111 protein-coding genes (2 of these 111 cut by a window edge) are annotated in these 110,243 nt (G+C 67.5%); 60 read left to right on the top strand and 51 right to left on the bottom strand.

The window, feature by feature from the left end; genetic code table 11:
- The 3 genes from ASF31_RS10055 to ASF31_RS10065 all read left to right on the top strand — a co-directional run.
- On the top strand, positions 1–452 hold the 3' portion of the coding sequence (locus ASF31_RS10055) for a creatininase family protein (RefSeq protein ID WP_055754529.1). It extends 322 nt beyond the left edge of the window; the window shows 452 of its 774 coding nt (coding positions 323–774); the start codon falls outside the window, past its left edge; the stop codon is at positions 450–452.
- Positions 453–544: 92 nt separating this feature from the next.
- Positions 545–919, top strand: a complete 375-nt coding sequence (locus ASF31_RS10060; RefSeq protein ID WP_235551309.1) for a phasin family protein — start codon at positions 545–547, stop codon at positions 917–919.
- A 286-nt stretch (positions 920–1,205) separates the two neighbouring features.
- Positions 1,206–2,501: a sodium:proton antiporter gene (locus tag ASF31_RS10065; RefSeq protein WP_055754531.1), complete on the top strand. Its 1,296-nt coding sequence runs from the start codon at positions 1,206–1,208 to the stop codon at positions 2,499–2,501.
- Between the two features lie 16 nt (positions 2,502–2,517).
- Here the strand turns inward: ASF31_RS10065 and ASF31_RS10070 are convergent, their stop codons facing one another.
- The 3 genes from ASF31_RS10070 to ftsY form a co-directional block, all read right to left on the bottom strand.
- Positions 2,518–3,132, bottom strand: a complete 615-nt coding sequence (locus ASF31_RS10070; RefSeq protein WP_055754532.1) for a MarR family winged helix-turn-helix transcriptional regulator — start codon at positions 3,130–3,132, stop codon at positions 2,518–2,520.
- A gap of 98 nt (positions 3,133–3,230) precedes the next feature.
- Positions 3,231–3,851, bottom strand: coding sequence for an inner membrane-spanning protein YciB (locus tag ASF31_RS10075; RefSeq protein ID WP_055754533.1), 621 nt, complete (start codon positions 3,849–3,851; stop codon positions 3,231–3,233).
- A 1-nt stretch (position 3,852) separates the two neighbouring features.
- Positions 3,853–4,788 (bottom strand): signal recognition particle-docking protein FtsY, encoded by a 936-nt coding sequence (gene ftsY, locus ASF31_RS10080; protein WP_055754534.1) that lies wholly within the window; start codon positions 4,786–4,788, stop codon positions 3,853–3,855.
- Positions 4,789–5,286: 498 nt separating this feature from the next.
- Here ftsY and ASF31_RS10085 point away from each other — a divergent pair, with 498 nt between their 5' ends.
- The 5 genes from ASF31_RS10085 to ASF31_RS10105 all read left to right on the top strand — a co-directional run bounded on the left by ASF31_RS10085 (position 5,287) and on the right by ASF31_RS10105 (position 9,951).
- Positions 5,287–5,499, top strand: coding sequence for a ParD-like family protein (locus ASF31_RS10085; protein WP_055754535.1), 213 nt, complete (start codon positions 5,287–5,289; stop codon positions 5,497–5,499).
- Positions 5,496–6,263, top strand: a complete 768-nt coding sequence (gene map / locus ASF31_RS10090) for a type I methionyl aminopeptidase (RefSeq protein WP_055754536.1) — start codon at positions 5,496–5,498, stop codon at positions 6,261–6,263. The genes ASF31_RS10085 and map overlap by 4 nt, the downstream gene beginning before the upstream one ends.
- A gap of 88 nt (positions 6,264–6,351) precedes the next feature.
- Positions 6,352–8,391, top strand: a complete 2,040-nt coding sequence (locus ASF31_RS10095; RefSeq protein ID WP_055754692.1) for an NAD(+) synthase — start codon at positions 6,352–6,354, stop codon at positions 8,389–8,391.
- A gap of 150 nt (positions 8,392–8,541) precedes the next feature.
- Complete coding sequence (locus ASF31_RS10100) at positions 8,542–8,766, top strand: alkylphosphonate utilization protein (RefSeq protein WP_055754537.1); 225 nt, start codon at positions 8,542–8,544, stop codon at positions 8,764–8,766.
- A gap of 57 nt (positions 8,767–8,823) precedes the next feature.
- On the top strand, positions 8,824–9,951 hold the full coding sequence (locus ASF31_RS10105) for a GTP-binding protein (RefSeq protein ID WP_055754538.1): 1,128 nt from the start codon (positions 8,824–8,826) through the stop codon (positions 9,949–9,951).
- 64 nt (positions 9,952–10,015) lie between these two features.
- Here ASF31_RS10105 and ASF31_RS10110 read toward each other — a convergent pair whose 3' ends face one another.
- Together ASF31_RS10110 and ASF31_RS10115 are read right to left on the bottom strand one after the other, a co-directional pair.
- Positions 10,016–11,107 (bottom strand): deoxyhypusine synthase, encoded by a 1,092-nt coding sequence (locus ASF31_RS10110; protein WP_200918614.1) that lies wholly within the window; start codon positions 11,105–11,107, stop codon positions 10,016–10,018.
- 153 nt (positions 11,108–11,260) lie between these two features.
- Complete coding sequence (locus tag ASF31_RS10115) at positions 11,261–12,526, bottom strand: type III PLP-dependent enzyme (RefSeq protein WP_055754540.1); 1,266 nt, start codon at positions 12,524–12,526, stop codon at positions 11,261–11,263.
- Between the two features lie 259 nt (positions 12,527–12,785).
- Between ASF31_RS10115 and ASF31_RS10120 the strand changes: the two genes are divergently transcribed.
- The 8 genes from ASF31_RS10120 to ASF31_RS10155 all read left to right on the top strand — a co-directional run bounded on the left by ASF31_RS10120 (position 12,786) and on the right by ASF31_RS10155 (position 20,801).
- Entirely contained in the window at positions 12,786–13,985 is a 1,200-nt protein-coding gene (locus tag ASF31_RS10120; RefSeq protein ID WP_235551310.1) for a DUF2254 domain-containing protein, read from the top strand.
- A gap of 106 nt (positions 13,986–14,091) precedes the next feature.
- Positions 14,092–14,901: a phosphonate ABC transporter ATP-binding protein gene (phnC, locus tag ASF31_RS10125; protein ID WP_055754542.1), complete on the top strand. Its 810-nt coding sequence runs from the start codon at positions 14,092–14,094 to the stop codon at positions 14,899–14,901.
- A complete protein-coding gene (gene phnD / locus ASF31_RS10130) occupies positions 14,898–15,914 on the top strand; it encodes a phosphate/phosphite/phosphonate ABC transporter substrate-binding protein (RefSeq protein ID WP_055754543.1) in 1,017 nt (338 codons plus the stop codon). The genes phnC and phnD overlap by 4 nt, the downstream gene beginning before the upstream one ends.
- Positions 15,911–16,723 (top strand): phosphonate ABC transporter, permease protein PhnE, encoded by an 813-nt coding sequence (phnE, locus tag ASF31_RS10135; RefSeq protein ID WP_045809538.1) that lies wholly within the window; start codon positions 15,911–15,913, stop codon positions 16,721–16,723. Before phnD ends, phnE begins: the two co-directional genes overlap by 4 nt.
- A gap of 79 nt (positions 16,724–16,802) precedes the next feature.
- A complete protein-coding gene (locus ASF31_RS10140) occupies positions 16,803–17,870 on the top strand; it encodes a substrate-binding domain-containing protein (RefSeq protein ID WP_055754544.1) in 1,068 nt (355 codons plus the stop codon).
- A gap of 83 nt (positions 17,871–17,953) precedes the next feature.
- On the top strand, positions 17,954–18,832 hold the full coding sequence (galU, locus tag ASF31_RS10145; protein WP_055754545.1) for a UTP--glucose-1-phosphate uridylyltransferase GalU: 879 nt from the start codon (positions 17,954–17,956) through the stop codon (positions 18,830–18,832).
- A gap of 101 nt (positions 18,833–18,933) precedes the next feature.
- Positions 18,934–19,731 (top strand): enoyl-ACP reductase, encoded by a 798-nt coding sequence (locus ASF31_RS10150; RefSeq protein ID WP_162233964.1) that lies wholly within the window; start codon positions 18,934–18,936, stop codon positions 19,729–19,731.
- Positions 19,732–19,802: 71 nt separating this feature from the next.
- Positions 19,803–20,801, top strand: coding sequence for a benzoate/H(+) symporter BenE family transporter (locus ASF31_RS10155; RefSeq protein ID WP_235551311.1), 999 nt, complete (start codon positions 19,803–19,805; stop codon positions 20,799–20,801).
- A 14-nt stretch (positions 20,802–20,815) separates the two neighbouring features.
- Here ASF31_RS10155 and ASF31_RS10160 read toward each other — a convergent pair whose 3' ends face one another.
- From ASF31_RS10160 to ffh, 5 genes are all read right to left on the bottom strand, one after another.
- Complete coding sequence (locus tag ASF31_RS10160; protein ID WP_055754548.1) at positions 20,816–21,211, bottom strand: DUF3597 family protein; 396 nt, start codon at positions 21,209–21,211, stop codon at positions 20,816–20,818.
- A 56-nt stretch (positions 21,212–21,267) separates the two neighbouring features.
- A complete protein-coding gene (locus ASF31_RS10165; RefSeq protein ID WP_055754549.1) occupies positions 21,268–21,984 on the bottom strand; it encodes a glutathione S-transferase N-terminal domain-containing protein in 717 nt (238 codons plus the stop codon).
- A gap of 83 nt (positions 21,985–22,067) precedes the next feature.
- Positions 22,068–22,595, bottom strand: coding sequence for a ribosome maturation factor RimM (gene rimM / locus ASF31_RS10170; RefSeq protein ID WP_055754550.1), 528 nt, complete (start codon positions 22,593–22,595; stop codon positions 22,068–22,070).
- A 69-nt stretch (positions 22,596–22,664) separates the two neighbouring features.
- Entirely contained in the window at positions 22,665–23,216 is a 552-nt protein-coding gene (gene rpsP / locus ASF31_RS10175) for a 30S ribosomal protein S16 (RefSeq protein WP_055754551.1), read from the bottom strand.
- A gap of 24 nt (positions 23,217–23,240) precedes the next feature.
- On the bottom strand, positions 23,241–24,779 hold the full coding sequence (gene ffh / locus ASF31_RS10180; protein WP_055754552.1) for a signal recognition particle protein: 1,539 nt from the start codon (positions 24,777–24,779) through the stop codon (positions 23,241–23,243).
- 317 nt (positions 24,780–25,096) lie between these two features.
- On the opposite strand from ffh, the gene ASF31_RS10185 reads away from it, so the two are divergent.
- Both ASF31_RS10185 and ASF31_RS10190 read left to right on the top strand, forming a co-directional pair.
- On the top strand, positions 25,097–26,302 hold the full coding sequence (locus ASF31_RS10185) for a saccharopine dehydrogenase family protein (RefSeq protein WP_055754553.1): 1,206 nt from the start codon (positions 25,097–25,099) through the stop codon (positions 26,300–26,302).
- A gap of 10 nt (positions 26,303–26,312) precedes the next feature.
- Positions 26,313–27,491, top strand: coding sequence for a carboxynorspermidine decarboxylase (locus ASF31_RS10190; protein WP_235551312.1), 1,179 nt, complete (start codon positions 26,313–26,315; stop codon positions 27,489–27,491).
- Positions 27,492–27,530: 39 nt separating this feature from the next.
- Here the strand turns inward: ASF31_RS10190 and ASF31_RS10195 are convergent, their stop codons facing one another.
- From ASF31_RS10195 to ASF31_RS10225, 7 genes are all read right to left on the bottom strand, one after another.
- On the bottom strand, positions 27,531–28,907 hold the full coding sequence (locus ASF31_RS10195; protein WP_055754554.1) for a S41 family peptidase: 1,377 nt from the start codon (positions 28,905–28,907) through the stop codon (positions 27,531–27,533).
- 139 nt (positions 28,908–29,046) lie between these two features.
- Positions 29,047–30,126 carry a murein hydrolase activator EnvC gene (locus ASF31_RS10200; protein WP_045809528.1) on the bottom strand — a complete coding sequence of 360 codons (1,080 nt, stop codon included), beginning with the start codon at positions 30,124–30,126 and terminating at the stop codon, positions 29,047–29,049.
- Position 30,127: 1 nt separating this feature from the next.
- Positions 30,128–30,592 (bottom strand): 23S rRNA (pseudouridine(1915)-N(3))-methyltransferase RlmH, encoded by a 465-nt coding sequence (gene rlmH / locus ASF31_RS10205; protein WP_055754555.1) that lies wholly within the window; start codon positions 30,590–30,592, stop codon positions 30,128–30,130.
- A 4-nt stretch (positions 30,593–30,596) separates the two neighbouring features.
- Positions 30,597–31,031, bottom strand: a complete 435-nt coding sequence (rsfS, locus tag ASF31_RS10210; protein ID WP_082064315.1) for a ribosome silencing factor — start codon at positions 31,029–31,031, stop codon at positions 30,597–30,599.
- Between the two features lie 144 nt (positions 31,032–31,175).
- Positions 31,176–31,841 carry a nicotinate-nucleotide adenylyltransferase gene (locus tag ASF31_RS10215; RefSeq protein WP_055754694.1) on the bottom strand — a complete coding sequence of 222 codons (666 nt, stop codon included), beginning with the start codon at positions 31,839–31,841 and terminating at the stop codon, positions 31,176–31,178.
- A 79-nt stretch (positions 31,842–31,920) separates the two neighbouring features.
- Positions 31,921–32,811: an alpha/beta fold hydrolase gene (locus ASF31_RS10220; protein ID WP_055754695.1), complete on the bottom strand. Its 891-nt coding sequence runs from the start codon at positions 32,809–32,811 to the stop codon at positions 31,921–31,923.
- 2 nt (positions 32,812–32,813) lie between these two features.
- On the bottom strand, positions 32,814–33,302 hold the full coding sequence (locus ASF31_RS10225; RefSeq protein WP_017505514.1) for a Fur family transcriptional regulator: 489 nt from the start codon (positions 33,300–33,302) through the stop codon (positions 32,814–32,816).
- A gap of 117 nt (positions 33,303–33,419) precedes the next feature.
- Here ASF31_RS10225 and ASF31_RS10230 point away from each other — a divergent pair, with 117 nt between their 5' ends.
- Positions 33,420–34,202 carry a SapC family protein gene (locus ASF31_RS10230; protein WP_055754556.1) on the top strand — a complete coding sequence of 261 codons (783 nt, stop codon included), beginning with the start codon at positions 33,420–33,422 and terminating at the stop codon, positions 34,200–34,202.
- Between the two features lie 60 nt (positions 34,203–34,262).
- On the opposite strand, the gene ASF31_RS10235 is transcribed toward ASF31_RS10230, so the two are convergent.
- From ASF31_RS10235 to ASF31_RS10245, 3 genes are all read right to left on the bottom strand, one after another.
- Positions 34,263–34,670, bottom strand: coding sequence for an acyl dehydratase (locus ASF31_RS10235; RefSeq protein WP_017505512.1), 408 nt, complete (start codon positions 34,668–34,670; stop codon positions 34,263–34,265).
- A gap of 15 nt (positions 34,671–34,685) precedes the next feature.
- Positions 34,686–35,717 carry an NADP-dependent oxidoreductase gene (locus ASF31_RS10240; RefSeq protein ID WP_055754557.1) on the bottom strand — a complete coding sequence of 344 codons (1,032 nt, stop codon included), beginning with the start codon at positions 35,715–35,717 and terminating at the stop codon, positions 34,686–34,688.
- Positions 35,718–36,056: 339 nt separating this feature from the next.
- Complete coding sequence (locus tag ASF31_RS10245) at positions 36,057–36,851, bottom strand: response regulator (protein ID WP_026108480.1); 795 nt, start codon at positions 36,849–36,851, stop codon at positions 36,057–36,059.
- A 201-nt stretch (positions 36,852–37,052) separates the two neighbouring features.
- Here ASF31_RS10245 and ASF31_RS10250 point away from each other — a divergent pair, with 201 nt between their 5' ends.
- The 6 genes from ASF31_RS10250 (at position 37,053) to obgE (ending at position 42,493) form a co-directional block, all read left to right on the top strand.
- Positions 37,053–37,253: a NepR family anti-sigma factor gene (locus ASF31_RS10250; protein WP_045809524.1), complete on the top strand. Its 201-nt coding sequence runs from the start codon at positions 37,053–37,055 to the stop codon at positions 37,251–37,253.
- Positions 37,250–37,861, top strand: coding sequence for a sigma-70 family RNA polymerase sigma factor (locus ASF31_RS10255; RefSeq protein ID WP_055754558.1), 612 nt, complete (start codon positions 37,250–37,252; stop codon positions 37,859–37,861). The genes ASF31_RS10250 and ASF31_RS10255 overlap by 4 nt, the downstream gene beginning before the upstream one ends.
- 102 nt (positions 37,862–37,963) lie before the next feature.
- Entirely contained in the window at positions 37,964–39,658 is a 1,695-nt protein-coding gene (locus ASF31_RS10260; protein WP_055754559.1) for a sensor histidine kinase, read from the top strand.
- Between the two features lie 50 nt (positions 39,659–39,708).
- Positions 39,709–39,846 (top strand): entericidin A/B family lipoprotein, encoded by a 138-nt coding sequence (locus tag ASF31_RS10265; protein ID WP_017505506.1) that lies wholly within the window; start codon positions 39,709–39,711, stop codon positions 39,844–39,846.
- Positions 39,847–39,939: 93 nt separating this feature from the next.
- Positions 39,940–41,394 carry an NAD-dependent succinate-semialdehyde dehydrogenase gene (locus ASF31_RS10270; RefSeq protein ID WP_055754560.1) on the top strand — a complete coding sequence of 485 codons (1,455 nt, stop codon included), beginning with the start codon at positions 39,940–39,942 and terminating at the stop codon, positions 41,392–41,394.
- A 52-nt stretch (positions 41,395–41,446) separates the two neighbouring features.
- On the top strand, positions 41,447–42,493 hold the full coding sequence (gene obgE / locus ASF31_RS10275) for a GTPase ObgE (protein WP_055754561.1): 1,047 nt from the start codon (positions 41,447–41,449) through the stop codon (positions 42,491–42,493).
- On the opposite strand, the gene ASF31_RS10280 is transcribed toward obgE, so the two are convergent.
- Entirely contained in the window at positions 42,494–43,627 is a 1,134-nt protein-coding gene (locus ASF31_RS10280; RefSeq protein WP_055754562.1) for an AI-2E family transporter, read from the bottom strand.
- 98 nt (positions 43,628–43,725) lie between these two features.
- On the opposite strand from ASF31_RS10280, the gene ASF31_RS10285 reads away from it, so the two are divergent.
- Genes ASF31_RS10285 through ASF31_RS10330 form a run of 10 tightly spaced genes read left to right on the top strand, consistent with a single transcriptional unit; the run spans position 43,726 to position 52,565 of the window.
- Positions 43,726–45,300 carry a helicase HerA-like domain-containing protein gene (locus ASF31_RS10285; protein WP_055754563.1) on the top strand — a complete coding sequence of 525 codons (1,575 nt, stop codon included), beginning with the start codon at positions 43,726–43,728 and terminating at the stop codon, positions 45,298–45,300.
- Positions 45,301–45,349: 49 nt separating this feature from the next.
- Entirely contained in the window at positions 45,350–45,910 is a 561-nt protein-coding gene (locus tag ASF31_RS10290) for a NifU family protein (RefSeq protein WP_055754564.1), read from the top strand.
- Positions 45,911–45,956: 46 nt separating this feature from the next.
- Positions 45,957–46,637, top strand: a complete 681-nt coding sequence (gene tsaB, locus ASF31_RS10295) for a tRNA (adenosine(37)-N6)-threonylcarbamoyltransferase complex dimerization subunit type 1 TsaB (protein ID WP_055754565.1) — start codon at positions 45,957–45,959, stop codon at positions 46,635–46,637.
- Positions 46,634–47,077, top strand: a complete 444-nt coding sequence (gene rimI / locus ASF31_RS10300; protein WP_055754566.1) for a ribosomal protein S18-alanine N-acetyltransferase — start codon at positions 46,634–46,636, stop codon at positions 47,075–47,077. The genes tsaB and rimI overlap by 4 nt, the downstream gene beginning before the upstream one ends.
- 27 nt (positions 47,078–47,104) lie before the next feature.
- Complete coding sequence (locus ASF31_RS10305; protein ID WP_017505496.1) at positions 47,105–47,590, top strand: Fur family transcriptional regulator; 486 nt, start codon at positions 47,105–47,107, stop codon at positions 47,588–47,590.
- Between the two features lie 43 nt (positions 47,591–47,633).
- Positions 47,634–49,070, top strand: coding sequence for a tRNA (N6-isopentenyl adenosine(37)-C2)-methylthiotransferase MiaB (gene miaB, locus ASF31_RS10310; protein WP_055754696.1), 1,437 nt, complete (start codon positions 47,634–47,636; stop codon positions 49,068–49,070).
- Complete coding sequence (locus ASF31_RS10315) at positions 49,070–50,056, top strand: PhoH family protein (RefSeq protein WP_055754567.1); 987 nt, start codon at positions 49,070–49,072, stop codon at positions 50,054–50,056. The genes miaB and ASF31_RS10315 overlap by 1 nt, the downstream gene beginning before the upstream one ends.
- A complete protein-coding gene (gene ybeY / locus ASF31_RS10320) occupies positions 50,053–50,499 on the top strand; it encodes an rRNA maturation RNase YbeY (RefSeq protein WP_055754568.1) in 447 nt (148 codons plus the stop codon). The genes ASF31_RS10315 and ybeY overlap by 4 nt, the downstream gene beginning before the upstream one ends.
- 4 nt (positions 50,500–50,503) lie before the next feature.
- A complete protein-coding gene (gene lnt, locus ASF31_RS10325) occupies positions 50,504–52,141 on the top strand; it encodes an apolipoprotein N-acyltransferase (protein ID WP_082465111.1) in 1,638 nt (545 codons plus the stop codon).
- 16 nt (positions 52,142–52,157) lie between these two features.
- The gene (locus ASF31_RS10330) at positions 52,158–52,565 is read left to right on the top strand and encodes a helix-turn-helix transcriptional regulator (protein WP_055754569.1); all 408 of its coding nucleotides are present in this window, start codon (positions 52,158–52,160) and stop codon (positions 52,563–52,565) included.
- A 3-nt stretch (positions 52,566–52,568) separates the two neighbouring features.
- On the opposite strand, the gene greA is transcribed toward ASF31_RS10330, so the two are convergent.
- The gene (greA, locus tag ASF31_RS10335; RefSeq protein WP_026108478.1) at positions 52,569–53,048 is read right to left on the bottom strand and encodes a transcription elongation factor GreA; all 480 of its coding nucleotides are present in this window, start codon (positions 53,046–53,048) and stop codon (positions 52,569–52,571) included.
- 64 nt (positions 53,049–53,112) lie between these two features.
- Here greA and ASF31_RS10340 point away from each other — a divergent pair, with 64 nt between their 5' ends.
- Together ASF31_RS10340 and ASF31_RS10345 are read left to right on the top strand one after the other, a co-directional pair.
- On the top strand, positions 53,113–54,342 hold the full coding sequence (locus ASF31_RS10340; protein WP_055754570.1) for a TIGR03862 family flavoprotein: 1,230 nt from the start codon (positions 53,113–53,115) through the stop codon (positions 54,340–54,342).
- Between the two features lie 37 nt (positions 54,343–54,379).
- Entirely contained in the window at positions 54,380–56,026 is a 1,647-nt protein-coding gene (locus tag ASF31_RS10345; protein WP_055754571.1) for a M28 family peptidase, read from the top strand.
- Here ASF31_RS10345 and ASF31_RS10350 read toward each other — a convergent pair.
- Positions 56,023–58,344 (bottom strand): PAS domain-containing sensor histidine kinase, encoded by a 2,322-nt coding sequence (locus ASF31_RS10350; protein WP_039245812.1) that lies wholly within the window; start codon positions 58,342–58,344, stop codon positions 56,023–56,025. The genes ASF31_RS10345 and ASF31_RS10350 overlap by 4 nt on opposite strands.
- Positions 58,345–58,474: 130 nt before the next feature.
- Between ASF31_RS10350 and ASF31_RS10355 the strand changes: the two genes are divergently transcribed.
- Positions 58,475–58,873: a metallopeptidase family protein gene (locus ASF31_RS10355; protein WP_055754698.1), complete on the top strand. Its 399-nt coding sequence runs from the start codon at positions 58,475–58,477 to the stop codon at positions 58,871–58,873.
- 7 nt (positions 58,874–58,880) lie between these two features.
- Here ASF31_RS10355 and ASF31_RS10360 read toward each other — a convergent pair whose 3' ends face one another.
- Entirely contained in the window at positions 58,881–59,576 is a 696-nt protein-coding gene (locus ASF31_RS10360; protein ID WP_055754572.1) for a MarC family protein, read from the bottom strand.
- Positions 59,577–59,659: 83 nt separating this feature from the next.
- Between ASF31_RS10360 and pyrF the strand changes: the two genes are divergently transcribed.
- The gene (gene pyrF / locus ASF31_RS10365; protein WP_055754573.1) at positions 59,660–60,388 is read left to right on the top strand and encodes an orotidine-5'-phosphate decarboxylase; all 729 of its coding nucleotides are present in this window, start codon (positions 59,660–59,662) and stop codon (positions 60,386–60,388) included.
- A 48-nt stretch (positions 60,389–60,436) separates the two neighbouring features.
- On the opposite strand, the gene ASF31_RS10370 is transcribed toward pyrF, so the two are convergent.
- Together ASF31_RS10370 and ASF31_RS10375 are read right to left on the bottom strand one after the other, a co-directional pair.
- A complete protein-coding gene (locus ASF31_RS10370) occupies positions 60,437–61,591 on the bottom strand; it encodes a hypothetical protein (RefSeq protein ID WP_055754574.1) in 1,155 nt (384 codons plus the stop codon).
- A 98-nt stretch (positions 61,592–61,689) separates the two neighbouring features.
- Positions 61,690–61,947, bottom strand: coding sequence for a DUF1674 domain-containing protein (locus ASF31_RS10375; RefSeq protein ID WP_082465113.1), 258 nt, complete (start codon positions 61,945–61,947; stop codon positions 61,690–61,692).
- Positions 61,948–62,033: 86 nt separating this feature from the next.
- Here ASF31_RS10375 and htpX point away from each other — a divergent pair, with 86 nt between their 5' ends.
- Both htpX and ASF31_RS10385 read left to right on the top strand, forming a co-directional pair.
- Positions 62,034–62,999 carry a zinc metalloprotease HtpX gene (gene htpX / locus ASF31_RS10380; RefSeq protein WP_055754575.1) on the top strand — a complete coding sequence of 322 codons (966 nt, stop codon included), beginning with the start codon at positions 62,034–62,036 and terminating at the stop codon, positions 62,997–62,999.
- 120 nt (positions 63,000–63,119) lie between these two features.
- Positions 63,120–64,727, top strand: coding sequence for a M20/M25/M40 family metallo-hydrolase (locus ASF31_RS10385; RefSeq protein ID WP_055754576.1), 1,608 nt, complete (start codon positions 63,120–63,122; stop codon positions 64,725–64,727).
- Positions 64,728–64,773: 46 nt separating this feature from the next.
- On the opposite strand, the gene ASF31_RS10390 is transcribed toward ASF31_RS10385, so the two are convergent.
- The gene (locus ASF31_RS10390) at positions 64,774–65,949 is read right to left on the bottom strand and encodes an acetyl-CoA C-acetyltransferase (RefSeq protein WP_055754577.1); all 1,176 of its coding nucleotides are present in this window, start codon (positions 65,947–65,949) and stop codon (positions 64,774–64,776) included.
- A gap of 160 nt (positions 65,950–66,109) precedes the next feature.
- On the opposite strand from ASF31_RS10390, the gene ASF31_RS10395 reads away from it, so the two are divergent.
- From ASF31_RS10395 to ASF31_RS10405, 3 genes are all read left to right on the top strand, one after another.
- Complete coding sequence (locus ASF31_RS10395) at positions 66,110–66,823, top strand: hemolysin III family protein (RefSeq protein ID WP_017505478.1); 714 nt, start codon at positions 66,110–66,112, stop codon at positions 66,821–66,823.
- Positions 66,824–66,913: 90 nt separating this feature from the next.
- On the top strand, positions 66,914–67,543 hold the full coding sequence (phaR, locus tag ASF31_RS10400) for a polyhydroxyalkanoate synthesis repressor PhaR (RefSeq protein ID WP_055754578.1): 630 nt from the start codon (positions 66,914–66,916) through the stop codon (positions 67,541–67,543).
- Positions 67,540–67,893: a hypothetical protein gene (locus ASF31_RS10405; protein WP_055754579.1), complete on the top strand. Its 354-nt coding sequence runs from the start codon at positions 67,540–67,542 to the stop codon at positions 67,891–67,893. The genes phaR and ASF31_RS10405 overlap by 4 nt, the downstream gene beginning before the upstream one ends.
- A gap of 199 nt (positions 67,894–68,092) precedes the next feature.
- Here the strand turns inward: ASF31_RS10405 and ASF31_RS10410 are convergent, their stop codons facing one another.
- The 3 genes from ASF31_RS10410 to ASF31_RS10420 all read right to left on the bottom strand — a co-directional run bounded on the left by ASF31_RS10410 (position 68,093) and on the right by ASF31_RS10420 (position 71,228).
- On the bottom strand, positions 68,093–68,518 hold the full coding sequence (locus tag ASF31_RS10410) for a hypothetical protein (protein WP_055754580.1): 426 nt from the start codon (positions 68,516–68,518) through the stop codon (positions 68,093–68,095).
- An 83-nt stretch (positions 68,519–68,601) separates the two neighbouring features.
- The gene (locus ASF31_RS10415) at positions 68,602–69,516 is read right to left on the bottom strand and encodes a hydroxymethylglutaryl-CoA lyase (RefSeq protein ID WP_055754581.1); all 915 of its coding nucleotides are present in this window, start codon (positions 69,514–69,516) and stop codon (positions 68,602–68,604) included.
- Positions 69,516–71,228: a glycosyltransferase family 39 protein gene (locus ASF31_RS10420; RefSeq protein WP_055754582.1), complete on the bottom strand. Its 1,713-nt coding sequence runs from the start codon at positions 71,226–71,228 to the stop codon at positions 69,516–69,518. The genes ASF31_RS10415 and ASF31_RS10420 overlap by 1 nt, the downstream gene beginning before the upstream one ends.
- Before the next feature lie 76 nt (positions 71,229–71,304).
- Here ASF31_RS10420 and ASF31_RS10425 point away from each other — a divergent pair, with 76 nt between their 5' ends.
- Positions 71,305–72,033 carry a glycosyltransferase family 2 protein gene (locus tag ASF31_RS10425; RefSeq protein WP_055754583.1) on the top strand — a complete coding sequence of 243 codons (729 nt, stop codon included), beginning with the start codon at positions 71,305–71,307 and terminating at the stop codon, positions 72,031–72,033.
- A gap of 102 nt (positions 72,034–72,135) precedes the next feature.
- On the opposite strand, the gene groL is transcribed toward ASF31_RS10425, so the two are convergent.
- Both groL and groES read right to left on the bottom strand, forming a co-directional pair.
- Positions 72,136–73,782, bottom strand: a complete 1,647-nt coding sequence (groL, locus tag ASF31_RS10430) for a chaperonin GroEL (RefSeq protein WP_055754584.1) — start codon at positions 73,780–73,782, stop codon at positions 72,136–72,138.
- Between the two features lie 53 nt (positions 73,783–73,835).
- A complete protein-coding gene (groES, locus tag ASF31_RS10435) occupies positions 73,836–74,123 on the bottom strand; it encodes a co-chaperone GroES (protein WP_008259448.1) in 288 nt (95 codons plus the stop codon).
- A gap of 298 nt (positions 74,124–74,421) precedes the next feature.
- On the opposite strand from groES, the gene ASF31_RS10440 reads away from it, so the two are divergent.
- Positions 74,422–74,844, top strand: a complete 423-nt coding sequence (locus ASF31_RS10440; RefSeq protein WP_055754585.1) for a hypothetical protein — start codon at positions 74,422–74,424, stop codon at positions 74,842–74,844.
- A gap of 59 nt (positions 74,845–74,903) precedes the next feature.
- Here ASF31_RS10440 and pgi read toward each other — a convergent pair whose 3' ends face one another.
- Positions 74,904–76,511 carry a glucose-6-phosphate isomerase gene (gene pgi / locus ASF31_RS10445; protein ID WP_055754700.1) on the bottom strand — a complete coding sequence of 536 codons (1,608 nt, stop codon included), beginning with the start codon at positions 76,509–76,511 and terminating at the stop codon, positions 74,904–74,906.
- A gap of 135 nt (positions 76,512–76,646) precedes the next feature.
- On the opposite strand from pgi, the gene ASF31_RS10450 reads away from it, so the two are divergent.
- On the top strand, positions 76,647–77,087 hold the full coding sequence (locus tag ASF31_RS10450; RefSeq protein ID WP_235551313.1) for a hypothetical protein: 441 nt from the start codon (positions 76,647–76,649) through the stop codon (positions 77,085–77,087).
- A gap of 6 nt (positions 77,088–77,093) precedes the next feature.
- On the opposite strand, the gene recQ is transcribed toward ASF31_RS10450, so the two are convergent.
- Both recQ and ASF31_RS10460 read right to left on the bottom strand, forming a co-directional pair.
- Positions 77,094–78,935: a DNA helicase RecQ gene (gene recQ, locus ASF31_RS10455; RefSeq protein WP_055754701.1), complete on the bottom strand. Its 1,842-nt coding sequence runs from the start codon at positions 78,933–78,935 to the stop codon at positions 77,094–77,096.
- Positions 78,936–79,055: 120 nt separating this feature from the next.
- A complete protein-coding gene (locus tag ASF31_RS10460; protein ID WP_055754587.1) occupies positions 79,056–80,033 on the bottom strand; it encodes a complex I NDUFA9 subunit family protein in 978 nt (325 codons plus the stop codon).
- Positions 80,034–80,148: 115 nt separating this feature from the next.
- On the opposite strand from ASF31_RS10460, the gene ASF31_RS10465 reads away from it, so the two are divergent.
- On the top strand, positions 80,149–80,580 hold the full coding sequence (locus ASF31_RS10465; RefSeq protein WP_055754588.1) for a DUF488 family protein: 432 nt from the start codon (positions 80,149–80,151) through the stop codon (positions 80,578–80,580).
- A gap of 2 nt (positions 80,581–80,582) precedes the next feature.
- Here the strand turns inward: ASF31_RS10465 and ASF31_RS10470 are convergent, their stop codons facing one another.
- Positions 80,583–82,535, bottom strand: a complete 1,953-nt coding sequence (locus tag ASF31_RS10470) for a M1 family metallopeptidase (protein WP_055754589.1) — start codon at positions 82,533–82,535, stop codon at positions 80,583–80,585.
- 62 nt (positions 82,536–82,597) lie between these two features.
- A complete protein-coding gene (locus tag ASF31_RS10475) occupies positions 82,598–83,848 on the bottom strand; it encodes a multidrug effflux MFS transporter (RefSeq protein ID WP_055754702.1) in 1,251 nt (416 codons plus the stop codon).
- Positions 83,849–83,976: 128 nt separating this feature from the next.
- On the opposite strand from ASF31_RS10475, the gene ASF31_RS10480 reads away from it, so the two are divergent.
- Positions 83,977–85,422, top strand: coding sequence for an AMP nucleosidase (locus ASF31_RS10480; RefSeq protein WP_055754590.1), 1,446 nt, complete (start codon positions 83,977–83,979; stop codon positions 85,420–85,422).
- 161 nt (positions 85,423–85,583) lie between these two features.
- Here ASF31_RS10480 and ASF31_RS10485 read toward each other — a convergent pair whose 3' ends face one another.
- Positions 85,584–86,435: a metallophosphoesterase gene (locus ASF31_RS10485; RefSeq protein ID WP_055754591.1), complete on the bottom strand. Its 852-nt coding sequence runs from the start codon at positions 86,433–86,435 to the stop codon at positions 85,584–85,586.
- Positions 86,435–87,370 carry a diacylglycerol kinase family protein gene (locus tag ASF31_RS10490; protein WP_055754592.1) on the bottom strand — a complete coding sequence of 312 codons (936 nt, stop codon included), beginning with the start codon at positions 87,368–87,370 and terminating at the stop codon, positions 86,435–86,437. The genes ASF31_RS10485 and ASF31_RS10490 overlap by 1 nt, the downstream gene beginning before the upstream one ends.
- 142 nt (positions 87,371–87,512) lie before the next feature.
- Here ASF31_RS10490 and ASF31_RS10495 point away from each other — a divergent pair, with 142 nt between their 5' ends.
- The 3 genes from ASF31_RS10495 (at position 87,513) to ASF31_RS10505 (ending at position 90,672) form a co-directional block, all read left to right on the top strand.
- Positions 87,513–87,863 (top strand): glycine zipper domain-containing protein, encoded by a 351-nt coding sequence (locus tag ASF31_RS10495; RefSeq protein ID WP_055754593.1) that lies wholly within the window; start codon positions 87,513–87,515, stop codon positions 87,861–87,863.
- A gap of 119 nt (positions 87,864–87,982) precedes the next feature.
- Positions 87,983–88,423, top strand: a complete 441-nt coding sequence (locus ASF31_RS10500; RefSeq protein ID WP_200918615.1) for an OmpA family protein — start codon at positions 87,983–87,985, stop codon at positions 88,421–88,423.
- 125 nt (positions 88,424–88,548) lie between these two features.
- Positions 88,549–90,672, top strand: a complete 2,124-nt coding sequence (locus tag ASF31_RS10505; RefSeq protein ID WP_055754704.1) for a protein-disulfide reductase DsbD — start codon at positions 88,549–88,551, stop codon at positions 90,670–90,672.
- A gap of 3 nt (positions 90,673–90,675) precedes the next feature.
- Here the strand turns inward: ASF31_RS10505 and ASF31_RS10510 are convergent, their stop codons facing one another.
- Genes ASF31_RS10510 through mutM form a run of 5 tightly spaced genes read right to left on the bottom strand, consistent with a single transcriptional unit; the run spans position 90,676 to position 94,329 of the window.
- Complete coding sequence (locus tag ASF31_RS10510; protein WP_200918616.1) at positions 90,676–91,575, bottom strand: alpha/beta fold hydrolase; 900 nt, start codon at positions 91,573–91,575, stop codon at positions 90,676–90,678.
- 51 nt (positions 91,576–91,626) lie between these two features.
- The gene (locus ASF31_RS10515) at positions 91,627–92,415 is read right to left on the bottom strand and encodes an enoyl-CoA hydratase-related protein (RefSeq protein WP_055754595.1); all 789 of its coding nucleotides are present in this window, start codon (positions 92,413–92,415) and stop codon (positions 91,627–91,629) included.
- Positions 92,416–92,474: 59 nt separating this feature from the next.
- A complete protein-coding gene (locus ASF31_RS10520; RefSeq protein ID WP_055754596.1) occupies positions 92,475–92,918 on the bottom strand; it encodes a hypothetical protein in 444 nt (147 codons plus the stop codon).
- Between the two features lie 3 nt (positions 92,919–92,921).
- Positions 92,922–93,461: a DUF1697 domain-containing protein gene (locus ASF31_RS10525; RefSeq protein ID WP_055754597.1), complete on the bottom strand. Its 540-nt coding sequence runs from the start codon at positions 93,459–93,461 to the stop codon at positions 92,922–92,924.
- Between the two features lie 4 nt (positions 93,462–93,465).
- Entirely contained in the window at positions 93,466–94,329 is an 864-nt protein-coding gene (mutM, locus tag ASF31_RS10530) for a bifunctional DNA-formamidopyrimidine glycosylase/DNA-(apurinic or apyrimidinic site) lyase (protein WP_055754598.1), read from the bottom strand.
- 123 nt (positions 94,330–94,452) lie between these two features.
- Between mutM and ASF31_RS10535 the strand changes: the two genes are divergently transcribed.
- On the top strand, positions 94,453–96,498 hold the full coding sequence (locus ASF31_RS10535) for an OPT family oligopeptide transporter (RefSeq protein WP_055754599.1): 2,046 nt from the start codon (positions 94,453–94,455) through the stop codon (positions 96,496–96,498).
- Between the two features lie 144 nt (positions 96,499–96,642).
- Here ASF31_RS10535 and ubiG read toward each other — a convergent pair whose 3' ends face one another.
- Positions 96,643–97,461, bottom strand: a complete 819-nt coding sequence (gene ubiG, locus ASF31_RS10540; protein ID WP_156356010.1) for a bifunctional 2-polyprenyl-6-hydroxyphenol methylase/3-demethylubiquinol 3-O-methyltransferase UbiG — start codon at positions 97,459–97,461, stop codon at positions 96,643–96,645.
- Between the two features lie 56 nt (positions 97,462–97,517).
- Between ubiG and ASF31_RS10545 the strand changes: the two genes are divergently transcribed.
- The 6 genes from ASF31_RS10545 to ASF31_RS10570 all read left to right on the top strand — a co-directional run bounded on the left by ASF31_RS10545 (position 97,518) and on the right by ASF31_RS10570 (position 104,621).
- Positions 97,518–98,792, top strand: coding sequence for an aspartate kinase (locus ASF31_RS10545; RefSeq protein ID WP_017505449.1), 1,275 nt, complete (start codon positions 97,518–97,520; stop codon positions 98,790–98,792).
- Positions 98,793–98,859: 67 nt separating this feature from the next.
- A complete protein-coding gene (ptsP, locus tag ASF31_RS10550; RefSeq protein ID WP_369814640.1) occupies positions 98,860–101,118 on the top strand; it encodes a phosphoenolpyruvate--protein phosphotransferase in 2,259 nt (752 codons plus the stop codon).
- Positions 101,119–101,182: 64 nt separating this feature from the next.
- Entirely contained in the window at positions 101,183–102,313 is a 1,131-nt protein-coding gene (locus tag ASF31_RS10555; RefSeq protein WP_235551314.1) for a RodZ family helix-turn-helix domain-containing protein, read from the top strand.
- 48 nt (positions 102,314–102,361) lie between these two features.
- Entirely contained in the window at positions 102,362–103,498 is a 1,137-nt protein-coding gene (gene ispG / locus ASF31_RS10560) for a flavodoxin-dependent (E)-4-hydroxy-3-methylbut-2-enyl-diphosphate synthase (protein WP_055754601.1), read from the top strand.
- 212 nt (positions 103,499–103,710) lie between these two features.
- Positions 103,711–104,094 carry a PEGA domain-containing protein gene (locus tag ASF31_RS10565; RefSeq protein WP_235551315.1) on the top strand — a complete coding sequence of 128 codons (384 nt, stop codon included), beginning with the start codon at positions 103,711–103,713 and terminating at the stop codon, positions 104,092–104,094.
- On the top strand, positions 104,091–104,621 hold the full coding sequence (locus ASF31_RS10570; RefSeq protein ID WP_055754603.1) for a hypothetical protein: 531 nt from the start codon (positions 104,091–104,093) through the stop codon (positions 104,619–104,621). Before ASF31_RS10565 ends, ASF31_RS10570 begins: the two co-directional genes overlap by 4 nt.
- A gap of 59 nt (positions 104,622–104,680) precedes the next feature.
- Here ASF31_RS10570 and ASF31_RS10575 read toward each other — a convergent pair whose 3' ends face one another.
- The 3 genes from ASF31_RS10575 to ASF31_RS10585 are packed head-to-tail and all read right to left on the bottom strand — an operon-like array spanning position 104,681 to position 106,595.
- Positions 104,681–105,457, bottom strand: coding sequence for a sulfite exporter TauE/SafE family protein (locus tag ASF31_RS10575; RefSeq protein WP_055754604.1), 777 nt, complete (start codon positions 105,455–105,457; stop codon positions 104,681–104,683).
- A 33-nt stretch (positions 105,458–105,490) separates the two neighbouring features.
- Positions 105,491–105,931: an Rrf2 family transcriptional regulator gene (locus ASF31_RS10580; RefSeq protein ID WP_055754605.1), complete on the bottom strand. Its 441-nt coding sequence runs from the start codon at positions 105,929–105,931 to the stop codon at positions 105,491–105,493.
- Positions 105,932–105,989: 58 nt separating this feature from the next.
- Positions 105,990–106,595, bottom strand: a complete 606-nt coding sequence (locus ASF31_RS10585) for a response regulator (protein WP_055754606.1) — start codon at positions 106,593–106,595, stop codon at positions 105,990–105,992.
- Positions 106,596–106,800: 205 nt separating this feature from the next.
- On the opposite strand from ASF31_RS10585, the gene prfA reads away from it, so the two are divergent.
- Positions 106,801–107,868, top strand: a complete 1,068-nt coding sequence (gene prfA / locus ASF31_RS10590; protein WP_055754607.1) for a peptide chain release factor 1 — start codon at positions 106,801–106,803, stop codon at positions 107,866–107,868.
- Here the strand turns inward: prfA and ASF31_RS10595 are convergent, their stop codons facing one another.
- The 3 genes from ASF31_RS10595 to odhB form a co-directional block, all read right to left on the bottom strand.
- Entirely contained in the window at positions 107,869–108,231 is a 363-nt protein-coding gene (locus ASF31_RS10595) for a hypothetical protein (RefSeq protein WP_200918617.1), read from the bottom strand. It lies immediately after the preceding gene.
- A gap of 141 nt (positions 108,232–108,372) precedes the next feature.
- Positions 108,373–108,984, bottom strand: a complete 612-nt coding sequence (locus tag ASF31_RS10600) for a glutathione S-transferase family protein (RefSeq protein WP_055754707.1) — start codon at positions 108,982–108,984, stop codon at positions 108,373–108,375.
- 56 nt (positions 108,985–109,040) lie between these two features.
- Positions 109,041–110,243: the 3' portion of a 2-oxoglutarate dehydrogenase complex dihydrolipoyllysine-residue succinyltransferase gene (odhB, locus tag ASF31_RS10605; protein WP_055754609.1), read on the bottom strand. The gene runs 339 nt beyond the window's last position; the window shows 1,203 of its 1,542 coding nt (coding positions 340–1,542); its start codon lies off the right edge, out of view; the stop codon is at positions 109,041–109,043.

Raw genomic sequence — 110,243 nt, forward strand, 5'->3', positions numbered from 1 at the left:
GGATTTACTTCCTGAATGGGCACGGCGGGAACGTCGCGACCATCGAGGCGACCATCTCGGAGATTTACGCTGAGTGGAGCTTCGTCGAGGACAGCCCGCCCTTCATCCTGAAGCTGAAGAACTGGTGGGACCTGCCCGGCGTCAATGGCCTGTGCAACCGCCTGTTTCCGACCGGCCACGGCATGCACGCCACCCCATCCGAGATCGCGGTGACGCAGGCCGCCTATCCCGAGCGGATCAAGACCGCCGACTACAGCCCGCAGATCGCGCCGAACGGGCCGATCCGCGACGCCCTGGACTATCGCGCCCGTTTCCCCGACGGCCGGATCGGGTCGGACCCGGCCCAGGCCAGCCCCGAGAAGGGCCAGCAGATCATCGACGCGGCGATCCCCGCCCTGTTGAGCGACATCGCGGCCTTCGCCGCAGAGACCCAACCTGGAGGTCCTCACTGACCCGCAAAACCCCCACAGCCGCCAGCGCAGCCGTCGTCGGCGCCGAGATCCTGGCCGCCTCGGCCGAGGTGATCGCGGCCCGGACCGGGCTGATGGCGCAGGGCCTGACCAGCGCCAAGGGGCAGGACTTCAAGGAGCTGTCGCTGATGAGCTCCGAGAAGACCGAGGCGCTGTCCGCCTCCGCCGACGCCTTGGCCGCCAGCGCCGGGGCCATCGGTCAGCGGCTTGGGCGTGTGGCGATGGACGAGGGCGCCCATGCCCTGCGAGCGGCGGCGGCCGTCACCCAGGCCCGCACCCCGGCCAAAGCGGCCGAGGCCCAGTTCAGCTATGCCATGGGCTGGTGGAGTCGGGCGGCGGCCCAGGCCATGACCCTGAACGGCGAACTTCTGAAGGCCCAGACCGAGGCCCTGGCCCCGATCCACAAGACGGCAATGGCCAACGCGAAGCGACTGCGCAAGAAGAGATAGACCCTTCTTTCAGCCGTCGTTCTCGCCCTGAAATGATGAGGATAGACCTTTACCGGCAAGGCGGAGCGCGGACGCTGCAAACGGACATGCCTATGGTCGGGATGGAAAGCAGACGAGGCTGTGGAGCCCTGCGGCGGCCGCTTTAGGCAGCGCAGAAGGGTCGTTTGCATCGGCGGTGGAGGGGTTGGCGGGCTCTCTCTGATGACGCTATTGCGCGGCGTCAGCGACCTTCTGGGCGCTGTCGCATTAGGCAAGCACGGTCTCGTCGACGGCCCCCCGGAGAGCCATGCCCGATCCCTATATCCTGATGCTGTTCGTGGTGGGGGCGCTGGTCGCTCTGGTGGCGTGGTTGCCGCTGGTGTTCCGGCGTGCGCCACTGTCGCTGCCGATCGTTTGCGTGATCCTCGGGGCCGTGATCTTCGCCCTGCCGCAGGTGGGGTTCGATCCGCTGCCTCAGACCTATCCCGACGTCACCGAGCGTCTGACCGAGTTCGTGGTGATCATCGCCCTGATGGGCGCCGGTCTGAAGATCGACAGGATTTTCAACCTGCGGCGCTGGGGGGTGACCTGGCGACTACTGGGCGTGACCATGATGCTGTCGATCGCGGCGATCGTGATCCTGGGCTGGACGGTGCTGGGACTTGGGCTGGCCGGGGCGATCCTGCTCGCCGGGACGCTGGCCCCGACCGATCCGGTGCTGGCCTCCGACATCCAGGTGGGAGCGCCGCGCGAAGGGCGAGAAGACGAGGTTCGGTTCGGCCTGACGTCCGAGGCGGGGCTGAATGACGGGCTGGCGTTTCCGTTCGTCAACCTGGCCATCGCCCTGGCGCTGGTGGCGTCGGGCCAGAAAACCGAATGGTTCGTGGAATGGCTGACCGTCAGCGTGCTGTGGGAGATCGGCGCGGGGCTGGGTATCGGCTGGGCGATCGGCTGGTTGTTCGGGTGGTTGACCTTTGCAATCCCGGTCCGCTCGCGACTGGCCGCGACACGCGACGGCTTCATCGTTTTGGCGGCGACCTTCATCTCCTATTCGGTGACGGAGATGCTGCACTGCTACGGGTTTCTGGCGGTCTTCATCACGGCGCTGGCGTTCCGGCATGCCGATCGGGACCACGATTTCCACGCCCAGATGCACGACTTCATCGAGCAGATCGAACGCATGGCGATGATGGTGGTGCTGGTCCTTTTTGGGGGAGCGCTGGTGTCGGGTCTGCTGGCGCCGTTGAGGCCGGTCGATGCGGCGGTGGCGGCTGTGATCGTGCTGGTCGTGCGACCCCTGACCGGCATGATCGGCTTGATCGGTTGGAAGCGACCTCTGCGCGAGAAGCTGATCCTGGCCTTCTTCGGCATCCGCGGCGTGGGGTCGTTCTACTATCTGGCCTATGGGCTGAACGCCGCGCCGTTTGAGGGCGGCGACCGCCTATGGGCCATCGTGGGTCTGATCTGCCTGATGTCGATCCTGCTGCATGGGATCACCGTCACGCCGGTCATGCGATGGTTCGACCGCAGCCAGGGTCGCGATCCGGATGCCGATGCGGATGGGCTAGAGGCCGAGACGTCAGGGCGCGGCGCATCAGCGTAAGGCCCAAACCTCAGTCTCAGGCCGTCTCGACGACCTTGAGCTTGGGCTTCTTGACCTTGGCGGGCTTGGTCGGGCGGTCGGCCTTCTTGGCGGCTTTCTCGGCCTTCTTGGCTTCTTTCTCGACCGCCTTCAGCGCCTTCTTGGCGGCCTTGGCCTCAGCCTTTGCGGCGTCAGGGGCGGCGTCGGCGGCGGCGGCCAGATCGGCCAGCTGATTGAGGAAGGTCTCGCGCTGCCCCTTGGGCAGCAGGGCCATGATCCGCTTGTCGGCGGCCTCGACCAGCGGCCGCGCGGCCTCCAGACGGGCGGCGCCCTCAGCCGACAGACGCACCGCCTTGGCGCGCGCGTCCAGAGTCGAGCGTTCCCGCTCCAGCAAGCCCTTGGTCGTCATGCGCGTGACCAGATCGGCCAGGGTCGAGCGGTCGATGCCGGTCATCCGCACCAGTTCAGTCTGGGTCAGACCGGCCTTGAGCGACACCGCCTCCAGCACCGCGAACTGGCGCTGGGTCAGGCCGTCGGCGCCGGTCTCCTCAGCATAGATGTCGAGCGCCAGCTGCAGGGCGCGGTGCATCAGGTGGCTAGGCGAGGTGGCCAGGGGCCCGACCTTCCTTGCCGCTTTTCCCGCCTTCACCATCGCGCCGCTCCCCTGAAGTTTCGTCCGAACACGTATCAGCTCTGCTTTACGATTTGACGGGGAAAGCGCGTCGGTTCCGTGACAGTTCCGCTTGGTCCCTAGAGCCCGGTATCAGGCGAGACCGGGGCCGGCTCCTCATCCTTGATCAGGTGCTTCATGATGAAGAAGACCTGCCAGACGCCGAACACGGCCGAGGCGATCCACAGGCCGCCGCGGAAGGCGACCCACGCATCATCGGACTGGGTGCGCCAGACGATCTCGTTGATTATGCAGACGGCCGCGAAATACAGGCCGTAACGCAGGGTCAGCCCGCGCCAGCCCGCGTCGGTGATGCGGATCGCCTCGCCCAGCAGATATTTGAACGGATAGCGGTTCAGCGGCAGCGATCCCAACAGCACGACCGCCAGCAAGCCGTTCTGGATCGACAGCTTGATCTTCAACAGGTTCGGATCGTGGAAGACGATGGTCAGCACGCCGAAGATCAAGGCGAAGCCGCCGGTCAGCAGCGGCAGGGGCGCCAGACGACGCTCGACCACATAGCCGACGATCAGGGCGATCAGCGAGGCGCCGACCAGGACCCACGTCGCCTGAACCAGGGCTTCCTGCCCGTCCAGACCGCGCGCGAACCGGTTGACCGCATAGGCGGCCATGAAGGCCACAAGCGCGCCGAAATCGACGGCCTGGCGGATGTTGGAAGCCTTTTTCGGCGTCTCGGTCATGTCAGTCTTCCAGTCCCACCAGCGAGCGGGAGAAGGCGCGGGCGTCGAACGGTTGCAGGTCCTCGACCCCTTCGCCGACGCCGATCAGCATCAGGGGGGCGTCGGACGCCTGGGCCACCGGCACCAGCACGCCGCCGCGCGCCGTGCCGTCCAGCTTGGTCATGACCACGCCGGTCACGAAGGCGGTCCGGCCGAAGATCTGTTCCTGAGCCAGGGCGTTGCGACCGACGGTGGCGTCCAGCACCAGCAGAGTGTCGTGCGGCGCTTCGGGATCGACCTTCTTCAGCACGCGGACGATCTTGAGCAGTTCGTCCATCAGGGCGGACTTGTTTTGCAGTCGGCCGGCGGTGTCGATCAGGACGACGTCATAGCCTTCGGCTCGCGCCTTGGTATAGGCGTCAAAGGCGAGGCCCGCGGCATCGGCGCCGTCGCGACGGCTTTCGAAGTCGGCGCCCGCGCGCTCGGCCCAGACCTTCAGCTGTTCGCGCGCGGCGGCGCGGAAGGTGTCGCCGGCGACGATCATCACCTTGGCGCCCTTGCCCGTCAGATCGGCGGCGATCTTGCCGAGCGTCGTGGTCTTGCCCGAACCGTTCACCCCGACGAACAGGACGACATAGGGCTTGGGGCCGGACAGGGGATCGAAGGTCGCTTGGCGCGGCGACAGTTCGGCGGCCACCGCCTCGGCCAGCGCCTCCTTGACCTCATGCTCCTGGGCGTCCTTGCCGAACTTCAGGCTGCGGAAGCGTTCGACGATGCGGGCGGAGGCGGCGGGGCCAAGATCGCTTTCCAGCAGATGCTCTTCCAGCTGCTCCAGCGAGGCCTCGGACAGGGGCTCCTTGACGAAGGTGGCGACGACCTGATCGGTCATCTGTTTGGAGGAGCGCGAGAGCCCAGCGGACAGGCGCTGGAACCAGCCCTTTTTCGGCGTGTCGTTCATGCCATGGCTTTAGCGGGGGCGAAGGCCAACGTCATCCGCATTCGCGAAGGTCGTCCGCGACGTTTCAGACGGTCGGCGACAAAAACACCGTCTAATTCGTCTAATTGGTCTGAAATCGAGACCTCCCTGTCAGCGTGAGCGCGAAGACGAGGATTATAGACCCTCGCAAAATCGACGATGGCGGAAGGCCGCTAGAAATCGGCAAGCCGTTGAAAGCGCGACGTTTGGAGCCTGCGGTTAGTCGTCATTTTTCTTTCGTCATCCTCCGGCAAGCCGCTTGCGGCGCAGACCGGGGGACCCAGCGGCGCCGAAGGCGATGCGTATGGTGGGCGAATGTTTGAAGCCTGACGTGCACGACAGGTTCGCGCTCACGCGCGCCCGCTGGATCCCCCGGTCGCTTCGCGCCGGGGGATGACGAAAGGGAGGACGTGCCTTCTTGCCTTTCTGAGGCGCGTTTAATATGCGCAACGTATACGTTTCATAAAGAGCGAGAGCATCATGGGCATCGTCAACATCGAGGACGAACTGCATGAGCAGCTGCGTCGGGCCGCCAAGGCGTCCTATCGATCGATCAACGCCCAGGCGGCGTTCTGGATCAGGATCGGCATGTTGTGCGAGACGCATCCGGGCGTGACGTTCCAGGAACTGGTGGCGCGCGAGTTGCGGGCGGCGGGCGTCGATGCGTCCGTCCCGACGGGCGCCGCCGCATGATCAAGACGCCGGCCGAGATTGCGCTGATGGCCGAAGCGGGGCGACTGCTGGCCTCGGTCTTCACCCATTTGGACGCGATGACCCTGGAGGGGTTGAGCACGCTGGAAATCGACCGACGGGTCGAGGGCTTCATCGTCGACGAGCTGAAGGCGCGGCCGGCCAGCAAGGGTCAGTATGGCTATGGCTTTGTACTGAACAGCTCGATCAACCAGGTCGTCTGCCACGGCGTGCCGGCGGCGGGCGATATCCTGAAGAGCGGCGACATCGTCAATCTGGACATCACGCTGGAGAAGGACGGCTTCATCGCCGATTCCTCCAAGACCTATCTTATCGGCTCGGCGGGACCGCAGGCCCGGCGGCTGGTGTGCACCACCTATGAGGCGATGTGGAAGGGCATTCAGGCGGTGCGCCCGGGCGCGAAACTGGGCGACATCGGCTTCGCCATCGAAAAACACGCCAGGAAGGCCGGCTATTCGGTGGTGCGCGACTATTGCGGGCACGGCATCGGGCGCGAGATGCATGAAGAGCCGCAGGTGCTGCATTTCGGCAAGGCCGGGACCGGCGTAACCCTGCGCGAAGGCATGACCTTCACCATCGAACCGATGCTGAACCAGGGCGTGCGCACGGTCCTGACCGAGGACGACGGCTGGACCGTGGTCACCTCCGATGGAAAACTGTCGGCCCAGTTCGAACATACGGTGGCGGTGACGAAGGAGGGCGTGCGGGTCCTGACCCTGAGGCCGGACGAGAAGCGGGGCGCATAGGCGCGTGAAGGAGAGATTCCGTCCCTTCATCATTCGCGCCTATATGAAGGCCGACGACCGGCGCGGGCCGGGTGATGCGGACGATCCGATGGCTGATGCTCTGTTCCATTCTCCCAAGACCCACGGCTTCGTGCGCGTCGCGGCGGCGACGCCCGTCAGCCACGTGGGCGACCCTAGGGCGAACGGGCAAGAGCACGTCGCGCTGATCCGTCAGGCAGGCGAGCAGGGCGTGGACCTGATGGTGTTCCCCGAGCTGTCGCTTTCGGCCTACGCCATCGACGATCTGCATATGCAGGCGGCGCTGCTGGACGAGGTTGAGCGACAGATCGCCGTAGTGGCCGCAGCGACGGCCGAGGCGGATGTCGTGGCGGTGGTCGGGGCGCCGATCCGCAACGGCGACGCCCTGTATAATTGCGCGGTGGTGATCGGGTCCGGCGAGGTTCTGGGCGTTGTGCCCAAGACCTATCTGCCCAACTACCGCGAATACTATGAGAAACGCTGGTTCGCGCCGGCGACGGCGCGCGCCGAGGACGTGATCGCTTTGAACGGCGAGACGGTGGACTTCGCGCCGGGCCTGTTGTTCGAGGCCGTCAATCGGCCGGGCTTCGTCTTCTCGGTCGAGATCTGTGAGGACTATTGGGCGCCGCTGCCGCCCTCGACGCGGGCGGCGCTGGCGGGGGCGCGGATCCTGCTGAACCTGTCGGCGTCCAACATCGTCATCGGCAAGGCGGACGAGCGGGCGATGCTGAGCGCCAGCCATTCGGCCCGCACCCTGTCGGCCTATGTCTTCGCCGCCTCTGGCTGGGGCGAGAGCACCACCGACCTGGCCTGGGACGGGCAGGCGACGATCCACGAACTGGGGTCCAAGCTGGCCGAGGGCGAGCGGTTCGCCTTGGACAGCCACCTGACGATCGCCGACGTGGACGTGGACCGGATCGGGCTGGATCGTCTGCGCAACGGCACCTTCGCCGAATGTGCGAGAAACGAAGGCGAGCCGGCGGCGGTCGTGCCCTTCATGGCGCGCCAGGACCATGAGGCCAGCGAGCTGATTCGGCCTCTGGACCGGTTCCCCTTCGTGCCCGACGACGCCGGGCGGCTGGATCAGGACTGCTACGAGGCGTTCAACATCCAGGTCCAAGGGCTGATGCGCCGCATGACGGCGACAGGCGCGAAGTCGCTGGTGATCGGCGTGTCGGGCGGGCTGGATTCGACCCAGGCCCTGCTGGTGGCCTGTCGCGCCTTCGACCGGCTGGATCTGCCGAGGACAGACATCCTGGGCTTCACCATGCCGGGGTTTGCGACCTCGGACGGGACCAAATCCAACGCCTGGGCGCTGATGACCGCGCTGGGCGTCACGGGCGCAGAGATCGACATTCGCCCCGCCGCCGAACAGATGTTCAAGGACATCGGCCACCCCTACGCAGAGGGTCAGCCGGTGCATGACATCACCTTCGAGAACGTGCAGGCGGGCCTCAGGACCGACTATCTGTTCCGGCTGGCGAACCAGCACAGGGCCTTCGTGCTGGGGACCGGGGACCTGTCGGAACTGGCGCTGGGTTGGGCCACATACGGCGTCGGCGACCATATGAGCCATTACAACGTCAACGGCGGGGTGGCGAAGACGTTGATCCGGCATCTGATCCGCTGGGTGGCGGCGGGCGACCTGATCGGCGCGGGCGCGAGAGAGACGCTGCACGCCATTCTGGACACCGAGATTTCGCCCGAGCTGGTGCCGGCCAAGGACGGGGTGATCCAGTCGACGGAAGGGACCGTCGGCCCCTATGCGCTGAACGACTTCTTCCTCTTTTACATCAGCCGGTTCGGGATGACGCCGTCCAAGGTGGCCTTCCTGGCGCATCAGGCCTGGGGCGATGCGGGCGCAGGGCATTGGCCGGCGAATACGCCGGACGACGAAAAGGTCGAATACGATCTGGCGACGATCAAGGGCTGGCTGAGGAAGTTCCTGATCCGCTTCTTCCAGACCGCCCAGTTCAAGCGCTCGGCCCTGCCGAACGGGCCCAAGGTCGTCACCGGCGGATCGCTGTCGCCGCGCGGCGACTGGCGCGCGCCGTCGGACGGCAATGCGAGGGTGTGGCTGGACGAGCTGGACGCGAACGTGCCGGACTGACCGTCTCCTCCCCGCTTTGCGGGGAGGTGGCTCGAAGCGTAGCGGAGAGACGGAGGGGCTCTTGGCTGTGTGGGTAGAAGAACCCCTCCACCACTTCGTGGTCCCCCTCCCCATTGCATGGGGAGGAGACGCGCCGCTAGAAGCTTGGCCATGACCGACGACGTGACCAAAGATTCCAACGGCAACATCCTGGCTGACGGCGACAGCGTGACCCTGATCAAGGATCTGAAGGTCAAGGGCTCGGGCGGGGTGACGCTGAAGCGCGGGACCCTGGTCAAGAACATCCGCCTGACCGGCGACACGGACGAGATCGAGGCCAATGTCGAGAAGGTGCGCGGCCTGGTCCTGCGCACCGAGTTCGTGAAGAAGGCCTAAGCCCCCTTTTCATCGGCCCCCTTTTCAAGCGCCGGTGCAGCCGCCATCTAGCGGCCTATGACAGACACCCTCGCCGCCCCCGCCTCGACCGCTTCCGCCAACAGCAAGATCCCCGTCACCGTCCTGACCGGCTATCTCGGTGCGGGCAAGACGACGCTGCTGAACCGGATCCTGACCGAGGATCACGGCAAGCGCTACGCTGTCATCGTCAACGAGTTCGGCGAGATCGGCATCGACAACGACCTGGTGGTCGGCGCCGACGAGGACGTGTTCGAGATGAACAACGGCTGCGTCTGCTGCACAGTGCGTGGCGACCTGATCCGCGTGGTCGCCGGCCTGATGAAGCGCCAGCGTCCCGGCAAGCCCGCCTTCGACGCCATCATAGTGGAGACGACGGGCCTGGCCGATCCCGGTCCGGTGGCCCAGACCTTCTTCGTGGACGAGGACGTCAAGGCCAAGACCCAGCTGGACAGCGTCACGACCCTGGTCGACGCCAAACATGTGATGGCGCGTCTGGACGACTCCAAGGAGGCGCGCGAGCAGGTGGCCTTCGCCGACCGGATCATCCTGAACAAGGTCGATCTGGCGACGGCGGACGAACTGGATGCGGTCGAGGCGCGTCTGAGGGCGCTGAACCCGCTGGCGCCCATAGTGCGCGCAGAACGCTCGAACGTGCCGCTGGATCAGGTGCTGGGCCTGCACGCCTTCGACCTGGAGCGAATCCTGGAGGTCAAGCCGGACTTCGTGAACCCGCCGCACGGCGCGGACGGCCATGTGCATGACGAGGCCTGCGGTCACGATCATGGGCATCATGACCATGATCACGGGCACGATCATCATCACCACGATCATGACCATTCGCACGGCGCGCGCGGCCATGCGCACCAGGACGACATCAAGGGCATCTCCCTGTCCTTGGACCGGCCGCTGGACGGGGCCAAGTTCACCGCCTGGCTGGACCGGTTGCTGGGCGAGCAGGGTCAGAACATCCTGCGCGCGAAGGGCATCATCGACGTCAAGGGCGAGAACCGCCGCTTGGTCTTTCAGGCCGTGCACATGATCCTGGAGGGCGATCTGCAACGCGAATGGGGCGCCGCCGAACGCCGCTGGAGCCGCGCCGTCTTCATCGGCCGCGATCTGGACGAAGCCGCGCTGAAGGCCGGCTTCGAGGCCTGCGCCGCCTGATCTCAAAGGTGGACTGCCAGACAAAAAAGGCCAGCGGAGCGATCCGCCGGCCTTTTTTCTTTGATCAGTCCTTCTCGAACAACTTGTTCCAGCGGCGCTTGTCGCGGGCCTTCCAGGCGCCGCGGTGGTAGGCGTCGGAGCCGATCAGGGGGACGACCGTGGTGGCCTCGGCGAAGACCATCTGTTCGTGGGTGGTCTGGACCTTGCCCCACGACGCGGCCTCTTTCAGCGTGGACGACGAGCAGGCGCCGTCGCGGACGTCGGCGACCGTGATCTGGACCGCATAGCGGTGCATCTCGGCCTCGACACCCAGGATTTCGGCGCAGACGACGGTGTCCTGGGCGAAGTTCTTGGGCACGCCGCCGCCGACCATGAACAGGCCGGTGACGCCGGCGGCGATCTTGATGTCGGTCAGTTCGCGGAAGTCGGCGATGGCGTCCAGCATCAGATAGGGCTGGCCTGCGGCCGCGCGTTCCTTCTGGTGCTTGACCAGGCCGAAACCGGCCGATGAATCGACGAAGGCCGGACAGAAAATCGGCACGCCCTCTTCATAGGCGGTCTGGATCAGCGAGCCGGGCTTCTTGGCGTTGCCCTCCGACAGCCATTTGCCCATTTCCCAGATGAACTCGCGGCTGGAATAGCCGCGCGGCTCCAGACGATTGGCGATCTCCAGGATGGTGTGGTCGCAGGCCTGGAGCTCTTCCTCGTCGATATAGGTGTCGTAAATCCGGTCGATGTAGTTGTCGCGCAGGACGTTGTCGTCCACCTCGCCGGCCGCCTGATAGTGTTTGAAGCCCAGGGCCTCGAAGAAATCCATGTCGACGATCGAGGCGCCGGTGGCGACGACGGCGTCGACCATGCCGAACTTCACCATGTCGCGGTAGACGTGCATGCAGCCGCCGGCCGAGGTCGAACCGGCCAGGATCAGCCAAGGCGAGCAGTCCTTGTCCTCAATGGCCATCGAGAAGATGTCGGCGGCGCGGGCGGTGTCGCGCGACGAGAAGGACATCTTGCGCATCGAGTCGATGATCGGGCGCGCATCGAAGCTGGTGATGTCGACGTGCTCGACGACATTCTGCAGCAGTTGGGCCTTGGCGTTGGACGAAACGGGTGCGTTCATTTCGGAGGTTTCCCTTTTGATTTGAGCGCCCGTCATGACCGTTGGGAACGTCGGGACGGAGCGACCGAGGTTCCTCATAGACCGTCACCCTCGGGCTTGTCCCGAGGGCCCATCTGTCGGTCGCACAATCCCTTGTCGGGACGTCAACCATGGGCCCTCGGGACAAGCCCGAGGGTGACGTTTAGTCTCTTATTTCCGGCGCGACTTGCGCTGACCGGCCTTACCCTTGGGGCGTGACAGACGCACGACCTTGCGGGCGTTCTCTTCCGCCGTGGTGCGCACGGTGGGGATGGAGCGCGGGGCCAGACCGTAGAGCGAAGCCATCGGGGCGTCCTCGACTGCGGCGATGTCGTGTTCGCCATAGCCGTTGAAGCCCGTCGACATGGCCACGCCATAAGCGCCCAGCATGCCGATCTCGATGAAGTCGCCTTCGCGCACATCGGCCGGCAGCCAGAAGGGTCCCGGCATATGGTCGATGGAATCGCAGGTCGGGCCGTAGAATTGAAACGCCTTAAGATCGCCCGCGCTTTCGCCATCCCGGACCAGCTTGGTCGGGAAGGGCCAGCGCGAGTGGGTCGCGTCGAACAGCGAGCCGTAGGAGCCGTCGTTCAGATAGAGGGCGTCGCCCTTGCGCAGGTCGACACGGGCCAGGATCGACGAGCTTTCGGCGACCAGCGCCCGGCCAGGCTCGCACCACAGCTCGGTCGTTTCCGACACCGGCATCTCGTTGAAGCCGCGATGGATGGCATCGGCGTATTCGCTCATGTCCGGCGGAACCATGCCCGGATAGACCGAGGGGAAGCCGCCGCCGACATCGACGATATCGACGATCACGCCCGCACGGCTGATCGATCGGCCGACCTGGGCCATGGCGGCCTGATAGGCGGTCGGGCGCATGCACTGGCTGCCGACGTGGAAGGAGACGCCCATCAGGCCGTCCTTGACCGCCTGGCGCGTCGCCATCAGCAGGGCCGGCGCCTGATCCGACGACACGCCAAACTTGCCCGACAGCGTATAGGCGGCGCCGTCGGCCGAGACGGCCATGCGCACGATCAGGTTCAGGTCGTCCGCGCCGCCGGTGGCGTCGAGGATCTTGTTCAGCTCGTCGATGCAGTCGAGCGAGAAGGTGCGCACGCCGTGATCGAAATAGGCCTTGGTGATTGCAGAGCGGCTCTTGACCGGATGCATGAAGGCCAGGCGCACGTCGTGGCTGACCGAGCGAACCAGCTCGATCTCGGCGATGGACGCCACGTCGAAGCCGCGAACGCCAGCCTCGATCAGGGTTTCAACGACCCAGCGCGAAGGGTTGGCCTTCACAGCGTAGAAGACGTCGGCCTTTAGATTATCCTGGAACCAGCGCGCCGCTACGGAAACCGAACGCGGCCGCACGAGGGCGACGGGACGTTCAGGGGACCGCTCACGGACCAGGTCCAGGGGAAGCTGATACGTGCGCAATTCACGTAACCCCCTGCTAATTGTTAAACCCAGACCGGCGTTAGCGGCGCAGACAGGACCTACGGGGTCCGCCGGAGAGCGCGATATGGGGACGCGCGACTGTCATGTAAAGAGGTTTTTTCGTGGCGGGGCTTAGGTTTGGCTGTCACAAATCCGGCCTGCGCCCTCCACGACACGATCCGACGGCAACCTTGACCGTTCTGCGCCGTTGCGATGCTCGGAGGGTTTGATGAATCGATGGCTGTTTTTTTGGCGCAAAATGCGGCGTCAGCTGTGGGTGCGCGCCACGGCCTATGCGGTCGCGGGCGTCGCCGCAGCCTTGCTGGCCGCCGCCCTGGCCCCTTGGGTGCCACAGGAGATGGCCGAGCGTCTGGGCGGCGAGTCTGTGGAATCGATCCTGACGATCCTGGCGTCCAGCCTATTGGGCGTGGCGACCTTTTCGGTCGGCGCCATGGTCACGGCCTATACGTCGGTGTCGTCGGCGGCCAGTCCGCGCGTGGCGGCTCTGGTCACCAGCGATGACGAGACCCAGAAGTCGCTGGCGACCTTCGTCGGCGCCTTCCTGTACGCCATCGTCGCCGTCACCGCGATCAACGCCCATTATTACGGACAGAACGGTCGGGCGATCCTGTTCCTGATCAGCCTGGCCATGGTGGGTCTGGTGGCGTTTCGCCTCCTAGCCTGGATCAACCGCCTGTCCAGCCTGGCGCGGGTCGGTCACATGATCGATCTGGTCGAGGCCCGGGCGTGCGAGGCGCTGGAACAGCGGCGCGACAATCCGTTTTTGGGCGGGCGCGGGGGCCATCTGCAAAACGGCGCGGACGTGACGGCGCCGGAAACAGGCTATGTTCAGAACGTCGATCCCGATCGCCTACAGGCCATGGCCGAAAAGCGGGATTGCCATGTCGAGGTGGTCGCTGCGCCGGGCGCCTTCGTGCGACGCGGGGAGGTCCTCGCCCGGGTCAGCCTGCCGGCCTGCGACAAAGAGGCCCAGGACGCCTTCTGCTCCGCCTTCGCGATCGGAGACTCGCGCTCCTATGATCAAGACCCTCGCTTCGGCCTGATCGTTCTGGGCGAGATCGCCGCCAAGGCTCTGTCGCCTGGTATCAACGATCCCGGAACGGCCATTCAGGTGGTGTCGACCGGCGTGAGGTTGATGGACATCTGGGCCCGAGACGGCGCGGAAGACGAGAAGCGGACCCTGCGAGATCGCCTGATGATGCCGGGCGTCTCCGAAGACGATCTGCTCGACGATCTGTTCGGCCCGATCGCCCGTTACGGGGCCGGCGACGTTGCGGTCGCCATCAGACTGCAAAAAGGCTTGAGGGCGCTGGCCTCGATCCCTTGTCTGGCCGCAACAGTCCGGACGATGGCCGATCAGGCGCTTGAGCGATCGCGCGCCGCCTTGCCGATTCCGGCGGACTACGCCCGGGTGAAGGGTGCGGCAGAAGGCTCCTGAACGGCTCGGGTCTGGACGAGATTGCGCCCGACGTGCGATTAGGACTTGCCCGAGCGCGATTTCAGCTTATTGCGGCGCCCCTTCGCCATAGCCTCCTAGCGAGTTCATGAGTTCATCCGCAGCCGCCGCCGCCCCTGGGCTAGTCCTGGCGCGTGACGTGTCGAAGACCTTCGGATCGCGAAAGGCGCTGGACGGCGTCTCGATTTCCGTCGCCTCCGGCGAAATGGTCGCCCTGATCGGTCCGTCCGGTTCGGGCAAGTCCACCCTGCTCCGCTCCATCACCGGCCTGCAGTCGATCGACGCCGGCGCCGGCACGATCCAGGTGTTCGGCGAGACCGTGCAGAAGGACGGCCGGGTCACCGGCGCCGTGCGCAAGGCGCGCGGCAAGCTGGGCATGATCTTCCAACAGTTCAATCTGGTCGGGCGACTGAGCCTGTTCTCCAACGTCATGCTGGGCGCGCTGGGCCGTCTGCCCGGATGGAAGGGCCTTCTGGGCCTGTGGCCCCAGGCGGACAAGGACAAGGCCATGGCGGCCCTGCACCGCGTCGGCGTCAGCGACTACGCCGCCCAGCGCGCCAACACCCTGTCCGGCGGCCAACAGCAGCGCGGCGCCATCGCCCGCGCCATCGTGCAGGGCGCCAAGGCCATCCTGGCCGACGAGCCCGTCGCCTCGCTGGACCCCGTGTCCGCCCGCAAGGTGATGGAATTGCTGGTCGAGCTGAACAAGCGCGACGGCATGGGGGTGATCGTCACCCTGCACCAGGTCGACTACGCCATCCGCTATTGCGACCGCGTCATCGCCCTGCAGGGCGGCAAGATCGTCTATGACGGTCCGTCAACGGCGCTGGACCAACAGCGTCTGATCGAAATCTACGGTCCCGAGTTCGAGGACGCGTTCTGGGAGACCAAGGCATGAGCCTGTCGCGCATTTCCCCCACCCGCCGTCTAATCGCTGCGGCCGGCGCCGCCGTCATGATCCTGGGCCTGGCGGCCTGCGGCGGCGGCGAGGACAAGAAGGCTGCGGGCGGCGCGCCCAGCGAGATCACTTTCTCGATCCTGTCCGCCGAAGGCCAAGCCTCGGCCGGCCCGCTGTGGCAGCCGCTGCTGGACGACATGTCCAAGGCCATCGGCGTGCCGGTGAAGCCCTATTTCGGTTCGAACTACACCGTCCTGGTCGAGGCCATGCGCGGCAACCACACCCAGGTGGGCTGGTTCTCGGCCAAGCCTGAGGTCGAGGCCATCGATCGCGCCAAGGCCGAAGTCATCGCCCGCACCGTCAACCGCGAGGGTCTGGACAGCTATCAGTCGACCCTGATCGTCAAGAAGGGATCGGGCATCACGCTGGATCAGGTCATGGCGTGCGGCAAGAAGTACAACTTCGGCATCGGCGACGCCCAGTCGACTTCGGGCACCCTGGCCCCGCTGACCTTCCTGTTCAATCCGCGCGGCGTGGTCCCCAGCCAGTGCTTCAAGACCGTGCGCTCGGCGAACCACCAGGCCAACGCCTTCGGCGTGGCGACCGGCGTGATCGACGTGGCGACCTCCAACAGCGTGAACACCATCTTCATGCGCAAGGAGAACCCGCAGCTGGCCGGCCAGATCGAGGAAATCTGGACCTCGCCGCCGATCCCCGAGAGCGGCATCGTCGTGCGCGAGGACCTGGATCCTGCGCTGAAGGAAAAGATCCGCAGCTTCTTCCTGACCTATGGCCAGGGCGAAGGCGCCGAGGCCGAGCGGCAGCGTAAGGTTCTGGCGGACCTGGAATATTCCCGCTTCACCGCCGCCGACGACAGCTATCTGGACCCGATCCGCGAGATGATCGCCGACCAGAAACTGGGCGAGGCCCGCGCCAAGGGCGATACGGCCGCCGCCGCCGCCGCCGAGCGCGAGCTTCAACGCCTGCGCAGCCTGCGTGAGGTCCGGCCTTGACCGCAGTCGCGTCTCCCGCCGTCGCGATTCCGGCGGCGCCCAAGAAGTCCGCCCTCGCCTGGGTCGCCGACGTCCTGGTCTGGGGCGGCGTCGCCGCCGTCCTGCTGTACAGCATTGACGCCGTCGATCTGGGCAACATCTCGCGTCTGTTCGCCGGCAATGACAGTACTCAGCTGTTCGTCCACGACCTGCTGCGTCCCGACTTCAGCGACTGGAAGATGTTCGTCGCCAAGATGTGGGAGACGGTGCAGATCGCCCTGTGGGGCACCTTCCTGGCCGTGATTCTGGGTATCCCGCTGGGTCTGGCGGCGGCGCGCAACATCGCGCCCGTCTGGGTCGTGACGCCGGTGCGCTGGATCATGAACCTGCTGCGTTCGGTGCCGGATCTGGTGATCGGCCTGCTGTTCGTCACCGCCGTGGGCCTGGGGCCTCTGGCGGGCGTCCTGGCCATCACCTTGAACACGGCCGGGGTTCTGGCCAAGCTGTTCTCGGAAGCGGTCGAGTCGATCGACAAGGGTCCGGTCGAGGGCGTGCGCGCCACCGGCGCCGGCAAGCTGCACGAGATCGTCTGGGGCGTCCTGCCTCAGGTCGCGCCGCTGTGGACCTCGTTCGCCCTGTACCGTTTTGAGTCCAACAGCCGGTCCGCGACCGTGCTGGGTCTGATCGGCGCGGGCGGCATCGGCCAGGTGCTGTTCGACAGCATGAACGCCTTCGATTTCCGCGCCGTCTCGGCCATCGTGATCGTCGTCGTGGTCGCCGTGACCCTGATCGACACCCTGTCGCAGGTGATGCGCCGCCGCCTGCTGTAGCGGCGGCGGTCCCCTTCGCGGGACTGTCATAATCCTCTGCTCTAAGCATCGCGAAATCGATGCTCAGGGAGAGCCTTGGATGATCCGCACACTGAAACTGGCGGCTTCGGCCGCCGCCCTTCTGGCCCTGGTGGCCTGTGGCGACAACGGCGGCGGCGGCTCCGCCTCCGGCGCGCGCTCCGGCATCTGGGCGGCCGGTTCGTCGACCGTCTTCCCCTTCGCCACGCGGGTCGCCGAGACCTTCGCGCGCGGTTCGGGCGGCGCGGCCCCGCGTGTCGAATCGCTGGGCACCGGCGGCGGCATTCAGGCCTTCTGCCAGGGCGTCGGCCCGACCACCCCGGACATCGCCAACGCCTCGCGTCAGATGAAGCAGTCCGAGTTCGACCTGTGCGCCAAGAACGGCGTCACCGACATCGTCGAGATCAAAATCGGCTTCGACGGCATCGTCATCGCCACGGCCCGTAACGGCAACGGCTTCAACTTCGAACTGAATGACCTCTACGAAGGCTTGGCCAAGGAAGTGCCGGGCGCCAACGGTCAGTTCGTCGCCAATCCGGCCAAGACCTGGAACCAGGTCAACGCCGGCCTGCCGAACCAGCGCATCCAAGTCTATGGCCCGCCGCCCACCTCGGGCACGCGCGACGCCTTCCTGGAGCTGGGCATGACGCCGGGCGCCAAGCTGGTGCCGGCGGTCAAGGCGATCGAAGGCGACAAGGACCGGTTTGAAGGCATCGCCCACACCCTGCGCGAGGACGGCGCCTGGATCGATTCCGGCGAGAACGACAACGCCATCGTCCAGACCCTGACCCGCACGCCGGGTTCGCTGGGCGTGTTCGGCTATTCGTTCCTGGAACAGAACCTGGACACGGTGAAGGCCGAGACCATCGACGGCGTGGCCCCGACCGCCGACACCATCGCCAGCGGTGAATACCCGCTGTCGCGCAGCCTCTACATCTATGTGAAGAAGGCCCATATCGGCGTCATTCCGGGCCTGCAGCAGTTCGTGCAGGAGTTCCTGTCGGAAGGCGCCGCCGGCAAGGGCGGCTATCTGGCCGACCGCGGCCTGATCCCGCTGCCGGAAGACCAATTGCTGGCCCAGCGCGCGACCATCGCCGCCATGACGCCGATGGCCCGCCCCGCCAAGTAAGGGGGAACCCGACCGCCGTTCCGCCCCTTCTTTCGCCGGTCCGCACCGGTTAGAAGGGGCGGGATAGCTGTCAGGATGATTTGATGACCACAACGCCCGCGCGCCTGCGCAAGGCCGTACTGCCCGTCGCGGGCCTCGGCACCCGGGTCCTGCCCGGCACCAAGACGACCCCCAAGGAACTGCTGAACGTCGTCGACCGGCCAATCCTGTCCTACATCGTCGAAGAGGCGCGCGAGGCCGGGATCGAGCACATCGTCTTCGTCACCGGCCGCTCCAAGGGCGCCATCGAGGACTATTTCGATCACCAGATCGAGCTGGAAGCCCAGCTTCTGGCCAAGGGCAAGACCGACATCCTGGAGATGATGAACGCCGAACTGGCCTCGGCCGGGGAGATGAGCTTCACCCGCCAGATGCAGCCCAAGGGCCTGGGCCACGCCGTCTGGTGCGCGCGCGACATCATCGGCCACGAGCCGTTCGCCGTCATCCTGCCCGACGTCATCGTGGATTCTCAGCCCGGCGCCCTGAAGCAGTTGGCCGAGGTTTATGCCGAGACCGGCGGCAACATCATCGGCGTGGAATCCGTCCCGGAAGATCAGACCCACAAATACGGCATCGTCGATCCGGTCAGCCGCGACGGTTCGCGCATCGTCATGAAGGGCATGGTCGAAAAACCCGCGGCTGGAACCGCGCCGTCCAACCTGTCGATCTCGGGCCGTTACATCCTGCAGCCGGAAATCTTCGACCTGTTGGCGACGCAGGAAAAGGGCGCGGGCGGCGAGATTCAGCTGACCGACGCCATGGCGCGACTGATGACGGACCAGAGCTTCACCGCCGTCGAATATGCGGGCGTCACACACGACTGCGGCGACAAGATCGGCCTGCTGCGCGCCAACGTCGCCCTGGCCCTGAAACGCCCCGACCTGGGCGATGCGGCCCGCCAAGCGATCGCGGGCCTGCTCTGACGCTAGGGAAGGCGGCGGGGGTTCCGGTTTACGCCCGCCCCTGCTAACCCTCCGCGCAAATCATCAGGAGACGAACCATGGCGACTTCCGAAGGCTGGGACATGCCGACCGGCGACCTCATGAAGGGCAAGAAGGGCCTGATCATGGGCGTGGCCAACTCCAGCTCCATCGCCTGGGGCATCGCCTCGCAGCTGGCGGCCCAGGGCGCGGAACTGGCCTTCACCTATCTGGGCGAGAGCCTGGAGCGCCGGGTGCGTCCCTTGGCGGAAAGCGTCGGCGCCAAGCTGCTGATCCCCGCCGACGTCACCAACGACGCCTCGATGGACGCCGCCTTCGCCGAGCTGGAAAAGACCTTCGGCACGATCGACTTCGTCGTCCATTCGGTGGCCTTCGCCAACAAGGACGAGTTGAAGGGCAGCTTCGTGGACAACACCACGCGCGACAGCTTCCTTCTGGCCATGAACATCTCGGCCTTCAGCTTCGTGGACGTGTCCAAGCGCGCGGCCAAGCTGATGCCGAACGGCGGCAGCCTGATCACCCTGACCTACCTCGGGTCGGAACGGGTCATCCCGAACTACAACACCATGGGCGTAGCCAAGGCGGCGCTGGAGGCGGCTACGCGCTATATTGCGCGCGACCTGGGTCCCAAGAACATCCGCGTCAACGCCATCTCGGCCGGCGCCATGCGCACCCTGTCGCTGGCCGGCATCTCGGGCGGGCGCGGCTTGCACTCCAAGTCGGCGCAGTTCTCTCTGATCAAGGAAGAGACCTCGATGGAGGGCGTCGCGGGCGCGGCCCTGTGGCTGTGTTCGGACCTGGGCCGTTCGACCACGGGCGAAGTCGTCCACGTCGATGCCGGCTTCCACGCCGTGGGCCTGCCGGAAGACATCGAAGGTTGATCGGGGAAGGTTGATCGGGGAAGCCTGATCCGGCTCTTCCTGCGTCCAAGGTGACGGTTTAAGGCCGGGGCATGACTGCTCCGGCCTTTTCTATGCGCGCCCTGCCCGCCTCGGCCTTTTCGTCCGCCGCCGTGGCGACGGTGATCGGATTTGGCGGGACGGCCGCCCTGGTGGTTCAGGCGGGCCAGGCCTTGGGCGCGGACGCGGGCCAGATCGGGTCGATGGTGACGGCTTTGTGCCTCGGCATCGGGGCGCCTGGCGCCTTTCTAACCTGGCGGCTGAAGATCCCCGTCGTTCTGGCCTGGTCCACGCCCGGGGCGGCCCTGCTGGCGGCCTCGACCCTGGGCCTGTCGTGGCCGACGGCGATTGGCGCCTTCGTCTTCGCCGCCCTGCTGATGATCCTGACCGGCTTGATCCCGGTGCTGGGGCGGCTGGCGGCGCGGATCCCGGCGGCCATCGCCTCGGCCATGCTGGCGGGGGTGCTGCTGCCCTTCGTGCTGAGACTGTTCAAGATCGTGCCGGACGAGACGGCCTTGGTCGTCGGGCTGATCGCGGCTTTCCTGATCTTCCGACGTCTGTGGCCGACCTGGGCCTTGCCCGCCGTGCTGGCGGCGGCTTTTGCGGTGCTGGCGATGCGGGGGCAGTTGGCGCTGCCCGCAGGGACCGGCCTGTTCGGCCATCTGGAGCCGGTCGCGCCCGTCTTCGACTGGAAGGCGGCGATCTGCACCGGGCCGGACGCCCATCCCGACCCCGCCAGGCGCTGGATCGTGGGCGTGATCTACGGCGGTCTTTATCTAGTCGTGGCTCTGTTCGCCGCGCCGCTGGCCGGACTGTTTATCGCCATGCCGACAGCCGTGCTGGCGGCGGTGACAGGTCTGGCGCTGATCGCGCCGCTGACGGGCGCGCTCCAGACAATGATAACGGAGGTCGGATCGCGCGAGGCGGCCGTGCTGACGTTTGCGGCGACGGCGTCAGGCCTCACCCTCTTCGGCGTCGGATCGGCCTTCTGGGGTCTGGTCGTTGGGTTTGCGGCGCTGGCCGCGATGCGCTGGATCAGACCGCCGGCCTGATCCAGCTGAGGGGGCTAGTCGCGCAGCGAAGCCGGGACCTGACCACCGTTTTCGGCCAGCTTCTTCCAGACGGCCTTGGACAGGGCGATGTTCTGTTCGGCCGAGCCGTGCTCGCCGGCGTGGACGTTCAGTTCCTCGGCCAGCTCCTTACGGGCGGCCAAGCTGGAATCCAGGTCCAGCAGCTTCAGCAGGTCGACGATCGAGGTGCGCCAGTTGCCGCCGCCGCCCTTGGACGCCGCCAGATCGCTGAGGACCGCCTCGACATCGACGGGCGGCAAGGCCGGCGCGGCGGTCGGGGCAGGCGCAGCGCTGGGCGCAGGAATTCCGGCCGTCGAGGCCGGCGGCGGAACGGGGGCCGCCTTCGGCTTGTGGCCCGTGATCTTGTTCCAGATAGAAGAGAAGATGCCCATCGGTCGCGCTCCTGTTGGTGTGAGCAGACAACGCGACCGACGGGGCGAGGTTCAGATCAGTCGCGCGCCGGGATGTTGAGGCCGCGCTGGACCGCGGGGCGGGCCAAGCCGCGCTCCAGCCAGGCGGCGACGCGCGGGAAGTCGGCGAAGCCGACGATTTCGCCCGCTTCGTAGAAGCCGATCAGGTTGCGGACCCAGCCCAGGGTGGCGACATCGGCGATGGAATAGTCGCCGACAAGCCAGTCGCGGGGCTCTCCCCCGTCGTTGGCGAGCCGCGTCTCCAGCACGCCCAGCAGGCGGCGGCTTTCGGCGACGTAGCGGTCGCGCGGGCGCTTGTCCTCGTATTCCTTGCCCGCGAAGCGGTGGAAGAAACCCAGCTGGCCGAACATCGGGCCGATCGCGCCCATCTGGAACATGACCCACTGGATCGTCTCGTAGCGGGTCGCCGGGTCGGCCGAGAGCAGTTTGCCGGTCTTTTCCGCCAGATAAATCAGGATGGCGCCGGATTCGAACAGGGCCAGCGGCTGTCCGTTCGGGCCGTTGGGATCGAGGATGGCGGGGATCTTGCCGTTGGGGTTCAGCGACAGAAACTCCGGCCCCCAGGTCTCGTTTTTGGTGATGTCGATCAGGTGCGGCTCATAGGCCAGGCCGACCTCCTCCAGCATGATCGAGACCTTCACCCCATTGGGCGTCGGCAGGGAATACAGCTGGATGCGATCGGGGTGCTGGGCCGGCCAGCGTTGCGTGATCGGGAAGGCGGACAAGTCGGTCATGGGTGCGGCCTCGGCTATTGCGATAGGCCTATGTCGGCGCCGTTCGGCCCATCCGCAACACCGACGGGAGCGGTGACGAGACTTCAGTCCGGCTCGCGCTCGCCCACCTCGGTCGGCGGCACGGCCAGAAGCCAGCCGTCGGCCAGGTGCAGTTCCGGCGTCGCTTCCTTGGTGAACGGCAGATACCAGGTCGGGCCGCCGGCGGCGGGCGCGATCTCCAGCATGTCGTCGGCGCCGAAGTTCTGGACCGATTTCACCGTGCCCATGACCGCGCCCCCCATATCGCGAACCTGAACGCCCAAGAGGTCGGCGAGGTAGAATTCGTCCTCGTCCGGCTCGGGGAACCGAGCGCGAGGGACGTGCAGCTTCAGGCCGCGCAGGGCGTCGGCCTGTTCCTTGGACGTGATCTCCTTGGCCCGGCCAACGACGCCGTTCTTGTCGGGCCGCGTCGAGGTCAGGGTCAGGGCCACGGTCCCGTCGGCGCGCAGCAGAGGGCCATAGGCGGTCAGGGCCAGGGGGTCGGCGGTGAAGGCGGTCACCCGCACCTCGCCCCGCACGCCAAAGCCGCCGCCGACCTGGCCGACGAGGATCAATCTGCTGTCCGTGGTCATGCGTGTTCTTAACCCATGAAAAAGGCGGCGTCGAAAGACGCCGCCCTGATCATCGTCAAACCGAAAGGCTTAGCCTTCGGCCTTTTCCTCGGTCGCTTCAGCAGCCGGGGCTTCCTCGGCGGCGGCGTCAGCGGCCGGAGCCTCTTCGGCAGGCGCTTCTTCAGCAGCGGGAGCGTTCTTGGCGGCTTCGGCGGCGGCGGCGGCCTCTTCCTTGGCGCGGGCGGCGGCTTCGGCAGCCTCGACCTTGGCGGCGGCTTCGGCTTCCAGGCGGTCGGCTTCGCGCTGGGCGCGTTCAGCGGCGCGCTCTTGCGCCTTCTTGCCCGGAGCGCCCTTGTTCGGGTTGTTCGACTGCGTCCACTTGACCTTCTGGCCCAGGGTCTCGTCCTGCGACAGGAAGCGGGCGACGCGGTCGGTCGGCTGGGCGCCCTTGCCGAGCCATTCGGCGATGCGCTCGACCTTCAGGGCGACGCGCGGGGTGGCGCCGTCCTTGGGCAGCATCGGGTTGTAGCTGCCGACCTTCTCGATGAACTTGCCGTCGCGGGGCGAGTGCGAGTCGGCGATGACAATGTGGTAGTAGGGGCGCTTCTTGGCGCCGCCGCGGGCCAGACGAATCTTCAGCATTTCAGGTCTCTTTCTAGGAAGTCGTTATTTCTTGGGAGGGAAGCCCGGCAGGCCAGGAAGACCTCCCGGAAGTTGTCCGCCGCCCAGTCCGGCGAGCCGGTCCTGGATGGCTTTCAGATCGTCGGCGGAGGGTTCGGCCATCTTGCCGCCGCCCAGCGCCTTGAGGCGGGCCATGTCGGGGCCGCCGCCGCCCATTCCGGGCATGCCGCCGCCGCCGAGACCGCCCAGCATGGCGGCCATCTGCTGCATCTTCTTGGGCCCGCCGCGCGCCATCGACTTGACCACGTCGGCCATCTGGCGGTGCTGTTTCAGAACCCGGTTCACGTCCTGCACATCAACGCCGGCGCCGGCGGCGATCCGCTTCTTGCGCGAGGCGTTCAGCAGATCGGGCTTCTTGCGCTCGGCCTTGGTCATCGAGGAGATGATGGCTTCCTGACGCAGAATCATGCGGTCGTCGATGCCGCTCTCGGCCATCTGACCCTTCATCTTGGCCACGCCGGGCAGCATGCCCATGATGCCCTGAAGCCCGCCCATCCGCTTCATCTGCTGAAGCTGACCGGCCAAGTCATCCAGATCAAACTGACCCTTGGCCAGTTTGCGGGCCATCTTCTCGGCCTTGGCCTGATCCAGATCCTGGCTGGCTTTTTCGACCAGGGCGACGATATCGCCCTGACCCAGGATGCGGCCGGCGACGCGGCGGGCGTCGAACACGTCCAGCGCATCGACCTTTTCGCCGGCGCCCAGATATTTGATCGGCAGGCCGGTGACGGCCCGCATCGACAGCATGGCGCCGCCGCGACCGTCGCCGTCGGCGCGGGTCAAGACGAGGCCGGTCAGGGGCAGGCGCTCGTGGAAGGCCTTGGCGGTGCGAACGGCGTCCTGGCCGGTCAGGCTGTCGGCGACCAGCAGGGTCTCGACGGGCTTGGCGATGTCGGCGACCTCGGCCACCTCGTTCATCAGCCCTTCGTCCAGGGTGATGCGGCCGGCGGTGTCGAGGATCAGGACGTCGAAACCCTGAAGCTTGGCCGATTGCAGCGCCCGGCGCGTGATCTGGACCGCGCTCTCGCCCGCCACGATCGGCAGGGTGGCGACCTCGATCTGCTTGCCCAGGGTGGCCAGCTGTTCCATCGCGGCCGGACGACGCGTGTCCAGCGAGGCCATCATGACCTTTTTGCGATCGAACTTGGTCAGGCGTAGCGCCAGCTTGGCCGAAGTCGTGGTCTTGCCCGAGCCCTGAAGGCCGGCCATCAGCACCACGGCGGGCGGATTGGCGCTGGTGTTCAGCGGGACCGGCTCTTCGCCGCCCAGCATCTCGATCAGGCCGTCATAGACGATCTTGACCACCTGATCGGCCGGCTTGACCGAACGGATAACCTCTTCGCCCGTCGCGCGCTCGGTGGCGAAGGCGATGAATTCCTTGACGACCGGCAGGGCGACGTCGGCCTCGAGCAGGGCCACGCGCACTTCGCGCATCGCCTCGGCGACATCCTTTTCGGACAGGGCGCCGCGCCCGGTGATCCGGTCAAAGACGCCTGTCAGCCGCTCGTTCAGAGCCTCGAACATTCACTACCTCATGGCGACGGGTGAAACGGCTCCATACGACAACGGCCCCCGGCGACGATCACGTCGGCGGAGGGTTCTCGCCCACCTCGTTCTCTCCTCGGAGAGCTGTCGTGTGGGTGGAGACGCGAGGTTCACTTGCGTCGGAAGCGGCGGCTTATGGCGGAAAAACCTTACAAAGGCAACCGGAGCGATCCGGTCACGCTATAAGAGCCAATATCGGCGCAGGGATTTAGCGGATTGTCATCATCGTGCTAAGAGCCGCGCCCTTTATAGGGGCGGCGCTGTCGCCAGGGTTTCAGACTTCGGGAGAAGCACAGATGAGCAAGGTGCTGGTTATCGGCGCGGGCGGCGTCAGTTCGGTGGCCGTCCACAAGATGGCGATGAATGCGGACATCTTCTCGCATATCACCCTGGCGAGCCGCACCAAGTCCAAGTGCGACGCGATCGCGCAATCCGTGAAGTCGCGTTTTGGCGTCACCATCGACACGGCCAAGATCGACGCCGACGACGTGGCGGCGACCACCGCCCTGATCAAACAGGTTCAGCCCGCGCTGGTCGTGAACCTGGCCCTGCCCTACCAGGACCTGTCGATCATGGACGCCTGCCTGGCCGCCGGCGTCGACTATCTGGACACCGCCAACTACGAGCCGCGCGACGAGGCCAAGTTCGAGTACAAGTGGCAGTGGGCCTATCAGGACCGTTTCAAGGACGCCGGCCTGATGGCTCTGCTGGGTTCGGGCTTCGATCCCGGCGTGACCTCGGTCTTCGCGACCTACACCAAGAAGCACCTGCTGGATTCCATCGAGACGCTGGACATCCTGGACTGCAACGGCGGCGACACGGGCCTGCCGTTCGCGACCAACTTCAACCCCGAGATCAACCTGCGCGAAGTGACCGCACCGTCGCGTCACTGGGAAAACGGCCAGTGGGTCGAAGGCCCGGCGCTGAGCCACAAACAGACCTTCGACTTCGAGGGCGTGGGTCCCAAGAACATGTACCTCATGTACCATGAGGAGCTGGAATCGCTGGCGAAATTCTATCCCGAGATCAAGCGCATCCGCTTCTGGATGACCTTCGGCGACAGCTATCTGAAGCACCTCGAAGTGCTGGAAAACATCGGCATGACCTCCATCGAGCCGATGATGTTCCAGGGCCGCGAGATCATCCCGATCGAGTTCCTGAAGGCCCTGCTGCCGGAACCGTCGTCGCTGGGTCCGATCACCAAGGGCAAGACCAATATCGGCACCATCGCCACGGGCGTGAAGGACGGCGTGGCCAAGACGGTCTACGTCAACAACATCTGCGACCACCAGGAAGCCTATGCCGAGACCGGCAACCAGGCCGTCAGCTACACCACCGGCGTCCCCGCCATGATCGGCGCGGCCCTGATGCTGACCGGGCAGTGGAAGGGCGCGGGCGTGTTCAACATGGAACAGCTGGATCCCGATCCCTTCATGGACATGCTGAACAAGCACGGCCTGCCGTGGAAGGTTCAGGACCTGGACGCCCCTCTCGACTTCTAAGGCTCAGACCATGGCCATGCAGACCCAAGCCGGCGGACCGGGCGCCTTCGCCCGGTTCGATCTGAACCGCGTCCCGTCGCCCGCCTTCGTGGTGGACGAGGCGGCGGTGCGTCGCAACCTGTCGGTCCTGAAGGACGTAGGCGCTCGCGGAAACGCGCGGGTTCTGCTGGCCCTCAAGGCCTTTTCCATGTGGTCGCTGGCCGACGTCGTTGGGGAATACCTCGACGGCGTCTGCGCCTCGGGCCTATGGGAGGCGCGGCTGGCGCGGGAGTTCTATCAGGGCCACCTGACCACCTATTCGCCGGCCTACAAGCCGGCGGACCTGCCCGAAATCCTGCGTCTGTCGGACACGATCATCTTCAACGCCCCGGACCAGATCGCCCGGTTCGCCGATGCAATCGCCACGGCCCGCGCCGAGGGCGAGACGTTCGACATCGGCCTGCGGCTGAACCCCGAGCATTCCGAGGCCGAGGTCGCCAAATACGATCCCTGCCAGTTCGGATCCCGCCTGGGTTTCCCGGTGTCGCAACTGAAGCCGAAACATCTGGACGGCGTCGACGGCCTGCACATCCATGCCTTGTGCGAACAGGGCTTCGAGCCGCTGGAGCGGATCTGGGCGGCGGTGGAGCCGACGCTGGCGCCGCTGCTGTCCGACCTGAAATGGATCAACCTGGGCGGCGGGCACCATGTCACGCGGGCCGATTACCGGCGCGACGACCTGGCCGCCTTCCTGCGCCGGCTGGGCGAGATGCATGGGCTTGAGGTCTATATCGAGCCGGGCGAGGCTGTGGCGCTGGACGCCGGCATACTGATCGGCGAGGTGCTGGACACCTTCGACAACGGCATCGCGGTCGCCATCACCGACATCTCCGCGACCTGCCACATGCCCGATGTGATCGAGGCGCCCTATCGTCCGGCCATGCTGAACGAAGGCGAGACAGGCGTGACCTATCGCCTGGGCGGGCCGTCGTGCCTGGCGGGCGACATCATCGGCGACTACGTCTTCGAGACGGCGCCGACGGCGGGGACGCGGATCGCGTTTCTGGACCAGGCCCACTATTCGATGGTGAAGACCAACACCTTCAACGGCGTGCCGCTGCCGTCCATCGTGCTGTGGAACAGCGAGACGGATGCGCTGAAGATCGTGCGAGAGTTCGATTACTCCGAGTTCCGCGACCGTCTGTCGTAGGCGCAAGAAAAAGGGCGGCTCGCGCCGCCCTTCCATGTCCTATTCTTCCTTCGGTTCGTCCGCCGCCGGCTCGGCGTCGGGCTTGGGCTCGGAGCCTGGCTCGGTGACGACGATGCCTTCGGGCGCAGCCGACAGTTTCGTCAGGTCGCCGCCGGCGCGCAGCACGTCCAGCGCCCGTTCCAGCTGATAGTCTTTTTCCTTGTCGAAGCTCTCGCCGGGGGCTTCACGCGGCGTGTGCGGGCCCTTGCGCTCGGCGCCGATGGAGGCGTCCAGCGCCGTGGCGTAGGCGGCCTCGGAATAGATGAAGCTTGAGCGCGAGACGATGCGCGCCTCGGCCTCCGAACGCGCCACCTCCAGGTCCGGCTCGATGCCGATCTTCTGGATCGAGGCGCCCGACGGGGTGTAGTAGCGCGCGGTCGTGATCGACAGTGCGCCGTCCTGGCCCTGACGCAGCGGAATCACCGTCTGGACCGAGCCCTTGCCGAAGCTGGTCAGGCCGACCACGGTCGCGCGCTGATGATCCTTCAGGGCGCCGGCGACGATTTCCGACGCCGAGGCCGAGCCATAGTTGACCAGCACCACCAGCGGCAGGCCGCCGGTGATGTCGCCGGGCTTGGCGGAATAGCGCTGGATCTGCTCGGGCTTGCGGCCCCGCTGGCTGACGATCTCGCCGCGTTCCAGGAAGGCGTCGGACACATCAATGGCGGCGTTCAGCAGGCCCCCGCCATTGTTGCGCAGATCAAGTACATAGCCCTTCACGCCCGGCTTCTCGGCCTTGATCTTGGCGATGGCCTCGTTCAGCTCGCGGCCGGTGTTTTCGTTGAAGGTCGAGACGCGCAGATAACCGAAGTCGCCCTCGACCCGGCCTGTGACCGACTGAACCTTGATGACCTCGCGGGTCAGGGTCACTTCCAGCGGGTCGGAGCCGTCGCGCAGGAAGGTCACCTTGACGCTGGTGCCCACGGCGCCGCGCAGCTTCTCGGACACCTGGCTGACCGTCAGGCCCGCCGCGTTCTGGCCCTCGATCGAAGAGATCACGTCGCCCGCCTGGACCCCGGCCTTGGCGGCGGGACTGTCGTCCATCGGCGAGATGACCTTCACCATGCCGCCGTCGGCGCTGATGGTCAGGCCGACGCCCGAATACTGGCCCTCGGTGCGCTCGCGCAGGTCATCGTAGTTGGAGGGCGGCAGATAGTTGGAGTGAGGGTCCAGCGCCGTCATCATGCCGGCCAGCGCGGCCTCGATCAGCTTCTTGTTGTCGACCGGGACGACGTAGGCCTGCTCGACGATGCCCACCACGTCGCCGAACAGCTCCAGCATGCGGAAGGTTTCGTTTCGCGGGGTCTGGCTGCTGACAGCAGCGGCGGATCCGCCGAGCACCAGAGCGGCGCAGCCGACGAGGAGCAGTTTACGCATTCGGTCTCTTTCGGTCGGGCCGATCACTGTGGGCGCCCGTGGGAAGGTTAAGGCCCCGTCGTCACGACCAAATCGTGGCGACGCGGCGTCCCGCCGATAAAATCAGCGTCAGACGAGAATGCAAAGGACTATTGCGGGTTCAACGCAACCACGGTCCCGGATCGATCGGCCGTTCGTCGCGACGCAGTTCGAAATAGACATCGCCGTCCGGGCCGCTGCGCCCCAGGGTCTGGCCGTCCGAGACCCGGGCGTCCGGGCCGACATCGACGCTTTCCAAGCCGGCGATGACGGCGCGCCAGCCGGGCCCGAGGTCCAGCACCACGACATTGCCCCACCCCGTCAGCGGTCCGGCGTATGCGACTTTGGCGTCGGCGGGCGCGGTGACGGCCGCGCGGTCCGCCCGCCAGCGCCAGCCAGAGGTTCCAGCGCCCCAGGTCTGGCTGGGCGCGCCGGCGACGGGCGAACTGAGGCGGCCGCGTCCGGCCGGAAGGCGAGCGGTCGGCGTCTCTTCGGCCTGGGTGGTCGGGACCGCGCCGCCCAGTTCGCGAATGCGGCGCTCCAGCACGGCGGCGGCGCGTTCGGCGGCGCGGGCCTCAGCGTTCAGGACGGCGGTCAGGGCGGTCTTGCGCGCCGTCAGCCCCTCGATCTCTCCGCGCCGGTCGCCTTGCTCGCTCTCGGTCGTCAGCAGTCGCTCCGAGGACAGGACGGCGAGGCGGCGGATGCGCATGATCTCGGCCTGACGGGCGGCCAGCACCTTGGCGCGGCTTTCCAGATCCGGCGTCATGGCCTTGAGCAGGATGGAGGCGCGCACCGTGTCGATGGCCTTGTCGGCGGGCACCAGCAAGGGCGGCGGCGGGCGGCGGCTCATCATCTGCAGCGCGCTGAGCAGACGCCCCTGGGCGCCGCGCTCACGCGCCAGGTCCGTGACCAGTTCGGCCTCGCGTTCGGTCAGTTGCTGGAGCCGGGCGCGCTGATCGTCGATCTGACGGTCGCCGGTCTGTTCGTCGGCCCGCAGCGAGGCCAGGCGGCGCTCCAACTGAGCCAGTTCGGTCTTGGCGGCGTCGGCGTCGGCGCGCAGACGACGGGCGCGCACCGTCTCGTCGCGGTATTCGGCCTGGATGCGCGACAGTTCGCTCTCGGGCGCTTGTCGGCTCATCGCCGGGGCGGCGCAGACGAAACCCGTCAGCAGGGCCAGCGATAAGGGTATGGCGCGACGCATGTCAGTCGCGATGATAGGGCGATCCGGCCAGGATGGTCACGGCCCGATACAGCTGTTCGGCCAGCATGGCGCGCGCCAGGGCGTGGGGCCAGGTCTGGGGACCGAAGGCCAGGGTCGAGGACGCAGCGTCGCGCACGCTGGCGTCCAGCCCGTCCGCCCCGCCGATAGCGAAGACCAGGCGACGCTCGCCCTGATCCCGCAGTTTGGCGATGTGGTCGGCGAAGGCGCGCGAGGAATAGGTCTTTCCCCGTTCGTCGCAGGCGATCAGGTGCGCGCCCTCTGCGGCAGCCAAGATCAACTCAGCCTCCGGCGCCTTGCCGGGTCTGCGAGCTTCCAGATCGACCAGTTCGAGGGGACCGAGGCCAAGCGCGCGTCCCGACAGGGTGGCGCGCTTGGCGTAGTCGTCGGCGAGCGTCGCTTCAGGCCCCCGGCCCGGTCGGCCGATGGCGACGATGCTCAGCTTCATGGTGTCAGTCGCGGACCATGCGGTGAGCGGAATCGACCGCCCAGATTTTTTCGATGTTGTAGAAGGTGCGCACTTCCGGACGGAACAGGTGCACGATCACATCGCCGGCGTCGATCAGAACCCAGTCGCAGTGCGGCAGGCCCTCGACCTTGGCCTTGCCGAGGCCCTGTTCCTTGAGCGTGCGCAGCAGGTGGTCAGCGATGGCGCCGACGTGACGGTGCGAACGACCGGACGCCACGATCATGGTGTCGGCCATGGCGCTTTTGCCCTTCAGGTCGATCAGGACCATGTCCTGGGCCTTGTCCTCGTCGAGGCGGCTCAGCAGGGCTTCTTCCAGCGGCGTGGAGCCGACGGGGCGGGGAGCGGAATCGTCGAAGCCGCGCGGGGAGGCGTCGGATTCAAAGCCGTCTTCGGAATGGAGAGGTTCGATAGGGTCCATCTCGTGCGCCGTATTCGAGACGGCGGCGTCTTGCGTATCATACGCGGGCGAGGGGGTCAGCGGAGGGCTCCGGGAGCGTTGACTAAAGAAGCCCTCTAGCACGGATGGGCCGCAACGTGAACCGCCGCCCGAATCATCCGGCGATCACGAGGTCGCGCGCACGCCTGCGCAGGTCCTGATCGCCGTGGACGACAGGGGGTTGAGCGGCGCCGTCAGATAGGTCCAGGCGGGCGCTTGAAGCGTCGGCAGGAGCCCCGCCTGCTGAGCCGGAATGCGGAAACCGGCGAAGCGGGCGGCGGCCGGCGCCGTGCGGCTGTCCAGCAGCGAACCTGGCCGGGCGATGACCGCCACCGGCATCAGCCGCATGATGTCGGTCCAGCCTCTCCAGCGGTGGAAGCTGGCCAGATTGTCCGACCCCATCAGCCAGACGAAATGCACGCCGGGATGCCGCGCGACCAGAAGGCGCAGGGTGTCGACCGTCCAAGCGACGCCGGCCCGGCTCTCGAAATCCGAGACGATCATAGACGGACCATGCGCATGCTGGCGCGCCGAGGCCATGCGGTCCGCCAGCGGCGCGCTGTGACGGGCGTCCTTCAACGGGTTCTGCGGCGAGACCAGCCAGACGACCCGGTCGAGATCCAGACGTCGCATGGCGGTCTCGGCGACATGGGCGTGACCGTCGTGGGCGGGATTGAAGGAGCCGCCGAACAGGCCGACCTTCATGCCTGGAGCAAGGATCAAACCGTCGCGCAGCGCCCCGGAGCGGGGGCCGGCGCCTTTGGGCGCGGGACCGGCGTGGAAGAAGGACAAGCGGCGTCTCGGGCGGCGGGCGTTATGCTCAGCGGCGCCCTTATAGCGCGCGCCCATGCTCCGCCTACAGAATTCGTTCTCAGACGGCGGCGTCGAACAGGGCGTCGCGCGCCACGTCAGCATGGGTCATGGGGAACAGGTGTCCGCCGCCGGACACGACCTCGACCGAGACATTGGGCAGGCCGCGGGGCTGAACCGGCACATGGGTCAGGGCGCCGTATTCGGCTTTGAGGATGCGAACCGGCCCGGGATAGCGTTTCATGGCCCGCCACGGATCGTGCGCCTGGGCTGCGTAGTTGGCCGCCTCCCAGGCCGGCGCGGCGGTCAGGCTGAACCCGCCGTCGCCTTCGCTCAGGCCTTCGGAAAGATAGTCGGCCAGAACCATGTCGGGCCAACCCTTGAACGCGCCGCGCCCGCGATAGGCGGCCATGGCCTGTTCGCGGCTGTCGAACTGGCTGCGACGGCGCAGGGTGGCCTTGGCAATGGGGATCGCCTTCATCAGCTTGTGGGCGAAGGGCAGGTTGAAGGCGAAGACCGCCGAGCGTTTCCAGATCACCGGATCGAACAGCACCAGGCTGGACACCCGATCCGGCAGGACGGCGGCCGCCAGAAGCGAGGCCGTGCCGCCCATCGAATGGCCGGCCATGACCACGGGCGGGCCGTCGATGGCCTCCAGCAGCGCCAGCAGGTCGTCGCGGTGGTCCAGCCAGCTGGTCTTGGGCCGCGCGAAGGTCGGCAGCGCCGATCGGCCGTGGCCGCGCAGATCCGGCGCCCAGATCCGCAAGGACGCCGACAGCGGCGACAAGAGGCTGCGGTAGGTGGCGGCGTTGAAGCCGTTGGCGTGAGAAAAGATCAGGTCGACCGGCCGGTTCGGATCGCCGAAATCCAGCACGGCCATCTCGCCGGCGCCCCAGCGATTGTCGATCGGCACGGACAGGCGACGCGGTGGGGACATCAACGCCGCATCCATGGTCATGCGACGTCGCGACAGGCGGCGCAGCGACCATGCGCTTCGATCGTCGTGCGGGCGATGGCGTAGCCGGCGGCTGAGGCGGCGGCGTTCATGGCGCTCTGGTCGGGGCCGCTGACCTCGCGCGTCGCGCCGCAGCAGTCGCAGATCAGGAAGGCGGCCGCGTGGGCGGCCTCGCCATCGTCGGTGCAGGCGACATAGGCGCTGATGGAAGCGATGCGGTGGACCATGCCCAGCCGTTCCAGAAACTCCAGCGCCCGATAGACGGTCGGCGGCTTGGCGGCTTGGCCGTCTTCGCCGAAGCGTGCGATCAGATCGTAGGCCTTCACCGGCTCGCCGCTTTCCAGCAGCAGGGCCAGGACGCGCCGGCGCTGGGCGGTCATCCGCTCGCCCTGCTGGACCGCGCGCGCCTCGGCCGCCGCCAGGGCGCGGTCCAGCGCCCCGCCGTTCAGGCCGGAATGGTCATGGTCGTGATCGCAGGCGGAACCCATACGCCACAGCTAATGGCTGGCGACCCCCACTGCAACCGACGCATCGCGGGTTTGCCGGTTGCGCGGCGTTGGGCTAGAAGGCGCGCCTCCGATCTTTAACCAGAGCGTCCTCGCTTCATGACCGACACGAACAATTCGCCGCTTGAAGGCAACGTCCTCTTCTACACCAACCCCGAACCGCTGGATCAGAGCGTCCACGGCGGCCTGGGCGTGAACCCGAGCGACAAGCCCTACGCCTTCGTGGCCCAGACCAATATCGTGCCGCTGACGGTCACCGAATTCTCGGCCGCCGCCCTGTCCTATCCGATCATCTTCACCGGCGATAACCGCCAGCCGGTCGCCGTGATGGGCCTGAGCTCCAACGAGAACCTGTTCGTCGCGCCCGACGGCGAGTTCCGCGCCGACGCCTATGTGCCAGCCTATGTGCGCCGCTATCCGTTCGTCTTCGCCGACGACAAGCAGAACCAGCGCCTGATCCTGTGCATCGACCGCGGCGCGTCGATCGTCGCCGAAGGCGGCCAGAACCCGCTGTTCGTCGACGGCCAGCCCAGCGACTACACGAACATGGCGATGGAGTTCTGCAACAACTTCGAACAGGAGCGCCAGCGCACAGAGGGCTTCGTCGCCTTGGTCAAGGATTTGGACCTGCTGGACATCCGCGAAGCCCACTTCACGCCGCGCAATCCCGACGGCACGCCGGGTCAGCCGCAGAAGCTGGCCGAATACTATGCGGTGTCGGAAGACAAGCTGCGCGCCCTGCCCGCCGAGAAGCTGGTCGAGCTGCGCGACAACGGCGCCCTGGGCCAGATCTACGCCCACCTGGTGTCGCTGGTCGGATGGGACCGCCTGATCGCCATGGCCGTGATGCGTCAGGCCCAGGCCCCGACCTCGGTCAACTAAGACCCGTCTGTCGACGATCGATCAACGCCCCGCCGGTTCGCCGGCGGGGCGTTTGTCGTTTCAGCGGCGCGAGAACAGCGCCCGGGTCAGGCAGGAAAAGACCAGACGCCCGGCCTCGTCCAGAAGGTCATGCGAGGCGATGACGATGCCCTTGTCGTCTCCGACCGGATCCTTGCCCATCACCGTCATGCGACCCCGCAGCAGTTCGCCCGCCGGGGGATTGCGCATGTAACGCAGCCCATCGACGGCCAGGACCTTGGTCTGGGCCCAGCCGCCGGACTTGTCGGCCGCGAGACGGCTCCACAACACATAGACCATGGCGTCCGGCGCGCCGTAGGCCACGTCCCAGCCCGGCGAGAACCGCTCGATGAAGACGTCCAGCGCCCCCTGATCGACCGCACAGGCGCCCAGCGGCACGACCTGCCCCACCTCCAGGTCTTCGAAATGGACGTGCAGCGGATCGCTCATGCGCAGACCTTGGGTTCAGGCGGGTTCTTCGGAAACGCGAACCAGCAGCTTGCCGTCGTGATCGCCGGTGAACAAGCGATTCAACGATCCCACCGCGCCTTCCAGCCCGTCGTCGACGTGAACCTTCCACTTCACCCGGCCGTCCGCCAGCCACGGGCCCATTTCCGCGACCATCTCGCGAGCGCGCGGGGCGTAGTCCAGAACCAGGAAGCCCTGGACGTGCAGGCGATGGGTGATGATGCGCGCGAAGTTCGGCGACGGCGGCGCCTTGGTCGCATTGTAGGAGGACACCAGGCCGCAGACCGCCATCCGTCCGTGGACCTTCAGCCGGTTGAAGACCGCGATCATGATGTCGCCGCCGACATTCTCGAAGTTCAGATCGACGCCGTCGGGGGCCAGACGGTCCAGCGCCTCACCGACATCCTCGTTCTTGTAATCGATAGCCGCGTCGAAGCCGAGTTCGTCGGTCAGCCAGGCGCACTTTTGCGGGCCGCCCGCGATGCCGATGACGCGGCACCCGCGCTGTTTGGCGATCTGCCCCGCGATGGAGCCGACCGCCCCGGCGGCGGCCGAGATGACGATGGTCTCGCCTTCCTTGGCCTTCAACACATCGGTGACGCCGAAATAGGCGGTCAGACCGGTCATGCCGAGCACGGACATATTGGCCGTCAGCGGCAGGCCTGGCGCACGGTGGACCGGGCGAAGACCGCCTTCCGGCACGACCGCATAGTCGGCCCAGCCGCCCGAGGTCGGCATGACGACATCGCCGGCCTTGAAGCGGCTGGATCGCGAGGCTTCGACCACGCCCAGGGTCAGTCCGCGCATGACCTCGCCCAGGCCGACCGGCGGCAGATAGCCCTCGGAATCGTTCATCCAGGTGCGATTGGTCGGGTCCAGCGACAGATAGACGGTGCGGACCAGCACCTCGTTCTCCTTCAGATCAGGGATGGCCGTCTCGACCAGTTCCAGATCGCCGGGCTGGATCAGGCCCTTGGGACGCTGGCGCAGCACCCATTGACGGTTCGTCTTGCCGATTGTCGAAGCCATTGGCGTCTCTCCGTGCGTTTTCTTTGGCCACCATCTTGGCCGCGACGGGGGCCTCGGTCGAGGTGTGCGCCAAGAAAAAAGCGACCCTTGCGGATCGCTTTGAAGTGGCATCATCGAGAATGAGGCGCGGAGGCGGCATGATCAGCTTTCGCAGATCAAGTCGGGGGGCGTCGCCGCCTCCACGGACCGATAACGACGGCGCCTGAAGCCGGTTCCCGACCTCGATCGCCTTTTTTTTGCGCCTTCGTACTTTCGCCCATCGATGCTGGCGCAAAACAAAGAAAAGGCCTCGATCCCGAGGGACCGAGGCCGATCTTGGCGCCCGAAGGAGACCGCGTTTTAAGCGGCTTCTTTCTGGCGTGACGGGTGGAAGAACAGCGCCTGGCTGATCGCCGCCTTCACCGTTTCCGGCTGGAAGGGCTTGGTGATCAGGAAGGTCGGCTCAGGGCGCTCGCCGGTCAGCAGGCGTTCCGGGAAGGCGGTAATGAAGATCACCGGCACGTCCATGGTCTTCAGGATATCCTTGACCGCATCGATGCCCGACGAGCCGTCGGCCAGTTGGATGTCGGCCAGAACCAGGCCCGGCTTGTGGCGGGCGACGGCGTCGATCGCCTCGTCGTGCGTCGTGGCGGTGCCGGTGACGCGGTGACCCAGTTCCGTGACCAGGCTCTGGATATCGGCAGAGATGATGGCCTCGTCTTCGATGACCAGAACATCGGTGGCCAGTTCGGCGTCGATGTCGGCCTGGGCGTCGGCGATCAGACGCTCCACGTCGCGCGGATCGGCGGACAGGATCTGCGCGGCTTCCGAAGGGGTGAAGCCTTCAAGGGCCGTCAGCAGGAAGGCCTGACGGGAGCGCGGCGCGATGCGCAGCAGACGCTGCGAGGCGTCGCTGCCCGTGGTTTCCAGCGTGCCGGTTTCCAGTTGCGCGCCGGTCGAGGACCAGATGGCGTGGAAGACATGATAAAGGGCGACCCGCGGCGTCATGTCAGCCGACAGTTGCTGTTCGCCGGCCGCCAGGGCCTCCAGAGCGACACGGACATAGTTGTCGCCCGTGGATTGATCGCCGGTCAGGGCGCGTGCGTAACGGCGCACATAAGGAAGATGCGGCGCGAGTCTGGCCAGAAGGCTCATTCAGATAGTCCCCGACAAATCACAGCCCGACCGGCAAGGCAGGGCGTTATAGCCAGCTTAAACGTCACATTCGCATCACGGTTCCGCCGCCGCGAACAAGCTTTAGCATTAAAAGCCGTTCATGCAGGAACCCCGCCGGTCTGATGACGTTTGAGACCGACATCTCTTCGCGATGACAGTTGGGTGGGCTTGGCTCTGTCTATGATCGATTCTCCGGACTCCTCTCGTCCCAAAGGCGACCAGAAGGGGGAGGCAGGGCTTGAAGAAGCTCGCCTTCGCCAGCAGGCCATTGGCGTTAAGCTGCGACACATGTTCGACGAGGTCGTCAACGAACCCGTGCCCGATGAGTTTCTCGATATCCTGAAACGCGCCGACGCCAAGTCTTCGGACAGCGCCGCATGAGCACCTCACGCCTTGGGGCCGCCCCCAAACCCGCGTCGGCCGACGACGAGGGCTTCAAGCGCGAACTGGTCCTGCTGATCCCGCATCTGCGCGCCTTCGCCCGGACCTTGACCGGCGATCCGACCGCGGCCGACGATCTGGCGCAGGACGCCATGATGAAGGCTTGGGACGCGCGCGCCAGCTATCAGATGGGCACGAACATGAAGGCCTGGACCTTCATGATCCTGCGCAACCAGTTCTATTCCGAAAAACGCCGCTCGTGGCGTCAGTCGCAGCTGGATCAGGAAGCCGCCGAGCGGACCCTGGTCGCCGTGGACGATCCCGAGGCGCCCGTCGCCTTGGACGAGCTGCGTCAAGCCTTGAAGACCCTGCCCGAAGAACAGCGCGAGGCCTTGATCCTGGTTGGCGCTGGCGGCTTCGCCTATGAAGAAGCGGCCGAAATCTGCGGCTGCGCAGTCGGCACGGTGAAGAGCCGCGTCAGCCGCGCGCGGCGTGCGCTGCAAGCCACCCTGGAACGGGGCGGCTACGGACGCGACGGCAAGGCGGCAGGCGACGCCATGCGCTCAATTCTCGGCGAGGCCGACAGGCTGGCCGGCGCCCGGAGCTGAGCGGCGGTGAACGAGACGACCAGGGACGCCCCAAGGCCGCGGCTCGGTCGCACGTGGAGCTCGGATCGCTTTCAGGGCATCCGGTTTCGGCTGGGCGCGGCCATGGCCATGGCCCTGCTGCCGATCTTCGTGCTCAGCCTGATCCAGACCCAGGCGGACTTCCAAAGACAGGCCGACGACCGGCAGGTGGATCTGCAACTGGCGGCCGAACGCAGCGCCTCCAGCGCCAAGGCCAAACTGGATAGCGCCCAGGTGCTGTTGCGCGCGCTCAGCCCCGATGCGGTCGGCCCCTATTGCGCACCGCGTCTGACGGCGCTGGTCGGACGTCTGGAAGGCTACGAGGGCCTCTACCGCATCAGCCCGACGGGCGAGGCGGTCTGCGCCTCGGGCCGAGTGGACGGCGTGAGATCCGGCGTGGCGCCCGCCGCCCAGTCGACTTGGTTCCAGCGGCTGCGCAATGGCGAAGAACTGGTCGTCATGCGCGCCCCCGATGGCGCCGGCTATGAAGGCGCGCTGATCGTGGCCACACGCGCCGAGCGGCCGATGGGCCGGTTCGACGGCGCCATGGTCGCCGTGATCCCCTTCTCCGCCCTGCAACCCGATGTCACTGACGCCGCGCTGCCGTCGGGCGCTCAAGCCGCCCTGACCGACGGCGCGGGTCGTATTCTGACGGCCAGTGATCCCGACGTGTTCAAACTCTCGGCCGGCGACGACATCGCGGGCTGGGTCGATCGGGCGAGCGATCAGGGGTCTGCGGTGTTCGAGGCCAAGGATGCGCAGAACCAGCGCCGCGACTATGCGGGCGCGGCCCTAGCCGGCGGCGATCTTTATGCGCTGCTGTCGGCCCCCGCGCCGGGGTGGCTGTCGTGGGCGCGGCTTAATCCGATCGGCACCCTGTTGCTGCCGCTGGGCGCCTGGTTGACGGCGTTCGCGGCGGTGATGCTGCTGTCGGAGCGGATCTTTATTCGCTGGCTGGATTATCTGGAGCGGGTCGCGGCCATCTACGCCAAGGGCCGGTTCTCGGTGCGTCCGCTGCAGGCGATGAACGCACCGTCCGAAATCCGCACCATGGCGCGCACACTGGACGAGATGGCTGAAGCCATCACCGTGCGTGACCGCGAACTGACCGACGCCCTGACGGAAAAAGACGCGCTGATGCGCGAAATCCATCACCGGGTGAAAAACAACCTTCAGATCATCTCGTCCCTGCTGTCGATGCAGCAGCGCGCCTTGACCGATGCGCCGGCCAAGGCGGCGCTGGGCGATACGCGCCAACGCATCTCGGCCTTGGCCCTGATCTACCGCACCCTTTATCAGAGCAACGACATTCGCCACGCCGATGCGCGCGAGTTCCTGAACGAACTTGTGGGGCAACTGGTCGCCAGCGAGGCCGGGCGCGGACCGGTGGTCATCAGCTCGGTGGACGCCGATTCCCTGCACGTCGATCCCGACAAGCTGGCGCCCCTTGCGCTGTGGCTGGTCGAGGCTGTGACCAACGCCCAGAAGCACGCCTTCGCCGGCAGCGGCGGGGAGCTGAAGGTGCGCTTCCGCGTCCAGGGCGAGAAATCGGTTCTGGAAGTCGAGGACAACGGGCCCGGAGCCCAGGCCGGCGCCGAGGTCGGGGTGGGCCGCACCCTGATGAGCGCCTTCGCCAAACAGTTGCGCGGCGAGACCGAGTTCGCCACCCCGCCCGGCGGCGGCACCATCGCCCGCATGATCTTCGCCACGCCGGAAGCCCTCGCGCCCGTCGATCCGGCGGACAAGACGCCCGGAACCGCAGCGCTGGCGTCGCGTTGATGAGGCGAGACCGGCGGAGTTTCACCCCGGCCAACCCTGGAGCTTCCCCTATGCGCAAGATTTTCGTTCTGGTCGCCGCCGCCGCCGCCCTGACCACGGCCGCCTGCAACACCGTCGAAGGCGTGGGCCGCGACACCCAGGCCGCCGGCCAGGCCGTGACCGGCGCCGCCCAAGACGCCAAGAACTAATCGACGGCCGCAGCTCAGGCTGCAGCATTCGACCGGCAAGGCCCCGCATCGTCGGGGCCTTGTTCGTTTCAGGACCGCGATAGGAGCCATCCCGTGAACCACACCGCCCGCGACGCCGGCCTCAAACTCTTGCGCCAGCACGCCCTGATCGCCGGCAAGGCCATTCCGGCCAACGGCGGCGGCATCGCCGTCGATGATCCGGCGACAGGCGATGTGATCGGCCATGTCCCCGATCTCGGCGCCGCCGAGACCGAACAGGCCATCGCGGCGGCGAGCGAGACGTTCAAGACCTGGTCCCGATCCGATCCGCACGCGCGTGCAGCCTTCCTGCGCAAATGGGCGGCGCTGATCGACGAAAACCTAGAAGGCCTGGGCGCCCTGATGGCGCTGGAAAACGGCAAGCCGTTCGAGGAGGCCAAGGGCGAGGTCACCTACGCCAACGGTTTCCTGAAATGGTTCGCGGGCCAGGCCGAACGGTTGATCGGCGAGACTCAGGACAGTCCGCTGGGCCATCTGATCCTGACCTATCGCGAGGCGGTCGGACCCTGCGCCCTGATCACGCCCTGGAACTTCCCCGCCGCCATGCTGACGCGAAAGCTGGGGCCGGCGTTCGCGGCAGGCTGCACAGCCGTGGTCAAACCGGCCAGCCAGACGCCCTTCACCGCCATCGCCCTGGCCGAACTGGCCTATGAAGCCGGCCTGCCGAAAGGCGCCCTGTCGATCGTCACCGGGGATGCCGCCACTATCGGCAAGGCGCTGACCGATAGCCCGGACATTCGCAAACTGTCCTTCACCGGTTCGACCGGCGTGGGCCGCAAGCTGGCCGAGCAATGCGCCGGAACGCTGAAACGGGTGTCGATGGAGCTGGGCGGCGCGGCGCCGCTGATCGTCTTCGCCGACGCCGATTTGGATCTGGCGGTCGCCGAAACCATCAAGGGCAAGTTCAGGAACTCGGGCCAGACCTGCGTCTGTCCAAACCGCGTCTATGTCGAGCGGTCGGTCGCCGAGACCTATGCCGAGAAACTGGCCGCCGAGGTGGCCAAGATCGTGGTCGGTCCCGCCTTCGACAATGGCGTGAAGGTCGGGCCTCTGATCGAGGACAAGGCCATCGACAAAGTCGAAAAGCATGTGGCGGCGATCAAAGCTAACGGCGGCCGGGTGTTGACCGGCGGGTCGCGTCACGATCTGGGCGGCCGCTTTTTCCAGCCGACCGTGACCCTGGGCGGCGACGACGCCCTGTTCCGCGAGGAAGAGACGTTCGGCCCCATGATCCCCGTCTTCGCCTTCGACACGGAGGAGGAAGTGCTGGAGAAGGCCAACGCCAGCGACTTCGGCCTGGCCTCCTATCTATTCACACGCAATATAGACCGGGCGATGCGATTCAGCCGGCGGATCGAGGCGGGCATGTGCGGGGTCAACACCGGCCTGATCTCCACCGCTGTCGCCCCGTTCGGCGGGGTCAAGCAGTCGGGCTATGGCCGCGAAGGCTCGATCCACGGCATCGACGAATATGTGGACGTCAAGACGGTGACGCTGGCGCTGAAATAGCGCCGGGTCGCCGGGCCTGTAATTCGCCGCGCTTCTGGGGCATAAGCCCGCGATGAAGTTCCTCGACCAGGCCAAGATCTATATCCGCTCCGGCAACGGCGGCGCGGGTTCCGTGTCCTTTCGACGCGAGAAATTCATTCCGAACGGCGGGCCGGACGGCGGCGACGGCGGCAAGGGCGGAGATGTCTGGATCGAGGCGGTCGAGGGACTGAATACCCTGATCGACTATCGCTATCAGCAGCATTTCAAGGCCCAGACCGGCCACCACGGCCAAGGGCGCCAGATGCACGGCGGCAAGGGCGAAGACGTGCATCTCAAGGTGCCCGTCGGCACCCAGGTGCTGGACGAGGACAAGGAAACGGTCCTGCTGGACATGGACACGCCCGGCAAGATGGAGCTGTTGCTAAAGGGCGGCAACGGCGGCTGGGGCAATGTGCGCTTCAAGGGGCCGACCAACCAGGCGCCGACATACGCCAATCCGGGCCAGGACGGGCAGGAGCGCTGGATCTGGCTGCGGCTGAAGCTGATCGCCGACATCGGTCTGGCGGGGCTGCCGAACGCGGGCAAATCGACCTTCCTGTCGGCCGCCAGCGCCGCCAAGCCCAAGATCGCCGACTATCCGTTCACCACTCTGGCCCCGAACCTGGGGATGGTGGACCTGTCGCCGTCCGAGCGGTTCGTCATCGCCGACATTCCCGGCCTGATCGAGGGCGCCAGCGAGGGCGCGGGATTGGGCACGCGGTTCCTGGGTCATGTCGAACGCTCGGCCAGCCTGATCCACCTGATCGACGGCACCCAGGACGACGTGGTCGAGGCCTACCGCATCATTCGGGGGGAGCTTGAAGCCTATGGCGAGGGTCTGGCGGACAAGGCCGAAATCCTGGCCCTGAACAAGATCGACGCCCTGACGCCGGAGGCGCGCGAGGAGAAGGCCGCCGAACTGGAGGCCGTCGCCGGTCGCCGTCCCATGCTGGTGTCCGGCGTGTCGGGCGAGGGCGTGCCCGCCCTGCTGCGCGCCGCCTGGGCCGAGGTGAAGAAAACGCGCGGCGCCCTGGCCGGCGACAGCGACGCCGACCAGATCAGCGGCTGGCAGCCCTGATCAAGCCTCGGCTGCGGGTTCCGGTTTGGGCTTGCGGCGGGCTGCTTTCGGCTTGTCGATCGCCTTGCCCTCGTTCGCATAGGGCTCGCCGTCGCCCGACAGCAGGATCGCCATCCAGCGCGAGCCCTTGAACTCGGCCAGGATCGCCATGGCCATGACCGCCAGCGGCGTGGACAGGAACATGCCGACCACGCCCCACAGCTTGCCCCAGAAGGCCAGGGCCAGCAGCACCACGACCGGGTCGATATTCTGGTTGTCGCCCTGCATGCGCGGCTGGATGAAGTTGCCGACGACGAACAGGATGACCTGCAACCCGACCAGCAGGATGGCGGCGGGCCAATAGCTTTCGAACTGGACCAGGGCGAACAGCGGCGGCGCCAGGCCCGCGACCGCCCCGCCCAGCACGGGGATGAAGCCGACGATGAAGATGACGAAGGTCCAGAACTCGGCGTTCTGAAGCCCGACCGCCCGCATCAGGATCCAGGCGACGACGCAGATCATCGCGCCGGTCACCGACTGCACCCAGATATAGCCCTCGACCCCGCCGCGCACGCGCTGGAACACCGCGACCGCCTCGTCGCGCTGGGCCTCCGACGGGAACATGGCGACGATCTTGCGCCGGAAGCCGACCTGGGAGGCCAGGAGAAAGCCCAGATAGATCAGGACGAAGAAGGCGCCCGAGGCGATGCCCTGCACCTGGAAAGCCATGGAGGTCAGCCAGCCGCGCACATCGACGCCGTTGATCAGGTCCTGCGCTGTGGGCGGATTGGCCAGACGCACCAGCCCATAGGCGTCGCGAATGATCTGATCGATGCGCGGGCCGATGTTCTGGGATACGCCGGACGCTTCGCCGAAGAAGCCCGCCGCCCCGTTCACGATGATGGCGATGGAGGCGAAGAAGGCCAGCACCACCAGCGTCAGGGCCGCGATCCCGGCCATGCGGCTGTTCAATGGCGTGCGCGCCTCGACCGACCGCTTCACTCCGTCGATCATGATCAGGAGAAAGATGGCCATCGCCAGCGGCGTCAGGATGTCCCGCAGCCAGTAGATCGCCGCCCCGGCCGCGACCGTGGCGATGACGCCGAGGGCATTGCGAGCGGCGACCGAGGACGGCGTGGCGATGGGGTTTTTCATGACCGTGTTGTCGAACCGCCCGCCGTCGCCGTCAATCGCTGTTCCGAGCGCGCGGGGAACGCGCTAGACCTTTGCCGGAGACGCCATCGGAGACCCCAATGCCCGACGCCCTGCCCGGCCTGTTCCTCGGCCAGTCCGACGCCGCCCAGCCGGAAAACCTGCTGTTCAACCGCGCCAACCGCCACGGCGTCGTCGCCGGCGCGACAGGCACCGGCAAGACGGTCACGCTGCAGATCATGGCCCAGGGCTTTTCCGACGCCGGGGTGCCGGTCTTCTGCGCCGATGTGAAGGGGGACCTCTCGGGCATCTCTCAGGTGGGCGCGCCGAACGAGAAGCTGATCGCCCGCGCAGCCGAGATGGGCCTGACCCTGACGCCGCGCGCCGCCCCCACCGTTTTCTGGGACCTGTACGGGCAGAAGGGCCATCCGATCCGCACCACCGTGTCGGAAATCGGTCCGGTGCTGATGGCGCGGATGCTGAACCTGAACGAGGTGCAGGAGGGCGTGCTGACCGTCGTCTTCCACGTGGCGGACAAGGAAGGTCTGCTGCTGCTGGACCTCGACGATCTGAGGAGCCTGCTGGTCTATGTCGGCGAGAACGCCGAGCGGATCGGGCGAGAGGTCGGCAACGTCGCCCCCGCCTCCATCGCCGCCATCCAGCGTGCACTGTTGCAGGTCGAGCAACAGGGCGGCGACGCCTTCTTCGGCGAACCGGCGCTGAAGCTGGAGGACATGATCCGCGTCGGCCTGGACGGCCGGGGCCAGGTCAATGTGCTGGATTCGACCCGGCTGATGAACAGTCCGCGCCTGTATGCGGCCTTCCTGCTGTGGCTGCTGTCGGAGCTGTTCGAGCAGCTTCCCGAGGTGGGCGATCCGGAAAAGCCGCGCCTGGTCTTCTTCTTCGACGAGGCGCACCTGCTGTTCAACGACGCCCCGCGCGCCCTGCTGGAAAAGGTCGAGCAGGTCGTGCGCCTGATCCGGTCCAAGGGGGTCGGGGTCTATTTCGTGACGCAAAACCCGGCCGATATTCCCGACAGCGTCCTGGCCCAGCTGGGCAACCGCATCCAGCACGCGCTGCGGGCCTATACGCCGTCGGAACAGAAGGGGCTGAAGGCCGCCTCGCAGAGTTTCCGCGCCAACGCAGCGTTCGACACGGCCGAGGCCATTCAGGCTCTGGGCGTGGGCGAGGCCCTGGTGTCGGTGCTGGACGAAAAGGGCGCGCCGACCGTCGTGGCCCGCACCAAGATCCGCCCGCCGGCCTCGCGCCTTGGTCCCGCGACCGATACTGAGCGCGCCGCTGTCATGGCCGCCAGTCCGGTGCGGGGCCTTTACGAGCAGGTGCTGAACCGCGAATCCGCCGCCGAAATCCTGGCCAATCGTCATAGCGCCGCCGATCAGGCTGAAATCCAGGCCCAAATTCAGGCCAAGGTGCAGGCCGAGGCCGACAAGGCCGCCGCCATCCAGGCCAAGGCCGATCAGAAGGCCGCCGAGGCGCAGGCGAAGGCTCAAGCTCAAGCCGAAGCGCGGGCGGCGCGCGAGGCCGCAAAGCCTGCGCGTCGGTCATCCCGCGAAACCCCGGTCGAGGCCCTGACCAAGTCGGTCCTGCGCACGGCCGGGTCGACCCTGACCCGCGAGCTGATGCGCGGTCTGCTGGGCGGGTTGAAGCGGCGCTAGGTTCTGCTCGGGTCTTGCAACGGGGCGGGGGCGAGCGCATCTCCCGCCCATGTTCATCCAGACCGAACCCACGCCCAATCCGAACGTGTTGAAGTTCCTGCCCGGCCGCGATGTCTCTCCGACCGCCGCGCTGGAATATCGCACCATTGACGAGGCGACGGCCTCTTCGCTTGCGGAGGCGCTGTTCGAAGTTGAAGGCGTCGACGGCGTCTTCTTCGGCGCCGACTATGTGTCCGTGACCCGCCAGCCCCAAGGGCCGGAGTGGTCCGAGATGAAGGCGCCGATCCTGGGCGTCGTCATGGATCACTTCGTCTCGGGTCAGGCGCTGACGCGCGGCGTTGGCGGCGAAACCGACGGCCATGCCGAGGACGACAGCGAGATCGTCGCCGAGATCAAGGCCCTGCTGGACAGCCGCATTCGCCCCGCCGTGGCCCAGGACGGCGGCGACATCCTGTTCGATTCCTTTGACGAGGCGACCGGCGTTCTGAACCTGCGGATGCGCGGCGCCTGCGCCGGCTGTCCGTCGTCGTCGGCGACCTTGAAGGCCGGGGTCGAGCAGATGATGCGCCACTATGTGCCCGAGGTGACGCGGGTCGAGCAGACCCTCTGATCCGGACGCGGTGGCGGTTCTGCGACGCGCCGCCTAGAAGACGCCCATGAGACTTCTGGTGATCGATACGGCGCTCGGCGCCTGCACGGCGGCGGTGTTCGAGGACGATCGCGCGCTCGCCATGCGCTTCGAGCCTATGACCAAGGGGCACCAGGAACGGATCGGCGGCCTGGTGCGCGACGTCATGGCCGAGGCGGGCGGCGGTTTCGACAGCCTGGACCGGATCGGCGTCACGGTCGGACCGGGCTCGTTCACCGGTCTGCGCGTCGGTCTGGCCTTTGCCCAGGGTCTGGGCGCGGCGCTGGATCGGCCGGTCGTCGGTCTGTCGGCGCTGGACGCGCTCGCCGCCTCGCTCGCCAATCAAGACGGCCCCATCGCAGCCCTGATCGATGCGCGGCGCGGTCAGGTCTATGCGCGCCTCTTCGCCGACGGTGGGCCGCTTGGCCCCGATGAAGCGTTGTCGGTGGAAGAGGGCGCGCGGCGGATCGCCGACATCGGATCGGGCGTCGCCCTGGTCGGCAATGGCGCGGCGGTCGTGACCCAGGCCTTCCCCGATCTGCCCTTCGGCCATCTGGACGACCGGGTCGCACCGTCGCCGGAGGCGCTGGCGCGCCTGGCCGCCGTCGCCGATCCGGCGATCCAGCCGCCCCGGCCGCTCTATCTGCGCGCGCCCGACGCCACGCCGCCCAGCCGCCTGCCGGGCCAGCCGCGCCAGCCTGCGTCATGACGGCGGCGGACCCCGCCTCACTCGCCGCCCTTCACGCCCAGGCCTTTGCTGCGCCGTGGGGCGCCGACACCTTCGTCGATCTGTTGTCTCAGCCAGGCGTGCTGGCGGTCAGCGAGGCCGACGGCTTCATCCTGATCCGGACCGTGGTCGACGAGGCGGAAATCCTGACCCTGGCCGTGGTCCCGTCCGCGCGCCGCCATGGACTGGGGCGGCGCCTGGTCGAGGCGGCGGCCGTCGCTGCAGCCCAGGCCGGCGCGACGCGGCTGTTCCTGGAGGTCGCCGACGACAATGTCGCCGCGCGCGGCCTGTATGAGCGGACCGGGTTCGATCCGATCGGTCGCCGCAAAGCCTATTATGCGGGGGCCGACGGATCGCGGAGCGATGCGGTGGTGATGAGCCGCGACCTCTATGCGCCTGACGCCAACCTGACGCTTCCCTGATGCGATCCAAGCCCCTATTCTAGGCGCATGGACCGGATCGAAAAACTCTGCGCCGAGCGCGGCATGCGTATGACCGAACAGCGCCGGGTGATCGCCCGGGTGCTGTCCAACGCCGCGGACCACCCGGACGTCGAGGAGCTGTATCGCCGCGCCTCGGCCATCGATCCGCACATCTCCATCGCCACCGTCTATCGCACCGTGCGCCTGTTCGAAGAGGCGGGCGTGGTCGAGAAGCACGACTTTGGCGACGGCCGCAGCCGCTATGAAGAGGCCGGCGACGATCACCATGATCACCTGATCGACACCAAGTCGGGCGAGGTGATCGAATTCTTCGACGCCGAGATCGAGCGGCTGAAGAACGAGATCGCGGAACGGCTGGGCTTCCAGCTGATCGGCCACAAGCTCGAGCTCTATGGCGTTGCGATCGAGGGCGCCGAGCCGTCCAAGCGCGAAGGCCTGATCTTCACCCGCCATGCGGCGCGCGTCGATCCCGCCGATGTGGATGCGGGCTGACGCTCGGCTTGTCGCGACGCTTGCGGGCGATCATAAGCCCACGATGACCGAGACACTGGTTCCTCAAGTCGAGACGGCGCCCCAAAAACGTCTGTTCATCAAGACCTACGGCTGTCAGATGAACGTCTATGACTCCGAGCGCATGGCCGATGTGCTGCGCCCGCTGGGCTATGGCGTCACCGACAACGTGAAGGCCGCCGACTTCGTCATCCTGAACACCTGCCACATCCGCGAGAAGGCGGCTGAGAAGATCTATTCCGAGCTCGGCAAGCTGCGCGAGATGCGCGATATCCGGCGCGAGACCGGCGGGGACCTGACCATCGCCGTCGCCGGCTGCGTCGCCCAGGCCGAGGGCGAGGAGATCATGCGTCGCCAGCCGGCCGTCGACATCGTCGTCGGCCCTCAAGCCTATCACCAGTTGCCCGAGCTTCTGACCCGCACGGCGCGGGCGCGGGGCGAGCGGATCGGCGCGGACTTCGCTCCTGACGACAAGTTCGACGCCCTGCCTGCAGCCCGCTTCACCGAGGGGCCGACCGCCTTCCTGACGGTGCAGGAGGGTTGCGACAAGTTCTGCACCTTCTGCGTCGTGCCCTATACACGCGGCGCCGAATGGTCGCGGCCGATGGCGGCGGTGCTGGAAGAGGCGAGACAACTGGCGGATCGGGGCGTGCGCGAGGTCACCCTGCTGGGCCAGAACGTCAACGCCTATGACGGCGAGCAGCCGGACGGGCGCAAGGCGACCCTGGCCGAACTGGCCTATGCCCTGGCCGAGATCCGCGGCCTGGACCGCATCCGCTATACGACCAGCCATCCCAACGACATGGCCGATGAGTTGATCGCCGCGCATGGCGATCTGGAAGCCTTGATGCCCTATCTGCACCTTCCGGTTCAGGCGGGGTCGGATCGCGTTTTGCGGGCGATGAACCGCAAGCACGGGCGTCAGAAATATTTTGATCTGATCGACCGGATCCGCGTCGCGCGGCCGGATATCGCCATCGCGGGCGACTTCATCGTCGGCTTCCCGGGTGAGACGGATCGGGAGTTCGAGGATACGCTGGATCTGGTGCGGCGTGTGAACTACGCGGGGGCCTTCGCCTTCGCCTATTCGCCGCGACCAGGCACGCCGGCGGCGGGCATGGGCAAACAGGTCGAGCCGGAGGTCGTCAAGGACCGACTGCATCGCCTGATCGCCCTGCTGACGGAACAGCAGACCGCCTTCAACGCGGCGCAGGCCGGCCGGACGCTGAACGTGCTGTTCGACAAGCCGGGACGGCACGGCCACCGTCGCCAGGCGATCGGTCGATCCCCATATCTTCAATCGGTCCACGTCGATAACGCGGATCATCTGATCGGGCAGATCGTTCCGGTCGAGATCATCGCCGGCCAGCAGAACAGTCTGTCGGGCCGGCTAGCCCCCAACGGGCTGATGCAGCCGAGCCCCGCGGTTTCGACGGCAGCCCAAGAAGAAAAGGCCGCTTGATGGCGCGTGAGTCTGAATTCGTCCCCTTGAACGATGCCGAACTGCGGGCGGTCATCGGGCCGAATAGTCGCCACGTCGCCCTGATCGAGGACGCCTTCAAGGTGCTGGTCGAGGCCCCGGGCGGCGGGGTCTCCGTCAACGGCGGCGCACGCGACCGCACGGACGCCCGCCAGGTGATCGAGGACTTGGCCAAGCGCGCGGCCCTGGGCGCCGAAGTCACCGAGGCCGACGTGCGCGCAGCCCTGGGCCAGGCGCGCGGCGGTCGCGGCACGCCCGGCATGGCGGCGGCGGGCGTGTCGCTGCCGGGCGGCAAACGCGGCGCCATCGTGCCCAAGACCAAGGCGCAGGCCGCCTATCTGGACATGCTGGGCCGGTGCGAACTGAGCTTCGGCGTCGGCCCGGCGGGCACCGGCAAGACCTTTTTGGCGGCGGCGTATGGCGCATCGCTGCTGCGGCGGGGGCAGGTGGACCGGCTGGTCATCACCCGCCCGGCGGTCGAGGCGGGCGAGAAGCTGGGCTTTCTGCCCGGCGACCTGAACGAAAAGGTCGATCCCTATCTGGCGCCGATCTGGGAGGCGCTGAACGACATTCTGGGCGCCGAGGACGTGCAGCGGCGTCGCGACAAGGGCGAGATCGAAGCCGCCCCGATCGCCTTCATGCGCGGCCGCACGCTCAGCCATGCCTTCGTTATCGTCGATGAGGCCCAAAACACCAGTCGTCTGCAGATGAAGATGGTGCTGACGCGCCTGGGCGAGGGTGCGCGGATGGTGGTCACGGGCGATCCGTCGCAGATCGACCTGCTGAACCCGCGCGATTCCGGCCTGGCCCACGCCCTGCGGATTCTGGACGGGGTTCAGGGTGTCGGCATCCTGAAGTTCGAGGCTTCCGACGTGGTGCGTCACGCCATGGTGGAGCGGATCGTGCGCGCCTATGACGCCGACGCCGCGCGCGGACGCCCCGCCCCGGACCTCGAAGACCCCGCATGATCGAGATTGAAGTCGAGGCCGAGGCCTGGACCGGCGCCCTGCCGGACGTCGAGGCCATCGTCGAACGCGCGGCGCAGGCCGCGCTGGGCACGGTGGAGGGCGATATCGTCGTCCTGCTGACTGACGACGCCGCCGTGCGCGCGCTGAACGGACGGTTTCGCGACAAGGACAGGCCGACCAATGTCCTGTCCTTCCCGGCGCCGGAAAACGCGTTTCCGCATCTGGGCGACATCGTCCTGGCTTATGGCGTCTGTGCGACCGAGGCCGAAGCGCAGGGCAAGACCCTGGCCGATCATCTGAGCCATCTGGTCGTCCACGGCGTGCTGCACCTCTTGGGCCGCGACCACGAAGACGACACCGAGGCCGAGGAGATGGAGGCCGAAGAGCGCGAAATCCTGGCCCAGATCGGCGTCGCCGACCCCTATCTCGCCGAGCAGGACTGACCCGATGTTCCCCGACGCCCTGCTGGACCGTTTCGCGGCCCCGATCCGCGCCCTGCCCGACAGGAAGCGCGCCCTGACGTGGCGGCTGATCCGCATCGTTCTGGCGCTGCTGGCCGGCGCCGGGACGGCCTTCGCTCATCCGCCGTTCGGAGTGTTGATCGGTCTTCTGGGCTATCCGCTGCTGATGATCCTGTCGGAGCGGTCCGACACGGTGCGCGGCGCCTTCTGGATGGGTTGGCTGGCGGGGTTCGCCTATTTCTTTGTCGGGTGCTGGTGGGTGGCCGAGGCGTTTTTCGTCAATCCCGAACAGGCGTGGATGGCGCCGTTTGCGGCCAGCCTGCTGCCGGCGGGCCTGGGCCTGTTCTGGGGCACCGCCTGCGCCCTCTATCGTCGGTTCGCGCCGCTGGGCGCCGTGCGGGTGCTGCTGTTCGCCGCCCTGTTCTGCGCCGCTGAATGGCTACGCGGCCATGTGCTGACGGGCTTTCCGTGGAACCCGGCAGGCGCGACCTGGCGTGCGGGCGGCGGCATGTCCCAGTTCGCCTCGGTCGTCGGCGTCTATGGGCTGAGCCTGGTGACAGTCGTGGCGACGGCGGCTTTCGCGCCTCTGATCGGGCCGGGCGACAAGCGCAGCCGCCTGATCTCTGCAGGCCTGGGCGCCTCGGCCTTGATCGCCGTCGGCGGGTTCGGCGCCGTCAGGCTGGCGCAGTCGGATCTTCAGTTCACCGACACAGTCGTCCGTCTGGTTCAGGCCGATGTGAAGCAGGAGACCAAATGGTCGCCTGAGGCCTATCGCTCCATCGTCGATCGCTATGTCGCCCTGACGGGTCAGGCGGCGGCGCGGACGCCCAATGTCGTGGTCTGGCCCGAAGGCGCCCTGCCCGCCTCGGCCAACGACGTCTTCGCCTCGGCCGACGCCCAGGCTATCGCGGGGGCCCTGCGTCCGGGACAGACCCTGCTGATGGGCCTGGCGCGCGGCGAGCCGGACCTGACCGCGCCCGAGGGCGCGCGCTATTACAACAGCCTGTTCGCCCTGGCCGACGAGGGCGGGGCGGGCCTGAGGGTCGCCGCCGTCTATGACAAGCACCGGCTAGTGCCGTTCGGCGAATACCTGCCTCTGGGGTCGATCATGACCTCCATCGGCCTGCGCAGCCTGGTGCATATGCCCGGCGACTTTTCCGCCGGGCCGACGCCAGCGCCGATCTCTGTTCCGGGCGCCCCGCCGGCGCAGGTTCTGATCTGCTACGAGAGCCTGTATCCCGGCTTCACCCCGGGCGCAGCCGGGCGGCCCGAGTGGATCGTCAATGCGTCCAACGACGCCTGGTTTGGCGCGACCTCGGGCCCGCGCCAGCACCTGAACCTGGCCAGCTATCGCGCCATAGAGACCGGCCTGCCCATCGCGCGGGCCACCCCGACCGGCATTTCGGCCATGATCGACCCGTGGGGCCGGATCGTCGAGGGCCAACGGCTGGAGCCGGGCGTCATGGGCGTCATCGACGCCCCCCTGCCCCGTCCGACGGGCGTAACGCCCTACGGTCGATTTGGCGATTTCCTGTTCTTTTTCTCAGTGCTAACAGCGTTCATCCTGTCCTTGTGGCCGTCGATCCGGCGATCTAGGGTCCAGGGGAATCAAGCAGCGATCTAGGTGAAGGGTGACGGCGATGGCGCGTGAAAAGGACGAGGATCCGCATCCCGTCGATCGCCATGTCGGCCGTCGCGTTCAGGAAAAGCGTCTCGACCTTGGCCTGACCCAGACCGCCCTCGCCAAAGCCGTCGGCGTCAGCTTCCAGCAGGTGCAAAAGTACGAGAAGGGCACGAACCGCGTCTCGGCCTCGAAACTGTTCGAAATGGCCGAGTTCATGAAGGTCGGCATCCCCTTCTTCTTCGACGGCTACAGCAGCGCGACGGTCGGCGTCGCCGAAGAGGCGCCCGCCTTCGACCACGAGCATCGTCCGACCAAGACCAGCGTTGAGATCACCCGCCTGGCGCCGTGCCTGCCCGCGCGCAAGCAGAAGCTGATCCTGGACATGATGCGGGATATGCTGGGCGACGACGACGCCCAGAACTGAGATCTAACCGACCGCGACGATCTCGGCCGACTGACCGGCCACCGTCACCTCGTCGCCGACCCTTTTGCCCATGACGGCGCGGGCGAGGGGCGAGACATGGCTGACCGAGCCTGCGGCCGGATCGGCCTCGTCTTCGCCGACGATGCGCCAGGTCTGGGCGCGCCCATCCTCGCGCTCGATGGAGACGGAACCCCCGAACCGCACAGCCCCATCGTCCTCGGTCGGCGCGATCAGTTGGGCCGAGGCGCGCCGTGCGGACCAGTAGCGGAGGTCCCGCGTCGCGCGCGCCATGGCGGTGCGGTCGCTCTCGATCGAGCCTTGCACCTGGGCGGCGGTATAGGCGGCGCGGGCCGAGGCCAGTTCGGCCTCGATCGCGGCCAGCCCCTCGGGCGTGACCAGATTGGGATGGGGCGAGATCGGGCGGTCCGCCAGGTCGGCGGCAGTGGCTTCCAGATCTTCTTCGCGGGTGAAGGCAACGCTCATGGTGGGGAACATAGCGATGACGACGCCTATAGCCAGCGCGGCCGCAAGCGCGCAAAGCCACGCCATGCAACAGTCGCCCAGTCTTACGACCTCCCGCACCGTCCATGTGATCGGCGCCGGGCCCGCCGGATTGATGGCGGCCGAACGGCTGGCGCAGGCGGGGACAACGGTCGTGGTGCACGACCGGATGCCGTCCGTGGCCCGCAAGCTGCTGATGGCCGGGCGCGGCGGGCTGAACCTGACCCATTCGGAACCGCTGGACCGGTTTATGACGCGCTATGGTCCCGCCCAGCCGACGGCCGCCGCCTGGATCGACCGGTTCACGCCTGCCGACCTGACCGCCTGGGTCGAGGCACTGGGGCAGGAAACCTTCGTCGGCTCAAGCGGGCGGGTGTTTCCAAAGGCCATGAAGGCGTCGCCACTGGTGCGGGCCTGGCTGGCGCGGCTGGAGACGCAGGGGGTCGACGTCCGCACGCGCTCGCGCTGGAGCGGTTGGCGCAACGGCGCGCTGACGTTCGAGACGCCGGAGGGCGAGCGGCTGGAACGGCCCGACGCCGTGGTCCTGGCTTTGGGCGGCGCCAGCTGGCCGCGCCTGGGTTCGGACGGGGCCTGGACGCCGTGGCTGGAAGCGCAGGGCGCCGCCGTGTCGCCGTTCCGTCCGGCCAATGTCGGCTTCGATGTGGCCTGGTCGGCGCTGTTCCGTGATCGGTTCGCGGGCCAGCCGCTGAAAGGCGTCGCTGTCACCTATGGCGACCGGACGGCGCGGGGCGAAGCGATGATCGCCCGTTACGGTATTGAGGGCGGCGCCATCTATGCGCTGTCCGCCGCGCTGAGGACGACGGTCGAGACGGCGGGGCGCGCCGAGATCCAGATCGACCTGAAGCCGGATGTGGCGGTCGGAAAACTGACCGACCGGCTGTCGAAGCCGCGCGGCAAGGCCAGCCTGTCGAACCATCTGCGCAAAGTGGTCGGACTGGAGTCGGCCGCCGTCGCCCTGTTGTATGAGGCCGGTCCCCTGCCTGCCTCGCCTCGGGCCTTGGCCGAATGGATCAAGGCGATGCCGCTGACCCTGACCGGAGTTCAGGGACTGGAGCGGGCGATTTCCTCGGCGGGCGGCGTCAAACTGGACGGCGTGGACGAACGGCTGATGCTGGCCGCGCGTCCGGGTGTCTTCGTCGCCGGCGAGATGCTGGATTGGGAGGCGCCGACCGGCGGCTATCTACTTCAGGCCAGTTTCGCCTCCGCCGTCGTCGCGGCCGAGGGCGTTATCGACTGGCTCGACAGCCGGGACTGAGAAAGGCAGGGTCGCGCGGTTCGATCAGGAGTATCCGATGCGCCACGCCCTCCCTGCTGTTTCCGTCTTGGCCTTGATGATGGCCTGGTCCCCGGTCCTGGCGCAGGAGACGGCGCCGAACATCGACGCCGCGCGGATGAATGAGTCGGTTCGGGTTCTGGCGTCGGACGATTTCGAAGGCCGCGCCACCGCCTCGGCCGGCGAGGAAAAGACCGTCGCCTGGCTCGTCGAACAGTTCAAGGCCGCGGGGGCCGAGGGCGGCGGGCCGGACGGCGCCTTCGTCCAGGTCGCCCGTCTGTCACGCACGCGCCAGGACGGTCCGGCGACCGTCGCCGCGACCGTCGGCGGCAAGACCATCAGCCTGGAGCGCGGTCCCGACGTTCTGGTGTCCAGCGACCGTCCGACCAACCACATCACGGTGACCGCCGCGCCCGTGGTCTTCGTCGGCTACGGCGCCACGGCGCCCGAGCGCCAGTGGGACGATTTCAAGGACATGGACGTGCGCGGCAAGGTCATCGTCGTCCTGGTCAACGATCCCGACTTCCAGGCGCCCGACGGCGATCCGGTCGCGGGCAAGTTCGACGAAAACGCCATGACCTTCTATGGCCGCTGGACCTACAAGTTCCAGGAGGCGGGTCGTCGTGGCGCGGCGGGCGTGCTGGTGGTGCATGAGACGGCCGGCGCCGGCTATCCCTGGTCGACGCTGCAGAACTCATCGGCCGCGCCCAAGTTCGACATCGTGCGCGCCAACCCCGACGCCGAGCTCGCGGCGTTCCAGGGCTGGATCCAGCGCGCCAAGGCGGAAGAGCTGTTCACCGCCGCCGGCCTGGACTTCGCCGCCCTGAAGGACAGAGCGCGCAGCGCCGATTTCAAGCCCGTCGTCCTGCCCGACCTGACGATGAGCGTCGATTTCGGCCAGATCGCCGACAAGGTGGAGACCAGGAACGTCATCGCCCGCATTCCCGGCTCCGAACGCCCGGACCAAACCGTGATGTACGGCGCCCATTGGGACGGCTACGGCGTCGGCACCCCGAACGCCCAGGGCGACAAAATCTATAATGCGGCGGTGGACAATGCGACTGGCGTCGCCGCCCTGCTGGAGCTGGCCCACGCCTTCGCCGAGGGTCCGCGTCCGAAGCGGTCGGTCGTCTTCGCCGCTTGGTCGGGCGAAGAGGCGGGCCTCTTGGGTTCAACCTATTACGCCGCCAATCCGGTCTGGCCGCTGGAGACCACGGTCGCCAACATCAACGTCGACAGCCTGTTGCCAGGGACCGAGATCGACCCGAACGTCGTCGTCATCGGCAAGGGCAAGAACCAGCTGGACGACATTCTGGCGCGCCACGCGACCGAGACGGGCCGCACCCTGATCGCCGATCCGGCGCCCCAGGCCGGGGCCTTCTATCGCTCGGACCATTTCCCCCTGGCGCTGAAGGGCGTGCCGGCCCTGTTCTCAGCGGCGGGCTTTACCGGCGCCAGCGCCGCCAGCCGAGACTACGTCCAGAACCGCTATCATCAGCCCACGGACGAATGGGATTCGACCTGGACGATGGACGCCGCCGCCGCCGATGTCGCCCTGATCTACGCGGTCGGTCGCGAACTGGCGGACGGCGACCAATGGCCGGAATGGAACGCGGGCGCCGAGTTCGGCCCGGCGCGCGATACCTCGAAAGCGTCGCGGCGCTAGAGTTCCAGCTGAAGCTCGGGCGCGGCGGCGGTGGTCGCGGCGCCCAGCGGCAGGTGCAGGATGAAGGCGGCGCCCTTGCCCGGCTCGCTTTCGACCTCGGCCCAGCCGCCGTGCAGTTCGACCAGGGCCTTCACCAAGGCCAGACCCACGCCGGGACCGCCCCTCTCGCGCCGCACGAAGCGGTCGAAGACGTGGGCCTGAAGATGATAGGGGATTCCGCGCCCGGTGTCGGACACCGTCAAGCGGATTTCGGACGGGCCGGTCTCGGCCTTCAGCTCCACCGCCCCGCCTTCGGACACGGCGCGCGCCGCATTCTCCAGCAGATGATCCAGCGCCTGGCCGATGCGGTGTTCGTCGGCGCGGATGGGTTTGAGATCGGCAGGACAGGAAACGGTGAGTGTGGCGCCGCGTCCCTCGACCCGCGCCCGAACCTTTTCGGCGGCCTGGCTCAGCAGGTCGCAGACCCGCAGATCGCCCAGCGACAGCTCCATCTCTCCGGCGTCGATCTGGGCCATGTCCAGCACGTCGTCGATGGAGCGGGCCAGTTGGCTGGCGGCGATGCGGATGGCGCCTGCGTGCTGGCGGCTGCGCTCGGGCAGGTCGCCCATCGTCTCCAGCAGTTCGGAATAGCCGACGATGGTCGTCAGCGGCGTGCGCAGCTCATAGGAGACGCTGCCCACGAACTCGCGCTTCAGCGCCTGGCTTTCGGCCAGGGCCTGTTCGCGCTGAACGAGCGCCTGCTCCAGCCCGCGTCGCGCGGTCACGTCCGAGAAGGCGACCAGGGTCGCGCCGTCCGGCAGGGGGCGAGTCTGCCAGGCGGCGACGCGACCGTCCACGGTCCGGCCCTCGCCGGAGATGGCGACGCGGCTTTCGGGGTCGGGATCGGCGACGCGCGCCTTCAGCCCCAGCCACAGGGCGGGATCGGGCAGCACGGCCTTGCACAGTTCGGCTAGGGCGTCGAAGTCCGAGGCCGTCGCGATCTTGTCCGCCGACAGGTTCCAGAAGGTCTCGAACGCCTCATTATGCAGCCGCAGTCGGCCGTCCGAGCCAAACACCGCGACCGCGTCGTTCAACTTGTCCAGCGTCGCGCGCTGGACCTGGATCTGGGCGTTGAAGCGGCTGCGCAGCTTCAGCTCGTCGGTGATGTCCGAGAAGATCAGCAGAATGCCGCCCAGCGGGTGCGGCTGCCGCACGACGCGCAAAGTGCGCCCGTCCGGCAGGGACCAGCTGTCGTCCGGCGAGGCCTCCGACGCGCCATAGAACTCAAGCTCGCGCGCCTTCCAGCCGGCGTAGTCGACGACCTCGGGCAGGCTGCGACGCTGGCGCAGACGATCCAGCAGCTCGGCATGGGTCGGACGTTCGTCCAGCCAGGCCGCGTCGATGTCGAACAGGGTCTGGAAGGCGGTGTTGTGGAAGGCCAGCCGCTTCTGCGGGCCGAAGATGGCCACGGCGTCGGCCAGGTGGTTCAGCGTCTCGTCATGGGCATCGACGTGGCGGCGCAGGGTGTCGCGCGTCTCTTCCGCCTCGGTCACCTCGATGGCGAAGGCCGTGACGGCGCCGCCGCCCGCTGGCTCGGCGATGATGCGCCAGGCGCGCCGCGCGCCCCCGCCGGTCGTCCAGCGGAAGCCCTCCTGTCGCACGCCCAGCCGCGCGGCCTCGGCGACCAGGGCGTCGGCGCCGCGGTCGAAAGACACGCCCTTTTCGACGGCGTCGTCGATGCTCTCGGCATTGGTTTCGTTCAGCCAGGCGCGGTTGGCCCAGGCCAGCTTGCCGGTCCCGTCCACGACCCAGGTCGGGGTCGGCGAGGCGTCGCCCAGCAGGGCCAGGCCGCTTTCGGTCGCATCCGCCCCGGTCAGGGTGAAGCGCGAGGCGGGCGACAGCCGCAGCCAGGCCGAACCGCCCGCGACCCGCCCCTCGATCCGCCAGGGCTCCACATCGTCCAGCGCGACCAGACCTTCGAACGCCTGACCTTCGTGAACCAGGGCGTCGATCAGCGCGCCGTGGGTGATCCGGAGTTTGTTCAGGACGGCGGCCCCGGCCTCGGCGTCTTCACCCGCCAGCCGCGCGATCAGTTCGGCCGAACCGATCGGCAGACCGGCCGCCTGCCCGTCCGGCGTCAGGGCCAGGCTGACGTCGTCGAAGGCGCGCAGCATGGCGTCATGGCGGCTGAGGTCGGCCAGGGCCTCGACCCGCTCGCGCTCGGCGGCGACGGCGGTCTCATGCAACCGCCCACGCAGCAGCAAGGCCCAGGCGCTGACGGCCATGGCCAGTCCGGCTGCGCCCGCTGTGGCGACATAGGCGATGTCGGCCTCGGCCATTCGTGTCCCTGGAGAAGAGTCTCAGCCCCGATTCGCTAACCATACTCCAAGCGCGCGAAAAAGCGGCAGTCTCGTGATCGCGTCATCGCGCCCCGTTGCGGCAGGGCGTCGGGGCGGCGATATCGCGGGCATGACCGACCCGATCGCCCCCTCCCTCGACGACTTCGCCCGCCTGGCTCAGGAGGCGTTCGACGCCCTGCCCGGACCGTTCAAGCAGGCGGCGGGCGAGGTGGTCATCCGCATCGACGACTTCGCCGACGAGGCGACGCTGGCGGAGATGGAGATCGAGGATCCGTTCGAGCTGACGGGCCTGTATCATGGCGTGGACATCGGCCGGCGCGACAGCCTGGGCCCGGCGGCCGAGCCGTCGCGGGTCTTCCTCTATCGGCGTCCCATCCTGGACGAGTGGTGCGAGCGCGGCGACGTGGGGATCGGCGAACTGATCGCCCACGTCCTGATCCACGAGATCGGCCATCACCTGGGTCTGACCGACGACGACATCCACGCCATCGAGGACGACACGGACTGAACCCGGCCTATTTGGTCGCCGGATAGGGCGTCGTCACCGCGCCGGAGATCATGCCGGGAATGGCCTCGCCCAGGCCCAGCAGGATGAACTGGATTGCCAGGGCGCACAGGATCAGCCCCAGCACCTTGACGATGATCGCCATGCCGACCTCGCCCAGCAGGCGGCTGAGCGACCCGGTCAGGGCGAAACAGACGAAGGAGACGGCGCAGGCCGCCGCGATCGCCACCAGCGAGCCCATGGTTCCAGCATAGCCCAGCTTGGCCGCCTCGCCCGCCTGGATGATGACCGCCGAGATGGCGCCGGGGCCGATCATCAGCGGGATGGCGAAGGGCACGACCAGGCGTTGGAAACGTCGGCGGGCATAGCCGCGCACGTCCTTGGAATCGGCCAGCGCATCCTTGTCGGCGAACATGGCCAGGAAGTCGCCGCGCGCCATGTCCAGCCCCAGGAACAGCAGCAATATGCCGCCCGCGATGCGGAACGCCGCCAGCGAAATGCCAAAGAACTGCAACAGGCCCAGGCCTGTGAACAGGAAGAAGGCCAGGAAGACGGCGGCGAAGGCGCAGATCAGGGCCGAGACCGAAATCCGCTGACGCAGGGTCGCCCCGGCCGTCGCGGCGGCGAAGATCGGCAGATTGCCGATCGGGTCCACCAGGGCGAACAGGGTCACGAACAGGTTGACACCCAAATCGACTGCGTTCATCGCCTGCCCTCGCCCTCAATCCATCACGCCGCCCTGCCGACGCGCCCTCGTGTCCGGCATAGCCGCTCAGCGCGAGTCCGTCGATGACCGATCCCCAAACCTCCTCCGATCGCGCGCCCGACGAGCGGATCATCTGCGCCCTGGACGTCCCGACGACGGCCGAGGCGGCCGCTCTGGCCGAGCGGATCGGCGACGCGATCGGCTTCTATAAGGTCGGACTGCAACTGTTCGCGGTCGACGGCATGGCGCTGGCGCGTGAGCTGAAGGCGCAGGGGCGAAAGATCTTCCTGGACTGGAAACTGCACGACATCGGCGCGACCGTGGAGAAGGCGACGGCCAATCTGGCGGGCGCCGATTGCGACCTGCTGACGGTGCATGCGCGGCCCCAGGTCATGGCGGCGGCGGCGCGCGGCGCGGCGGGTTCAAAGATGAAGGTGCTGGGGGTTACGGTCCTGACCAGCCTGACGGCCGACGATTTGGCCGCCGACGACCACAGCCTGTCGCCGGCCGATCTGGTCGACCGGCGCGTGAGGCAGGCGCTTGAGGCCGGGATCGACGGCGTCGTCTCCAGCCCGCACGAGGCAGCGCGTGCTCGGGCTCTGGCGGACGAGGCGGGCCGGCCCGACTTTCTGATCGTCACGCCCGGCGTACGACCGGTCGGCGCCGCGCTGGACGATCAGGCGCGGGCGGCGACGCCACAGGCGGCGCTTCAGGCCGGCGCGACCCATCTGGTCATCGGCCGGCCGATCACGGCGGCGACCGATCCGCGCGCGGCCGCGCAAGCGATCGCACAGCAGATCGCCCTGATCTGAGACAGACCAGGGCGACCGTTCGTCTTCAGTTATTCCAGCGCGAAGCGATCAGCCGCGCTCGCCCGGCTCCTGGGCGTAGCCGTGACGCGGCGGGGCGTGGGGCGCAGGCGCCTCGGGCGGCGGCAGATCGCCGTAGTAGCCCGACGGCACCGGCGGGGGGGGCGGAGGCGGCGGGGCGGTGTTCACTTCCGGCGGCGCGACATAGACCTGGGCCGGGGCCACATTGACCGGTGCGGACTGCACATAGACCGGCGACTGATCGACATAGACCGGGCCGCCGACCTCGACCTGGGCGGGCGCGACATTGACCTGGGCCGGGGCGACCTGGATGTGTTGCGGGCCGATGTTGACGGGCGCCGACTGCACATAGACCGGGGCCTGATCGACGTAGACGGGCGGGCCGACATCGACCTGGGCCGGGGCCAGGTTCACCTGCGACGGAGCCACCTGAACGCGCTGCGGCCCGATGTTCACCGGCGGCGCCTGCACATAGATGGGCGGCTGTTCGATATAGGTGGGCGGTCCCATCTCGATCTGGGGCGGGGCCATGCTGACCTGAGACGGGGCGACATAGATGCGCTGCGGCGCGATCTGGACGGGCGGCGCCTGGACATAGACCGGCGGCTGATCGACGTAGCTTTGCTCGTAACGCTGCTCATAGCGTTGTTCGTAGCGAACCGGCGGGCGAACGGGCGGACGGCAGTTGCAGTCGACCGGACGTCCCGGATACGGACGCCAGCCGATGTAGTCACGGCCGAACCCATAGACCGGATAGCCGACCGGGGCGCTGACCGGAGGACGGCCGACCAGGACCGAGGTCGCGCTGACGCCGCCGACATAGCCGCCGCCGTAATAGCCGTCCGAATAACCGCCGCTTCCGACGTAGGTCGTGCCGCCGCCGACATAGCCGCGTTGGAAGCTGGACGAACTGGAATAGGATCGGGCGCTGCTCGCCGAATAGCTGGAGGCGCTCGCATAGGCGTTGGCGTTGGCGTTGGCGCCGCCGTTCACGTTCACATTGACGTTGTGGTTGGCGTTGTAGTTGCCGCCGCCATAGTGACCGCCGCCGCCGCATCCGCCGCCGCAGCCGCCGCCGGGGTGGCCGCCACCATAACCCCCGTGACCGGGACCACCGGCCAAAGCGGGCGCTGCGGAGAGCAGCAGAGCCGCCGACGCGGCGGTAAGTATCGACTGTATCGTCACGGGACAGACTCCTCTGAGTTGTCCCGTGACTGGCAAGTCCGGCGCCTGTTTCTTAAGGCGTGGTTAACCTTTGCGCCCGTCGCAGCAGGCCCGGCGGGTCAGAAATCGACCGCCAGCCCCTTCTTCTCCCAGTCGCCGAAACGGGTCGGTTCGGGACCGGTCGGACCGCCGTATTCCGTATCCGCTTGAACCGTCGATTCCGCCGCGCGACGATCCGCCGCTTCCTGAAGCGCGCGCCGCGCGGCCTCGCTGAGCTGCCGTTCAGGCGTGGCGTGGGGCACGTCGGCATTGAAAACGGGCGCCGCAACCGGCGTTTCGTCGGCGTCATTCGGCGCGAGGGTGGGATGTTCGGTCACAGGGCGGCTCCCTTGAGGCTTGATGCGCCTTCTCTCAAATAGAGGTTCAAGCCCGTGACGCCAGACGGATCGGGAATGGAACCGCGATGAACCATCTGAAGACCTTCATTCTGTTGGCGGCGATGACTGCCCTGTTCGCAGGGGTCGGCTATATGATCGGTCGCGGCCCCGGCATGGCGATCGCCCTGCTGCTCGCGGGCGGGATGAATCTGTTCAGCTACTGGAACGCCGACAAGATCGTGCTGAAGATGTACCGGGCCCAGCCGGTAGATGAGCAGCACCCCAACGCCGTGGTCCGCAACTATGTCGCCGACGTGCGTCAGATGGCCCGCGACGCCGGCCTGCCCCAGCCGCAGGTCGCCATCATTCCCAATGATCAGCCCAACGCCTTCGCCACGGGCCGAAACCCCGAGAACGCCGCCGTCTGCGCCACTACCGGCCTGCTGGACATGCTGACGCGCGAGGAGGTGCGCGGGGTGATGGCGCACGAGCTGGCCCATGTGAAGAACCGCGACACCCTGATCATGACGGTGACGGCGACCATCGCGGGCGCCATCGCGGCGCTCGCCAACTTCGCCCTGTTCTTCGGCGGCAACGACCGCGAGCGGCCGGGCGGCATTATTGGCACGATCGCCCTGATGCTGCTAGCGCCCATGGCCGCCGGCCTGGTGCAGATGGCCATCAGCCGGGGCCGCGAATATGAGGCCGACCGCGTCGGCGCCGAGATCGCCGGCGATCCCCAGGCCCTGGCTTCGGCCCTGCAGAAGATCGACGCCTATGCCAGGCGGATCACCAATCAGACGGCCGAGCGCAATCCGGCCTCGGGTCAGATGTTCATCATCAATCCGCTGGCGGGACGCGGCGCGGACAATCTGTTCTCAACCCATCCGGCGACGGGAAACCGCGTCCGGGCCTTGATGGAGCTGGGCGCGAAGATGGGCATGCAGCCGCGCGCCCGAACGCCGGACCTGACCCAGCCGCGACCGGCCGCCGGTTTCACGACCACGGGCGTCCCGACCACCCCGAGCGAGCCGCGCGGCCCCTGGGGGTGACGATGCGGGTGAACATGGGGCTGATCGTCGCGGCCTGAACGCCGTTTGCGGTTTGCACTCCGCGACCGGATCACCTCAGATGCGCCCCTGTTCAGCCATCGGGCTTTCTTGGGGAAATCCATGTCGCGTCTGCTCGCCTTCGTCTCCGCCGCCGCTCTTCTCGCCACGCCGGTCGCCGCCCAGTCGGTGGACCGCGTCGCCGTCAACGGCATCATCGATCAGGGGCTGAACCACAGCCAGGTGATGCAGACCGCCGCCTATCTGACCGACCGGATCGGTGGGCGAATGACCAACTCGCCCCAGATGCGCGAAGCCGAACGCTGGGCGCAGCAGCAGTTCCGCGACTACGGTCTGTCCGACGTGCGCGCCGAAGGGTTCGAGTTCGGCCGGGGCTGGTCCATCGTCCGCTCCAGCGCCCGCATGACCGCGCCGCGCCCGCTGGATCTGCGCGCCATCCCGGTGGCCTGGACGCCCTCGACCAATGGCGTGATCAGCGGCGGCGTGATCGTGGCCCCGATCTCCAAGGTCGAGGATTTCGACAAGTGGCGCGGTAAGCTGTCGGGCAAGATCGTCATGCTGTCCCAGCCGGGCACGGGATCGGAGCCGACCGAGCCGGCCTTCCGCCGCTGGACCAGCGCCGAACTGGCCGAGCGCAACACCTATAATCAGCCTCAACATTCGCCGGCCGCCATCGAACGCTCGCTGAAGACCGTCAACTTCGCCAATCAGCTGGACGCCTTCCTGGCTGAACAAGGCGCCCTGGCCTGGGTGCGGATTTCCCAGCGTGACGGCGGCCTACTGCACGGCACGGGCTACACCTATCAGGTCGGCGCCACGCCCAAGCTGGCGGGGATGGAGCTGGCGGCCGAGGACTATCGCCGCTTGGCGCGCCTCGCCCTGACCGACGCGCCGCCGACGCTGGAGCTGATGAGCGAGGTCCGGTTCCACGACGAGGACGTCAACGCCTACAACATCCTGGCCGACATCCCCGGCACGGCGCGCGGAACCGAATACGTCATGGCGGGCGCCCATCTGGACAGCTGGGTCGCCTCGGACGGCGCGGTCGACAACGCCGCCGGCAGCGCGGTGGTCATGGAGGCCGCGCGCATCCTGAAGGCCCTCAACGTCAAGCCCAAGCGCACCATCCGTTTCGCCCTGTGGAACGGCGAAGAGCAAGGCATCCTGGGCTCGCTGGCCTATGTGGACCGGCATTTGGCGACGCGCGCGCCGTCGAACGATCCGGCGCTGTCGGGCCTGCCGGACAACCGCACTTGGCGCAGCCGCTGGCCGATTGAGCCGCGCGCCGGCTATCGCGATCTGGTCGCCTATTTCAATCTGGACAACGGCTCGGGCAAGATCCGCGGCATCAACGCCGAGGGCAATGTCGCCGCCGCCCCGATCTTCCAGGAATGGCTGGCGCCGTTCGCCAGCATGGGCGCGACGACGGTCTCGCTGCGCAATTCGGGCGGCACCGACCACGTCTATATGCAGACCGTCGGCGTGCCGGGATATCAGTTCATCCAGGACCCGCTCGACTATTCCAGCCGCCTGCACCACACCAGCATCGACAGCTATGACCACCTGAAGGCCGAGGACCTGCGTCAGGCGGCCGTCATCTTGGCCAGTTTCCTGCTGAACGCCGCCAACCGCGACGAACCCCTGCCCCGCATGCCGCTGCCGACCCAGCCCACGCCGAGCGATCCGTTCGAGTATCCCGCGGCGGATTAAGATTTGAGGGGGAGAGGGAGACCTCGCCCCTTTTCTTCTTAGCGGATCACGCGCGCTCGACGCACATGGCCACGCCCATGCCGCCGCCGATGCACAGGGTCGCCAGACCCTTCTTCGCGCCCGAGCGCTTCATCTCGAACAGAAGCGTCGTAAGGATGCGCGCGCCCGAGGCGCCGATGGGGTGGCCGATGGCGATGGCGCCGCCGTTGACGTTGACCTTGGCCGGGTCGAGACCCAGTTCCTTGACCACGCACAGGCTCTGGGCGGCGAAGGCCTCGTTGGACTCGACCAGATCCAGATCCGCGACGCTCCAGCCCGCCTTCTCCAGCGCCTTCTTGGACGCCGGGATCGGGCCGGTCCCCATGATCGATGGATCGACGCCGGCGGTGGCGTAGGAGGCGATGCGGGCCAGCGGCTCCAGCCCGCGCGTCTTGGCCTCGTCGGCGCTCATCAGCACCAGGGCGGCGGCCCCGTCGTTCAGCCCGGAGGCATTGGCGGCGGTGACGCTGCCCTCCTTGGTGAAGGCGGGTTTGAGCTTCTGCATCAGCTCCAGCGTCGCGCCGTGGCGGATGTATTCGTCCTTGTCGACCGTCACATCGCCCTTGCGGCCGGGGATGACGACCGGCGTGACCTCGTCATCGAACTTGCCGGCGTTCTGGGCCGTCTCGGCCTTGTGCTGGCTGGCCAGCCCGAATTCGTCCTGCGCCTCGCGGCTGATGGACCATTTTTCGGCGATATTCTCGGCCGTCTGACCCATATGATAGCCGTTGAAGGCGTCCCACAGGCCGTCCTTGACCATGGTGTCGACCAGGGCGACGTCGCCCATCTTGTGTCCGTTGCGCAGCTGCTGGGCGTGCGGCGCCTGGCTCATGCTCTCCTGTCCGCCGGCGACGACGATCCTGGCGTCGCCCAGAGCGATCTGCTGGGCGGCGATGGCGACGGCGCGAAGGCCCGAGCCGCAGATCTGGTTCAGGCTCCAGGCGGCGGCTTCCTTTCGAACGCCCGCGCCGACGGCCGCCTGGCGCGCAGGGCCCTGACCCGCGGCGGCCTGCAGCACATGACCCAGGATCACCTCATCGACCTCGTCGCCGGAAACACCGGCCCGTTCCAGCGCCGCCTTGATGGCGATCTCGCCCAGCTTGGACGCCGGAAGCGACGACAGGGCGCCCAAGAAGGAGCCGACCGGGGTGCGCGCGGCGGAAACGATGACGACGTCGGTCATGGGATTTCACTCTTTGGAGAATAACTCGGCGTGACCGTTTTGCCGCATTGCAGCGCGTTCGTCACCTGCGACGACATGGACAGGGCGCGATTCAGCCAATCGTCACCCTGTCGGCGCATTGTCGGGGAACGATAAAGGCGATCGACGGATTGGAAGGTCCATGCTGCGCACGCTGAAACGTCTTGTCACCCACGTCTGCACGCCGGACGAGCTGGACATGATCGAGCACTATCCGACGCGCGCGGAAAAGCTGGCGGATCTGTGGGTCCACGTCGTCGGCCTGATGCTGGCGGCGGTCGGCGGCATCATCCTGGCTGGTCTGGCCGGGGTCTATGCGGGGATCGGCGGCGTGATGGCCACCGCCATCTACGCCCTGTGCCTCGTCGGCATGCTGACGGCCTCGACAATCTACAACTGGACCAACCCCTGCGCCGCGCGGCCGGTGCTGCGGCGACTGGACGAGGCGGCGATCTTCCTGATGATCGCCGGCAGCTACACCCCCTTCACCACCCAACGGTTCGAGGGTCTGTGGGCCATCGGATTCACCACCCTGATCTGGACCCTGGCTTTCCTCGGCGCCGGGGTGAAGCTGTTCGCGCCGCGCATCTCGGACAAGTTCTGGAGCGGCGTCTATGTCGTCTTCGGCTGGCTGGCGGTCGCGGCGCTGAAGCCGATGGTCGAGACGGTGCATCCGATCGCCTTGGCCCTGCTGGTCATCGGCGGCCTGATCTATACCGCCGGTGTCTTCGTCTTCATCAGCCCGCGCGTGAAGTTCCGCCGCGCCATCTGGCACGGATTCGTCGTCACCGGAGCGACCGTGCATTGGACAGCCGTCTTGGTCGGCGTCGTGCTGGCCCCGGCCATGAGCCACTGATCGATCGTCCGTTCCCGGCGGTTTCGCCCCCTCTGGCGCATCGCGTCGCAACGGAGGATAGTGACGCGTTGCAACATCGCGAGAACAAGCGTGGCTGACGAAAAGACCAAGGGTGGAAAGACCGGCGACAGCGCTCAGGTCGTCATCAAGAAGTATGCGAACCGCAGGCTCTACAACACGCGGACCAGCGCCTATGTGACGCTGGAAGACCTGGCCACCATGGTGCGCGAGGGCACGGAGTTCGTCGTCTATGACGCCAAGACCAACGACGACCTGACCCGCCAGATCCTGACCCAGATCATCTTCGAGGAAGAGAGCCGGGGCGAGGCCTTGCTGCCGGTTCAGTTCCTGCGCCAGCTGATCGGCTTTTACGGCGGTCAGATGCAGGGCGTCCTGCCCTCCTATCTGGAGATGTCCTTGGCCAACTTCGGTCGTCAGCAGGAACAGTTCGCCAGTCAGATGGGCCGCGCCTTCGGCACCGGCGCGGGCGCGACCCTGATGGAGGACGCCGCGCGGGCCAATATGGCGATGTTCGAGCGCGCCATGCAGATGTTCCCGGCCTTCACCTATCCGCGCGCCGAGCCGACCCCGGCCGCGTCGGATGACAAGGCCGAGCCGGCCCCGCCGCCCGAGGCGCCGGACGCCCTGGACGAAATGCGTCGCCAGATGGACGAGATGCGCCGTCAGATCGAGAAACTGGCGGGCGGCAAGAGCAAATGACCGACCGGATCCAGGCCGTCGGCGGACCGGACCGGGTGGATCGCCGTGAAGGCGAACGCCGCGAGCGCGAGCGGCGCGCCCGATCCGCCTCGCGCGCCCTGGTCCCCGTCGATGCGCCTGAGATCGTCAAGCCCCAACCGACCCCGGCAAGAGCTGCCGTCCTGCCGACGCCCGAGCCCGGCGCCGCCGCCTTCGTCGCCCAGCAGATGGGCCAGAGCGGGCAGAAACGCGGCCTGCGCGGCGGCCCGCCAGTGCTGGACGCAGCCCGCTCCGCCTACCTCGGAGCCGAATATTCGGGTGCGGCCGAGCGTCGTCCGAAAACGGGCAAGACCGCCAAGACCGACATCTGAGCTGACGCCGCTCGGGCGGCACGGGGTTTGCTGGGGGCGAGGCAGAACGCTCTCAGCCGGACCCGCCCATGCCCGCCGTCTTCGCCCTCGCCGCCAAAGCCTTCGACGTCGCCGTCGTCGCCCTGATCTTCACGGCTTTTTCTTAAGGGCTATCGCGCTTCGCGCTACTTGAGCCCGTTGTTGGGGAGAGCCGTTCGGCTTACGCCCCGCCGAAATCGAAATCCTTGCGCGACGCGATGATGGTCACGATGAACCCGGCCAGCACGTCCAGCAGGATCATGATCACGATCAGAAAGAAGGTCGAGGTCGCGAACCCCGGCAGCAGCAGGAACTCCACCAGCACGCCGATGAACAGGATCATCGACAGGGCGTGATTGATGATGGCGATGCGCTGGCTGGATGTGGACTTCACCAGCTCGAAGAACAGCAGGATCAGGCCGAGAAACAGGATCAGGTCGCCGGATCCGATCGTCCATTGCGCGCCCGAGGTCATCGTGACGGAAAACAGCGGATCGCGCAGCAGCAAGTCCGCCTGCACCATCCCCGCCTCGCTCGGCGCGCCGAACAGCACCACGATATTGTAGAGCACCACCGGGATCAGCAGCAGCGGAATGGCGAGCAGCATGGACGGTCCTCTTCGCAGCCGGTCCAACGGCTACGCCTATTCACCCTGATTTAGCGCCGTTTGCGAAACGCCGCCACAAAGGTTCAAGCCTTGGGAAATCCACCTGCCCGGCTGAGCGCCGACGGCGCCGGCCGCCCGATGGCCTCGCCGATCCAGCGCGCCGTCGCGATCAGGGCGTCCAGGTCATAGCCGGTTTCGAACCCGCCGCGCGCCAGCATATAGGCCAGGTCTTCGGTGGCGATGTTTCCCGTGGCGCCCGGCGCGAACGGACAGCCGCCGATCCCCCCGACCGAGGCGTCCAGCACGTCGATCCCGGCCTCGACGCCGGCGTAGGCGTTGGCCAGGCCGGTGTTGCGGGTGTCGTGGAAATGCAGTCGCAGGATCGCGTCGGGCGCGGCCGCTTTGGCCGCCTCGACCTTTTTCGTCACCGCCCAGGGATCGCCTGCGCCGATGGTGTCGGCCAGACCGATCTCGCCGACGCCCATCTCGGCGATGGCGCCGACCATGTCCGCGACCTGGTCGACGGAAACCTCGCCCTCGAACGGACAGCCCCAGACGCAAGAGATCATGGCCGACAGCGACGGCGCGCCCTCGCTGGCCTCGGCGTTGTGGCGGCGGGCGACGATCTCGCCCAGCATGGCCAGTTGATCCTTCACCGCCAGGCCCTGGTTCTTCAGGCCGAAGCCGTCGGTGGCGGCGACCGAGACATTGACCTCGTCCACCCCGGTCGCCAGCGCCCGGTCATAGCCCTTGCCGTTCAACACGAGGCCGATGCGGCTGCGCCCCGCTTCGTGCGGCAGGGCGGCCATAACCTCTTCGGCGCCGGCCATCTGCGGCACATATTTGGGATGGACGAAGGAGACGGCCTCGATCCGTCTCGCCCCCGCCTGCTCGAGCCGCCGCACCAGATCGGCGCGGACGGCGGGCTCAAGCACCGCCTTTTCGTTCTGCAGGCCATCGCGCGGCCCGACTTCGACGATCTGGATGAAGCGGCCCATCACTCGGCTCCCGCTGCGGCGTTCCCGTTCCCGTTCCCGTTCCCGTTACCATTCCCGTTTCTGGGCGGCGGCGCATAGACGGTCAGGCTGACCGGATCGCCTGCCGAATAGTTGTAGCCGTTGACCGTCCCGACCGCGCGACCGGACACGCCCAGACGCGCGGCGGCCGCACGGAAGGCGTCGGCGTCGCGTCCTTCGACGATGGCGGGCCGCCCCTCGGCCAGGGCCTCGGCCGCGCCTTGGGCGTCGGTCAGGTCGGTGTCGCGTCCGGTCAGGAAGACGAAGCTGGGTTCATGGAAGCCGGTGATCGCCACCGGCCCCGGCGTGCGCCCCTGACGCGGGTGCAGGTCGGCCGCCTCCAGCGCCTTTTCAAGCTGTGGCGCGATGGCCAGGGGCCGCAGCTGGCGGATGGTGCCCGACAGGGCCGCGTGCGCCACGATCCCGAAGGCCAGCGAGGCGACCAGCGCTGCGACCGGCGCGCGGTTCAGCAGAAGGAAGCCCCCCATCGCCCCCGCCGCCAGCGCCATGACCACCGTCAGCGCCGCCCAGGTCTGGGCCGTCGAGGTGCCATAGACGGTCAACCCATAGACGGTGATGCCGATAATCAGCAGGGCCGCGAACGCGCCCAGCACCGCGCCGGTGATGCGCGAGACCTTGCCGATGGGTTGGGCCAGGGCCGCGGCCGCCAACAGGGCCAGCGCTCCGAAGGTCGGCAGGGTGTAGTGCCACAGCTTGGTCGGCGCCAGTTCGAACATCAGCCAGCCTGGGACCAGCCAGCAGACCAGGAACCGGATCGCCGGCTCGGCGCGTCGGCTCCACCCCGTCGAGACGGCGGCGGGCAAGAGCAGGGTCGAAGGGAAGAACAGCAGGGGCGCCAGCAGCAGATACATGCCGGGGAAGCCCGAATGGCTTTCATGCGCGCCGGCGATCTTGGGCGCCAGGTCCCCGCCGATGGCCTCGCGCCAGAAGCCGCCGTCAGTGGCGATGGTGATGGCGATGGCCCACGGCCCGACCATCAGGGCGACCAGCGGCAGGCCCCAACCCCAGCCGAGGCGATAAAGCCATTTTATGTTTCGATCCCAGATCGACAGGGCGATGATCGCCAAGGCCACGACCAGAAACCCGATCGGTCCCTTGATCAGGATCGACAGCCCGATCCCGATCCAGAACAGCAGCTTGTGCGGCCGGATCGGTCGTTCGCCCGCCTTCGTCGCCATATAGATGCGCGCCAACGCCGCCATGGCCAGGGTCGTCGCGCCGCACAGCATGGCGTCGGTCTTGGCGATCCCCGCCTCGGTGGACAAAAGGAAGGTCGCCCCCATGATGGCCCCGCCGAAGAAGCCGACCCGCCCGCCCAGCATGGCCGACCCCGCCCAGGCCACGGCCCAGGCCGCTAGCATGGCGCCCAGCAGGGATGGGATGCGATAGGGCGCGATTTCGCGGTCCTCGACATCCGAGGTCAGACCCACGGCGATCGCCTGCATCCAGTAGATGCCGACCGGCTTCTTCCAGCGCGGCTCGTCCTGATAGCGGATATCGACATAGTCGCCGCTTTCCAGCATCTGGGACGTGGCCTGGGCGAACCGGCTCTCGTCGCGATCCAGCGGCGGCAGCAGCAGCAGGCCCGGCAGGCCGGCGATCAACGTCAGCAGGGCCGCGAGAACCGGCCCGCGCCAGCCGGCGATGCGGCCATCCAGATCGAAAGTCTTCATTCCAGACTCCTTACACGGCGACCACGCCTGCGTCAGCCGTCTCCCCTAAGCTTCAGTTATCCTCTATGGAGCGCCGATGAGCGCTGAAAATCCCGATATCTCCGTCGTCGTTCCCGTCCATGACGAGGCGGGCGCCGCCGTGCCCCTGGCGCGCGAGATCGCCGCCGCCTTCGCTGGCCGTTCGTACGAGATGATCTTCGTCGATGACGCCTCGAAAGACGCGACCCTGGCCGAGCTGAAGGCGGCCATGGCCGAACTGCCAGCTCTCCGCGTGCTGGCCCACGGGACCAATGCGGGCCAGAGCCGCGCGGTCCGCACCGGCGTCCTGGCCGCGCGCGCGCCGGTCGTGGTGACGATGGACGGCGACGGCCAGAACCCGCCGGCCGATGCGCCCCGCCTGGTCGATGCGCTTCTGTCCGCCCCCGGCGACGTGGGCCTGGTCGGCGGCCGTCGCGCCAAACGCCAGGACACAGAGGCCAAACGCCAGGCCTCAATCTGGGCCAACCGCATCCGCCGCAAACTTCTGGGCGACGACGCCGACGACACCGGCTGCGGGCTGAAGGCTTTCCGCCGCGACGTCTTCCTGCGCCTGCCCTACTTCGATCACATCCACCGCTACCTGCCGGCCCTGATGATCCGCGAAGGGTTCAAGAACCAGTACCTCGATGTGGACCACCGCCACCGCGAGGTCGGTCGGTCGAAATACACCAACTGGGGCCGCCTGCGCGCGTCGGTCTCGGATCTGCTGGGCGTCATGTGGCTGAAGACGCGGTCCCGTAAGCCGGGCGCGATTTCGGAGTTCTGAGACAGCCCACACCCTCCCCGCGTCGCAGAGAGGATAGACAAACGAAAAGGGCGGGACCTTGCGGCCCCGCCCTTCTGCATTTCAGCGTCGGTCAGCTTGGACTTAGAAGTCCATGCCGCCCATGCCGCCCATGCCACCCATGTCAGGGGCCGAGGCGCCGCCCGACTTCTTGGGGGCGTCGGCGACGGCGGCTTCCGTCGTGATCAGGATGCCGGCCACCGAAGCGGCGTCTTGCAGGGCCGTGCGGACGACCTTGGCCGGGTCGATGACGCCCATCTGCACCAGGTCGCCGTACTCTTCGGTCTGGGCGTTGAAGCCGAACGAAGCGTCGCCGTTTTCCAGCACCTTGCCGACCACGATCGAACCTTCGACGCCCGAGTTTTCGGCGATCTGACGGATCGGAGCCTGCAGGGCGCGACGGATGATCGCGATGCCGGCGTTCTGGTCGGCGTTGTCGCCCTTGACGTCGGCCAGGATCTTGGAGGCCTTCAGCAGGGCGATGCCGCCGCCCGGAACGATGCCTTCGTCAGCCGCGGCGCGCGTGGCGTTCAGGGCGTCGTCGACGCGGTCCTTCTTTTCCTTCACTTCGACTTCGGTCGAACCGCCGACGCGGAGAACCGCGACGCCGCCGGCCAGCTTGGCCAGACGTTCCTGCAGCTTTTCCTTGTCGTAGTCGGAAGTGGTGTCTTCGATCTGGCGCTTGATCTGGGCCACGCGGGCTTCGATCTCGTCCTTGCCGCCGACGCCTTCGACGATGGTGGTGTCGTCCTTGGTGATCGTGACCTTCTTGGCTTTGCCGAGCATGTCGATGGTGACGCTCTCAAGCTTGATGCCCAGGTCTTCCGAGATGACCTGGCCGCCCGTCAGGATGGCGATGTCTTCCAGCATGGCCTTGCGGCGATCGCCGAAGCCAGGAGCCTTGACGGCGGCGACGCGCAGGCCGCCACGCAGCTTGTTGACGACCAGGGTCGCCAGGGCTTCGCCTTCGATGTCCTCGGCGATGATCAGCAGCGGACGGCCCGACTGCACCACGGCTTCCAGGATCGGCAGCATGGCTTGCAGCGAGGTCAGCTTCTTCTCGAACAGCAGGATGAGCGGCTCTTCGAGTTGGGCCTCCATCTTGTCGGCGTTGGTGATGAAGTAGGGCGACAGGTAGCCGCGGTCGAACTGCATGCCTTCAACGACATCGACGGTGGTGTCGGCGGTCTTGGCTTCCTCGACGGTGATGACGCCCTCGTTGCCGACCTTGGCCATCGCCTGAGCAATCAGCTCACCGATTTCCGAGTCGCCGTTGGCCGAGATGGTGCCGACCTGAGCGATTTCCGAGTTGTTGGAGACCGGCTTGGAGTTCGACTTGATCTCTTCCAGCACCAGGCCGACGGCCTTGTCGATGCCGCGCTTCAGATCCATCGGGTTCATGCCGGCTGCGACGGCCTTGAGGCCCTCTTGCACGATGGCTTGAGCCAGAACGGTTGCGGTGGTGGTGCCGTCGCCCGCCTTGTCGTTCGTTTTCGAAGCGACTTCGCGGATCATCTGGGCGCCCATGTTCTCGAAGGCGTCTTCCAGCTCGATCTCTTTGGCGACCGACACGCCGTCCTTGGTCGAGCGCGGAGCGCCGAAGGACTTCTGGATCACGACGTTGCGGCCCTTGGGCCCCAGCGTCACCTTGACGGCGTTGGCGAGCACGTTGACGCCGCGCAGCATCTTGTCGCGCGCGTCGGTGTTGAAGTGTACGATTTTAGCGGCCATGCGGGCAGCTCCTATCTATATGGATTAATTGAAGAACTTCAGACGTCGGGTGCTCAGGACAGCACGCCCAGGACGTCGGATTCCTTCATGATGATCAGGTCGTCGCCGTCGATCTTCACTTCCGTACCCGACCACTTGCCGAACAGGATGCGGTCGCCGGCCTTCAGCTCCAGAGCGTTGACCTTGCCGGATTCGTCACGGACGCCAGGGCCGACGGAGACGACTTCGCCTTCCTGGGGCTTTTCCTTGGCGGTGTCGGGGATGATGATGCCACCCTTGGTCTTGGATTCTTCTTCAACGCGCTTGACCAGCACGCGGTCGCCGAGCGGACGGAACGCCATCGGACTTCTCCCTGTAAAACCCCCGGATCGGGGCGTTTTTGAAACGGTGTGCGGCATTCCCGCGATCGCCGTTTTGGCAGCCGACCAGCGAGAGTGCTAACGCGAGCGGGAGTTAGGCAGAGGCAGGGTCATCGTCAAGCGGCGGCGATGGATCGCCGCGCGAATTCTCGGTGACAAATGAACCGAAAATGAATGCCGGCCTCCGGGGTCGTTCAAACTGGGAGCGATAGAATGCCCTCAACGCTGGATGCCTTCCCACCCCGGAAACGCAGATCGGCAAGCAAACAAGGAGACCAAGATGTCCAAGCTGCTGAAGATTACTGCGGTCGCCGCCGCCCCCGTCGTGGCCCTGAGCCTGATGGCCGCTCCGGCTTCCGCCCAATCGCGCGATCGCGACAACACCGGTCGTAACGCCCTGATCGGCGCCGCGGTGGGCGGTTTGGCCGGCGCCATCTATGGCAACGGCGACGGCAGCTACATCGCGGGCGGTGCGCTTGCCGGCGCGGCGCTGGGCGCGGTGGCCTCCAACCGCGGCTCGGGCTGCGAATACTACCGCGGCGGCCAGTGCTACCGTAACCAAGGCCATTGGGAGCGCGAGCACGGCATCGACCGCAGCCGCTCGGGCTACGACTACCGCTACGACAGCCGCCGTTACGACTCGCGCTATGACCGCCGCGACTATCGCAATGATCGCGACTACCGCTACGACCGCCGCTGGTAAGCGTTTGACAGTTTAGATGACTGGAAGGGCCCGTCCGGCAAGGACGGGCCCCTTTCGCGTCAGCCCATCAGGCGGCGCATCAGGGCCGCCGTGGACGGATCCAGGTCCGCCGAGGGGCCGCCCGTGTCCAAGTCCTTCAGGATCGCCTTGGCCAGGACCTTGCCCAGTTCGACGCCCCATTGGTCGAAGCTGTTGATGTCCCAGATCACGCCCTCGACGAAGGTCTTGTGCTCATAGAGGGCCAGCAGCGCGCCCAGGGTCTCGGGCGTCAGCCGCTCCATGACGATGGCCGTCGACGGACGGTTGCCGGTAAAGGTGCGGTGGGACGCCAGACGCGTCGCCTCCTCCTCCGACAATCCTTGCGCCAACCCCTCGGCCTTGCCGGCCTCGGTCGTCTTGCCCAGCATCAGGGCCTGGCCCTGAGCCAGCGCATTCGACCAAAGCGGCGACTCCGGCGCGTCCTCATGAGTCTTGGCCACGATGACGAACTCGGCCGGGACGGTCTGCGGCCCTTGGTGGATCTGCTGGAAGAAGGCGTGCTGGCCGTTGGTGCCGGGCTCGCCGAAGACGACGGGGCAGGTCTGGCGCGTCACCGGCGTGCCGTCGCGGTGCACCCGCTTGCCGTTCGACTCCATCTCCAGCTGCTGCAGGAAGGACGGCAGGCGGCGCAGGGCGTGGGCGTAAGGGGCGACGGTGCGGGCGGGCCGGTTCAGGCCATCGACGTTGAACACCTGGGCCAGGGCCAGCAGGATCGGCGCGTTTCGCTCCAGCGGCGCCGAGACGAAATGCGCATCCATCTCCGCGGCGCCCGCCAGCATCCGTTCGAACACGTCCCAGCCCAGGGCGATGCCGCACGACAGGCTGACCGCCGACCACAGCGAATACCGCCCACCGACCCAGTCCCGGAAGGCGAAGGTCCGACCGCAGCCGAAGGCCGCCGCCTTCTCCGGCGCCGCCGTCACCCCGATGAAGTGTTTCGTCATCCCCTCGGCCGGCAGCGACGCCGCCAGCCAGGCTTTCGCCGCCTCGGCGTTTGCCAAGGTTTCCTGCGTCGTGAAGGTCTTGGACACGACCACCACCAGGGTGGTCTCGGGATCGAGGCCGGTCAGCGCCTCGGCCATGTCGCGCGGATCAATGTTGGCGACGAAGCGCAGGTCGATGGCCGGGTCCAGCGGGCGCAGCGCATCCCAGACCACGCGCGGCCCCAGGTCTGACCCGCCGATGCCGACATGAACGATCGCCTCGAACTTGCGTCCCGTCGCGCTCGCCTCGGCGCCCGACCGCACGGCGTCGGCATAGGCCTTCATGTCCGCCCGCACGGCGTCCACCTCGGCCGAGACCGGCTCGCCCAGGGCCTTGAAGTCGGCGCCCGGCGCAGCGCGCAGAGCGGGGTGTAGGACCGCCCGCCCTTCCGTCAGATTGACGGCCTCGCCGGCGAACAGGGCCGCGCGCCGCTCCTCGACGTCGCTGGCGCGCGCCAGGTCCAGACAGGCGTCGAAGGCGGCCTTGGTCCAGCTCTGTTTCGATAGGTCGAGATAAAGACCCGCCGCCTCGACCGACATCCGCGCCAGCCGGTTGGGATCGGCGGCGAACTGATCCACAATCCGCGCGGAGGCGGCCTCGGCGGCGGCTTGGTCGAAGGCGGTCCAGGCGGCGTCGCGGGTCATCGTCGTCTCCATCGGGAATGACAGGGTAAACACTCGTTTACGGCTGGGGCGTATTCAGGTTCAACGTCCCAGCGGACGCTGAAACAGGAAGTCACCTCCATGTCCTGCGGCCTTGCTCTCACGATCGCCCTGGCGATGTCCAATCCCTCGGTGGCCCTGGCCGCCGAACAGCCGGCCGCCGCGCCCGGCGCGCCGATCTCGGTGGCGGGCGAGCCGCTGTTCGCCGACATCATCTCGCGCTCGGCCAGCCTGAAGGCCGTGGTGGACGGTTGGGCCGCCGCCAAGGCCGCCGACGACGCCGCCTTCTTCACCAGCCAGGCCTTCACCGGCTTCAAGGCCCAGGCCGAACAGTTGGCCGCCCTGGACATGCAGGGCCACCTGGTCCTGAAGGAACGCGGCACCGACGGCGATCTGAAATGCATCCTGCGCGGCATTTCCGAGGACATGCCCAAGAAGGTTCAGGCCGTTCAGGCCGCCGCCAACCCCGCCGAGCGCGCCACGGCCCTGTCGGAACTGTCCTATCTGCTGAACGACAACGTCGAAGTCATCACCGCCCCGCCCAAGCCGGAAGTCTGACGCCTTCTAGAGGGCGGCCAACGCCTCCAGCACGCCCTTGCCGTAGCGATCCAGCTTCGACTGACCGACGCCGGAAATGGCGCCCAGACTGTTCAGGTCGCCCGGCTCGGCGTGGGCGATCTCCAGCAGCGTCCGGTCCTGGAAGATGACATAGGGCGGGACGTGCTGTTCCGAGGCGCGGTCGCGGCGCCAGGCGCGCAAGGCCTCGAACCGGGCGCGGACGTCCGCGTCCATCGTCTCCAGCGCCGCATTGCGGCCTTCGCCCGATCGGTCACGACGGCGCGGGGCGGTATCGGCCCTCAGAGGCGCGCGACGCACCTCGATCTGGCGCTCGCCGCGATAGACGGCGCGCACCGCTTCGGGATCGCCCAGCCCGACCAGCGGCTTGCCGTCGTTGGGATCCTCGGCCAGCAGACCTTCGAACAGCAAATGATCGACGATCTCGCGCCAGCTGTTCAGCGAAATCTCGCGCCCGATGCCCCAGGTGGACAGTTGCTGCTCCCACGGCTGCACGTCCTTGGTGCGGGCGGTCAGGTGATCGACGACGCGATTGCGCCCGAACCGGCCGCCCAAGCGCTGCACCGCCGCCAACGCCTTCTGGGCCGGGACGGTCGCATCATAAAGCTGGGGCGGGTCGCCGCAGATGTCGCAGACGCCGCAAGGCTGGGCGTCATGCTCGCCGAAGTATCGCCGCACGGCCTGGGCGCGACAGACGGCGCCGTCCAGCATGGCGAACAGCTGACGGGTCTTCCTGACCTGGACCTGTTTGACCTCCTCGGCCATCGGGCGGCTATCCAGCCGACGCAAGGACCAGGCGATGTCGGACGGCCCATACAGGGTGATGCCCTCGGCCGGCTCGCCGTCGCGCCCGCCGCGCCCGATCTCCTGCCAATAGGCCTCAAGCGAACCGGGCGGATCGGCGTGGATGACGAAGCGGACGTCGGCCTTGTCGACGCCCATGCCGAAGGCGATGGTCGCGACCATGACGGCGCCCTCTTCGGCCAGGAAGCGTTCCAGCCGGCGGTCGCGCTCCTTCGTATCCATGCCGGCGTGATAGGCGATGGCGTTGGTCCCGGCGTCGCGCAGGGCCTGGGCCACGCGGTCGCAACCGTCGCGGCTGCCGCAATAGACGACGCCCGACTTGCCCCGCCGTTCGCGCACGAGTTCGATGACCCGCGCATCGGTCTTGGCCCGAGACGCGCTCTCCTTGCGCTCAGCCGAAAGTTGCAGGTTCGGACGCGCGAAACTGTCGACGAAGACCGTCGCCTCTTCCAGCCGCAGCGAGCGCAAGATGTCGTCACGGGTGCGGGCGTCGGCGGTGGCGGTGACGGCGATGCGCGGCACGTCGGGGAACCGCTCGGCCAGCAGGCCCAGGTTGCGATAGTCGGGGCGGAAGTCATGGCCCCATTGCGAGACGCAGTGCGCCTCGTCGATGGCGATCAGGCTCAGCGGCAGTTCCGCCAGCCGGTCCATCATGGCGCCCGCCGCCAAACCTTCGGGCGAGACATAGAGCAGGTCCAGCTCCCCCGACCGCGCCGCCGCCCAGATGGCCGAACGCTCGTCCAGCGACACGCCGGAATCCAGCCGCGCCGCAGCGACGCCCTGCTGCTTCAGCGCCTCGACCTGATCGGTCATCAGGGCGATCAGCGGCGACACCACCAGCCCCAGTCCGGGGCGCAGGATGGCCGGGATCTGATAGCAGACGCTCTTGCCGCCGCCGGTCGGCAGGACCGCCAGCACATCGCCGCCCGACAGGATCTGCTCGACCACCCGCCCTTGCAGCCCCCGGAAGTCGGCGTGACCCCAGACGCGCGCCAACAACGCCCGCGCGTCGTTCAGGTCAGGCATATCGGTCGAGGAAAACTGGGGGCGCGTGGCCGGCATCCTTAAGCTGTGCACTCTTTGTTCCCGAACAGAAGACGCCGCCGGCCGCGAAGGCGACCGGCGGCGGCGTCATAGGGGGAGGGTTTAGTGGGCGGGCGCTTCGGCGAACTGGCCGCCGACGCGATAGCGCCACAGATAGGACGGGGCGATCGCCGCCATGCCGGCCGGATGCTCGATGCCCAGATCGCTGAGGCCGAGCGCATCGGCGGCGACCACATTGTCCTTCTCCAGCATCAGCACCTGATCGCGCGTCAGCGGCGGGGTCAGGCCGACGAACCGGCTGAGTTGCAGCAGCGAACCCAGGGGCTTGGCGACGATGAAGGGCACCGAAACCAGCATCCGGTCACGGCCCGTCTCGCGACGCACCAGCTCCAGCACCTCGCGGAAGGTGTAGAGGCTCGGCCCGCCCAGTTCGTAGGTGCGGCCTGCGGCGTCCGCGCGGGTCACGCCGCGCGCGATGGCCTCGGCGACATCGCCGACATAGACCGGCTGGAACCGGGTTTCGCCGCCGCCGATCAGCGGCAGGGCCGGCGCCATCGTCGCCATGGCGGCGAAGCGATTGAGGAAGCTGTCGCCCGCGCCGAACACCAGCGACGGACGCAGGATCACCGCGTCCGGATAGACGGCGCGAACGGCGGCCTCGGCCTGGGCCTTGGTGCGACCATAGGCCGAGGGGCTGGCGGCGTCGGCGCCGATGGCCGAGATCTGGACCAGGCGCTCAACGCCCGCCGCCTTGGCGGCCTCGGCGATGGTCTTGGCCGCCTCGGTGTGGACGGCGTCGAAGCCGCGCTTGCCGCCTGCGTCATGCAGCACGCCGACCAGATTGACGACGGCGTCCGCGCCGCGCACGGCCTGCGCCACATCCGTCGGGTTGGTGATGTCGCAGCGCATGAACTGGATCTGTCCGGGATCGCCCAGCGGCTGGATTTCGATCGCCAGGACCGGGTTGCGCACGGCGACCCGAATGCGCCAGCCGCGACGCGCCAGGGCGCGCACCGCCTGCGACCCGATAAAGCCCGAACCTCCGAAGAGGGTCACGACGCCGGGGGCGAGGTCAGCCATGGGGAAAGCTCCAGTCGAAATCCGTTTCGGCGGGATAGACGATAGGGCGCCGCACCGCAACGCGAGCCTTCACGGTCACGCTGGCGTTCGACGCGCGGCCGCCCATCTGAGGCGGATGAAGCTTTTCACCATTGGCTACGAGGGCGCGACCCAGGCCGACGTCATCGCGCGGCTGAAGACGGCCGGCGTGCAGACCCTGGTCGATGTTCGCGCGGTCGCCGCATCCCGCCGCGCCGGCTTTTCTAAGACGATCCTGGGCGAGAGCCTGAAGGTCGAAGGGATCGACTATGTCCACCTGCGCGGGCTGGGCACGCCCAAGGCGGGACGTGACGCGGCGCGCAAGGGCCGTGTCGAAGAGATGCGCGCCATCTTCGCCGATCACTTGGCCGAGCCCCAGGCGCAGATCGAATACGAGCGGCTGAAGGCGCTGGCGGCCGACAAACCCGTCGCCCTGCTGTGCTTCGAGGCCGACCACGCCGGCTGCCACCGCGCCGTCCTGGCGGAACGACTGTCGGAGGAAACTGGCGTGGCGGTCGTGGACCTCTAGCCTTACGGCCGTCCGACCAGCTGATCGACCGAACCGCTGGTGACCGGGTGATAGAGCGGCCGGGCCTCGGCGTAGATGCGTCGCGCATTGCCGCGCCCCCAGTCGCCCTCATTCCACAGGGTCTGGAACAGCGGCAGGACGAACTTGCGACGGCCCTGGCTGGTCAGGAACTTCTCGGCCGTGGCGACCGACGGCTGATAGCGATGGGCCAGGGCGATCTGCAGCCAGGCGAAGGCCAGTTCGGCGTTGCCTTCGTTCGCCAGGTTCAGCGTACGCTCCAGATCGGCCAGCTGCGCATTCGTCAGCCAGTCGGCGCCCGTCCGCAGACCCTCGGGCCGCCAGCCCAGGAAGCGCTGGCGCTGCTGGGTGTTCCAGTCCGTCCACGGAATGGCCGAGGCCGGTCCCTTGTCCTTGAAGAAGGCGACGGCGGCCGCGTCCACCGGCTCGAAGGCATGGGACACCGGCGCGACGGCGTTGGACGGCAGGCCGGGCTGATAGACCCAGGCGTCCATCTGCAGCTGGCTTTCCAGCGCCGCGTCGCCCTTGATCAGGTTGTCGCGGATGTCCTTCAGGAACATGGCCGTGGTCATCGGGCGATAGGCGTTGCGGTCGAAATAGCCGCGCAGCCAGGCGTCGAACCGATCCCGCCCGACGGTGCGCTCGATGGTCCGCAGGAACAGAGCGCCCTTCTCATAGGCGATGTCGTTCATGCCATCATCGGGATCGCGGCCCTTCAGGTCCAGATGCAGGCGGGTGTCCGCCGCCGGCAGGGACTTCAGCGTGTCCTGAAGGCTGTCCCAGCCCAGCACCTGCTCCTGCATGGCGCGGTCATGGCCATAGACCGACTCCATGATCCGGTTCTCGAAATAGACGGTGAAGCCCTCGTTCAGCCAGAAGTCGTTCCAGGTCGCGTTGGTGACCAGATTGCCCGACCAGGAGTGCGCCAGTTCGTGCGCGACCAGCGACACCAGCGAGCGATCGCCGGCGATGATCGTCGGGGTGGCGAAGGTCAGCTTCGGGTTTTCCATCCCGCCGAACGGAAAGGACGGCGGCAGGACCAAGAGGTCGTAGCGGCCCCAGCGATAGGGGCCATACAGCTTCTCGGCCGCCGTCACCATCTGGGCGGTCGGCTCCAGCTCCCATTGGGCGGCGCGCAGGCGGCTGGGCTCGGTCCAGACCCCGGTGCGGCCGTCGAACGGTGCAAAGGCGATGTCGCCGACGCCCAGCGCGATCAGATAGGGCGGGATCGGATTGTCCATCCGGAAGCGCCAGGTCTTCATGCCGTTTGCGGCTCGCTCGCCGTTGGGCGTCAGGTGATCGGCGCTCATGACCACCGTCAGATCTTCGGGCGCGGTGATGCGGGCCGAATAGGTCTGGCGGATGCCGGGGCTGTCCTGGGTCGGCACCCAGGTGCGGGTCAGGATCGCCTGGCCCTGGCTGAACAGATACGGCTTCTGTCCGCCGGCCGTTTGGCTGGGGCTCAGCCATTGCAGGGCCGCCGCATTCGGGCGGGTCGAATAGCGGATGGTGATCTTGCGTCGCTCATTGGCGGCGAAGGCCGGGAAATAGACCGTCAGCGGCTGGCCCAGGATCGGGTCGTTGTCGCCGACGACATAGCGCAGCGGCTGGCCCGCCGCGTCGCGCACGTCCTGAATGTCCAGGTCGCGGATATCCAGCACGATCTCGTTGGCGCCCGGGATCGCCAGGACGTCCAGGGTCGCCGTGCCCGCCAGGGTCTTGGCGTTGAAGTCGGCGGTCAGATCCAAGGCGACATCGACGACGCGGGCGATCTCGGGCCGGGCGTGGGTGTGGACGTCCACCGCTTCGGGACCGGGCGCGGGGGCGATGGCGGGCGGGGTCATGGCCGACCCTCCCGTCGTGGTGGAGCAGGCGCTCAGACCCATGGCGGCGGCCAGGGCGAGGGCGGAGACGAGACCGAGCGCTTTGCGCGTCATCGAGGTTTTCCTGGGCTGATCTTGACGATTGGCCCGGAGAACGCGCGGAAACGCGAAAAAGATCAAGCCTTGGCGGCGACCGGCGCGTGATGGGCCCGGAACAGCCGTCCCCGCTCAGCGAACAGCACCCAGCCGAGGGCGATCAGGCCGAAGACGGTGAAGCCGACCGACATCGGAATGGTCGTGCCATTGAACTGTTGGCCCACCGCAAAGCCCAGCAGCGAGCCGACGATGGTGGAGATGAACCCCTGGATCGAGGCGGCCGTGCCCGCGATCTTGCCCATCGTCTCCATCGCCATCGATCCAAAATTGCCCGCGATCAGGCCAAAACAGAACATGGTCAGGGTCTGCAGCACCGCAAAGGTCCAGATCGATTCATGGCCGCTGATCGCCACCCCCGCATGAATGGCGGCGATGCTGGTGAAGCCGATCAGGGCGGTGTGCGAAATCTTGCGCGAACCCAGCTTCACCACCAGACGCGCATTGACGATCGAGGCCACGGCGATGCCGCCCGCGATCAGCGCGAACACCGCCGGAAACGCCGCCTCGGCGTGAAAGACGTCGGCGAAGATCTGCTGTGACGAGTTGATGAAGCCGAACAGGGCCCCGGTGATCGCCGTCATCGCGAAGGTGTAACCGACGGCCGTACGATCGGTCAGGGCGATCTTGTAGGCCGCCGTCAGACGCTTGACCTGAATGGGCAGACGGTCCTCGGGCTTCAGCGTCTCGGGCAGTCGCAACGACGCCCAGACGATCAGGCCGACCCCGATCAGGCCCAGCCCGGCGAAGATCCAGCGCCACGGCCCTACCAGCATGATCAATTGTCCCAGCGACGGCGCCAGGATCGGCACGCCCAGGAAGACCAGGAAGCTGAACGACATGACCCGCGCCATGGTGCGCCCCTCATAGCGATCGCGCACGATGGAGACGGCCAGCACGCGAGTGCAGGCGCTGCCCAGACCCTGGCCGACGCGGGCCATGATCAGCGTCTCGAAGGTCGGCGCCAGGGTCGCCAGCAGGCTGAACATCACATAGACGCCGACGCCGAACAGCAGGACAGGCTTTCGCCCGAACCGATCCGCCAACGGACCGTAGAACAGCTGCGCCCCGCCGAAGCCCAGCAGATAGGCCGTCACCACCCATTGTCGGTCGTTGTCGGTCGCCACGTTCAGGTCGGCGCCGATGTGCGGCAGGGCCGGCAGCATGGAATCGATCGCCAGCGCATTCAGCGCCATCATCAGGGCTATGAGGCAGACGAACTCGACGAAGCCGAGCTCCTTCTTGGCGGGCGCTGACGCAAGGGAAGAAGACATCCGGGCCAGATGCGCCGTCACGCCCCGATCCGCAACCGCACGCCCGTCATAAATTGCTGCAATGCAGCGAAATCGGGTTTGAACGAGCGGCGCCTCGCCAAAGCCGCGAAGCTTCGCTAGAGGAAGTCATGACAGAACAGATGACAGCACAGGCGGCGCTGGACCGCCTCGAAACCCTCTACACCCAATCCGTGACCAACCTTCGCGACGCCGTGCGGGATTTCGTCAATACCGGCGCGCGGCCCGATCCGGTCAAACGCGCCGAAGGGGTGTTCGCCTATCCCGAACTTCGCATCCGCTGGGACGGGGATCGCCCCCAGGACCTGGAGCCGCGCGCCTACGCCCGGCTGTCGAGACAAGGCAGCTATTCGACCACGATCACGCGGCCCGACCTTTTCCGCCCCTATCTGACCGAACAGTTGGGCCTGCTGGAGCAGGAATATAACGCGACTTTCGAAGTTGGCCTGTCTCGCCAGGAGATCCCCTTCCCCTATGTGACCGACGGGCTTGAGGTCGCGCTGGACCGGTCGATGACGGCCGCCCTGGCGCGCTGGTTCCCCACTACGGACCTGGCCCATATCGGCGACGAGATCGCCGACGGCCTGTTCGAAATGGGCGGCGACTTTCCCCTGTCGCACTTCGACGGCCTGCGGACCGACTTCTCGCTGGCGCGGCTGAAACACTACACCGGCACGCCGGTGGACGACGTTCAGTCCTATGTCCTGTTCACGAACTACAATCGCTATGTCGACGAGTTCGTGCGCTGGGCCATCGAGCAGCTTCGGACGCCCGGCTCGCCGTATCAGACCCTGTCCTGCGCCGGCGGCGTGGTGATCACGCGCGATACGCCCAACCCCGAGGCGGCGATCAGCGACACGGCCTGGAAGAAGCACCAGATGCCGGCCTATCACCTGACCGCGCCGGGCCATAAGGGCGTGACCCTGGTCAACATCGGCGTCGGCCCGTCCAACGCCAAGACGATCACGGATCACCTGGCCGTCACCCGTCCGCACGTCTGGCTGATGATCGGTCACTGCGGCGGCCTGCGCGCCAGCCAGACCATCGGCGACTATGTGCTGGCCCACGCCTATCTGCGCGACGATCACGTTCTGGACGCGGTGCTGCCGCCCGACATTCCAATCCCCTCGATCGCCGAGGTGCAGCGCGCCCTGTACGACGCCACCAAGTCGGTCAGCGGCATGCCCGGCGACGAGGTCAAGCTGCGCCTGCGCACCGGCACCGTCGTCACCACCGACGACCGGAACTGGGAGCTGCGCTATTCCAAGTCGGCCCTGCGCTTCAACCAGAGCCGCGCCGTCGCCATCGACATGGAAAGCGCCACCATCGCGGCCCAGGGCTATCGCTTCCGCGTACCCTACGGAACGCTGCTTTGCGTGTCGGACAAGCCGCTGCACGGCGAGATCAAACTGCCGGGTCAGGCCAACCGCTTCTACGAAGGCTCGATCTCCGAACACCTGCAGATCGGCATCCAGGCGGTCGATCTGATGCGCAGCGAAGGCTCCAAGCTGCACTCGCGCAAGCTACGCGCCTTCGACGAACCGCCGTTCCGGTAGGCGAGAAAGTCTCCTCCCCACAGCGTGGGGAGGGGGACCGCGGAGGGGTAGAGGTGTTGTTGACCCACTGGCGCCTGCAATGTGGCGAAGAACCCCTCCGTCTCCCCGCTAAGCTTCGAGCCACCTCCCCGCTTCTCAGGGAGGGGACGGATCTGAAGTCTTTACACCGCAGCCTTCTCCAGCGCGCCCGGCTCGAGCGGGCTGGGCGCGGTGGTCGCCTTGCGGGTGTCCTGACGGCGCGGCAGTCGCCACACCTGGTGCGAGCGATAGCTGGTTCCATCCCAAGCCAGGGCCGTCACGGTGATGGTCTTGGCGTCCCAGTCGATCTGGTTGAAGCCGGGCGGCGCGCCGCGCTCGCGATGCGATAGCGTCCCGCAGCCGACGGCGTAGGAGCAGCGGTCCGCCAGAGGGATCGGCATGGCGAACGGCACATGGACGTGGCCGGTCATGATCAGATCGACCCCCGCCTCGGCGAAGATCAGGGCCGCCTCGTCGCCGCGCTTGACGTCGCCGGTCATCGGCGTGCCGACCATCTCGATCAGCGGATGGTGGCAGGCCAGAATTCGCAGCGCGCCGATGGGCGCCTGACGCAGGGCCTCGGCCGCACGGCGCGTCTGGTCCAGATCGATGACGCCCTTCGACCAGTTGGGCCGCGCCTGCCAGCCGCGCGCGGTGACGACCCCGCGCACCATGACCGCATCGCTGCAGAACTGCCCGTCGTGGGCGGGAAAGCCTGTCGCCGTCTCGAACGCCCGCCAAGGATGGAAAACCCGCGCGATGGCATCCCAATAGGGCACGTCATGATTGCCGACGATGACGAAGCGTGGCTCTGGCATGGCCCGCATCCATTCGCCGGCCGCCTTGAACTCGTCGGGGAATCCCTTCTGGGTGATGTCGCCGGTGATCAGCACCAGATCGTTGGGCGTGGCGTGGGCGTAGTCCAGAGCGGCGGCGCAGGCGCGTTTGTGCTCGCAACCGAAATGGACGTCGGAGAACTGAAGAACGCGTCCCACTAGATGCTGTCCTCGGCCGAGGGCGGCTTGGGCGCCAGGGCCTTGAAGGCCTTGGGCACGAAGCGGATCACGGCCTCGGGCTTGAGCAGCAGCGGCTCGCCGTCGATCACGGCCGGAATTTTCGAGCGGGCGCGCACCTCGATCCGTTTCGCCGGACGGGTCGAGACGGCCGGATCCTGACGCCAATCGCTGAACAAGGCTGTCGCAGCCAGGCGGAAGGCCTGGGTTGTGTCGCTGGGGTCCATGGCGGCGGCCTCCAGTCCAATGGGATCCTCCATCGCCTTGGAGATCATCGGGCTGATCAGCACCAGAGCCTCGGTGCGGCGTTTCTCGCCGCCATCGAGAGTGAAGCGCAGACGGCCGGAGAAGGCGCGTTTCAGGGCGCGACGACCATATTGCCAGGCCAGCTTGATCTTGCCGGTCCGCATCGCCTCGCGCGCCGGGGCCCACAGCGCCGGCGATCCCAGAATGGCGGCGCAATAGAAGTATTCGCCCTGAACCTCGCCGCCCGATACGGCCTGAGGCTCGCCCTCCTCCAGCGCCCGCTTCAGCGCCAGCTTCCAGTCGCCGGTGCCATAAAGCGCCTTGGGTAACATGTTCATCGTGCCGCCAGGCAAGGGCGCGATCATCGGTCCGTCAGGCTTGGCCTTCGACGCCACCGAGCGCGCCGTGCCGTCGCCGGCCAGAACGAAGATTACGTCCGGCTTGGCGGCGAAGGCGTCGGCGATGATCTGGTCGAAGTTGCCCCCTTCAAACGACACGACCTCGGCCTTGAGGTCATACTGCCCCAACAGGGCTTCGGCCTCGCCGGCGGCGCGGGGCCCCACGCTTCCGGACAGCGGATTGACCAGCATCACAGCGTGCCGGATCTGGGCATGGGGCGTCAACGCAGTTTTGTCGTCTGCATCGGAGGGGGGTTGGGCGACATCGGTCATGGCGGCCGAACGCCCCGCAGGCGCCGTCGTTCCGCCCAAGCGTCACCATAGTTGCGGATGCAGCCTGCCGACGCGGAACCTATGCCGCGAGGACACGTTTGCTGCCCACAGGGGCCAACACCCAGGGACAAAGGAATTCACCATGAAAAAGGCGATTATCGCGATTGCCGGCGCCGGCCTGCTGGCTTCGGCCTGCGCAAGCGACCCATATGGCTATAACAACGGCTCGAATGAAACCGTCCGCCAAGGCGCCATCGGCGCCGGCCTGGGCGCCGTCGCCGGCGCAATCATCGGCAACAACGTCGGCGGCGGCAATGCTGCGACCGGCGCTCTGATCGGCGGCGCCCTGGGCGGCACGGCCGGCGCCATCCGCGGCTCCAACCAGGACCGCAACAACCAGCAGCGCTACCGCGACAATCAAGGCCGCTACTACTACTGCTACGATAATCGCCAGGACGAGTGCTACTGGGACAACGGTCAGCGCCGTTATTGATCAGTGATCAAATGCCGGTCGCGAAGGTCCGCGACCGGCGTTAGGTTGAAGAGGCGGCCTGTCGGACGACGGGCCGCCTCTTTTGCGTAATGGGCCGGCCGAGCCGGAGGAGGGCTGAGATGAAGCGATCGATGGGTCTGGCTGTGGCGGCCGTTGGAATGCTGGCGGCGTGCGCGCCGATGCCCAAGCGCGAGGCGCTGGTGGTGGGCGAATCGCTGTGCGCGCCGGGGCGTTTCGACATCTATTTCTTGGAGAACCAGGCGCGGCTGACCGAGCCGGCGGCGATGGTGCTGAAGGCGGCGGCGAGCAAGGCGAAGGATTGCGACGTGCGCAAGGTGCGCGTGGTGGGCCTGGCCGACGCCACGGGAACGCCCGAAGCCAATCTGAACCTGTCGCAGCGGCGCGCGCGGACCGTGGTCGAGGCGCTGACCCAGGCGGGCATGCCCGCGCCGATCTTCGAGCTGAACGCCGCGGGCGATGCGGGCGCCACAACGGCAGCCGGCAATGACGAACCGCTGCGGCGCCGCGCGGAAGTGATCTACGAGGCCTATCCGCGCTGATCGACGCGGGGGCGGGCGCAGCGATGGCGCGGGGACGCGTGACGCATTAGGTTGCGGCGCTCCCCTTCGCCTGCCGGAACACGCGTTTGCGCCTCTTCGCCCTTTTTCTCAGCCTGCTGTTTAGTTTGACGGGCGTTTCGGCGACCGTCTCCCAGCCGGTGCAGAGCCAACCCACGGGCGTCGTCGCCTTCGGACCGCAGCGGACCGAGCGGATCGAGGCCGAACTGGTCCCGATGTCGGAATGGGTCGCGCCCGGTTCGACGACCGTGGTGGCGGTGCGCCAGAAGATCGCGCCCGGCTGGCACACCTATTGGCGCAATCCGGGCGACAGCGGCGGTGCGACCAGCCTGATCTGGACCCTGTCCGCCGGGGTGACCGCCGATCCGATCTTGTGGCCCCTGCCCAGCCGCCAGCGGCTGATGAGCCTGATGAACTACGGTTATTCGGGCGCGGTGCTTTTGCCAGTGCCGATCCATGTGCCCTCGACGGCGCGGCCGGGCGAAGTGCTGACCCTGACGACGGACGCGATGTTCCTAGTGTGCAGCGACCGTGAGTGCGTGCCCGAGCCGATGACCCTGTCGCTGGCGCTGCCGGTGCGCGAGGGCGCAGCGCCCTTGGCCAAACCCTGGGGTGAAGAGATCGAGCGGCTGGTCGAAACCGCGCCTCGCCCGGCCGGGATCGAGGCGCGCGTCACGCGTCAGGGCGGCCAGCTGATTCTGACCGCCACCGGCGGGCCGCTGATTGGGGCCGACATCGGCCAGGTCTATTTCTATCCTTTCGACGGCGGGCGGATCGACCATGCGGCGGCCCAGTCGGGCCAGCGGGGTCCGAACGGCCTGACCCTGACGCTGACGGCCGGCAAGGATGCCACGCAGACGGAGCTGAGCGGGGTCCTGGCGACCGACAAGGGCGCGTGGGAGATCACGGCGGAGCCGGGCGCGCCTCTGGCAGGCGTCCAAGGCGGCGCGGCGCTCAAGCCGCTGGACGAAACCACGGCGACGCCGACGAAGACCAGCGCTTGGGTCTTTCTTCAGGCGCTGGGACTAGCGCTGCTGGGCGGGTTGGTGCTGAACCTGATGCCTTGCGTCTTCCCAGTTCTGGCGATGAAGGCGGCGTCGCTGTCGGCGGCGGCGCATGATCCGGCGCGGGCGCGGCGCGACGGCCTGGCCTTCACCGCCGGGGTGCTGGTCAGTTTTCTGGTTCTGGCCGGCGTTCTGCTGGCGCTAAGGGCGGCGGGTCAGGCGATCGGCTGGGGGTTCCAGCTCCAGTCGCCGGGCGTGGTCGCCGCCCTAGCCCTGGTCATGCTGCTGGTCGGGTTGAACCTGTCGGGCGCCTTCCATGTCGGCGCCGGATTGCAGAACGCGGGGTCCGGCCCCCTGTCGCGCCTGCCCGGTTCCGCGGGCGCCTTCTTCACCGGCGTTCTGGCCGTGGTCGTCGCAGCGCCCTGCACCGCGCCCTTCATGGCCGCAGCGCTCGGCGCGGCCCTGGTCCTGGCCTGGCCGATGGCGCTGGCCGTGTTCCTGATGCTGGGGCTGGGCCTGGCCCTGCCCTATCAGGTGATCAGCCTGTCGCCCGGCCTGCTGTCGCGCCTGCCGCGACCGGGCGTCTGGATGGAGCGGCTGAAGGGTCTGCTGGCCTTTCCCATGTATGGCGCGGCGCTGTGGCTGCTGTGGGTGTTCACGCGACAGGGCGGCGTAGACGCCTTGGGCCTGCTGCTGACGGCGGCGCTGCTGCTGGCCCTGGCGGCCTGGTTGACAGGCCTGGCGCAAGCGGCGCGCCAGCGTGATGAACGACCGATCCTGACCACGATCTGCGCGGTCGTCGTCGGCGTTCTGGCGCTGGGCCTGGCAGGCGTTGCGGCCGGTGCAGCGCGGAATGCGAACGCCGCGCCGCAAGGCGACAGCGGCCCGCTGGCGGCCCAGCCCTGGTCGGCGGCGGCGGTGAATGCAGCGACCGCCTCGGGACGCCCCGTGCTGGTCAATCTGACCGCCGACTGGTGCGTGACCTGTAAGATCAACGAACGCGCGGCCCTGTCTTCGCCGCGTGTCGCCAAGGCGATGCGCGAAGCGAACGCCGCCTATTTGGTCGGCGACTGGACCCGGCGCGACGACGCCATCACGCGTGAGCTTCAGGTGCACGGGCGATCGGGCGTGCCGCTGTATCTGCTGTATCGACCGGGTCGGGCCGAGCCGGAAATCCTGCCGCAACTGCTGACCGAGGGCGTGGTCGTGGATGCGCTGAAGGATTGAGCGTCAGCTCAGGAACCGCTGCACCGCCGCCAGGAACCGCTGCGGCTGTTCGATCATCACCTGGTGCTCGGCGCCTTCGATCCGCTCGAACCGCACCGGGCGCGCCAGGCCTTGGAATCCGTAGCGATACAGCCCCTCCAACCGGTTGCGGGGCGCGTCGGGATCGCGGGTCCAGCCATAAACGACAGTGACCGGGGCGGTGATCTGCGACAGGCGGGGGCGCAGATCGACGGTAAGGGCCTCATACAGACCCTGGGCCAGGACGCGCCGGTCGCCGCCCTGAAGCCCCAGCCCCTGGAACACCATGTCGCCGGCCAGACCCATGTCCACGCCGAAGGCCGCGACCTGCGACTTCAGCGCCTGATCGCCGAACAGGAGCAGGGCCTGATAGCCCAGCCGGGCCAGGGGCTCGACCTGATCCGATGTGGTGCGCGCATCGATCAGCGACGGGAAAAAGGGCGAGGAATCAACCACCATGACGCGCCCGATCCGGTCGCCCATATCGGCGGCGACGCGCAGGGCGATCTGGCCGCCCAGAGAATGGCCGATCACGGCGGGACGGTCGATGCGCTGCTCGCGGATGTAACGTTCGATCTCGCTGGCGGCCGGGCCGGCCAGACCGCCGCTGACATTGTCGCCGATTTGCGTCTCGCCGAAGCCGCGCAGGGTGACCAGATGCACCCGGTAACGGTTATCGAGCCGATCCGCCGTCGAACGCCAGGCCGAGCCGGTCGAGCCCAGGCCGGGGATGAAGATGAGGTCCGGCCCCCGCCCGCGCGTCTCGACGATGATGCGGCTGGAGCTGAAGGCCGGAGCCTGAGCTTGGGTCTGGGATTGGGCCTGGACGGCGACAGGGGCGAGAACGAACAGGGTCGCAAGGAGCGAGGCGAGGAGGCGGATCATCATTCGCCCCTAACGCCCGATCACGGCGATCGGTTGACCCGCGCCTGCGACCTATCGCCCCTTGAACTCGGGTTTGCGCTTTTCGACGAAGGCGGACATGCCCTCCTTCTGGTCCTCGAAGGCGAACAGGGAGTGGAACAGGCGGCGTTCGAACTGGACGCCTTGGGTCAGGGTCGTCTCCAGCGCGGCGTTGACCATCTCCTTGTTGGCCATGACCGCCAGCGGGCTTTGCGAGGCGATCTTGGCGGCGATCTTGCGCGTTTCGTCCAGCAGGGTGTCGTGTGGGAAGACGCGCGAGGCCAGACCGGCGCGTTCGGCCTCCGTCGCATCCATCATCCGGGCCGTCAGGACCATGTCCATGGCCTTGGACTTGCCCACCAGACGGGTCAGGCGCTGGGAACCGCCGATGCCCGGCGCGACGCCCAGGTTGATCTCGGGCTGGCCGAACTTCGCCTTGTCCGAGGCGACGATGAAATCGCACAGCATGGCCAGTTCGCAGCCGCCGCCCAGGGCGAAGCCGTTGACCGCGGCGATGATCGGCTTTCTGAACCGGGTGATCCTGTCGTGGCCGAGGGCGAAATAGTTGCCCGCGTACATCTGGGCATAGGTCTGGTCCGCCATCTCCTTGATGTCGGCGCCGGCGGCAAAGGCCTTTTCGCCCGAGCCGGTCAGGATCAGGCAGCGCACGCTGTCGTCCTGTTCGACGCTGTCGAGGAAGTCGGCGAGGTCCTTGAACAGGGCCGCGTTCAGGGCGTTCAGCGCCTCGGGCCGGTTCAGGGTCACCACCGCATAGCCGTCGGCGTGGCGTTCGATCAGCAGGTTGGAATAGGCGTCGGCCATGGTCGGTCTCCTTTGACGGCGGTCATACAGGCGCGAGGCGGGGCCCGCTAGCGCAGCCGCTATCGTCGGGGCATCAGCGCCAGGGTCAGGGCGGCGCGCGCCAGTTCGACCACGACCACCATGCCCAGCAGAAGATTAGCCGCGATGACCTGACCCCGCGCGCCGGACAGGTCCAAGGTCCAGCCGAAGACGGACGACAGGGCCAGGATCAGCGCCGAGATCAAGACCAGGCCGACCAGCAGCATCAGGGCGACATGACCCGCCTTCAGCGCCGCCTGGAGCGTCGGCCCCTCGTCCAGCACGCGGGCGCGGCGGCGGAACAGCCGGGCGATCAGGCCGGTGGCGGCGCCCTCGGCGACGGCGGCGACGACCAGGGCGGCGACGAACCACCAGATCAGGTCACCCAGATCGCCGGTGCGCAAGCCCTGGACGAAGTGGACAAAATAGGCGCCCCAGACCAGGACGCCGACGATCAGACTGATCCACAGGTGGATTTTGCGCATCGCTCAGTCCTCCAACCCGACCATGGCGGCCAGTTTCTGCACCGTGTTCCAGTTGCGGCCGGTGCCGACGCCGATCAGGCGCGGCTGGGCCTTCTCCGCCATCTTCGAGCGACCCAGGCCGTCAGGATGCCAGAAGAACAGGTCGCCGCCGGACGGCTCGACCCGCTCGTCCCCCGCCGCGCAACCACGCAAGGCCTCGACCGCCCCATCCTTGATCCCGGCCTTCATCACTATGACCAGCAGTTTGGAGCCGTCGATCCCGGCCTGATCCGCGAACGGATTGGCGGCCATCAGCGCTTTCCATTGCGCGGGCGTGCGCACGATCACCTCGATGGGGCGGCCGAAATGGGCGGCGATGCCCTGCTGCAGCCGCGCCTCGACATCGGCAGGTTCGGCGTCGCTCTCGACGATCAGATTCCCGCTGGCCAGCAGGGTGCGCGGGTTGGCGAAACCGGCCTCGACGGCGATGGCCTTCAGCTCGGCCATCGGGACCTTGACCCCGCCCACATTGACGCCGCGCAACAGGCAGATGCGGTCGCTCATGGGCTTACCTCTTCTGGCAGGAGGAGCAGTAGAAGGTGGAACGGCCGCCCTGGACGATGCGGGCGACGACGCCGGTGCATGTCTCACCCCGACACGGCTCGCCTTCGCGGCCATAGACGTCGAACCGGTGCTGGAAATAGCCCTGGCCGCCCTCGGCGTTGGCGAAGTCGCGCAGGGTCGAGCCGCCCGCCGCGATGGCGTCGTTCAGGACGTTTCGAACCTCGGTCGCCAGACGCTCCAGCCGCGCCTTCGACACCGATCCAGCCGCGACCAAGGGCGAGATGCGGGCGCGGTACAGGGCCTCGCAGACATAGATATTGCCCAGGCCGGCGACGATCCGCTGATCCAGAAGGCTGACCTTGATGTTCTGCTTCTTGCCCGCGAAGGCCTCGACCAGATGGGCGCCGGAAAAGCCGTTGCCCAGCGGCTCGGGCCCCAGACCGGCGAACCAGGGATGGGTCTCGATCTGGTAGCTGGATATCAGGCCCATGAAGCCGAACCGGCGCGCGTCGGCGTACCCGATGCGGGTCGCCGCCCCATCGCGAATGGCGCAGCCGCTGAAATGTTCGTGCTTGCCGGCGATGGGCGCGGCCTCCTCGAACTCTCCAAGCAGGGTTCCGTCCAGGGTGAAGCGGCCGGTCATGCCCAGATGGGTGATCCAAGTCTCGCCGGTGGACAACGGCATCAGCAGATATTTGGCCCGCCGGTCTATCCGCAGCACCGTCGCCCCCTCCAGCCGTTCGACAAAGCGCTCGGGGAAGGGAAATCGCAGGTCGGGCCGGTTGATCCGGACCCGTGACAGCCGCGCGCCCTCCAGCACCGGCGTCAGGCCGCGTCGGACGGTTTCGACCTCGGGAAGTTCGGGCATGGGCCGGTCCTAGCCCGTCCGGGTCGCGGGGCCAAGCGGCGGGGGCGCCCGCATCTGACCGCGACCAGTTGCCGCCTGCGACAGAATGCGCTTACGTCCGCCGCGAACGTGGGGAATTTTTCGATGACTGACGCCGCCGCCGCCCCGAAGGGCCGGCTTGAGCTTACCCTTCGCGCCCTTGTGCTGGGCGTGCTGCTGGCGGTGGTCTTCACCGCCGCCAACACCTACCTGGGCCTGAAGGTGGGCCTGACCTTCGCTTCGGCCATTCCGGCGGCGGTCATTTCGATGGCGATCCTGCGCGGTTTCCGCACCTCGACCATCTGGGAGAATATGACGGTCCAGACCGTCGCCTCGGTCGGCGGCGCCATGAGCTCGATCATCTTCGTCCTGCCCGGCCTGGTGATGATCGGCTGGTGGCTGGAGTTTCCGTTCTGGGAATCGACGCTGATCTGCATCTTCGGCGGCATACTGGGCGTCACCTTCTCGATCCCGCTGCGTCGCGCCCTGGTGACCAACGGCGGCCTGCCCTACCCCGAAGGCGTCGCCGCCGCCGAGGTGCTGAAGGTCGGCTCGCGCGGCGCCGAACAGACCGAAAGCGCCGTGCGCGAGAACAAGTCCGGCCTGTGGGTCGTGGTCGCCGGCGCCGTGGTGTCGGCCGGTTACGCCCTGCTGGTCGCGGGTCGCGTCTTTGCTGGCGAGACGGCCAGGTTCTTCAAACTGCCGGCCGCCCTGGGCGGCGGCGCGACGGGCGTCGGCTTTGGCATGCAGTTCGCCCTGCTGGGCGCCGGTCACCTGATCGGCCTGACGGTCGGCCTGGCCCAACTGTTTGGTTTGATCCTGGCCTGGGTCATCGCCGTGCCGATCCTGACCAGCCCCGACACCATCGCCTGGCTGACCTCGCACGGCCTGCCCTCGATCGCCGCGACCCTGCCGGCCGGGACGCACGCCGAAGAGCTGGCCATGACGGTCTGGAGCCGCGAGGTTCGCTTCATGGGCGCCGGCGTCATCGGCGTGGCGGCGATCTGGACCCTGATCAAACTGGCCGGTCCGCTGATCGGCGGCCTGACCTCGGCCCTGGCGGCCCAGTCCAAGCGCTCGCACGGCGAGGTGCTGGAGCGGACCGAACAGGACATTCCGATCAAGATCGTCGGCGCCGTCTCGGTGGCGGCCCTGATCGCCATCGCCGGCCTGTTGACCTGGATCGCCCTGGCCTCGCCCACGCTGGCGGCGTCCGCGCCCCTGCTGGTCGTCGGCGGCCTGGTCTATGTGGTGCTGATCGGCTTCGCGGTCGCGGCCATCTGCGGCTACATGGCCGGTCTGATCGGCTCGTCGAACAGCCCGGTGTCCGGCGTGGGCATCCTGGCCATCATCGTCGCCTCGCTCCTGATGCTGGGCGTTATGAAGATCGCCGGCGTGCCGGCCGACGGCTCCATCATCGCCTTCGCCCTGATCGTGACGGCGGTCGTCTTCGCCGTCGCCGTCATCGCCAACGACAACCTTCAGGACCTGAAGACCGGCCAGCTGGTCGACGCCACGCCCTGGCGCCAGCAGGTCGCCCTGATCATCGGCGTCGTCGCCGGCGCCCTGGTCATCCCCTTCATCCTGAACAAGTTGAACGGCGCCTTCGGGTTTGAGGGCGGTCCTCCCGGCATCGCCAACGAGCCGCTGGCGGCGCCCCAAGCCACACTGATCTCGGCCTTGGCGCGCGGCGTCATCGGCGGCGACCTGCGTTGGGACCTGATCGGCCTGGGCGCGGTGATCGGCGTGATCATCATCGTGCTGGACGCCGTCGTGTCCAAATCGACCAAGGGCAAAATCAAGCTTCCGCCTCTGGCCGTGGGCATCGGCTTCTATCTGCCGGCGGCCGTGACGACGATGCTGGTCATCGGCGCCGTGGTCGGCTGGTTCTATGACAAGGCGGTCAAGACGACCCGGTTCGCCGATGTGGCGCGCCGCATGGGCGTGCTGCTGGCGTCCGGCCTGATCGTGGGCGAAAGCCTGTTCGGCGTCTTCTACGCCAGCGTCATCGTCGGCACGAACAGCGACGCCCCCTTTGCCATGATCCCCGAAGGCTCGGCCTGGCCCGCCATGCTGGCCGGGATCGTCGTCTTCGCGGCGGCGGTGTTCGGCCTCTACAGCTGGACGCGCAAGAAGGCCGAAAAGGTCTGATTTTCTCCCTCCCCTTTCATGGGGAGGGACGGCGAAGCGAAGCGGAGCCAGGGTGGGGAGGTTAAGGCCACCCCGCTCGCGCCCTTACGCCCCCACCCTGATCGCTGCGCGATCGTCCCTCTCCATGAAGGGGAGGGAGATTGCTTAAGCGCCGCGCGTGGCGACCATCATATAGTTGATGCCCGCATCGTCGGTCTGGCTCCATCGGTCGTGAAGCGGGTCGTAGTTCAGGCCATACGGCCCTTCGACCGTCACCGGCTCGGCGGCCAGCATCGCGCGGATTTCCTCGGGCTTCAGAAACTGGCGCCAGTCGTGGGTGCCGGCCGGCACCCAGCGCAGGATGTATTCCGCCGCCACCTTGCCCAGGGCCAGCGACTTCAGGGTCCGGTTCAGGGTGGCGACCATCATCACCCCGCCCGGCCGGACCAGGCGCGAACAGGCGCGCACGAAGCCTTCGGGATCGGTGACGTGTTCGATCACCTCCATCGTCAGGACCACGTCGAACGGCCCCGCCCCTTCCGCCTCGATCTGTTCGACCGTGGCGGCGCGATAGGCGATCTCCAGGCCCACCATGTCGGCGTGCGCGCAGGCCGTCCCGATGTTCTCGGACGAGGCGTCGAGGGCAGTGACGTCAAAGCCCATCCGCCGCATCGGCTCGGCGATCAGTCCGCCTCCGCATCCGACGTCCAGCAGGGTCAGACCTTCGAACGGCGCGCGCGCCTTGGGATCGCGGCCCAGCCGCGTGCAGAGCTGGTCGCGGATCAACGCCAGCCGCGCGGGATTGAAGCGGTGCAGCGGCGCGAACGGCCCGTGCGCATCCCACCATTCGGCCGCCTGGGCCGAGAAGCGCGCCACGTCGGCGGGGTCGATCGATGCGCCGAACGCCGTTTCGGACGAATTTTGCGAAAAACCATTCCCCTGTTGGGGTAGGCGAGACGGAGCGGCGCCGTTAGAAGCGGTCATGACGCGAGGGATGAACCTTCGCGCCCTTTCACGCAAGCAGGGGGCGGAACGCCACGATGACGCGGCCCGATACGACACGACTGGTGATGAAGTTCGGCGGCACCTCGATGGGCGACCTCGAACGCATTCGCCGTGCAGCGCGGATCGTCGCGGCCGAAGTCTCGGCGGGCAAGCAGGTCGCCGTCGTCGTCTCCGCCATGGCGGGCAAGACCAACGAACTGGTCGCCTGGACGGACGGCGCCGGACCGGCCGCTGCGGGCCTGCCGCTCAGCGACGACGAATATGACGTGGTGGTCGCCTCGGGCGAACAGGTGACCTCGGGCCTGTTGGCCGCGACCCTGCGCAACATGGGCTTCAACGCGCGGTCGTGGATGGGCTGGCAGGTGCCGATCCTGACCGACGACGCACACGCCCGCGCCCGCATCATCGACATCCCCGGCGAAAAACTGGGCGCCGCCGTCGACGCCGGCGAGATCGCCATCGTGCCCGGCTTCCAGGGCGTGACGGCGGACGGCAAGATCACGACCCTGGGGCGCGGCGGTTCGGACACCTCGGCGGTCGCCGTGGCGGCGGCCCTGGGCTGCCCCTGCGACATCTATACCGACGTGGACGGCGTCTATACGACCGATCCTCGCATCGAAAACCGCGCGCGCCGCCTGGCCAAGGTGTCCTACGAAGAGATGCTGGAGATGGCGTCCCTGGGCGCCAAGGTGCTGCAGACCCGCTCGGTCGAGCTGGCCATGGCCAAACAGGTGCCGGTCCGCGTCCTTTCAAGCTTTATCGAACCCGACGCGAATGGCGTCATGCCCGACAAGGGTGGAACCCTGATCTGCGACGAGGAGGAGATCGTGGAAAAACGTATCGTGTCCGGTGTGACCATGAGCCGTGACGAGGCCCGCATCACCCTGCTGGGCCTGTCCGACCGGGTGGACGCGCCCGCCGACGTCTTCACGCGCCTGGCCGAGGCCAACGTCAACGTCGACATGATCGTGCAGAGCCAGTCACGCACCGCCGGAACGGTCAACCTGACCTTCACGACCGGCCGTCGCGACGCCGTGCGCGCGGCCGACCTGATGACCGCCGCCAAGGAGCAGCTCGGCTTCGAGGAAATCCGCGTCGACGAGGACGTGGCCAAGGTCTCGGTCGTCGGCGTGGGCATGCGCAGCCATGCGGGCGTCGCCCAGACCATGTTCAAGGCCCTGGCCGACAAGGGCGTGAAGTTCCAGGCGATCTCGACCTCCGAGATCAAGATCAGCGTGCTGATCGACGCCGCCTACGCCGAGCTGGCCGTTCGCGCCCTGCATTCGGCCTATGGTCTGGACGCAGTATAGGTGATCTGAACAGGGCGCCTATATCCACGAAAGAGGCGCGGGAGACATGATGCCGGCAGGCGGCGCGATGACCAGAGGACCCCGGATCCTCCTGCGCCAGATCCGCGAGGCTCTGGGCGGGGCCGGCGCGGGCGCGACGCCGGCGCAGGACCGGCTGAACATGGTCGTCAAGATCATCGCCCGGTCGATGGTCGCCGAGGTCTGCTCCATCTATCTGCGTCGCGCGTCGGGCGAGCTCGAGCTGTTCGCCACCGAGGGTCTGAACCCCGACGCCGTGCACAACACCCGGCTGCGGCCCGGCGAGGGCCTGGTCGGCGAAGTGGCGCGGATGGCCCAGCCCATCAGCCTGTCGGACGCCCCGTCGCACCCGTCCTTCTCCTATCGCCCCGAGACGGGCGAAGACCCCTATCACGCCTTCCTGGGCGCCCCGCTGCTGCGCGGCGGTCGGGCCATCGGCGTCCTGGTGGTCCAGAACCGCACCGAGCGGCGCTATGACGAGGAAGAGGTCGAGGACATCCAGACCATCGCCATGGTCCTGTCCGAGACTGTGTCGTCGGGCGAACTGTTGGCGCTGGACGAGTTGCGCGACGTGGAGCTGGCGCCGCACCGGCCCGAGCGGCTGAAGGGTCAGAAGTTCGCCGACGGCCTGGCTTTCGGCCATGTGGTTCTGCACGAGGCGCCGCTGGCGCCCGAACGCCTGCTATCCGACGACCCGGCGATGGAGGAGGCGCGGCTGAAGCTGGCGCTGGCCACGCTGAAGAGCGGCCTCGACGTCATGCTGGACAAGGGCCAGGGCTTGGCTGGTCCGTCGTTCGAGGTTCTGGAGACCTATCGGATGTTCGCCGACGACCGGGGCTGGAACCGGTCGCTGGAAGAGGCTGTGAGGAACGGTCTGACGGCCGAGGCGGCGGTGGACCGGGTCAGGAACGAACACCGCGCCCGCTTCGCCCAGGCGCGCGACCCCTATATCCGCGAACGACTGCACGACTTCGAGGACCTGGCCAACCGGCTGCTGCGGGTGCTGGCGGGCGACAAGCCGGGCGAGCGCGAACTGCCCGACGACGCCATACTGGTGGCGCGAAACCTGGGCCCCGCCGACCTCCTGGAATATCCGCGCGACAAGCTGAAGGGGCTGTTGCTGGAAGAGGGCTCGGCCGCCAGCCACGCCGCCATCGTCGCGCGCGCGCTGCAGATTCCGTGCGTCGGTCGTCTGATGGGCCTGCGTGACCGGCTGTCGGAAGGCGACATGGTCATCGCCGACGGCGAGACCGGCGAGACCTATCTGCGTCCCCGCCCCGACATGCTGGAGGCCGTGCAGTCGCGCATGGCCGTGCGCGAACAGCGCCAGGCCGAGTTCGCCCAGCTGCGCGACGTGCCGGCCGTGACCCTGGACGGGCAGCGGATCACGGTCCTGACCAATGCCGGCCTGGCGGTCGATCTGGAAAACATGATCGAGACGGGCGCCGAGGGCATCGGCCTGTTCCGCACCGAGTTTCAGTTCATGGTCTCGGACGAACTGCCCCGGCTGGACGCCCAGACGGCGCTCTACAAGCTGGTGCTGGACGCAGCGGGCGATAAACCCGTCACCTTCCGCACCCTGGATATCGGCGGCGACAAGGTCCTGCCGTATCTTGAGGCCGAGCGCGAAGAGAACCCCGCGCTGGGCCGCCGCGCCATCCGTTTGGGCCTGGACCGGCCGTCGCTGTTGCGGATGCAGCTTCGGGCGCTGCTGGCGGCGGGTGCCGGGCGCGAACTGCGCGTCATGTTCCCGATGATCGCCACGGTGGACGAGTTCCGGGCCGCGCGCGAACTGGTCGATATCGAATGCGCCTGGGCGCGGCGTCGCGGGCGCGCCTTGCCCGCCCTGTTGCGCGTCGGGGCGATGGTTGAATGCCCGTCGCTGCTGTGGCATCTGGACGCCCTGCTGCCGCTGACGGATTTCGTCTCCATCGGCACCAACGACCTGTTCCAGTATATGTACGCGGCCGACCGGACCAATCCGCTGGTGTCGGATCGCTACGACCCGCTGTCGCCGCCGACCCTGCGGGCGCTCCAGACCATCCAGAAGGCCTGCGCAGACACCGGCACGCCGGTCTCGATCTGCGGCGAACTGGCGGGGCGGCCGCTGGAGGCCTTCGCTCTGATCGTGCTGGGCTTCACCCGACTGTCGGCGCCGGCGGGCGGTGTCGGGCCGGTCAAGCGGATGATCCTGTCGGCGGACCTGAATGCGGCGCGGCGCGGCATGGCCAATCTGCTAAACCTATCCACCGGCTCAGTCCGAAACGAGATCGAATCCCTGGCGCGCAAGCTGAACGTCGCGGTCTGATCGCAGCCGTCTGGACGCACGGGCGGCGTTGCTGGTCGGCGCGCAATCGTCTATCTCGGGCCCTGTGAACGGCGCGTCGGCGCTGTGTTTCCCGGACATGGGGTCAGGCGTCATGACGCTGAATGCGGGGGTCGCCCCCGAGGCGATCGAAAGCATTGCGGACCGGCCGGATCCGACGGCCGCCTTCGTCGACGCCGCGACCTTGGGCGACGGTTTTCGCGCCGCCCGAGAGCGGTCGGGCAAGTCGCCGGCCGAGCTGGCCGCCGAGACCAAGGTGCATCGCCGGTTCCTGACCGCCCTGGAGCAGAACGACTGGTCGTCCCTGCCCTCGCGCGTCTTCGCCCTGGGCTATGTGCGGGCCTACGCCTCGGCTCTGGCGCTGGACGAACAGACCGCCGTCGAACGGTTCAAGCGCGAGAGCCCGGACACCTCCGTGCCGCTGAAGGCGCCCATCGGCATCGCCTTCGAGGACGTGAAACGCCATTCGCCGCGCATCGTCGCCGGCATCGCCGCCGTGGTGGTCGCTGTCATCGGCTGGAACGTGTTCCAGCGCGCCAGCCTGCATCAGACCGCCCATCCGTCCGATATCGCCGCCGTGCCAAAGACCTGGACCGGGGCGGCCGATCCGGATCCGCAGGTCGCGCTCAGCGCGCCCATGTCCGCGCCGCCCGACCAGACGACGCCGGCGCTGTACATCACCCCAGGGCTGGAGGCTGAACTCACTGGCGTCGATCCGACCGATCCGGCCGTGATCGCCGCCGCCGCCAATTCCGAGCCGGTGCAGAAGGCGTTCAACCCCCGCGGGGCCGTCTATGGCGCCTCGGCCAACGCCTCGATGGTTGTGATCCAGGCCAAGACGGCCGGCGCCCTGGTCGTTCGGCTGGGCGACGGTCAGGCCCTGTTCGCGCGCCAGATGGCGCCGGGCGAGGCCTGGCGCGCGCCCATCGGCGTGGCGGCGACGGTGGACGTGTCCGACCCGGCGGCTTTCGACGTCTTCCTGAACGGCGAGTATGGCGGGCCGCTGGCCGGCGTGCTGACGCCGCTGGCCCAGCTGAACAGCCGCGCCGACCAGGCCGCCAAACAGCTGGCGGCGACCCAGGCGCGCGCACAGGTCGAGGCCCAGGCGGCTCAGGCCCGAAGCCAGGCCCAGACGCAGACGTCCGCCCCGTCTCCCACGCCCACGACGCCGAACTGAGTCGTCGGCCGTGGTCCCGCCGTCATCAACGGCCTATATGATGCTTCCATGAGCGATCACACGCACGTCCGACCCTGGCGCCATATCGAGCGCCGCAAGAGCCGCCAGATCCGCGTTGGCTCCGTCCTGGTGGGCGGCGACGCCCCGATCAGCGTCCAGTCGATGACCAATACGCCGACGACCGATGCGGCGGCGACGATCGACCAGATCCGCCAGCTGGAAGAGGCCGGCGCCGACATCGTGCGCGTCTCCTGCCCCGACGTGGAATCGACCGCCGCCTTCAAGACCATCGTGCGCGAGGCCAAGGTCCCCTTGGTCGCCGACATCCACTTCCACTACAAGCGCGGCATCGAGGCGGCCGAGGCGGGCGCCGCCTGCCTGCGCATCAACCCGGGCAACATCGGTTCGGCCGACCGCGTCCGCGACGTGATCCAGGCGGCCAAGGACAATGGCTGTTCGATGCGGATCGGCGTCAACGCCGGTTCGCTGGAAAAGGAACTGCTGGAAAAATACGGCGAGCCCTGCCCCGACGCCATGGTCGAGAGCGCGCTGAACCACGCCCGCATCCTGCAGGACCACGACTTCCACGAGTTCAAGATTTCGGTGAAGGCGTCCGACCCGTTCCTGACCGTCGCCGCCTATCAGCAGCTGGCCGAGGCGATCGACTGCCCGCTTCATCTGGGCGTGACCGAGGCGGGGCCGTTGCGCACCGGCACCATCAAGTCCGCCATCGGCCTGGGGTCGATGCTGTGGGCCGGGATCGGCGACACCATCCGCGTGTCCCTGGCCGCCGATCCGGTCGAGGAGATCAAGGTCGGTTTCGACATCCTGAAGTCGCTGGGTCTGCGCCACCGCGGGGTCAACATCATCGCCTGCCCGTCCTGCGCGCGTCAGGGCTTCAACGTCATCGAGACGGTGGCGGTGCTTGAAGAGAAGCTGGCCCATATCTCGACGCCGATGAGCCTGTCGGTGATCGGCTGCGTCGTGAACGGACCGGGCGAGGCCCTCTATACCGACATCGGCTTCACCGGCGGCGGCAAGGGCGCGGGCATGATCTATCTGAACGGCAAGATTGCCCACAAACAGGCCAACGACGGCATGATCGACCACATCGTCGACTTGGTCGAACAAAAGGCCGCCGAACTGGACGCCGCACGCGCGGCGGCGCTTCAGGCGGCCGAGTAGACTGCGTCATCCCGCCACACCTCTGTCGCCCAACTTCACCGTTCCGTGATTGACGCTTGATGTGGAAAGTGCAACCTAGGCTCTAGGTCCGCCTGGGGAGGCCGGACCCTATTCCATCGAGGGTTTCAATGATTTCCAAGACTGTCGCGCGCTTTGGCGCGCGTGCGTTCACGCTGGTCGGCGTGGCGCTTTCTGTGCCTGCGTGTGCGACTATGACGCGAGGCACGACGCAGGAGTTCACCGTCGAGAGCACGCCGCCCGGCGCTCAGGCGACCACGTCCAACGGCTTCGAATGCGCCGCCACCCCCTGCACCTTCCGCATGTCGCGCAAGGATGCGTTCAACATCACGGTCTCGAAGGAAGGGTATGTTTCGCAGACCCACGAGATCACCAGCAGCATGTCCGGCGCCGGCGGCGCAGCCCTGGCCGGCAACGTCCTGGTCGGCGGGATCATCGGCGGCGCCGTCGATGCGACGTCGGGCGCGCTCAACGATCTGAAGCCCAATCCTCTGGTCGTCACCCTGCGCACGCCCGCCGAAGAAGCGGCGGCGGCCCGGACGCCGGCCGCTCCCGCAGCGAGCGGCGGCGAGCAATGATCCGCCGCATCGCGGCGGCCGGCCTGATCGCCGCCCTGATGGGCGTCGCGGCCTGCGCCACGCCGTCCAACCCCGCCATGATGACCCTGTCGGCGACACCGGGCCTGACCGCATCGGCCGGCGACCTGGGCTATCGGTCGGTGACGAGCGTGTCGGTTTCCGGCGGCCAGAGCACCAATCCTCTGTGGACCTCGCAGGTCTCGAATGCGGATTTCAAGACCGCGCTCGAAGGCTCCCTGGCCGCAGCCGGCTACATGGGAACCGAGGGTCAGCCCATGACGGTCTCGGCATCGCTCATCAATTTGAAGCAGCCTCTGGCCGGCTTCGACATGACGGTGTCCAGCCAGGTTCGCTACACGGTCGCCCGTGGCGAACGCACGGTCTTCGACGAAACTGTCTCGGCGACGGGAACAGCGACGATGGGTCAGGCCCTCGTGGCTGGCGACCGTCTGCGCATGGCCAATGAGACGGCGATCCGCGAGAACATCAAAGAATTCCTGACGCGGTTCCGCGCCCGCGCGCGCTGATCCTTATCGTCGGGACAAGTGAGACGGCGGCGTGTGCGAGCCCGCCGCCGTTTTTCGTTTCAGATAACCTTGAACAGACGCAGGGCCTGATAGCCGGCGGACAGGAGCACCACGGCGCCGACGCCGTAGGTGAGAGCCCGGCGCGGGGCGATGCGGGCGATGACGCCGGCGAAGGGGGCGGCGATCAGGCCGCCGATGATCAGGCCCAGCACCGCCATGGCGTGGGTGGAGAAGCCCTCGGCCTCCTGCCAATGTCCGGTCAGCAGGGCGACCAGGAAGGTGGCGGAAATGGCGGAGGTGACGAAGAACTCCGCCGTATTGGTGGTGCCGATCGACACGCGCGGATCCTGACCCGTGCCGACCAGGGTGGTGGTGACCGTGGGTCCCCACCCGCCGCCGCCGATGGCGTCGAAGAAGCCGCCGACCAGACCCAGGGGGCCGGCGAACTTGCGCGGGAAGATCCGCTCACGCGTCTGACGCGTAGCGCGCCAGATGATCACCACGCCCATGATAGCCAGGTAGGTGGTGATGAAGGGCTTCAGCAGATCGCCGTCGATGCTGGTCAGGACGAAGGCGCCGAAGCCGCCGCCGACGACGCCGCCGAGGGCCAGCGGCACGAACAGCTTCCAGTTCACGTTCTTGTTGACCGTATGGGACCCGGCCGACGCCGCCGTGGTGAAGACCTCCGCGGCGTGGACGCTGGCCGACGCCGTCGCGGGCGGCACGCCGAACGACAGCAGGACGGTCGAGGAGATCACGCCATAGGCCATGCCCAGCGCCCCATCCACGATCTGGGCCAGAAAACCGACGGCGAGGAAGAGCAGGAAATCTTGCATGGCGTCCTCTGAAACAGGGGCGAACGGTGCGGGCTATTTCCCTAGTCGGTCAATAGGAGAAGAAGTGACGGTGGCTTGCAGAAGGGTTCGCGCCTCGAAGACGGCGGCGATGGCGTCGCGCCCGTCCTGAAGCACGGGCTGCAACGGACAGGTCTCGACATCCGGGCAGGTCTCGCACGGGCCGTAGGCGGTGCGCGAGGCGCAAGGCGCAAGGGCCAGCGGGCCTTCCAGCGCGCGGATCACGTCGGCGAAGCTGATGGCGTCGGCGGGCGCGCCCAGCGCATAGCCGCCCGCCCTGCCCCGCTTCGAGGCCAGCAGACCCTGACGGCGCAGATCCAGCAGGATGGCCTCCAGGAACTTTCGCGGAGCAGCCGCCGCCTCGGCGATCTCGGCAATGGTCGCAGGACCGCCGTCCGGCAGACTGGCCAGATGCACCATGGCGCGCAGAGCATAGCGGGACCGGTTCGACAGCATGATCCGTGATCGCCCGCCTGAGCCCCAGACGCAAGCTGCGAGGGCCGGACCCCACCCCTCAGGCGAGCCGCGCCACCGCCTCCAGAATCTGCGCGCCGTTATAGGGTTTCAGCACCAGGGCCTCGGCCATGTCCGCATTCTTCGCGGCGGCGGCCACATCGCCGGAAATGAAGATGACCCGCACGGCCCAGCGGTCGGTCAGGACGCGGGCCAGTTCCACCCCGGTCATCTCGCCCGACAGGTTGATGTCCAGCAGCGCCGCATCGATGCTGTGCAGCGCAGCGGCGGCCTCGGCGGCGGCGGCGCTGTGGAACGGGCCGACGACATTGTGGCCCGCCTCGGTCAGCAGTTCGGTCAGGGAGGCGGCGGCGTCGGGATCGTCCTCGACCACCAGCAGGGTCAAGGCCTCGATCTTGGCCGGCGCCGTGGCGTCAATCGGCGCCTGACGCGTGACCACGGCGCGAAGGTCGCGCCAGATCTCGGTCGAGGGGCGGTCGGTGTCCAGATCATAGATGGCGGCCATCGCCCTCAGTTCGCGCGCGTCCTCGGGCGACAGGTCGCCGCCGGTCTCGGCCAGACGGCTGTCGTACAGGCGGCACAAACGATCGACGCTTTCGGCGACCTCGGCGGCGTCGAGCTGCGACGGGGGCGAGCGATCGAACATGGCGTCCTCCTCACGGTTGTTCGATCTCAACTAATGGCTTTGAGCCGATTGCGTCACCGCGACTGACGCCATCGTGACCCGGCCGTCATCGCCGATCACAAGCGCGGCGCCGGCGCTGGTCCACGCCCGGACACGGCTTGCAATCGACACGAGCCCCCCCGGCGGGTAAGGACGGCGCTCCGCTTTTTCTCAGGACATTTCCCTCTTGCGACTGCCCCAGGCCCGTCTCGATCAGGTGCTCGACCGTTTCCATGAAGTGGAGGCGCGCATGGGTTCGGCGACCGACGGCGCCGAGATCGTGCGGCTGTCCAAGGAGCACGCCGAGCTGAAGCCCGTCGTCGATGCGGTCCAGGGCCTGGCGCGCGCGCGCGCCGAAATGGCGGACCTGGAAGCCATGACGGCCGATCCCGAGATGGCGGCGATGGCCGAAGAAGAGCTGCGGGCGCTGAACGACAGGCTGCCAGAGCTGGAACGCGAGGTCGCCCTGCTGCTGGCCCCGCGCGACGCCGACGAGAACGCCTCGGCCGTGCTGGAGGTGCGCGCCGGCACCGGCGGGGACGAGGCGGCCCTGTTCGCGGGCGACCTGTTCCGCATGTATTCGCGCTACGCCTCCACGCGCGGCTGGCGGATCGAGCTGGACTCGGCGACCGAGGGCGACGCCGGCGGCTATAAGGAGATCATCGCCACGGTGACGGGCGAAGGCGTGTTCGGCCGGCTGAAATTCGAGAGCGGCGTTCACCGGGTGCAGCGCGTGCCGACGACCGAGTCGCAGGGGCGCATCCACACCTCTGCGGCGACGGTGGCGGTCCTGCCCGAGGTCGAGGACGTGGAGATCGAAATCCACGACAAGGACATCCGCATCGACACCTTCCGCGCGTCGGGTTCGGGCGGCCAGCACGTCAATACGACCGATTCCGCCGTGCGCATCACCCACCTGCCCACCGGCATCATGGTGACGTCGTCGGAGAAGTCCCAGCACGTCAATCGCGACAAGGCGATGAAGAATCTGCGCGTGCGCCTGTACGACATGCAGCGCCAAGCCAAGGACCTGGCGCGCTCGGACAGCCGCAAGTCACAGGTCGGGTCGGGCGACCGGTCGGAACGGATCCGCACCTACAACTATCCGCAGGGGCGGGTCAGCGATCACCGCATCAACCTGACCTTGCACAGCCTGCCCCAGATCATGGAAGGCGACATCGATCCGCTGCTGAACGCCCTGATCGCCGAGGACCAGGCGGCGCGTCTGGCCGACCTGGAAGCCGAGTTCGGCTGATCAGCCCAGGACGCCGGTCAGCGGCAGCCACAGCACCACGCCGGTGACGGCGGTATAGGCGGCGAAGGCATGGACCGACTTCAAACGGCCGCTGGCCAAGGGGCTGTCGAGATCGGCGCGGTTGACCCACAGCAGATAGGCGGCCTGGATCGCCCAACCGGCGAGGAAGGCGACCACGGCCCAGGCGCTGAGCGCCGCCAGCGCGACGCCCGACATCAGCACCACTAAACCGCCCAGGGCGATCACCCCGTCTGCGATCTGATCGTCTGCGGGAACGGCGATGACGCCGGACAAGGCCCGTTGCAGACGCCAGTTGAGCCAAGCCTGATACAAAAGCATCAGTCCGCCCAAGACGTAGAACATCCCTATCGCGCGCGCCGCCCACTCCATGTCCGAAATAAGGCGCCATTTTCTGCGGTTGTAATCAGGGAAAATGCGACGCCGATTCGGATCGTTAACGACCGGCGCAAATTAGACACAACCGTTGGTCTGCGAGCGCGCCCGCTAAGCTTTGGCGGCCAGGGCGCGCTGGACCGCCGGACGCGCCTTCATGCGCTCGAAATGCGCCTGGACGCGAGGAAACTCCGCGATGTCCACGCCATCGCTTTCCAGCCAGCCGGCGAAGGTGAACAGATAGGGGTCCGCGACTGTATAGGCGTCGCCCATCGCCCATTCGCCAGTCAGGTCCGCCTCGATCAAGGCGAAGCCGTCGCGCATGTTCTGCGTCACCTTGGCCGCCATCGACGCCTGGGCGGCGGGGTCGTCGCTCCAGCGCGAGGCGCGGCGACCGTGGGCATGGGCGACGTGGACGGTCGTGGCCAGATAGAGGTTGAACGCCTGCATCCGCGCGAAGGCGAAGGGATCGGTCGGAGCCAACAGGCCGGGCGGCGACAGGGCGGCGATGTGCGCCAGAATGGCCGGGCTCTCGGTCAGGACGCCCTGATCGGTCGCGAGCGCAGGAATGCGCCCCTTGGGATTGATCGCCAGATAGGCCGGCTCGCGTTGCTCGGCCCTGGCGAAGTCGACCAGACGAACCTCATAGGCGAGCCCCGACTCTTCCAGCGCGATATGGCTGGCCCGGCTGCAGGATCCGGTCGCGGCGTAGAGGGTCAGCATGGTCGCGCCTCGCAGCAAAGAAAAAGGCGGCGAGATCATCGCCGCCTTTCAGGAAATCAGAGGTCCAGCAGGGCCCGCGCCGGATCTTCCAGCAGTTCCTTGACCCGGACCAGGAAGGTCACGGCTTCCTTGCCGTCCACGATGCGGTGATCGTAGCTGAGGGCCAGATACATCATCGGGCGGATCTTGACCTCACCGTTGATGGCCATCGGGCGCTGGACGATGTTGTGCATGCCCAGGATGCCCGATTGCGGTGCATTCAGGATCGGCGTCGACATCAGCGAGCCGTAGGTGCCGCCGTTGGTGATGGTGAAGGTGCCGCCCTGCATCTGATCCATGGTCAGCGAGCCGTCACGTGCGGCCTTGCCCAGGGCGCCGATGCCCTTTTCGATGCCGGCGAGCGACAGGGTGTCGGCGTCACGCAGGACCGGAACCACCAGACCCTTGTCGGTGCCGACGGCGACGCCGATGTCGTAGTGGTTCTTGTAGATGATGTCGGTGCCGTCGATCTCGGCGTTGACGGCGGGGATTTCGTGCAGGGCCGCGACGACGGCCTTGGTGAAGAAGGACATGAAGCCCAGTTTCACGCCGTGGCGCTTCTCGAACACGTCCTTGTATTGGGCGCGCAGGGCCATGACGTTGGTCATGTCCACCTCGTTGAAGGTGGTCAGCTGGGCGGCCGTGTTCTGCGATTCCTTCAGGCGACGGGCAATGGTCTGACGCAGCCGCGTCATCTTCACCCGCTCTTCGCGCGGCTGGTCGGCGCGCGGGGCCGCGGGCGCAGCGGCGGCGGCGGCAGGGGCCGGAGCCGAGGCCTGGCCGATGGCGGCGATGGCGTCGGCCTTGGTGATGTTGCCCTTCGGTCCCGTGGCGTTGATGGACTTGGGATCCAGATTGTTCTCGCCGACCACGCGCTGGACGGCGGGCGACAGGGTTTCGTTCTCGGCGCCCGAAACCTGAGCCGAGCCGGTGTTCGCGGGCGCGGCGGCAGGGGCCGGAGCGGCGGCGGGAGCCGATGCGGCTGCGCCCGAACCCGAGATGGAGCCGATCTTCTGGCCCGGCGTGACGGTCGCGCCTTCGTCGGCGGCGATGGTCAGAACGCCGTCAGCCGGGGCGGAGACTTCGACCGCGACCTTGTCGGTCTCGATCTCGACCAGCAGTTCGTCCTTCTTGACTGTGTCGCCGTTCTTCTTGACCCACTTGCCCATCGAGCCCTCGGCGACGCTCTCGCCCATGACCGGCACGGTGATGTCGATCGC

Origin of the sequence: Brevundimonas sp. Leaf280 (genome assembly GCF_001422455.1) — a bacterium.
In the GTDB taxonomy this organism is placed as follows: domain Bacteria; phylum Pseudomonadota; class Alphaproteobacteria; order Caulobacterales; family Caulobacteraceae; genus Brevundimonas.

What these genes read in the sequence shown, in the direction of transcription:
- ASF31_RS10060 (WP_235551309.1), top strand. Translation starts at nt 545, where the DNA reads ATGGCGCAGGGCCTGACCAGCGCCAAGGGGCAGGACTTCAAGGAGCTG.
- ASF31_RS10065 (WP_055754531.1), top strand. Translation starts at nt 1,206, where the DNA reads ATGCCCGATCCCTATATCCTGATGCTGTTCGTGGTGGGGGCGCTGGTC.
- ASF31_RS10070 (WP_055754532.1), bottom strand. Translation starts at nt 3,132, where the DNA reads ATGGTGAAGGCGGGAAAAGCGGCAAGGAAGGTCGGGCCCCTGGCCACC.
- ASF31_RS10075 (WP_055754533.1), bottom strand. Translation starts at nt 3,851, where the DNA reads ATGACCGAGACGCCGAAAAAGGCTTCCAACATCCGCCAGGCCGTCGAT.
- ftsY (WP_055754534.1), bottom strand. Translation starts at nt 4,788, where the DNA reads ATGAACGACACGCCGAAAAAGGGCTGGTTCCAGCGCCTGTCCGCTGGG.
- ASF31_RS10085 (WP_055754535.1), top strand. Translation starts at nt 5,287, where the DNA reads ATGGGCATCGTCAACATCGAGGACGAACTGCATGAGCAGCTGCGTCGG.
- map (WP_055754536.1), top strand. Translation starts at nt 5,496, where the DNA reads ATGATCAAGACGCCGGCCGAGATTGCGCTGATGGCCGAAGCGGGGCGA.
- ASF31_RS10095 (WP_055754692.1), top strand. Translation starts at nt 6,352, where the DNA reads ATGGCTGATGCTCTGTTCCATTCTCCCAAGACCCACGGCTTCGTGCGC.
- ASF31_RS10100 (WP_055754537.1), top strand. Translation starts at nt 8,542, where the DNA reads ATGACCGACGACGTGACCAAAGATTCCAACGGCAACATCCTGGCTGAC.
- ASF31_RS10105 (WP_055754538.1), top strand. Translation starts at nt 8,824, where the DNA reads ATGACAGACACCCTCGCCGCCCCCGCCTCGACCGCTTCCGCCAACAGC.
- ASF31_RS10110 (WP_200918614.1), bottom strand. Translation starts at nt 11,107, where the DNA reads ATGACGGGCGCTCAAATCAAAAGGGAAACCTCCGAAATGAACGCACCC.
- ASF31_RS10120 (WP_235551310.1), top strand. Translation starts at nt 12,786, where the DNA reads ATGCGGCGTCAGCTGTGGGTGCGCGCCACGGCCTATGCGGTCGCGGGC.
- phnC (WP_055754542.1), top strand. Translation starts at nt 14,092, where the DNA reads ATGAGTTCATCCGCAGCCGCCGCCGCCCCTGGGCTAGTCCTGGCGCGT.
- phnD (WP_055754543.1), top strand. Translation starts at nt 14,898, where the DNA reads ATGAGCCTGTCGCGCATTTCCCCCACCCGCCGTCTAATCGCTGCGGCC.
- ASF31_RS10140 (WP_055754544.1), top strand. Translation starts at nt 16,803, where the DNA reads ATGATCCGCACACTGAAACTGGCGGCTTCGGCCGCCGCCCTTCTGGCC.
- galU (WP_055754545.1), top strand. Translation starts at nt 17,954, where the DNA reads ATGACCACAACGCCCGCGCGCCTGCGCAAGGCCGTACTGCCCGTCGCG.
- ASF31_RS10150 (WP_162233964.1), top strand. Translation starts at nt 18,934, where the DNA reads ATGCCGACCGGCGACCTCATGAAGGGCAAGAAGGGCCTGATCATGGGC.
- ASF31_RS10155 (WP_235551311.1), top strand. Translation starts at nt 19,803, where the DNA reads ATGACTGCTCCGGCCTTTTCTATGCGCGCCCTGCCCGCCTCGGCCTTT.
- ASF31_RS10160 (WP_055754548.1), bottom strand. Translation starts at nt 21,211, where the DNA reads ATGGGCATCTTCTCTTCTATCTGGAACAAGATCACGGGCCACAAGCCG.
- ASF31_RS10165 (WP_055754549.1), bottom strand. Translation starts at nt 21,984, where the DNA reads ATGACCGACTTGTCCGCCTTCCCGATCACGCAACGCTGGCCGGCCCAG.
- rimM (WP_055754550.1), bottom strand. Translation starts at nt 22,595, where the DNA reads ATGACCACGGACAGCAGATTGATCCTCGTCGGCCAGGTCGGCGGCGGC.
- rpsP (WP_055754551.1), bottom strand. Translation starts at nt 23,216, where the DNA reads ATGCTGAAGATTCGTCTGGCCCGCGGCGGCGCCAAGAAGCGCCCCTAC.
- ffh (WP_055754552.1), bottom strand. Translation starts at nt 24,779, where the DNA reads ATGTTCGAGGCTCTGAACGAGCGGCTGACAGGCGTCTTTGACCGGATC.
- ASF31_RS10185 (WP_055754553.1), top strand. Translation starts at nt 25,097, where the DNA reads ATGAGCAAGGTGCTGGTTATCGGCGCGGGCGGCGTCAGTTCGGTGGCC.
- ASF31_RS10190 (WP_235551312.1), top strand. Translation starts at nt 26,313, where the DNA reads ATGGCCATGCAGACCCAAGCCGGCGGACCGGGCGCCTTCGCCCGGTTC.
- ASF31_RS10195 (WP_055754554.1), bottom strand. Translation starts at nt 28,907, where the DNA reads ATGCGTAAACTGCTCCTCGTCGGCTGCGCCGCTCTGGTGCTCGGCGGA.
- ASF31_RS10200 (WP_045809528.1), bottom strand. Translation starts at nt 30,126, where the DNA reads ATGCGTCGCGCCATACCCTTATCGCTGGCCCTGCTGACGGGTTTCGTC.
- rlmH (WP_055754555.1), bottom strand. Translation starts at nt 30,592, where the DNA reads ATGAAGCTGAGCATCGTCGCCATCGGCCGACCGGGCCGGGGGCCTGAA.
- rsfS (WP_082064315.1), bottom strand. Translation starts at nt 31,031, where the DNA reads ATGGACCCTATCGAACCTCTCCATTCCGAAGACGGCTTTGAATCCGAC.
- ASF31_RS10220 (WP_055754695.1), bottom strand. Translation starts at nt 32,811, where the DNA reads ATGGATGCGGCGTTGATGTCCCCACCGCGTCGCCTGTCCGTGCCGATC.
- ASF31_RS10225 (WP_017505514.1), bottom strand. Translation starts at nt 33,302, where the DNA reads ATGGGTTCCGCCTGCGATCACGACCATGACCATTCCGGCCTGAACGGC.
- ASF31_RS10230 (WP_055754556.1), top strand. Translation starts at nt 33,420, where the DNA reads ATGACCGACACGAACAATTCGCCGCTTGAAGGCAACGTCCTCTTCTAC.
- ASF31_RS10235 (WP_017505512.1), bottom strand. Translation starts at nt 34,670, where the DNA reads ATGAGCGATCCGCTGCACGTCCATTTCGAAGACCTGGAGGTGGGGCAG.
- ASF31_RS10240 (WP_055754557.1), bottom strand. Translation starts at nt 35,717, where the DNA reads ATGGCTTCGACAATCGGCAAGACGAACCGTCAATGGGTGCTGCGCCAG.
- ASF31_RS10245 (WP_026108480.1), bottom strand. Translation starts at nt 36,851, where the DNA reads ATGAGCCTTCTGGCCAGACTCGCGCCGCATCTTCCTTATGTGCGCCGT.
- ASF31_RS10250 (WP_045809524.1), top strand. Translation starts at nt 37,053, where the DNA reads ATGATCGATTCTCCGGACTCCTCTCGTCCCAAAGGCGACCAGAAGGGG.
- ASF31_RS10255 (WP_055754558.1), top strand. Translation starts at nt 37,250, where the DNA reads ATGAGCACCTCACGCCTTGGGGCCGCCCCCAAACCCGCGTCGGCCGAC.
- ASF31_RS10260 (WP_055754559.1), top strand. Translation starts at nt 37,964, where the DNA reads ATGGCCATGGCCCTGCTGCCGATCTTCGTGCTCAGCCTGATCCAGACC.
- ASF31_RS10265 (WP_017505506.1), top strand. Translation starts at nt 39,709, where the DNA reads ATGCGCAAGATTTTCGTTCTGGTCGCCGCCGCCGCCGCCCTGACCACG.
- obgE (WP_055754561.1), top strand. Translation starts at nt 41,447, where the DNA reads ATGAAGTTCCTCGACCAGGCCAAGATCTATATCCGCTCCGGCAACGGC.
- ASF31_RS10280 (WP_055754562.1), bottom strand. Translation starts at nt 43,627, where the DNA reads ATGAAAAACCCCATCGCCACGCCGTCCTCGGTCGCCGCTCGCAATGCC.
- ASF31_RS10285 (WP_055754563.1), top strand. Translation starts at nt 43,726, where the DNA reads ATGCCCGACGCCCTGCCCGGCCTGTTCCTCGGCCAGTCCGACGCCGCC.
- ASF31_RS10290 (WP_055754564.1), top strand. Translation starts at nt 45,350, where the DNA reads ATGTTCATCCAGACCGAACCCACGCCCAATCCGAACGTGTTGAAGTTC.
- tsaB (WP_055754565.1), top strand. Translation starts at nt 45,957, where the DNA reads ATGAGACTTCTGGTGATCGATACGGCGCTCGGCGCCTGCACGGCGGCG.
- rimI (WP_055754566.1), top strand. Translation starts at nt 46,634, where the DNA reads ATGACGGCGGCGGACCCCGCCTCACTCGCCGCCCTTCACGCCCAGGCC.
- ASF31_RS10305 (WP_017505496.1), top strand. Translation starts at nt 47,105, where the DNA reads ATGGACCGGATCGAAAAACTCTGCGCCGAGCGCGGCATGCGTATGACC.
- miaB (WP_055754696.1), top strand. Translation starts at nt 47,634, where the DNA reads ATGACCGAGACACTGGTTCCTCAAGTCGAGACGGCGCCCCAAAAACGT.
- ASF31_RS10315 (WP_055754567.1), top strand. Translation starts at nt 49,070, where the DNA reads ATGGCGCGTGAGTCTGAATTCGTCCCCTTGAACGATGCCGAACTGCGG.
- ybeY (WP_055754568.1), top strand. Translation starts at nt 50,053, where the DNA reads ATGATCGAGATTGAAGTCGAGGCCGAGGCCTGGACCGGCGCCCTGCCG.
- lnt (WP_082465111.1), top strand. Translation starts at nt 50,504, where the DNA reads ATGTTCCCCGACGCCCTGCTGGACCGTTTCGCGGCCCCGATCCGCGCC.
- ASF31_RS10330 (WP_055754569.1), top strand. Translation starts at nt 52,158, where the DNA reads ATGGCGCGTGAAAAGGACGAGGATCCGCATCCCGTCGATCGCCATGTC.
- greA (WP_026108478.1), bottom strand. Translation starts at nt 53,048, where the DNA reads ATGAGCGTTGCCTTCACCCGCGAAGAAGATCTGGAAGCCACTGCCGCC.
- ASF31_RS10340 (WP_055754570.1), top strand. Translation starts at nt 53,113, where the DNA reads ATGCAACAGTCGCCCAGTCTTACGACCTCCCGCACCGTCCATGTGATC.
- ASF31_RS10345 (WP_055754571.1), top strand. Translation starts at nt 54,380, where the DNA reads ATGCGCCACGCCCTCCCTGCTGTTTCCGTCTTGGCCTTGATGATGGCC.
- ASF31_RS10350 (WP_039245812.1), bottom strand. Translation starts at nt 58,344, where the DNA reads ATGGCCGAGGCCGACATCGCCTATGTCGCCACAGCGGGCGCAGCCGGA.
- ASF31_RS10355 (WP_055754698.1), top strand. Translation starts at nt 58,475, where the DNA reads ATGACCGACCCGATCGCCCCCTCCCTCGACGACTTCGCCCGCCTGGCT.
- ASF31_RS10360 (WP_055754572.1), bottom strand. Translation starts at nt 59,576, where the DNA reads ATGAACGCAGTCGATTTGGGTGTCAACCTGTTCGTGACCCTGTTCGCC.
- pyrF (WP_055754573.1), top strand. Translation starts at nt 59,660, where the DNA reads ATGACCGATCCCCAAACCTCCTCCGATCGCGCGCCCGACGAGCGGATC.
- htpX (WP_055754575.1), top strand. Translation starts at nt 62,034, where the DNA reads ATGAACCATCTGAAGACCTTCATTCTGTTGGCGGCGATGACTGCCCTG.
- ASF31_RS10385 (WP_055754576.1), top strand. Translation starts at nt 63,120, where the DNA reads ATGTCGCGTCTGCTCGCCTTCGTCTCCGCCGCCGCTCTTCTCGCCACG.
- ASF31_RS10390 (WP_055754577.1), bottom strand. Translation starts at nt 65,949, where the DNA reads ATGACCGACGTCGTCATCGTTTCCGCCGCGCGCACCCCGGTCGGCTCC.
- ASF31_RS10395 (WP_017505478.1), top strand. Translation starts at nt 66,110, where the DNA reads ATGCTGCGCACGCTGAAACGTCTTGTCACCCACGTCTGCACGCCGGAC.
- ASF31_RS10405 (WP_055754579.1), top strand. Translation starts at nt 67,540, where the DNA reads ATGACCGACCGGATCCAGGCCGTCGGCGGACCGGACCGGGTGGATCGC.
- ASF31_RS10410 (WP_055754580.1), bottom strand. Translation starts at nt 68,518, where the DNA reads ATGCTGCTCGCCATTCCGCTGCTGCTGATCCCGGTGGTGCTCTACAAT.
- ASF31_RS10415 (WP_055754581.1), bottom strand. Translation starts at nt 69,516, where the DNA reads ATGGGCCGCTTCATCCAGATCGTCGAAGTCGGGCCGCGCGATGGCCTG.
- ASF31_RS10420 (WP_055754582.1), bottom strand. Translation starts at nt 71,228, where the DNA reads ATGAAGACTTTCGATCTGGATGGCCGCATCGCCGGCTGGCGCGGGCCG.
- ASF31_RS10425 (WP_055754583.1), top strand. Translation starts at nt 71,305, where the DNA reads ATGAGCGCTGAAAATCCCGATATCTCCGTCGTCGTTCCCGTCCATGAC.
- groL (WP_055754584.1), bottom strand. Translation starts at nt 73,782, where the DNA reads ATGGCCGCTAAAATCGTACACTTCAACACCGACGCGCGCGACAAGATG.
- groES (WP_008259448.1), bottom strand. Translation starts at nt 74,123, where the DNA reads ATGGCGTTCCGTCCGCTCGGCGACCGCGTGCTGGTCAAGCGCGTTGAA.
- ASF31_RS10440 (WP_055754585.1), top strand. Translation starts at nt 74,422, where the DNA reads ATGTCCAAGCTGCTGAAGATTACTGCGGTCGCCGCCGCCCCCGTCGTG.
- pgi (WP_055754700.1), bottom strand. Translation starts at nt 76,511, where the DNA reads ATGACCCGCGACGCCGCCTGGACCGCCTTCGACCAAGCCGCCGCCGAG.
- ASF31_RS10450 (WP_235551313.1), top strand. Translation starts at nt 76,647, where the DNA reads ATGTCCAATCCCTCGGTGGCCCTGGCCGCCGAACAGCCGGCCGCCGCG.
- recQ (WP_055754701.1), bottom strand. Translation starts at nt 78,935, where the DNA reads ATGCCTGACCTGAACGACGCGCGGGCGTTGTTGGCGCGCGTCTGGGGT.
- ASF31_RS10460 (WP_055754587.1), bottom strand. Translation starts at nt 80,033, where the DNA reads ATGGCTGACCTCGCCCCCGGCGTCGTGACCCTCTTCGGAGGTTCGGGC.
- ASF31_RS10465 (WP_055754588.1), top strand. Translation starts at nt 80,149, where the DNA reads ATGAAGCTTTTCACCATTGGCTACGAGGGCGCGACCCAGGCCGACGTC.
- ASF31_RS10470 (WP_055754589.1), bottom strand. Translation starts at nt 82,535, where the DNA reads ATGACGCGCAAAGCGCTCGGTCTCGTCTCCGCCCTCGCCCTGGCCGCC.
- ASF31_RS10475 (WP_055754702.1), bottom strand. Translation starts at nt 83,848, where the DNA reads ATGTCTTCTTCCCTTGCGTCAGCGCCCGCCAAGAAGGAGCTCGGCTTC.
- ASF31_RS10480 (WP_055754590.1), top strand. Translation starts at nt 83,977, where the DNA reads ATGACAGAACAGATGACAGCACAGGCGGCGCTGGACCGCCTCGAAACC.
- ASF31_RS10490 (WP_055754592.1), bottom strand. Translation starts at nt 87,370, where the DNA reads ATGACCGATGTCGCCCAACCCCCCTCCGATGCAGACGACAAAACTGCG.
- ASF31_RS10495 (WP_055754593.1), top strand. Translation starts at nt 87,513, where the DNA reads ATGAAAAAGGCGATTATCGCGATTGCCGGCGCCGGCCTGCTGGCTTCG.
- ASF31_RS10500 (WP_200918615.1), top strand. Translation starts at nt 87,983, where the DNA reads ATGAAGCGATCGATGGGTCTGGCTGTGGCGGCCGTTGGAATGCTGGCG.
- ASF31_RS10510 (WP_200918616.1), bottom strand. Translation starts at nt 91,575, where the DNA reads ATGATCCGCCTCCTCGCCTCGCTCCTTGCGACCCTGTTCGTTCTCGCC.
- ASF31_RS10515 (WP_055754595.1), bottom strand. Translation starts at nt 92,415, where the DNA reads ATGGCCGACGCCTATTCCAACCTGCTGATCGAACGCCACGCCGACGGC.
- ASF31_RS10520 (WP_055754596.1), bottom strand. Translation starts at nt 92,918, where the DNA reads ATGCGCAAAATCCACCTGTGGATCAGTCTGATCGTCGGCGTCCTGGTC.
- ASF31_RS10525 (WP_055754597.1), bottom strand. Translation starts at nt 93,461, where the DNA reads ATGAGCGACCGCATCTGCCTGTTGCGCGGCGTCAATGTGGGCGGGGTC.
- mutM (WP_055754598.1), bottom strand. Translation starts at nt 94,329, where the DNA reads ATGCCCGAACTTCCCGAGGTCGAAACCGTCCGACGCGGCCTGACGCCG.
- ASF31_RS10535 (WP_055754599.1), top strand. Translation starts at nt 94,453, where the DNA reads ATGACTGACGCCGCCGCCGCCCCGAAGGGCCGGCTTGAGCTTACCCTT.
- ubiG (WP_156356010.1), bottom strand. Translation starts at nt 97,461, where the DNA reads ATGACCGCTTCTAACGGCGCCGCTCCGTCTCGCCTACCCCAACAGGGG.
- ASF31_RS10545 (WP_017505449.1), top strand. Translation starts at nt 97,518, where the DNA reads ATGACGCGGCCCGATACGACACGACTGGTGATGAAGTTCGGCGGCACC.
- ptsP (WP_369814640.1), top strand. Translation starts at nt 98,860, where the DNA reads ATGACCAGAGGACCCCGGATCCTCCTGCGCCAGATCCGCGAGGCTCTG.
- ispG (WP_055754601.1), top strand. Translation starts at nt 102,362, where the DNA reads ATGAGCGATCACACGCACGTCCGACCCTGGCGCCATATCGAGCGCCGC.
- ASF31_RS10565 (WP_235551315.1), top strand. Translation starts at nt 103,711, where the DNA reads ATGACGCGAGGCACGACGCAGGAGTTCACCGTCGAGAGCACGCCGCCC.
- ASF31_RS10570 (WP_055754603.1), top strand. Translation starts at nt 104,091, where the DNA reads ATGATCCGCCGCATCGCGGCGGCCGGCCTGATCGCCGCCCTGATGGGC.
- ASF31_RS10575 (WP_055754604.1), bottom strand. Translation starts at nt 105,457, where the DNA reads ATGCAAGATTTCCTGCTCTTCCTCGCCGTCGGTTTTCTGGCCCAGATC.
- ASF31_RS10580 (WP_055754605.1), bottom strand. Translation starts at nt 105,931, where the DNA reads ATGCTGTCGAACCGGTCCCGCTATGCTCTGCGCGCCATGGTGCATCTG.
- ASF31_RS10585 (WP_055754606.1), bottom strand. Translation starts at nt 106,595, where the DNA reads ATGTTCGATCGCTCGCCCCCGTCGCAGCTCGACGCCGCCGAGGTCGCC.
- ASF31_RS10595 (WP_200918617.1), bottom strand. Translation starts at nt 108,231, where the DNA reads ATGTTCTACGTCTTGGGCGGACTGATGCTTTTGTATCAGGCTTGGCTC.
- ASF31_RS10600 (WP_055754707.1), bottom strand. Translation starts at nt 108,984, where the DNA reads ATGCTGACCCTCTACGCCGCGACCGGATCCTGCAGCCGGGCCAGCCAT.